Below are 109,249 nucleotides of genomic sequence, written 5' to 3'. Positions count from 1 at the left end.
GAGCGCTTCCTGGCCAGCCTCTGACCCCCCCACCTCTGATGTCCTCTCTTTTTCGCCGCCCTCTACTGCGGCTCCGAGAACGTTCGACCGCCGTGCTGGCTGGCCTGGCCCTGGCCCTGTTTCCGGCGGTCTTGCCCCCCTCCCAACCCGGTGCTGCGCCCCTGATCCCTGGAGCTGAAGCCCAGCAGAAGCTGTTGCGGATCAGCGCCATTCCCGATCAGAAACCGGAAACCCTCAACCGCCTCTACCCCCTGCTGGCGAACGAGCTCAGCCGCAGCCTGGGCGTGCCGGTGAAGTACGTGCCGGTGACCGACTACACCGCCGCCGTGAGCGCCTTCCGCCGCGGTGATCTCGATCTGGTCTGGTTCGGCGCCCTCACCGGCGTGCAGGCCCGACTGCAGAAGCCCGGCGCCAAGGTGATCGCCCAGCGGGACATCGACGGCTCCTTCCACAGCCTCTTCATCGCCAACACCGTCAGCGGCCTCAAGCCGATCCGCAACCAGAAGGGCCTGAGTGAGCTGAAGGGCAAGCGCTTCACCTTCGGCTCGGAGAGTTCCACCTCAGGCCGGCTGATGCCCCAGTACTTCCTCGGCCAGGCGGGGGTGACGCTGCAGGATTTCGCCGGCGGCGCCCCCGGCTTCAGCAGCAGCCACGACGCCACGATCGCCCTGGTGCAGAGTGGGGCCTACCAGGCCGGCGTGGTGAACGAGGAGGTTTGGCAAAGCAGCCTGCTCTCCGGCAAGACAGACCCCAGGAAGGTGATCGTGATCTGGCGCACCCCTGGCTACCCCAATTACCACTGGCTGGCCCAGCCCGATCTCGACCAGCGCTTCGGCAAGGGCTTCACCGCCAAACTCCAGGGCAGTTTTTTGAACCTGCGCGCCAACAACCCCAAGCAGGCCGACATCCTGGAGTTGTTCGGCGCGAAGCGGTTCATTCCGGCGCCTGTGGCCCAGTACGACGCGATCGAGAAGGTGGGACGCGAGATCGGCAAGATCCGCTGAGCCATGCCCCCTTCCGGCCTCCCAACGCCGCTGCTGGAGCTGCGTGAGGTCACGGTGCCGGGCCGCGCTGCCGACCGGTTGGCGGGGGTTTCCCTGCAGTTGCGGTCAGGGGAGCGGGTGGCCTTGCTCGGGGCCAGCGGGGCCGGCAAGAGCACCCTGCTGGCCGTGGCCAACGGCCTGGTGGCTCCAGCCAGCGGGGCGGTGCTGTGGGAGGGGGCGCCGCCGGCCCGCTCCCGCCGGCTGCGGCAACGGCAGCGGGCCCGGATCGGCACCCTCTGGCAAGACCTGCGCCTGATCGAGGAGCTCACCGTCCAGCAGAACCTCAACGCCGCCCGGCTGGCGGAGTGGGGCTGGCCGAAGGCCCTGCTCAACCTGCTCCAACCCCTCGACACAGCCGCCAACAGCGCCGTGCTGCGGGAGGTGGATCTGGATCCGGCCCTGCTGCCCCAATCCGTCACGGCCCTCTCCGGTGGTCAGCGCCAGCGCCTGGCCATCGCCCGGCTTCTGCGCCAGCAGCCCACCCTGCTGCTGGCCGATGAACCCCTGGCCCACCTCGATCCGCGCCTGGCGGCGGAGCTTCTGGCCCTGCTGCTGCGCCAGGCCACGGCCCCCCGCGCCCTGCTGCTCAGCCTGCACCGTCCGGATCTGGTTGGTGGCTTCGACCGGGTGCTGGCGCTCAGGGCCGGTCGGCTGGTGCTGGATACTCCCCCCGCCGCCGTGGATCCCGCCCTGATCCAGGCGCTCTACGGCGCCGGGCCTTCGCCCTGGCCGGACGAGCCTCGATGACGCCCGTGGTCACGGCCCCCCGCCCCGGCCATTGCCCCTGGCCATTTCAGCCGCCTGCCGCGCCTTTGCTGATGCTGCTGCCGGCCCTGGTGCTGTTGCCCCTGGCGGCGCTGCTGCCCGGCCTGGTCCACGGCGGCGGCTGGGAGCTGATCGGACAGTTCGCCGCCGCGGCGCTCACCCCCTCGCTCGATCCGGTCCTGCTGGGCGCCGCCTTCACTGGCCTGGGCGTGACCGTGGGCATCGCCCTGCTCGGCTGGGCCCTCAGCCTCGCCCTCGGGCTGGTGGGGGGGGTGCTGAGTTCCCGCACCATCTGGCGGACCCTGCTTGCAGAGGCCTGGCCAGCCGAGCTGATCCGGCGGTTTCTGGCGGTGCCCCGCTCGATCCACGAGCTGCTTTGGGGGCTGCTGTTTCTGCAGCTGGTGGGCCTGCAGCCGGCCGTGGCGGTGCTTGCGATCGCCATTCCCTACGCAGCCCTGGTGGCCCGGGTGGTGGGCGATCTGCTCGATGCCCTGCCGACCGCCCCCCTCGACGCCCTGCGCAACGCCGGGGCCGGCGCCCCCGGCGCCCTGCTCACCGCCCTCGGTCCGGCCCTGTTGCCCGGCGCCTTCAGCTATGGCGGCTACCGCCTAGAGTGCGCCCTGCGCAGCGCCACCCTGCTCGGTGTGTTCGGCCTCGGCGGGCTGGGCACGGAGCTGCGCCTCACCCTGCAGTCGCTGCAATTCCACGAACTTTGGACCGGCCTGTGGCTGCTGCTCGCCGTGATGCTTCTGCTGGAGGGCTCGCTGCGCCTGCTGCGCCGGCGCTGGGGCATGCCGGGCCGCTTCGGCCTGGACGCCCGCGGCGTGGGCCGCAGCGGCCGCGAACTGCTGCTGGCCCTGCTGGCCTTGCTGCCGGTGCTGGTGCTGGTGGCGCGGGCCCTGGGGGTGAACCCGGCGTCGCTGCTGGTGTGGCAGGCGCTGCCGCCGTTTCTGCCCAACTGGCCGGTGGTGCTGGCCCTGCCCTGGGGGTCGATGGTGGGGACCACCGTGCTGCTGACCCTGCTGGCCGCCGCTCTGGCGGTGGGGGGAGCACCGCTGCTGCTGCTGTTCGTCGCCCCCTGGCCGTGGGGCCGGCTGCTGTTGCAGGGGCTCTGGGCCCTGGGGCGGCTGTGGCCACCGCCCCTCACCGCCCTGTTGCTGCTGTTCGTGCTCAAACCAGGCCTGGTCACGGCGGCCCTGGCCCTGGCCTTCCACAACCTCGGTGTTCTGGGCCGCCTGCTGCTCGAAGCCGCTGACTCTGCCGCCGAGGGCCCAGCCGCAGGCGGCGCCGAGCTCGCCCTGCGCTGCGCCGGCTGTGGGCCCCGGCTGGCCCTGCTCTATGGCCGCTTCAGTGGCCTGGCCCGCTCCTACCTGGCCTATGGCGCCTACCGGGCCGATGTGATCCTGCGGGAAACGGTGGTGGTCGGACTGGTGGGGGCTGCCGGGCTCGGAACGCTGCTGCTCGAAGCGCTCAGCTCCTTTGCCGTCGATCAGCTCCTCGCCCTGGTGGCCGTCTACGCCGCCTTGACCCTGGTGGGGGAGGATCTCAGCGACCGCGCCCGCCGCCGGCTGCTGGCGAGCTGAAGCCTTCCCGCGATCCGCCATGCCCGTTGCCATTCCTCGCAAGCTCGTGGTGCTGGGCGACAGCAGCGCCTACGGCTGGGGCGATCCCGAGAACGGGGGCTGGTGCGAACGGCTCCGTCGCCACTGGATGGGTCTGCCGGACGGACCGGTGCTCTACAACCTGGGGGTGCGGGGCGATGGGCTTGAGCGGCTCGCCGCCCGCCTGCCCGGCGAGGTGGGCTGCCGCGGCGAGCTGCGGCGCCAGGGGCCCCAGGGCATCCTGATCAACATCGGCCTCAACGACACCGCCCGGGTCGGCCGCTCCGACGGCCGCCACCAACTGGCGCCGGAGGCGTTTCTGTTCGGCCTGCAGCAGCTGCTCCGCCAGGCCACGGCCTTGGCGCCGGTGCTGGTGCTCGGGCTGACGCCGGTGGATGAGGCGGTGATGCCCTACGCCGGCTGCCTCTGGTACGACCTGGCAACCGTGCATCGCTACGAGCGGCTGCTGGAGGAGGCTTGCCTGGAGGCGGATGTGCCTTTCTTGCCCCTGCTGGAGCCGCTGCGGAGCGATCCCCACTGGCTGCGGCTGGTCGACGGCGATGGCCTTCACCTCAACGCCGCCGGCCATCATCGGATCTACGAACAGGTGCGGCTGTGGCCGGCGTTGTTGCGCTGGGCCGAGCTGGAAGCCTTGCGGGCCCGCACCCCCGCCCTGATCTCCTGATCACCCGAATGGGGGAGACGATTCCCTCCAGTTGGGGAATGGTGTCTAAAGGCGCACCGGACGGAGGGTGAAACCACTGTCTTCATCCCCCATCAGCCGTGTCAGATCAACCCTTCGCCGCCCTCAACGCCACCCTGCTCGAGCGCTACCGCGCCACCGGTGACCACCGCGCCCGCAACCGGCTGGTGGAGCTCAACCTTCCCCTGGTGAAGCAGTTGGCCGACCGTCTTAGCCGCACCACCACCCTGCCGTTCGAGGATCTCCTCCAACTGGGCTGCCTCGGCCTGATCCGGGCGATCGAACGTTTCGATCCAAGCTGTGGCGAGGCCCTGAGCAGCTACGCGGTCCCCTACATCCGCGGCGCCATGCAGCACCATCTCCGCGACCAGCACCCGCCGCTGCGCTGCTCCCGCCTGCTGCGGGAGCTCTACCGCCGCGGCCAGACCCTGCAGCAGCAGCGGCTGCACCAGCAGCTGCCGGCCCTGGCGGAGCAGGACCTGGCCGAGCAGCTCGGCTGCCGGCTGGAGCGCTGGCGGGACGCCTGCTCCCTCCACTGGGCCCTGCGGATCTGCAGCCTCGATGCGCCCGCCCCCCGGCGTGATGGCCTTGTCCTGCCCCTGGGGGAGCTGATCGAGGCCCGGGACACGCCCCATCCCTGCCGGCCCGACAGCCCGGTCCTGTCGGCCTGCTGTGAAGCGGAACCCCAGCACTGGCTGCGGCAGCGCCTCGGCCGCCTCGACCCTAGCCACCGGGAACTGCTGGAGGGGCGGGTGCTGGGGGGAGCCTCCTGGCGGGAGCTGGGCGAACGCCTGGGGCTGAAGGCCCGCGTTGCCCAGAAATGCTGCGAAGCCCTCCTGGCCCAGCTCCGCCAGGAACTCGGCGTCGAGCTGGCGGACCTGTTCGAACCGACGGCCCTGCTGGAGGGCCAGGCGTTTCCCCTCAGGCCAGCAACGGGGCCAGGCCCATCGCCAGGCCTGCCGCGATCAGGGTCTGAAGCCCATTGACCAGCTCATTGCTCAGCCAGGCCAGCTTCGGCTGCAGGGTGGCGCCGATCAGGCTTTCAAGCAGGGTGGCTGCCAGCCCCACCAGGGTCACCAGCCCCCAGGCCGCCGCCGATGGCAGCAGACCGAGGGCCAGCAGCACCAGGGCCATGGCGCCGCTTCCCACCAGGCTGGCCAGGGTGCCCTCCAGGCTGATCGCCCCCTCGGTGCCAGCCGGCACCGGCCGCAGGCTGGTGATCAGCAGGGTGGTGCGCCCCCAGCGCTTGCCGATCTCGCTGCCGCAGGTGTCCGCCAGCTTGGCGGCGAAACTGGCACTGAAGCCCAGCAGCAGCAGGGCCACCGGCGCGCCGGGTGCGGCGGTGAGCAAGGCGAGGCCCGCCCCGGTGGCGGCCGATCCCCAGACGTTTTCGGGGCCGCGGCGGCCACCCCGCCCTTCGGCCAGCCCCGCAGCCTGCTTGCGCCGGAACCCCAGGCGGGTGACCAGGGACCCCAGCACCAGATACAGCACCACCGCCAGCCAGCCGCGCCAGCCCAGGGCTCCCCAGAGCAGGGTGCCGAGCAGGCCGGCATGGACCCAGCCGGCGCGGGTGAGCAGCGGCAGCCGCTGGGCCAGGGCGATCAGGGTGGTGTTGAGCCCCAGCGCCAGCAACCAGTGGGCCGCGCTCTGGGGGGGAAGGAGGGGGGCCAGATCAGTCCACAAGGCGGGCTGCCCGGCGGGGCGGCGGCTGCTTCCAGTGTGGCCGGCCCCCGCTGGTTGGCAGGGGCGCGTTCTGTTGCACAGCCCTAAGCCGGGCGCCGTAGGCAGGGGGCGCGGCGGATAATCGAAACCACTGCCACGCTGGGCCGACGCCATGGTGTTCAACCGCAAGGGTTCCTTCTTCCTCGATCTGGGAAGCGACGGGCCCAAGAAGCCTGTTTCCGTGGCGCCCCAGCCTCCGGTTTCCAGCCCCACAACCACCCAGGCGCCTGCCCAGGCCCAGGCAGCATCCCAGCCAGCCGCCGAGGCGGCCCCGGTACTCACCACGGCGGAGGCCATCGCCGCCGAGCTTCGGCGCGAGCAGGAGAACCGCCCGGCCCCGTCAACGGCCACCTTTGCGCCTGATCTGTTGATTCCCTCCGGTGCCCTGCCCCGTCCCCGGCGTCTGGCCGGCGCCAACCTGGCCGGGTTCAAGGCGATCGCTGCAAGCCTGATCCGAGGCTGATCTCAACGGCCGCCGCAGTCTGCTGCCCGCCACTGGCTGAGCAGGCTGAGGCCGGCCACTGCCGCGGTGGAACAGCGCAGGATGCGCGGCCCCAGATTCACCGCCTGCCGGCCCGCCGCCAGGGCCAGCGCCTCCTCTGCCGGGCTCCAGCCCCCCTCCGGCCCGATCGCCAGCTCGATCGCCTCGCTCGACTCCCCTGCCGAGGTGGCGGCCAGAAGCGAGCCGAGCAGCGGCAAGGAGTCCTGGCGGGTGGTGGCAAGCAGCGCCAGGCCCGGTGCCGGCTTCGCCAGCCAGCTGCTGGCCTCAACCGCTTCGCCCAGCTCCGGCAGCCAGAGCCGCTCACACTGCTCGCTGGCCTCGCGCAGGATCGCCGGCCAGCGGCCACCCCGCCGTTCCGCTCCGACGCTGCTCCGCTCCGCCAGCAGCGGCTGCAGGCGATCGACGCCGAGCTCGCAGGCCATGCGGACCACCACATCGCCATCGAGGCGGGGAACGGCCAGGGCCAGGGTGAGGGCGGGACTGGGGGCGGCCACCGCTTCGAGTGGTGCCCCGGCGGGCTGCTGCAGGCGGGCCGTGCGTCGGTCGAGCAGCACGGCACTCCAGAGCCGGCCGGCCCCGTCGGTGACGGCGAAGCGATCGCCAGCTCCATAGCGCAGCACCCTGGTGAGGTAGCGGCTTTCCTCGGCCGTGAGGGCCAGCTCCTCGGCCAGCCGGGCGGGCTCGATCAGCAGGCGGCGCAGTTCACGGGCCATGGCAGCACCAGGGGGCGGGGATCAGCAGCTCAGTGGCCGCCACCCGAGGGGAAGATCGCCTCGTCCTGCTCCTCCACTGGCCAGTCGTCGTTGACCCCACCGATCACCAGCTCCTCGATCTCGGTCACGTCATTGTCGAGCTGGCGCAGCACATTGATCAGGACATCGAGGGCCACCCCGTCACTGGTGCCCAGATCCACCCAGCACCGTGCCCATTCCTCCTGATACTCCAGCTCGCCCATGTTGTGCATCAGGGCGGGCAGGGCCTTCTCGGCGTCATCGCCGTCGTAGGTCATCCAGCTCAGGTCGACGCCCTCCTCATGCACCTGCAGGTTCTCGGCATTGAAGCCGCCCAGCTTGCCCAGAAAGAACCAGCTCTCGAAGGCGGTGTCCACATAGCCGCGCTCCCCCTGGCCGGGTGGGGCGGCGAAGCGCAGCCAGATCCAGCAGTTGAACGGATCCACGTCCCGAAACCTGACGTCCATCACCAAGCGCCCACCGATCGACCCCATCCAACACCGGGGCAGCAAGCTGGACCGACCCGAGGCCCCCCATGCTTGAGCTCCAAGGCCTGCGCTATCGACCGGCCACCGCCGCGGTGGCGGTTCTTGATGGGGTGGATCTCTGCCTGAAGCCCGGCCAGCCCGCCCTGGTGGCGGGCCGCAGCGGCTGCGGGAAGACCACCCTGCTGGAGCTGATCTGTGGCCTGGCCGATCCGAGCGGCGGCACCATTCTTTGGGAAGGCAAAGCGCTCGATGCCCGCCAGCGGCGCTGGCTGTGCGGGCTGGTGTTTCAGTTTCCCGAACGGCACTTCCTCGGCCTCAGCGTGGGCCAGGAGCTGAAGCTGGGCCAGCGCCGGCTGCCGGCCGAGCGGGTGGAGGCGGTGCTGCGCCAGGTGGGGCTGGGCTCCCTGTCGCTTCAGCAGGCGCCGGAGCGGCTCAGCGGCGGCCAGCAGCGGCGCCTGGCCCTGGCGGTGCAGCTGGTGCGGGATCCCCGGGTGCTGCTGCTCGATGAGCCCACCGCTGGCCTCGACTGGTCGGTGCGTCAGGAGGTGCTGCAGCTGCTCGTCCAGCTCAGCCGGGATCGGGTGCTGCTGGTGGTCACCCATGAACCGGAGCTGTTCCGCGGCCTGATCGAGCGGGGCTGGCGGCTGGAGCGGGGCACGCTTCAGCCCCTCCCGGCGCTTCGTACGATGGTCTGAGTTGGGGGGTGGGCCGATGCCCGATCAGTTGGTGCGGGCCACGGCCGCCCAGGGTGGCATTCGCCTGGTGGCGGCGCTCACCACGGTCACCACCCGTTATGCCCGCCGCCGGCACCAGCTCTCGTACCTCACCACGGCGCTGCTGGGGCGGGCGATGACGGCTGGTCTGCTGCTGGCCAGTTCGATGAAGGTGACCCATGGCCGGGTCAACCTGCGCATTCAGTCGGATGGGCCGCTGCGGGGGCTGATGGTGGATGCCGGCCGTGACGGCACCGTGCGCGGCTACGTGGGGGCGCCGGGGCTGGAGCTCGATCTGATCGAGACCGAGCCGGGGCAGCACGGCTTCGATTTTCGCAAGGCCACCGGCACCGGCTACCTGCATGTGGTGCGCGACCAGGGCAAGGGCGAGCCCTACAGCAGCACCGTCGAGTTGGTCAGCGGCGGCATCGGTGACGACGTGGCCTCCTACCTGCTGCATTCCGAGCAGACCCCTTCCGGCCTGTTCGTCGGCGAGCAGATCGACAGCAGCGGCGTGCGCTGCTCCGGGGGCGTGCTGGTGCAGGTGCTGCCCAAGGCGGCCAGCGAGCCGGCCCTGGTGGCCCTGCTGGAAGAACGCTGCCGGGAGATCACGGGCTTCAGCCGCCGCCTGGCGGCCTGCTCCGGCAACTTGAAGCTGCTGCTTGAAGACATCTTCCCGGATCTCGATCCCAGGCTGCTGGAAGACGCTGAAGCCCAGCAGGATGTGACCTTCCACTGCCCTTGCACCCGTCGCCGCAGCGTTGATGCCCTGCGGCTGCTGGGCCAGGCCGAACTGAGCACCATCCTCGATGAAGACGGCCGAGCCGAGCTCACCTGCCACTTCTGCAACGAGGTCTACGGGGTGGAGGAAGGGGAGCTACAGGAGCTGATCAACGAACTGGCGGTGGCCTGAACACGCCGGTCTGACAATGCCGGTCTGAACTATGTGGCCTGAATGCCAAACGTTCAGGTGATCAGCAGCGCCCCCAGCAGCAGCAGCACCAGGGCCGGCAGGCTCTGCACCTGCTCGGGGCCGATCGGCAGACCCAAGGGCAGGGAAGGATCCAGCAGCTGGACCAGGCCACCGCCCAGCAGCAGGCCCACGCTGAGCAGGGCAAAGCTCCATCCGATGGCGGCCAGGAAACGGCCCTGGCGCCGCTGCAGGTTCACCACCGCCACCCCCGTGGCCAGGGCGAGCAGCACTTCGGCGGAGCCGGAGGGGGTGATCAGCAGCAGAGCAAGCAGCAGACCGATCGCCACCAGCGGAAACCAGCGCTCCCGGCCCTCTGCCATCGCCAGGGTGGGCAGGGTGAGCGTCGGACGTGGCAGCTTGGCTCCCGAGAGCTGGGGGAGGGCCGGCAAGGCCGGCAGGGAGGGCCGTGAAGGGGTGCGAACGGCGACGGCGGGCTTGACCTCCTCACGCTTCGAGGCCGTTACGGCGGCGCTGCTGACCTTGCCCTGCTGCCGCTCCCGCAGCCGTTCCATCAGAACCGCGTCATAGGCGGCTTCCACCTGGGCCTGGGCCTGGGCATCACCCTCGACGGCGGCGAGCCGCTCGCGACGGGCCGCCTGCACTTCATCAAAACTGGCATCGGGGGCAATGCCGAGCCGGTCGTAGGGGCTGGAGCCACCGGCGGGTGGGGCGGAACCGTGGGTCATGGCCTCCAGTGCAGTGGACGGGGTTCTAGCCCGAGCGTATCGAGGCATGGAGCCAGGAAACGTTCAGCGGACGATCCGGTACATGATTCAGAAGAGGGGGTCACTGAATTGGTAGCCGCCCTCCTGCTGTAGGTCGCGGCGACGGGCCTCGGCTTCTTCGGTCGCCAGCCAGTGGCGGCTCTTGAGCAGGGGCATCTGGGGGGGCAGGTGGGAGCCTTCGAGCACTTCCACGTTTCCCTGGCGGGGGAGGAAGCGGACGTAGTCGGAGCCGCCATCGCGGCGTGGTCGTACCAGCCAGAGGTGCTCGGGCAAGGTTGTTACCTTTCTTTGTAATCATTCTGGCGAGGGCTGGTGTGCGCTGTGGTTCGCAACGCACCATCCACTCCGCATCATCCTCTTCGCACCATTCACCCCCTGCAGATCGTCAGCCCCTCAGAGCGCGATCGGCTCCACCCCGCTGACCACCGGCGCCACGGCGCTCAGGCCCAGGTCGGGATGGTCGGCGTTGAGCTGGTTGAGGTTCCAATCGTTCTTGAACAGCAGCACCGGCCGGTCCCAGGCATCACGCACGGTCTTGCAGTTGAACAGGCGGCCCACCGCCTCCAGGGCCTCCCAGCCACCACTCACCCAGCGGGCCAGGGAGAAACCCAGGGGCTCCAGGCGCGTCTGGACGCCGTATTCGTGCTCAAGCCGGTATTGCACCACCTCCAGCTGCAGCTGCCCGACGGCCGCCAGGATCGGATCGCGCTTGCTGGCGTCGGTGTCGTAGAGCACCTGCACGGCGCCTTCCTCGCGCAGTTCGTTCACCCCCTTGCGGAAGGCCTTGAAGGCAGACGGGTTGGGGTTCCGCAACCAGGCGAAGATTTCGGGGCTGAAGCACGGGATGCCTTCGTATTCCACCTTCTGGCCAACGTAAAGGGTGTCGCCGATGGCGAACATCCCCGGGTTGTTGAGGCCGATCACATCTCCGGGATAGGCGTTCTCCACCACCTCCCGCTCCTGGCCGAACAGCTTCTGGGGACGGGAGAGGCGGATGGTGCGGCCGGTGCGGGCGTGGCGCACGCTCATGTCTTTTTCGAAGTGGCCGGAGCACACCCGAACGAAGGCGATCCGGTCCCGGTGGCGGGGGTCCATGTTGGCCTGGAGCTTGAAGACGAAGCCGCTGAACTCGGGCCGCAGCGGATCGACTGGGCCGTCGTGGCTGGTGCGGGCCACCGGACGCTGGGCCAGCTCCAGGAAGGCATCGAGGAAGGGCCTCACGCCGAAGTTGGTCATCGCCGAGCCGAAGAACACCGGGCTGAGCTCCCCGGCGTGCACCCGCTCCAGATCGAGCTCGGCGCCGGCGCCATCGAGCAGCTCCAGTTCGTCGAGGGCCTGATCGAGGAGTTCCGGTTCCACGGCGCCCGAGGCGCGGGCTCCCTCTACAGACAGGGTGCGCTCGGTGGCCTGTCTGCCGCGTCCGGCGCGCTCAAACAGGATTACAGCCTGGCTGCGCCGGTCGATCACGCCGCGGAAGCGGTCGCCGCTGCCGATCGGCCAGTTCACCGGCCAGCAGGTGAGCCCCAGTTCGCTCTCGATCTCATCGATCAGCTCCAGGGGCTCGCGCCCCGGCCGGTCCATCTTGTTGATGAAGGTGAAGATCGGCACCCGCCGCAGCCTGCAGACTTCGAAGAGCTTGCGGGTCTGGGGCTCGAGCCCCTTGGCGGCGTCCTCCAGCATCACCGCGTTGTCTGCGGCGGCCAGAGTCCGGTAGGTGTCCTCGGAGAAGTCCTGGTGGCCTGGGGTGTCGAGCAGGTTGACCGTGCTGCCGGCGTAGTCGAACTGAAGCACCGTGGAGGTGATCGAGATTCCCCGCTGCTTTTCGAGCTCCATCCAGTCGGAGGTGACCTTGCGCTGCTCCCCTTTGGCTTTCACCGCCCCGGCCTGCTGGATCGCGCCCCCGTAGAGCAGCAGCTTCTCGGTCAGGGTGGTCTTGCCGGCGTCAGGATGGGAAATGATCGCGAAGTTGCGGCGCCGCGCCACCGCATTGGCCAGGGCAGCGTGCTCGGCGGCGGTGTCGGCGGCAGTGCTGGGGCTGCTGGTCATCGCTCCAGCCTGCCAGCCGGCGGATGGCACCGCCTCTGGTGGCGGTGGCGGCTTGCACCCCCTACCAGTGGCGTTAACGTTCTGACCACGACCGAACCGGAGCTTCCGTGACCTTGTCCGCCACGCCGCCCGTCATCACCGATCAACGCCGCCCGGGGCAAACCGAGGACGGGGCTAGCGGCGCGGGAACGGGCCTGGGCCGGCTCGATTTCCCGAGCACCGCCCCAGCCGCCAACCCGGTTTTTTACCGCACCTATTCCCGCCGCACCGAAACGGGCCGGGAGAGCTGGCATGAGGTGGCGGAGCGCAACCTGGAGGGCCTGCGCCAGCTGGGGAACCTCAACAGCGAGGAGGTGGAGCTGATCCGGCGGATGCAGAAGCACCAGAAGGCCCTGCCGTCGGGACGGTGGCTGTGGATCGGCGGCACCCCCTGGATCCAGCAGGCCCACAACTTCTCCGGCGCCTACAACTGCACCTCCACCAACCTGATCGACTGGGAAGCCTTCGGTCTGATGATGGACCTGGCGATGATGGGCTGCGGCACCGGCGCGATCATCGAGCCGCGCCTGATCGAGCGGCTGCCGGTGGTGCGCAACCGGCTGGTGATCAGCGGCGTCACCGACATCGGTGCCACGGCGCCCGAGCGGCGCCAGGAGGCCACCACCCACCAGATCAGCGGCAACCGGGTGACGGTGCGGGTGGGCGACACGCGCCGGGGCTGGGTGGACAGCTACCAGCTGCTGCTGGAGCTGAGCAGCGATGGGCGCTTCGATGGGCCGGTGGAGGTTTCGGTGGATCTCTCCGATGTGCGGCCGGTGGGTGAAACCCTCAAGGGCTTCGGCGGCATGGCCAACCCCGTGAAGCTCAAGGATCTCTACGGCCGGGTGGCCCAGATCCTCAACCGGGCGATCGGTCGCCAGCTCAGCTCGGTGGAGTGTTGCCTGCTGATCGATGAGGCGGCGGTGACGATCGTGGCGGGCAACATCCGCCGCAGCGCCGGCATGCGCCAGTTCGCCTCCGATGATCTGCCGGCGTCGGTGGCCAAGGACAACCTCTGGCAACAGGACGGAGAGGGCAACTGGCGGATCGATCCGGAGCGGGACTCGCTGCGGATGGCGAACCACACCCGGGTGTTCCACACGCGCCCCTCGAAGCAGATGGTGCTGGAGGCGGTGCGCAAGCAATTCCAGAGCGGCGAGGGGGCGATTCAGTTCGCGCCGGAGGCGATCGCCCGCTCCAACGCCGATCTGCTCACCACGGCGGAGTTGCACACCGAATTCATCGACGTGTACTCCGACCAGGGCCGCGAGGAGGCGGGCCGCTGGCTGCAGCTCAACCACCCGGAGATCGGCGAGGCGGAGCTGGAGCACCGGTTGAACCGCTACGGGCTCAACCCCTGCGGCGAGATCCTGGGGGCCGATTTCCACTGCAACCTCGCCGAAATCCACCTCAACCAGATCGACCCGCACGACCACGACAGCCAGCGGGATGCCTTCCATGCCGGCGGCCTGGCGGTGGCCTGCCTGCTCAATCACCGCTTTCAGGTGGAGCGTTACCGCCAGAGCCGGGCCTGGGATCCGATCGTGGGGGTGAGCTTCACCGGCCTGTTTGATTTCTTCGTCCATGCTTTCGGCACCCCCTGGCTGCAGTGGTGGGAAGCGGGGCGCCCCGAAACCGAAGCAGGCCAGGCCTTCAAGTGGCAGGAGGCGGAGTATCTGGGCCGCTGGAAGGGATATGTGAATGAGGCGGTGTGGGACTACTGCGATCGCCACGGTCTGAGGAGGCCCAACCGCTGCACGACGGTGCAACCGGCGGGCACCAAGAGCCTGCTCACCGGCGCAAGCCCCGGCTGGCATCCGCCCAAGGCGCAGCGCTTCATCCGGCGGATCACCTTCCGCAAGAACGATCCGGTGGCCCTGGCCTGCCTGGATTACGGATACACGATCGTGCCGAGTCAATCCGACAAGGACGACCACGGCCGGCTGCTGGATGATCCGTTCGATCCGCGCTGCACGGAGTGGCTGGTGGAGATCCCCACGGAGGTGAGCTGGGCGAACATCCCGGGCGCCGATGAGGTGGAGATCAACACCTTCTCCGCCCTGGCCCAGTTCGACTTCTACATGCAGGTGCAGGAGCACTACACGGCCCACAACACCTCCGCCACGGTGGAGTTCCGCGAGCACGAAATCGAGCCGGTGGCCGAGGCGATCCACCGGGCGATCGACGAAGGCCGCGGCTACATCTCAGCGGCGCTGCTGGCCCGCTTCGATGCCAATGCCACCTTCCCGCGGCTGCCGTTCGAGCCGATCGATGCGGCCACCTACACCCGTCTGCAGGCCGAAGTGAGAGCCCGCCGCTCCAGCGTCGATTTCTTCGAGGCGCTGCAGCGCTACGACCGGGGTGAATCGATGGAAGCGGGCCCAGCCGGCTGCGATTCGGACAAGTGCCTGCTGCCGTTGGCCAAACCCTGAGGTGAAACGGTCAGCCCCGCTTGCTGGGGGTTGCTCCTGGGCTCGTACACCACGCCAGGGACGCTGCTTTGGACAGGAGCTTTGGACCGATTCGAGGACAGGAGGTTGACGGGGTTGGGGGGGCAGGCGTTAAAGGTCATGGAGCGGAGCTGCTAAGAAGAGGTTCTGCTCCACCCCTCCGACTTGCCTTCACCTTTTCATGAGCTGGGAATTCACCGAAGACGCCGCCTTCATGGCCCTGTTCGACGCCTTCAAGGAGAGCGGTGAAACCTCCGCCATGGAGTTTCTCGCCCATGGTGAAGGCGCCTTTCACTTCCAGGAACTCAGCCAGAACGCCGCGGGTGAAGGGGTCGATCTGAGCGATTCCAACGACCTGCAGGCGTTCCAGCAAACGGTGATCGACACCCTTGAAGAGCTGTGAAGACACCTGAGGGTTCTGCCCTGCAGTCGAGGTCAGGGCCCTCAGGGCTCAGCTGGGGATTAGCCGTAGAAGAAGGCGATCTCCTTGGCCTTGAGACTCTCCCAGCCGGCAGCCTCAAGCCGGGCGTTGAGGCTGGCCTGATCGAAATGCTTGGACCCGGTCTTCACCACCCGGTTGCGCATCGATTTCCGCACGCCGCTGCGGGCCCGCTGAGCTTCAAGCGCCATCACCTCGTTGTAGAGAGCAAGCATCCCGGCAGGAATCGCTGTGCCATCAAGATCAAGGCCGGCTGCGATCGCGGCATCCACCCCATCGGGGCCAGCCAGGGTGCCGGAAGCGGCAAGGGTCATGGGAAACAAAGCAGGGACCCAGCCAGCCTCGCACCGGTTCAGGCGCTGAAGTAGCGGGCCTGGGTATGGAGGGCCACCAGGGCCGTGGTGCTCTGCTCGGGTTCGAGCTGGTCGCTTTCATCCATCTTGAGGCCGATTCGGTCGGCACCCAGCCAGAACAGCTGCTGGCGCGAATCGGCCACGTTGGGGCAGGCCGGATAGCCGAACGAATAGCGGCTGCCGCGATAGCGCTGGGCAAGCACCTCCCGCAGTTCCGAGGGTTCCTCTTCGCCGAAACCCAGTTCAAGGCGGATGCGGGCGTGGACCCACTCCGCCAGGGCTTCGGCCATCTGCACCGCCAGACCATGGAAATAGAGGTAGTCGGTGTAGCGATCGGCAGCGAAGAGTTCCTTGGCGAAATTGGTGGCAACCTCCCCCATGGTGACGGCCTGCATCGGCAGCACGTCGGTGGGGCGGCCGGCGTCGAGATCCCGGAAGAAATCGGCGATGCAGTAGCGGTTGCCGGCACGCTGGCGGGGCAGCACAAAGCGGCCCAGTTCCACCCCCGGATCGGTGGGATCGAAGACCACCACGCTGTTGCCCTCCCGCCCACACGGGAAGTAGCCGTAGGCGACCCGCGGAGTCAGCAGGCCCTCCTGGAGGCAGCGCTCGATCCAGCCGGCCAGCACCGGCTCGGCCTTCTCCGCCAGCATCCGCTCGTAGTCGTCCCGGCTTTGCTTCTGCGCCTTGCGCAACTGCCACTGGCCGGCGAACAGGGCATTGCGATCCAGGTAGGCGAAGACCTCCGCCAGGGGGATCTCCCCCTCGTGGAGCACGCGGCTGCCCAGGAAGGGCGGGCTGATCGCCGGCTGCTCCGGCACGGCTTCGGAACGCTCCTGGCTCAGGGGAGATGGTTCCGGCGCGGCAGGTTGCCCGGCCTGATCAGCACCGGACGCTGCGGCTTCATCCGGGTTTGAATCAGCTTCAACGCCATCAGCCTCGGCTGGATCCGCCTCCGCCGTCAGGCCCAGCCCCGCCGGGATGCCGTTGAGGAAGCCCTGGAGGTCGTCCCAGTGGCCGGCCTCCTTCGCCTCCGCCAGGGCATCCATGAAGCGCAGGTCGGAGAAGGCATCACGGCCATAGATCACCTGGCCGTGGTACACACTGCGGCAATCCTTATTCACGAAACGGGGGGTGAGGGCGGCCCCACCGAGGATCACCGGCACCACGATGCCCGCCTGATTGAACGCCTGCAGATTGTCCTTCATGAACGCCGTTGATTTCACCAGCAGGCCACTCATGGCGATGCAATCGGCCTGGTGCAGGCGCTGGGCTTCGATGATCGCATCAACCGGCTGTTTGATGCCAAGATTGATCACCTCATAGCCGTTGTTCGTGAGGATGATGTCAACAAGATTCTTGCCGATGTCATGAACATCTCCCTTCACCGTGGCGATCAGGAACTTGGCCTTGGCACGCCGCTCGCCTTCTACCTTCTCCATGTGGGGCTCTAGGAAGGCCACGGCCGCCTTCATGGTTTCGGCGCTCTGCAACACGAACGGCAACTGCATCTGACCGGAGCCGAACAGTTCACCCACCACCTTCATGCCATCGAGCAGGAAGGTGTTGATGATCTGAAGGGGGGGGTAGGTGGCAAGCGCCTCGTTCAGGGCCGGCTCCAGGCCGATGCGTTCGCCATCGATGATGTGCTGGCTCAACCGCTTTTCCACCGGCAGATCAGCCAGGGAGGGACCGGATTCGCGGGCTTCCCTGGCGCTGACCCCTTCAAAGAGCTTGGTGAGCTCGCCGAGGGGGTCATAGGTGCAGACATCGCCATCGAAGCGGCGGGCATCATTGATCAGATCGAGGCAAACCTGCTGGGTTTCGGCATTGATCTTGGCGAGGGGAAGAATCTTGGCGGGGCTGACGATCGCGGCGTCCATTCCGGCCTGACAGCATTCGTGCAGAAAGACTGAATTGAGCACGATCCGGGTGGCTGGAGAAAGGCCGAAGCTGATGTTGCTCACCCCCAGCACCACATGCACCCCGGGAAGCTGGGAGCGGATTTGGCGGATCGCCTCGATCGTCGCCGCCCCGTTGCGGCGGTCTTCCTCGATGCCGGTGGAAATCGGCAGGGCGAGGGCGTCATAAAAGATCTCGTGGGCAGGAATCCCGAACTCAACCGCATCGCGGTAGGCCCGTTGGGCGATCGCAAACTTGCGCTCGGCGGTGCGGGCCATGCCCTCCTCATCGATCGTGCCCACCACCACGCCGGCGCCGAAGCGCCGGGCCAGCTCCAGCACCTTGAAGAAGCGTTCATCGCCATCTTCATAGTTGGTGGAGTTGAGGATGCACTTGCCGCCGGCCACCTTGAGGCCAGCCTCCATCTTCTGCCACTCGGTGGAATCAAGCATCAGCGGCAGGTTCACATTGGTGACCAGCCGGCTGACCAGATCGTGCATGTCCTTTTCGCCGTCCCTGCCGACATAGTCGACATTGACATCGAGAACATGGGCATTCTCCTTGACCTGTCCCCTGGCCAGGGCCACCAGGCCATCCCAGTCCTCCTGGTTGAGCAGCTCCCGCACCTTCTTCGAGCCGCTGGCATTGAGGCGTTCCCCGATGATCAGGAAGGAATTGTCCTGGTGGTAAGGGGTGATGCCATAGATCGAGGCCGCCGCCGGCTCCCCCTGCAGGGCGGGACGGCTGAGCTGTTCCTCCGGCAGGCGCACCCGGCGGGGACTGGGGTGAAGTTCGGCGGCCAGTTCAGCCAGGGCACCGATGTGGGCGGGGGTGGTGCCACAGCAACCGCCAATCACCTGGACGCCAAGATCTTCGACGAAGTGCATCAACTGCATCTTCATCTGCAGGGGTGTCAGGCGGTAATGGGCCACACCGCCCACGTTCTCCGGCAGGCCGGCGTTCGGGATGCAGCTCACCACGAAAGGGCTGTGCTCGCTGAGATAGCGAACATGCTCCTTCATCTGCTCTGGACCGGTGGCACAGTTGAGGCCGAGGATGTCAATCGAGAAGGGCTCCAGAATCGCCACCACCGCGGCGATGTCGGTGCCCACCAGCATCGTGCCGGTCGTTTCCACGGTCACCGACACCATCAAGGGTCGGCGCTGGCCGGTGGCGGTGAAGGCGGCTTCGATGCCCTGCAGCGCCGCCTTGATCTGAAGAACGTCCTGGCAGGTTTCGACGATGAACAGATCCACATCCCCTGCGATCAGGCCCTCCGCCTGCTCCTGGAAGGATGCCTTCATCGCATCGAAGCCGATGTGGCCCAGCGTGGGCAACTTGGTGGTGGGACCGATCGAACCCGCCACGTAACGGGGTTTCTGCGGCGTGCTGTACTCCCGGGCCACCTGCTTGGCGAGCTCGGCGGCCCGCTGGTTGATGGCGAAGGCCTGATCCTGAAGGCCGTACTCCACCAACACGATCGAGGCGGCCCCGAAGGTGTCGGTTTCGATCACGTCACAGCCCACCTCCAGGAACTGGCGGTGCACCGCCAGAACCGCATCGGGTCGGGTGAAGACCAGGTTTTCGTTGCAGCCCTCCAGGGCAGCTCCGCCGAAGTCATCGGCGCTCAGGTCCATCTGCTGCAAGGAGGTGCCGGTGGCCCCGTCGAAGACCAGCACGGGGCGCTCCGGCGAATGGAGCCTCTCAAGGAAGCCCATCGTCTTTACGGCCGGTTCTGCAACCTGCGTCACGACTGCTGCCATCGACCCTCAACCCGTCAACGATCCGGCCATCATCACCGGTCCGGCCTGGGTCCGGAGATGCTCAGGACAGGAGTCGCACACGGGTGACCCAGTGGTCGTAGGCGGGATCAAGTCCATGGGTGATCGTGGTGAGCCGATCGCGCAGCTGCGCCATCACTGGGCGTTCGGTGGGCAGATCGGTGCTTTCAATCCGTCCCACCGGCGTGACCCGGGCGGCGGTGCCGCTGAGAAACACCTCATCGGCCACGAACAACTCCGTCTTGTCGACGGCACGCTCCAGGGTGGGGATGCCGAGATCCCTGGCCAGCTCAAGAATGCTGGCCCGGGTGATGCCCTCGAGAATGTCCTGATCGACGCCGGGGGTGATCAGCACGCCATCACGAACGATGAACAGGTTCATGCCACTGGCCTCGCTCACCTTGCCCCGGCTGTTGAGCAGCAATGCTTCGTCGAAGCCGCTCTTCACCGCTTCGGTCTTGGCCAGGGAGCTGGTGATGTAGGCACCGCTGATCTTGCCCCGCAACGGCAGGGAGCGATCTTCCTGACGGCACCAACTGCTGAACCGGCAGGTGACCCCATCCGGAGAAAGATAATCACCGAGTTCAATTCCGTAGATCAGAAAGTCAGTTTCAATGTCATGCAGGCGGGGGGCGATGCCGAGATCACTGGTGTAAACGAAGGGGCGGAGATAGATCGGTGTGGTGGGGCGGTTGGCCTGCAGGAATTGATCAATCGCCCCATGGATCGTGGCCTCCGGCAGCTCGGTGAGCAACAGCCGGGCGCTCTGACTGAGCCGCCGGGCGTGGCGATCGGCCCTGAACAGCAGAATCTCCGTCGGGTCGGTGGGATTGGGCAGGGCCCGCATGCCGCCGAACGCTCCGGTGCCGTAGTGGAGCGCGTGGGTGGCCACGGAGATCGTGGCTTCGGCAAAGGGAACGCAGCGGCCGCCAAACCAGGCGTAGGGAAGGAACTGGTGCATGCTGAGCGACGGGGTGTGGCGGCGGAGCGAGGGGCGTCGACGACAGGCGCCGGAGCGATCTTCTCACCGCCAGGGCCGAAGATGGGGGGATGCACAGGCTTGCCTCAGTTCCCGGCCAGTCGGATCCGGCGGAGGGTCCCCTGCTGGTCGAGCAACCGTCGGCGCCGCTGCTGGTGCTGACCAGCGCCGACACCGATCTGCAGAGCCTGGCCGATCTGTTGAGCCGGGATTCCACTGTGATGCCGGAGGCGGTGCGAGGCCTGAACCTGGCGTCCCTCCATCATCCGGCGGCGATCGATCACTACCTCGCCACCAGCATGGGCAGGACCCAGCTGGTGCTGATTCGCCTTCTGGGGGGGCGGGGCCACTGGAGCTACGGGCTGGAGCGGCTGCGGGCCTGGGCGGCGCAGGCCCCCCAGCGCCACCTGCTGGTGGTCGCCGGCACCGCCGATGAAGAGGAGGCCCTGGCCAGCCTGGGCACGGTGCCGGTGGTCCTGACCGTGGCGATCGGCCGCTGCCTGCGCGAAGGGGGCACGGAGAACCTGCGCCGGGTGCTGGTTGTCCTGCGCGGCCAGCTGGCGGGGGATGCCGTACAGCCCCCGTCTGTGCTGCCGCTGGCCGATCCCCTGCCCCAGGACTGGCGCGAGGAGCCGGGCCCCCGGGTGGGCCTGGTGTTTTACCGAGCCCTGCTGCAGGCAGGCGACACGGCCCTTGTCGAGGCCTGCCTGGGGGCCCTGCGGGGCCAGGGGCTGTGCCCAAGGGCCCTTTGGGTGAGTGGGTTGCGGGATCAGGGCGTGCAGCGGGGGGTGGCCGATCTGTTCCGGCGCGAGGCGGTTCAGGCGGTGCTCTGCAGCACCTCCTTCGCGTCCGTGCAGTTCGAGGAGGCCGGCCTCGGCGCTCCCCTGTGGGAGGACCTGAACGTGCCGGTGCTGCAATTGCTTTGCAGCACCCAGAGCCGCCACCACTGGCAGGCCAGCAGCATCGGCCTGGGCCCCCTCGACCTCAGCCTGCAGGTGGCCCTGCCGGAGCTGGATGGCCGCATCACCAGCCGGGTCGGCGCCTTCAAGGAGCTCGCAGGCACCGATCAGCAGCTCACCACGGCGCTGCATCGCTACGAGCCGGATCCAGAACGGCTCGATTGGATCGCCCGGTTGGTGCGGGCCTGGGTGGAGCTGCGCCGAACAGACGCGGGGGAGCGGCGGCTGGCCCTGGTGCTGGCCAACTACCCGACCCGGAACAGCCGGCTGGCCAACGGTGTGGGCCTCGATACTCCGGCCAGCACCGCCCTGATGCTGCGGTGGCTCCAGGAGGCCGGCCACGACTTGGGCCCGGGGCCCTTGCCGGCCAGTGGGGATGCCCTGATCCAGCTGCTGCTGGCAGGCCGCACCAACGATCCGGAAAGCGGGCACCGGCCGGCCCTCGACCACCTGCCCCTGGCCACCTATCAGGAGTGGTATGAAACCTTGCCGGCCAGCGGCAGGGTCCTGCTGGAGGCCCGCTGGGGGCCACCCTGTGGGGATGGGGGCCTGGAAGCCACGCCAGGGGGGCCTGGCTTTGCCATCCGCGGCCTTGGCTTCGGGGCGGTGGTGGTGCTGATCCAGCCGGAACGCGGCTACGACCGCGATCCAACTCTCAGTTACCACTGCCCTGACCTGCCCCCCTCCCACGCCTACCTGGCCCAGTACCTCTGGTTGCGGCAGACCGCCGCCTGCCAGCTCGTGGTCCATGTCGGCAAGCACGGCAACCTGGAGTGGCTGCCCGGCAAGGGCCTAGGCCTCTCCGACCAGTGTTTCCCGGAATGGGCCCTGGGGCCGATGCCCCACCTCTATCCCTTCATCGTCAACGATCCGGGGGAAGGATCCCAGGCCAAGCGCCGGGCCCAGGCCGTGATCCTCGATCACCTCACCCCGCCGCTCGGCCGGGCCGGCCTGCATGGACCGGAGCAACGGCTGGAGGCCCTGCTCGACGAATACTGGGAAGCCCGCCAGCTCGGCTCCGCCCGGGTGGAGCCGCTGCGCCGGCAGCTGGCCGATGAGCTTGAGGCGATGGCCATGCCCCTTGGCTGCCCCGGCACGGTCTCCCCCAGCACCCTCGACGCCCGGCTGGAGGCGGCCGATGGCTACCTCTGTGAACTTAAGGAGGCCCAGATCCGCACCGGTCTGCACACCTTCGGCACCTTGCCCGCCACTGCACCCCTGGGTGAATTGCTGCTGTGCCTGGCCCGTCCCCCCCTGGCCGAGGGCCCGGGGCTGACCCAGGCGATCGCCCTGGATCTGGGCCTGGCGCTCGATCCCTGGGCCGACGATGAGCAGGCTCCGCTCAGCCCCGCTGATCGGCTGGTGCTGGCCACCCTGCTCGACGGAATCCCGCCAGGCTCGGAACCCGCGGCTGTCGCCGGCCTGCGCTGCTGCGGCGATGGGGTGGAGCGGCTGGAGCGGCTGGCCCTGGCCCTGCTGCAGCCCCTCCTGGCTGGCGAACAGGCGTCGAGGCTGATCGGGGTTCCTGGTCCCGCCACCGCGGCGGTGCTGCAGCGCATCGCCGGCACACTCCTCCCCCGGTTGCTCGCCTGTGGCGAGGCGGAGCGCCGCTCCTTTCTGGCCGGTGTGGCGGGGGAGAGGATCGCGGCCGGTCCATCGGGCGCACCGACGCGGGGACGCCCGGACCTGCTCCCCACCGGCCGCAACTTTTACAGCGTCGATCTGCGGGGCCTGCCCACCGAAGCGGCCTGGGACCTGGGTCGGCGCAGCGCCGAACTGCTGCTCGAGCTCCACCTGCAGGAGGAGGGCAACCACCTCAGCCACCTGGCACTCTCGATGTGGGGCACGGCCACCATGCGCAACGGTGGCGAAGACATCGGCCAGGCCCTGGCCCTGATGGGCGTGCGGCCGGTCTGGGATGGACCGACCCGGCGCATGGTGGGGCTGGAGGTGATCCCGCTGACCCTGCTAGGCCGCCCCCGGGTGGATGTGACCCTGCGGATCTCCGGGCTGTTCCGGGATGCCTTTCCTCAGCTGGTGAGCTGGGTGAACCAGGCGACGGCCCTGGTGGCGGCGCTGGAGGAATCCGAAGTGGACAACCCCCTGGCCGCCAGTGCCCGGCGGGAGGGGAACTGCGCCAGGGTCTACGGCTCAGCCCCCGGCGCCTACGGCGCCGGCCTGCAGGGCCTGATCGACAGTGGTCAGTGGGAGACACGCGGCGACCTGGGCGAAGCGTTCCTGAACTGGAGCGGCTGGCGCTACGAAGGCCGCGGCGCTGGTGGCTGCGAAGCCGTGGCTGACCGGGCCGGCCTGGAGCGGCGCCTGGGCCAGGTGGAGGTGGTGCTGCACAACCAGGACAACCGCGAGCACGACCTGCTCGATTCCGACGACTACTACCAGTTCCAGGGGGGGCTCAGCGCCGCCACCGAACGGGTGCGAGGCGCGGCTCCGGCCCTCTGGTTCGGGGACCATTCCCGCCACCAACGCCCCCGCCTCCATCGCCTGGAGCGGGAGTTCGACAAGGTGCTGCGCTCCCGCGTTCTCAATCCGCGCTGGATCGAGGGCATGCGGGCCCACGGCTACAAGGGGGGGTTCGAGCTGGCCGCCAGCCTCGATTACCTGTTTGCCTACGACGCCAGCACCGGTCGGGTGCCGGACTGGAGCTATGGGGCGATCTGCCGGGAATGGCTTCAATCCGAAACCACCCTCGATTTTCTGCGATTGTGCAACCCCTGGGCCCTGCGGGACATGGCAGAACGACTGCTCGAAGCCCACAACCGTGGGCTCTGGGAAGGGGCGGACCGCACCCAGTTGGAACATCTGCGTGAGCTGGTGCTCAGCAGCGAAACCTTGATTGAAGCCTGATTCGGTTCGGAGCCTCAGCGGCTTCAGGTGATGATGTCCCTGGCCATCGATTTGAACGGATCGATCGTGCCCGGCTTGGCTGTTTGCTGGCTGGTCTGGGGTTGGGCGTCGGCGGATCCTGAACTGGCGGTGCGGGGGGTGATCGTGTTGCCCTGGGTGTTGACCCCATTCGCAGCGGATCCGCGCAGCCTGCGGCTCAACTCCGAGGCACTCAGCTTCTCGGCAAATGTTTTCTTGACCTGCTTGGGAACGCCGTTGTTCAGTCCCCTGGGGGCCTTGGCGGCTACGGGATTGCCCAGGGAGGCGGAAGCGGACTCGACCCGCGCCTCCATGGAATCCACCTGCTGAATCATCTCCTTATCGCCGGGGTTGTCGGCGTTGCCGGGGAAGGTGTGGCGGATGGTGTTCGGGCGGCGCATGTAATCGACATTGCCGAGGGTGCTGGACGCATCGGCATCGAGGAAGAAGGTGGCGTTGTCCTGTTTCGCCGCAGCCTTCGCTGGCTTGGGCTTCTTGGAGGTGAAGTCTCCACTGTTGGAACCATTGCCAAGCAGGCGATCGAGCAGACCCATGGTCAGTAATCCGGAACCTTCAGGCAACCCTAGCGGCCCCGAAGCTGTAACCCATGAGTATCTGTACCGCAACTGCTCAGCAGACCCAGGCTGCGCAACTGGGCGGCGATGGCGTGGCAGACGCGGGGGCTGGGTTGCCAGTTGGCCTTCTGTTCGTAGTCGTAGAAGGCCTCGGCGCCATCAAACCCCAGCGCGGCGGCGGCCTGGATCAATGGCTGATGGGGAAGGCGATACCGGGCGGGATGGGCCAGCAGGGCCAGGCCACCGGCGGCCTGGATGGCCCAGCGCACCGCCCCGGCCTGCAGCGCCTGTCCCACCACGGCCTGACCCTCCAGGTAGGGAGCCAGGGCTGGATGGTCGAGCTTGAAGCCCAGGCCGAGCACATGGACCAGGCAACCTTCCAGCAGGCAACTGATCTCCACGCCAGTCCAGAGTGTGGGCACCCGCATCCCGTCCAGTTGGCGTTGGCGCAGGTGCTTCTGAATCGGCAGGCAGGCCTGGGCGCTGTGGTGATCCGTGACCGCAAAATGCTCCAGGCCAAGGTCGATCGCCTGGTCAGCCAGATGCTCCGGAGCGAGGCTGCCATCGCTGCAGAGGGTGTGGCAATGGAAATTGAGCCGCTTCGGGCAACTGCCGGGATCCACACCCTCCAGCACCTGAACCAGGGGATGGTCAGCCGCCACTTGCCAGAGCCTCGGGTTCCAGGGCGGCTGATTCCAGGGCTGCCGCGGTGGCCTTCAGGCGGCGCCAGCGGGCATAGAACTGGATCGAGCCCGCCATCGCTACCACCAGGGCCACCAGGAACCAGGTGGCAGCACCGGTGGGGAACTGACCCTTGAAGACCACCAGCATCACAACGAGGACCAGCATCAGGGTGGGGAGTTCATTCAGCGCCCGCAACTGGCGGCCGCTCCAGCGACAGCTTCCCTGCCGCAACTGGCCCATCAGCCGATAACAGAACCAGTGATACATCAGCAGGGCCAGCACCACGGCCAGCTTGGCGTGCATCCAGCTCTGCTTCAACCAGAGCGGCTCGGCAACCAGCAGGCCCACCGCCATCGCCACCGCCACCACCATGCCGGGCGTGGTGATGATGTTGGCCAGGCGTCGCTCCATCAGGGCGTATTGATTCTTGAACGCCAGGCGAACAGGCTCCTCGAGCGTTTCGGCCTCCACGTGATAGATGAACAGTCTCACCAGGTAGAAGAGGCCGGCGAACCAGACCACCACCCCGACGATGTGGAGAGTCTTGAACCAGAGGTACGTCTCCGGTGGCAGGGCCAGGGCCGTCATCGCGTGGTGAGGACGTGGTGCCCCTCAAGGTAAGGGGACGGGCGTCCCTGCTGCCCGGCGGGCCCATCCTCCAAGGGCTGATCCCCGGGCCGATCGGCCTCAGGATGGAAGTAGCTCCAGATCTGCTTCGCCAATGACGGCCCCACCCCCGGGGCGGCGGTGATCTGCTCGGGGCTGGCCAGCTGGATGGCGTCGATCGAGCGGAAATGGGCCAGCAGCTCCTTCACCCGCTTCGGGCCGAGGCCGGGGATGTCGGAGAGGCGGGAGCGCTTCATCCGCTCGCCGCGTTGCTGACGATGGAAACTCACCGCAAAGCGGTGGGCCTCGTCCCGCAGGCGCCGCAACAGGACCACCCCCAGCTGGTCGGGTTCGCTCTCCAGGGGCTCGCTGGCACCTGGCAGGAACACCTCCTCCCGTTGCTTGGCCAGGGAGCACACCACCAGGTTCTCGTGCAGGTCCAGCTCCCGCAGGGCCTCCATCACCGCCGAGAGCTGGCCCTTGCCGCCATCGATCATCACCACATCGGGCCAGTCGTTGAGGCCGTCGGTGTGGAGGACGGTGTTTGCCGCCTTGCGCAGGTCCCCCAGATTGGCGCCTTCCGCCTTCGCCTGGGCCCAGCGGCGGAAGCGGCGGCGCATGATCTCGGCCATGGCCATGAAGTCGTCGGAGTGGCCTGAGCTGATGCTGCTGCTCTGGATCCTGTACTTGCGGTAGTGCTGCTTGGCCGGCAGGCCGTCCACGAACACCACCTGGGAAGCAACGGCATCGCTGCCCTGGATGTGGCTGATGTCGTAGCCCTCGATGCGCCGGGGCGGCTGGGGCAGATCGAGCAGCTGGGCCAGATCCTCCGTGGCCAGCTGGTGCTGCTCCGCCGTGCGCTGGGTCCGGGCCAGCTCGAAGCCGGCGTTGCGCACCACCAGCTCGATCAGTTCGGCCTTCTGCTGCCTCTGGGGATGGAGGAGCCTCACCTTGCGGCCTCGCCGCTCACTCAGCCACTCCTCCACCAGTGCCTGGCGGGGCAGGGGATGCTGCACCAGCACCTCGGGGGGAATCTCGACCGGTTCCACCTGGCTGTAGTGCTCCTCCAGCACCCGCTGCAGGATCTCGCCGGGGGCGGCGATCGTGGCGTCGGCGGTGTAGCCGAGCCGGCCCACCAGCTTGCCGGCCCGCATCTGGAACAACTGCACCGCCGCCACCCGCTCGTCGGCCTCCAGGGCCAGCACGTCCCGCGATACCGAGGCATCGGGCAGGGCCATCTTCTGGTCGGCGGTGAGCTGCTCCAGCCCCTGGAGCTGGTCGCGGATCCGGGCGGCCTGCTCGAAATCGAGGCGATCGGCCACCCTGGCCATCTGAGCCCGCAGCAGCTCCACCAGCTCATCGCTGCGACCCTGAAACACCATGGCCACCTTCCGCAGGATCTGCTGGTAGGCCTCCGGGCTCACCTTTTCCTGGCACACCCCGGGGCAGCGGCCGATGTCGAAGTTCAGACAGGTGCGGTCGCGGTAGAGGGGCTGGGGCCGTTGACGGAGCGGAAACACCCGCTTGACCAGGAAAAGGGTGCGGCGCAGCAGCCCCACGTCCACGTAGGGGCCGTAGAAGCGATCGAGGGGACTGCGCAGCCGGCGGCGGCGGGTGATGAAGATGCGGGGGTAGGGCTCGCTCCAGGTGATGCAGAGGTAGGGATATTTCTTGTCGTCCTTGAGCAGAACGTTGAAATGGGGCTGGTGGGCCTTGATCAGGTTGGATTCCAGCGCCAGCGCCTCCGCTTCGCTGTCGGTGACGATGAACTCGATCTCGCACACCTGCCGCACCATCAGGCCGATGCGGGGACTGAGGTCATGGGCGCCCTGGAAGTAGCTGCGCACCCGGCTGCGCAAGCTTTTCGACTTGCCGATGTAGAGGATGCGGTCGTCGCTGTCGCGCAGCAGGTAGCAGCCAGGCTCCGGCGGCAGCTCCTTGAGCCGTTGCTGGAGCCGCTTCTGATCCTTCAGCAGCGGCTGGGCCGTGTTCAACCGCCGTACTGCCAGCCGGTCGGTCCCAGCTCGAGGGCGGCGCCGTCGCGGTGCAGCACGGCGGACCTGACTTCCCCCACGAACACGGTGTGGTCACCGTGGGCCACCTGTCCCACCACCTGGCACTCGACGGCGCCGAGGGCGTCTTCAAGGATCGGCAGTCCGAGCGGTCCAAGCTGGAACGGAGCCGCTTCGAAGCGTCCGCCGACGCCCTGCTGGGGCTTGAAGAACACCGCCGCCAGATCCTTCTGATCGGCCGCCAGAACATTGAGGGAGAACAGGCCGCTCCGTTCGATCATGCCGTTGCTGGTCGAATCGGCCCGCACCGCCATCACCACCAGGGGCGGCTCAAAGGAGCCCTGGGTGACCCAGCTGGCCGTGAAGCCGTTCACCGCCTCGCCTTCGGCCACCCCGCAGATGAACAGACCGTGGGGAATCTTGCGCAGCAGCGTTTTCTTGGCGCCCCCATCGAGGGCGATGCCCGCTGGTGCGATGGAGGGGATGTCGGAAGCCATCGAAGACCGCTCGGGAGAGAATCGATTTTAGGCAACCTGACCTGGCCGCCCCGCTGCTTTGATCTTCGACCCGCCAGCCGGGTCTGGCTGGCGGGGGGCAGTGTCCATAGGATTCCGCTTGATGAAGGCCCTCTATCCAGGCAGCTTCGATCCCCTGACCCTGGGGCATCTCGACCTGATCGAGCGCTCCAGCCGGCTGTTCGATGGCCTGGTGGTGGCGGTGTTGCAGAACCCTGACAAGCAGCCCAGCTTCCCGCTGGGCCAGCGGCTGGAGCAGATCCGCTGCGCCACCGCCCACCTGGAGGCCGTGGAGGTGAGCAGTTTCGACGGACTCACCGTGGAGTTCGCCCGACGCTGCGGCGCGGCCGTGATCCTGCGGGGTCTGCGGGCCATGACCGACTTCGAGTTCGAGCTGCAGATCGCCCACACCAACCGCAGCCTGGCGCCGGAGGTGGAAACCCTTTTTCTGGCCACCGCTGCCCACCACAGCTTTCTGAGCAGCAGCGTGGTGAAGGAGGTGGCGCGCTTCGGCGGCGACGTGCGTCACATGGTGCCAAGTGGAGTGGCGGAGGATCTCTCCAGGCTCTTTAATCGGAGGTCACCGCCCCCCACCCATGGCTGAAGCCCGGATCAGCGTGCTCGATCAGCTCGATCAACTCGAGGAGATCGTGCTGGAGGGCAGCCGCATTCCGTTCAGTGGTGGCCGCCTGGTCAACGAACAAGATGCCATCGAACTGATGGATGCGGTCCGGGAGGCCCTGCCCGGCCAGCTCAGCCAGGCCGAGGAGCTGCTCAACCAGCGAGAGAGCTTCATCGCCAAGGCCCGCCAGCAGGCCGAGGAGATCCTGGCCCAGGCCCAGCGGGAACGGGAGCAGCTGATCAATTCGGCCGCCATCCGCCAGGAGGCTGAACGCCAGGTGGGCGAGCTGCGGGAGCAGGCCCGCCAGCAGTGCGAGCAGATGATGCTCACCGCTCGCCAGCAGGTGGCCCAGGCGGAGCAGGAGCACCAGGCACGGCTGGCCCAGATGGAGCAGCAGTTCAGCTCCCGGCGCCAGCAGCTGGAGCAGGAGGCGATGCAGCGGCGGCAGCAACTCGATCAGGAGTACGTGGAGGTCAAGCGGCAGCTGGGCGAGCAGCACGACCGCGCCCGCCAGCAGAGCCTCCAGGAACTGGAGCAGATCCGCCAGGAGGGCCTGCGCATCCAGCGGGAGAGCCAGGCCGAAGCCGAGCGGCTCCACAACGATGCCCTGCAGTTCCGGCAGCAGACCCAGCAGCAATGCGAGGCGCTGATCAGCCGCAGCCGCCAGGAGTCCGGCGCAGTACAGGATGGGGCCAATCACTATGCCGAGCAGGTGCTGGGGGAACTGGAATCCCGCCTCTGTGAACTCAGCAAGGTGGTGCTGGCCGGCCGTCGGGAGCTGGGGCGGATCCAGACGAGCGAAACCGCGGAATCCGAAACGGCCGAGCCTGGCCGCAAGGAAGCGCCTATGAGCAGGGCCCGTCGGGCCGCCTCCCGCCTCAAGCAGGTGGCTGGCAGAGGCTGACGATCTGAGCCTGGCGCAGCACCTGGCCGATCGTGGTGTTCGGCGATCCCGCTCCGTTCGAAATCAAACTGACGTATCGGGGACCATCGCTGGTGTCGAGAATGCCGCTGATGGCACGAACCCCGGTGAGGGTTCCGGTCTTGCCGCGGAAACGGCCCTCGAGGCTGGTGTCCTTGTAGAGGTTGCGCAGGGTTCCGCGCTTGCCCGCCACCGACATCGAAGCGAGGTAGCTGTTGGCATACGGGTGCTCGGCCATCCGCAGCAGCAAGGCCGTGAGGAAGCGGCTGGTGAGCCGGTCGGAGCGATCCAGCCCACTGCCATCCATCACCACGATGCCCTGCATCGGCAGCCCCTGCTGCGTGAGCCACTGGAGGGCAGCACTGCGGCTCTGGGGGAGGTTCCAGCTGCCGGCGGCCTGGCGCAGCAGCACCTCTGCGGTGAAATTGTGGCTTTCGGAATTCGCCAGGCTGAGCAGGTTGTGCATCGGCGCCGAGGGCTCCTCATGCAGCAGAAGGCTGCTCTGGGGGATTGGCGTCTGGGCCGAGACCAGGATCAGCTGGCTGGCCTTGCCACCCTGTCGGTTGAGCTCGCTGCCCAGCAGCCGCTGCAGGCGGCTGGGGGGGTTGGCCACGGCCATCTCGATGGCGTTGCTGGTGACCGCCAACCGGGTGATCGGCGCGCCATAGGCTTCGAAACGATCACCTGGATTCCAACCCGGTGGCCACCAGGCCTGGGCCGGTTCCTCGGCGAGCTCCAGGCGCACCTGAGCGGCCGGCTGCCCGGTCCCCCCACCGGATCCGAGCGCCAGTTTCGCGAAGCGCTGCAGCTGGGGCAGGGCCAGATCGGGGTCTCCCTCTCCGGTGAGCCGCAGGGTGCCGTCGGGCAGACGCCAGAGCTTGGTGCTGAGCCGGTAGTCGGGGCCAAGCCGGTCGAGGGCAAAGGCGGTGCTGATCAGCTTCTGGTTCGAAGCGGGCACCCGGGGGCGCAGGCCATTGACGTCGGCCAACAAGCGACCTGTGCCATCGGCAACGGACACGCTCCACACCCCGGCCTCACCACCCAGGATTCCCACCACCCTGGCTTGCAAAGCCGGACAGCTGACCTGACCCTGAAGCTGGGGCAAGCCGACCCGGGGCGTTGCGACGGGGAGGCTGGAGACCGGCATGGCCACCAGGGAGCCGGCCGGCAGCACGCCCAGCGAAAGCCCCAGGGAGAGGGCGATGGGGCGCCGGAACAAGGGCTTCAGCACGACGATTGGTTCCATCTCAAGTGTTCTCCAGACGCAGGGCGCTGACAGTGCCACCGAAGCGGTACTGGGCGCCTTCCAATTCCACCGGCGCGCCAATCTTGAGGTTCTGGTTGCCGAACACCACGCCGCCCCCCGTCTTGCGCCCCTGGCCTTCCAGCACGAAGCGGGCATCGAGGGTGCCGAACACAGCCTGGTTCGGATCCACGGCGGTGACGACGCTGCCGTTGGGCTGAACCGCCACCAGGCGGCGTTGCAGGGGCACCAGCTCCCTGAGCTTCACCGTGCCGTGCGGTTCATTGCGGATCACGATGCTCACCTTGCCTTCGGCGCGGGCGGCGGCGATCAGGGCCGCCGGATCGGCGACCGAGGCACCGCGCACATCCACCGTGACCAGGACCGGCTGCATGGCACCGGTGGCCTGGGCGATGGCCCCACTGAGCTTCGGGCTCCAGATCACCCCGCCAAGGGCAAGCAGCACGGCGACTCCAGCTCCGACATCGATCGGACTCCAGCGCCGCTTGGCAGGGGTGGGCTCGGGGGCCATCAAGCATCTCCAGACACGCAAGCTTACGGAGACAATCCAAGGTCCACCACCCCCTGGCAGCCAATGCGGCGAGCGGATCTGGGCTCAGTTGCTCAGGCTGCCGAGGAAGCGATCGAGGGCCTGCAGGCCCTCGGCCACGCCGGGGGTCTGGTCGGGATGGAGCGCCAGGGACTGCTGCTCGGCATCGGGTTTGTGCTCGAAGCTCGCCACGGCCCGGTAGCCATCGGCATCGCGGCGGTAGAGGGTCCAGGGCTCTGGAAACGCCCGAATCAGGGCCGCCTCGGCCAGCGGGACCAGGGCATAGGCGCAGCTCCAGGTGGCCAGAAAGCCCTTGCGGCGCTCCCGGGCCACGCTGCCGATGCCCACGGCCGCATCCTCGAGATTCCCATTCAGCAGGACCACGGGGCCCGGGTGGCCCATGCAAACCTTCTCGGCTAAGTCATACTCGGCCAGGGACGGGGCGACCAGCACCAGCACCGCCTTGGAGGGCTCGGCATTGGCCTCCTCCTGCCCCCGCAACGCCTCAGCCAGGCTGGCGATCCGGGTGGCGAGATCGGGGCCATCCCGTTGGGCCAGGGCGGTGGCACCCGCATCGGAAAACAGAAGCCGCATCTCCAGCCCTGCCTGCTGCATGGCGCCTGCCAGGCGCAAGGCCAGCGGGAGAATCTTCAGGCCCTCGAAGCGGAACTCCACGGTCCATCGGCCATTGGCCGTGGCCGTGATTGCCGCCTGGAGTGCCGCCAGGGCCTGGGCTTCGGCGCTGCGCAGATCAGGAGGAAGCACGCCGTTCTGGGGCCTGAAGACTTGACCCTACCGGGAACAGGCCGCCTTCATCGCGCCACCACGTTCGCCTTCGCCCGGGCAAAGGCCTCGGGAATCCGCTCAAGATCCTTGCCGCTGAGCCAGGGGCCGAGGCTCAGCCGCAGGCCGCTCGCCGCCCGCTCCGGCCCCAGCCCCATGGCCGCCAGCGCCGGGCTGGGGCCGGCCAACCCCTGGTGGCAGGCGGTGCCACTGCTCACCGCCACGCCCTGGCGCCAGAGGGCCTGAACCAGCTGGCGGCCTGGTAGCGGCCGGCCGGCACCATCGTCGACCAGCAGGCTGAGGTGGTGGGGCAGCCGCTTCAGCGGGCAGCCGCTGATCGCCACTCCCGGCTGGCCCAGCAGGGCCCTGGCCAACCGGTCGCGGTGGGGCTGGCTCGGATCGAGGCCGCCGTGTTCAGCCAGCCGGCTGTCGCAGAGGCGGAGGGCCTCGGCCAGCCCCGCCGCCAGCACCACCGGTTCGGTTCCGGACCGCAGGCCCGCTTCCTGGCCGCCCCCCGCCAGCAACGGCTGCAGGTGCAGGCCCGGCCTGGCGAGCAGCGCGCCGATCCCCCGCGGCCCCTGAAGCTTGTGGGCCGTGAAGCTGAGCAGATCCACGGGCACGTCCGCGAAACGGATCGGTTGATGCCCCACCACCTGCACCGCGTCGGTGTGAAACAGCACGCCAGCGGAGCGGCAGAGGGCGCCGATCGCCTCGATCGGCTGCAGGGTTCCCACCTCGCTCTGGCCCCAGATCACCGACACCAGGCGGGTGGGTGGTGCCAGCAGCGCGATCAGGGCCTCCAGTTTCACCCTGCCGAACCGATCGACCGGGCAGACCGTCACCTGCCAGCCGAGCCGCTCCAGTCCGTGGGCGGCGGCCGCCACGGCCGGGTGCTCCACCGCCGAGATCACCAAGCGCCCCGGCACCAGGCTGGCCGCCGCACCCCGCAGGGCGAGATGGGCCGCTTCGGTGCCTCCGGAGCAGAAAACAACCTGGGCGTCGTCGGCGCCCAGACTGGCGGCGATTGCCTGGCGGCTGCGTTCCAGGCAATCGGCAGCGGCCAGGCCGAAGCCGTGCAGGCTGGAGGGATTCGCCCAGGCGATGGCCTGGGCCGCCGCCATCACCGACAGCACCGATTCGGCCGGCGGCGAGCTGGCGCAGGCGTCGAGATACAGGAACCCCTCAGGGACTGGGGGATTCATTGCGCTCCAGCCGGGCTCGGCTGCGGGTCTCGAGCGAGCCGGCGGCCATCGCGACCAGGTCGTCGAGGGAGTGGCTGCTGAGCAGGGCTTCCACCCTGGCCCGGGCCTCGGCACTGGGGCAGTCGTCGGGCTGAAGGCAACCCTGGGCGCAGGCGACGGAACAATCAATGCCGGGCGCTGGCTCCGCTGGCTCAGGCGCCACCACGCCATCGAACACGGGCAAGGCGGGACCGTCCATGAAAAGGTGGTTGCTGGTCTGGTCCCAGCGGATCCGGAGCGTCCCTCCCGGCAGCTCCACCAGGGCCTCCGGACCGCTCAGGCCGAGGCGATGGCAGACCACCACAACGGCGCAGGCACCGGTGCCGCAGGCCAGGGTGGGTCCTGCACCCCGCTCCCAGATCCGCATCTCCAGGTGATCGGGGGCCAGCACCTCAACGAAATGCACGTTGGTGCGAGCAGGGAAGGAGGGATCCACCTCCAGCAAAGCCCCGAAGCGCTCCAACTCCACCGCCTGAACCGACTCCACTGGGATGACCATGTGCGGGTTGCCCATGCCGGCCGCCGCCACGGCGAAACGGATGCCATCGGCTTCCAGCACGCCCTGGGGCAGCCCGGCCGGGCCCAGAGGCAGGGTGGTGGGCACCGCCGTGGGCTCGAGGAAGGGCTCGCCCATGTCCACCCGGACGGTTCCGTCGTCCAGCAGCTCGGGCACGATCCGGCCGGCCACGGTCTCCACCTGCCATTGGCGGCCAGTGCCGTCGCCATCGCTGTCGGCCAGGAAGCGGGCCAGGCAGCGAATGCCGTTGCCGCACATTTCGGCTTCGCTGCCATCGGCATTGAAGATGCGCATGCGCAGCTCCCCGTCGTGCTCGGGCGGGAGGGCCAGGATCACACCATCGGCGCCAACGCCGAAGCGACGGTCGCACAAGCGGCGAACCGCGTCGGGGTTCAGCCCGAAGGCGTCGTCGGCCGCGGAGCCCTCGCGGCCATCAAGCATCAGAAAATCGTTTCCCAGCCCCTGGTACTTGCTGAAGGCCAGCATCATCTCCGCAGCATCCACATACCCTGATCCTATGGAGAGCCCCAGCCTCGATCCGAGTCTGCCCGGTGTGCGGCAACTCCAGGACTGGATTCGGGAGCACACCCCGTTGCATGTCCAGCTGGTCGACGGAACCCGCCTGGGGGGCTCGCTGCAGTGGCAGGATCCGGAGTTTCTGGCCCTCCGCCCCGACCGGGACAGTCCCCTGATGCTGGTGGGCCGCAAGGCACTGGCCGTGATCCGCCCGCTGGCCTGACGGCAGGGATGGGAGCGGACAGGGGTATGGCACGATCAATCGCAAGAACGAATGGCTGATCGAAGCGGCCGAGCCTGAACCATGGCCGTGCGTTACGCCCCCGCCGAGATCGAATCCCGCTGGCAGGCCCACTGGCAGGCCGAAAGCCTGGATTCCACCCCGATCGACGATCCGGAACGGGACACGTTCTACGCCCTGTCGATGTTTCCCTACCCATCGGGGACTCTGCACATGGGCCATGTGCGGAACTACGTGATCACCGATGTGATCGCCCGGCTGCAGCGCCTGCGCGGACGTCACGTGCTGCAGCCGATGGGTTGGGATGCCTTCGGTCTGCCGGCCGAGAACGCCGCCATCGAGCGGGGGGTGGATCCGGGCGACTGGACCGAGCGCAACATCGATCAGATGCGCCGTCAACTGCAGCGCCTGGGCCTCTCGATCGACTGGGACCGGGAGCTGGCCACCTGCCACCCCGACTACTACCGCTGGACCCAATGGCTCTTCCTCCAGTTTCTCGAGGCGGGTCTGGCCTACCGCAAAGAAGCCTCGGTCAACTGGGATCCCGTCGATCAGACCGTGCTCGCCAACGAGCAGGTGGACAGCGATGGCCGCTCCTGGCGCTCCGGCGCGATCGTGGAGAAGCGCAAGTTATGCCAGTGGTTCCTGCGCATCACCGCGTACGCCGACGCCCTGCTCGACGACCTTGACCAGCTCGACGGCTGGCCGGAGCGGGTGCGCACCATGCAGGCCAACTGGATCGGTCGCTCGGTGGGAGCCGAGCTCGCCTTCCCGGTGATCGATCCGGCGGGCCAACCCACCGGAGCCTCGATCACGGTGTTCACCACCCGCCCTGACACGGTGTACGGAGTGAGTTACCTGGTGCTGGCGCCCGACCATCCCCTGGTGGCCTCGCTCACGGCGGACGACCAGCAGGACACGGTGCAGGCCTTCGGCGCCGCTGTGAACCGCCAGAGCGACCAGGAGCGCACCGCGGAGGACAAGCCGAAGCGGGGGGTGCCTCTGGGTACCTTCGGCCGCAACCCCTTCAATGGCGAGAGGATCCCGCTATGGATCGCCGACTACGTCCTGGCCGAGTACGGCAGCGGCGCCGTGATGGGCGTACCCGCCCATGATCAACGGGACTTCGTGTTTGCGCGGCAGTACGAGCTGCCCGTGCGGCAGGTGATCGTGCCGGAAGGGGCCGACGAGCACGCCTACGAAGGTGGCGCCTGGACCGAGCCGGGGGTGTTGATCCACTCGGGCCCCTTCGATGGTTTGCCATCTGGGCAGGCCAAGCAGGCGATCGTGGCCTTGGCCGAACGGGAGGGCTGGGGCAAGGAGCGGGTGCAGTTCCGGCTGCGCGACTGGCTGATCTCCCGCCAGCGGTACTGGGGCTGCCCGATTCCGGTGATCCACTGCGACAGCTGCGGCGTGGTGCCGGTGCCGGATGCGCAGTTACCGGTGGAGCTGCCGCGCCACCTGGCCTTCAGTGGCAAGGGGGCCTCCCCCCTCGCCCAGCTGAGCGACTGGGTCAACGTTCCCTGCCCCAGCTGCGGGCAGCCCGCCCGGCGCGAAACCGACACGATGGACACGTTCATCTGTTCCTCCTGGTACTACCTGCGCTTCAGCGATCCGCACAACACGGCCCTGCCGTTCAGCCGGGAGGAGGCCGATCGCTGGTTGCCGGTGGACCAGTACGTCGGTGGCATCGAGCACGCCATCCTTCATCTGCTCTATTCCCGCTTCTTCACCAAGGTGCTGCGCGATCGCGGTCTGCTCAGCTTCGATGAACCCTTCCGCCGCCTGCTCACCCAGGGCATGGTCCAGGCCCTCACCTACAAGAATCCCCGCAGCGGCCAGTACATCGCCCCGGCCGAGGTGGGTGATCCCGCGGACCCCCGCGATCCGATCAATGGCGAGCGGTTGGAGGTGTTCTTCGAGAAAATGTCGAAGTCGAAGCACAACGGCGTGGAGCCCGGCGTGGTGATCGACCGCTACGGCGCTGACACGGCCCGGATGTTCATCCTGTTCAAAGCACCACCGGAGAAGGATCTGGAGTGGGATGACGCCGATGTGGAAGGGCAGTACCGCTTCCTGCAACGCATCTGGCGGCTGGTGGACGGAGCGGTCGGCCGTGGACTCAACCTTGCCGGGCTCCCTCCCGGCAACGCCGGTGAACCCGATTCCGGCTCCGGGGCGCTGTCGGCTGCGGACCAGGAGCTGCGCCGGGCGGCCCACACCGCCATCGCGGCGATCAGTGACGATCTGGCGGACGGCCACTATCAGTTCAATACGGCCGTGGCCGAGCTGATGAAGCTCAGCAACGTGATGGGCAGCCTGGTGGAGGCCGCCAGCGAACCCGTGGCTCTCGAAGCCTTCGGCATCCTGTTGGTGCTGCTCTCTCCTTTCGCCCCCCACCTGGCCGAGGAGCTCTGGCAGCGCCTGGGTGGCAAGGCGAGTGTGCACCGGCAGGCCTGGCCCAGCGCCGATGCCGCCGCCCTGGTGCAGGCCACCATTCCCCTGGTGATTCAGGTGAAAGGCAAGGTGCGCGGCAACCTGGAGGTGCCCGCCGACGCCGACGCCGCCACCCTCGAGCAGCTCGCCCTGGGCAGCGAGATCGCCCGCAAATGGCTCGACGGCCAACCGCCCAGGCGGGTGATCGTGGTGCCCGGCAAGCTCGTCAACCTGGTTCCCTGAGCAGCTCCCTGGCGTGATGGCGCAGGTGGTCGTCGATGAAGCTCTGGATGAAGAAGTAGCTGTGGTCGTAGCCCTCCTGCAGCCGCAGGGTGAGGGGATGGCCGGCGGCAGCCGCAGCCCGCTCCAGCGCCTGGGGGCGGAGCTGAGCCTCCAGAAAGTCATCAGCCGTGCCCTGATCCACGAGCAATGGCAGCCGCTCCCTGGCTGTGGCGATCAGCTCGCAGGCATCCCACTCCCTCCAGGAAGCGCGATCGGGTCCGAGATAGTGGCGGAAGGCTTTCTCCCCCCAGGGTGAGATGGATGGATGGGCAATCGGAGCAAAGGCCGAGATCGATCGGTAGCGGCCGGGGTTGCGCATGGCGCAGACGAGGGCGCCATGGCCACCCATCGAATGGCCGCTGATGCCGCGCCATGGGCAGAGGGGCAGCTCCGCCTCCAGAAGTTCCGGCAGTTCCTGCACCACGTAATCGTGCATGCGGTAATGGGCCGACCAGGGCGCCGCGGTGGCATTGAGATAGAACCCCGCCCCCACTCCGAAGTCCCAGTGGCCATCCGGATCGGTGGGAACGGTGTCACCCCGCGGGCTGGTGTCCGGGGCCACCAGCGCCAGGCCCATCTCGCTTGCCAGGCGGAGGGCACCCGCCTTCTGCATGAAGGTCTGGTCGGTGCAGGTGAGCCCGGAGAGCCAGTAGAGCGCCGGGACGGGTCGGCCGCAGAGCGCCTGGGGAGGCAGGAACACGGCCAGCTCCATGGCGCAATTCAGCACGCTGGAGCTGTGGCCATAGCGGCGGTGGACCCCGCCGAAGCACTGATTCTCGCTGAGTAGCTGGAGCACGCAGGCCCTCAAGCGGCGAAATGAATCACCGATCGGATGCTGTTGCCCTCACGCATCAGATCGAAGGCGTGGTTGATCTCCCCCAGACCCATGGTGTGGGTGATGAACCGCTCCAGGGGAATCTCGCCGTTCTGGAACCGCTCCACAAACCCGGGCAGCTCGGTGCGACCCCGCACCCCGCCGAAGGCCGACCCTCTCCACACCCGCCCGGTGACCAGCTGGAAGGGACGGGTGGAAATCTCCTGGCCGGCCCCCGCCACGCCGATGATCGTGGACTCCCCCCAGCCCTTGTGGCAGCACTCCAGGGCCGCCCTCATCACCGCCACGTTGCCGATGCATTCGAAGGAATAATCCACCCCGCCTTCGGTGAGCGCCACGATCACCTCCTGAATCGGCTGATCACAGTCCTTCGGGTTGAGGCAGTCGGTGGCGCCAAGCTCCTGGGCGATCGCGAACTTCTCCGGGTTGGTGTCGATGCCGATGATGCGGCCGGCCCTGGCCATCACCGCACCGATGATCACCGCCAGGCCGATGCCGCCGAGGCCAAACACGGCCACCGTGGCGCCAGCTTCCACCTTGGCGGTGTTGAGCACCGCGCCGATGCCGGTGGTCACTCCGCAGCCCAGCAGGCACACCTTCTCGAGTGGGGCCTGGTCGTTGATCCTGGCCACGGCGATCTCCGGGACCACCGTGTATTCGGAGAAGGTCGAGGTTCCCATGTAATGGAAGATCGGCTGGCCATTCTTGGAGAATCTGCTGGTGCCATCCGGCATCAGTCCCCTCCCCTGGGTGCTGCGGATGGCCTGGCAGAGATTGGTCTTCCCCGAGAGGCAGAATTTGCAACAGCGGCACTCCGGTGTGTAAAGCGGGATCACGTGATCGCCCACCGCCAAGCTGCTGACACCAGGGCCCAGGGCCTCCACGACGGCACCCCCCTCGTGGCCGAGAATCACGGGGAAAAGGCCTTCGGGGTCTTCACCGGAGAGGGTGAAGGCATCGGTGTGACAGACGCCGGTGGCCACCACCCTCAGCAGAACCTCGCCGGTGCGGGGGGGTTCCACATCGATGGTGGTGATCTCCAGCGGTTGTCCGGCGGCCCAGGCCACGGCAGCTCTGGATCGGATCATCGCTTGTGGAACACCAGGGTGGCGGGTTGGGCCCAGGATCCCTCGGCCCCGTAGCCCCCGTCGTTGCCGCAGAGATGGCGGAGGATCCAGAAGATCGACTCGGGACTCTCGGTGCCCAGGGCGGCCTGGATCATCGCCAGGCTGCGGCCCTCGCCATCGGCCAGGAGGGCCTCGAGTTGGCTTTGCAGGTCGAGGATGATGGCGGCCGCTTTCTTGCCCGCTTCCACGCCCGGCTGGTCGTAGGCGTTGATGTTCACCAGTTCGGCATAGAGCCCGACGGCCCGCTCGAACAGGGCGATCAGGGCGCCGAGGCTGCGGGCCTCGAAGCGACGCAGGCTGAGGCTGATCGACTGGCGGCCCCCTTCGCTCAGGGCCGATCGGGTGCCCTGCAGGAAGCCGGCGAGAAAGTCGCCGGGAGATTCGCCATCGACCGGGGTGATGTCGGCGGGATCGGTCAGCACTTCGATGAAGGTGACAAAGAAGTTGTCGAGCCCGTCGCGAAGCTGTTGCACGTAGGCGTGCTGGTCGGTGGAGCCCTTGTTGCCGTAGACGGCGATGCCCTGATGCACCACCTGGCCGGCGCGATCGAGCCGCTTGCCCAACGACTCCATCACCAGTTGCTGCAGGTAACGGCTGAAGACTTCGAGCCGGTCCCGGTAGGGCAGCACCACCATGTCCCGCTGACCCCGGCCATCGCCGGCGGCGTACCAGGCGGCAGCCATCAAGGCGGCGGGATTGGTGGCGGCGTCGGCCACCCGGGTGGCCTGGTCCATCTCGGCGGCACCGGCCAGGAACGCCCGCAGATCGGCACCGATCAACGCCGCCGGCAGCAGACCGACGGCGCTGGTGATGCTGGTGCGACCTCCCACCCAATCAAACATGTCGAAGCGGGCCAGCCACTGCTCCTGCTCGGCCCGTTGGTCGAGGGGGCTGCCCGCCATGGTGATGGCGACGGCCTGTCCAGCCCAGCATCCACCGATGGCTTCGAGCCGTGCCCTGGCCTGCTCCATGCCGATCCGGGGTTCGGGGGTGCCACCCGACTTGCTGACCACGACCACCAGGGTGGTGAGCAGCCGCTCGCCAAGGCTTTCCAGGGTGCGGCTGTAACCCTGCGGGTCCACGTTGTCGAAGAAGTGAAACGGCAACCCCACCCCCTCCTGCTGCAGGGCGCGCAGGATCAACAGGGGACCCAGGCCGGATCCGCCGATGCCGATCCAGAGAACGTCCGTGAAGGGGGCCCCGCCGGGTGCCGCCAGCCGCTGGCCGAGCACATCGCTGCCGAAGCGCTCGATCCGCTCGATTTCTGCCTGGATCAAGGCAGCTTCGTGGGGGTCCGGGCAGAGTTGGGGAGCGCGCAGCCAGTAGTGGCCCACTCGCCGCTGCTCGTCGGCATTGGCCATGGCCCCGGCTTCGAGGGCTGCCATGGCGGCGAAGGCCTGCTCGAAGCGGGGGCCAAGCGCTTCGAAATGGGATTGATTCAGGGCCATCCGGCTGACATCCAGCCAGATGCCGAGTGACTCGTGATGCCACAGGAGGGCAGAGAATCGCTCCCAGAGTGCGTCAGGCTGGTGCGGATTGAAGTCGACAAGCGTCATCCGCCCAGGATCTCGCATCGGGTTGTGCGGCTGAACCTATCCGTGAATTCGTTTGAGCGAAAGCAGACGGGTCGGCTGGGTCACCAAGGCGGTGATCAGCGTTGCCGGCGAGCTGTTTTGGCCAGCGGTGCTGAAACGTTCGTGATGGACAGAGCCATAAACGGCCCATCCCAACCCTTCAGCCGCGGGGGCAGAGTAAATTTGCTAAGGATTCTTTCAACTGGTTCCGAGTGGCGCTTCGCGTCCTTCCGTTTTCAACTCACCTGGCGTGGCGGCTGGCAAAGGGCTCCTTCGTCGCGTTTTGCCTGGCCGCGATCGGCCTGGTGACCAGCACCCAGCCGTTCGTTCAGGACTCCGCGGTCGTTCGCATCGATGCAGACCTGAAAGCCAACGTGACCAGCGACAGCAGCGCTCCCGGCGCCCTCAGCAACGAAGGGCAGCGGGCCAACCCTGTCGACTTCAGCGCCGAAGAACTGTGGGAGCTCCAACGGCGCTTCGGCGTCCATGGACCCCAGCCGGAACTGGCCCAACTGCTGACCCAGGGACTCGACCAGCTCACCCCCCTTCGAGCCCACACCGTCAACCGGCTCGAGCAGCTCCAGCCGATCATCCTGCGGGAATCCCGCCGTCAGGGCGTCAATCCGATGCTGGTGACGGCCGTCCTGTTCGATGAACTGCAACATGCCAAGCCGGGCGAGGATCTTCCCCTGGCTGTCGAATCGGGCTTGTTCAAGACCCACGGCCTGGCTCAGCTGTCCGTCGGCGAACTGGTGCACCAGGGACTGCTGCGGGAGGATGCCAGTGAGGCCGAACTGGCCTCTGCCCGCCAGCAGCTGCTGGATCCCGAGCGCAACGTGACCCTGCTGGCCGGCAAGTTCGCCCGGCTCTCCAGGGCGCTGGGCCTCCCCACCGACCGTCTCCTGGATGCCGGCAGCAGTCCACGGGATGCGAAAGCCCTCGCCACCCTGGCCTACCTCCACAACGGCAAGCTCGACTACCCGACCCGGATTCTCAGCTACATGCAGGATCCGGCCTTGCACGCCCTGATCTATTCGGTGAGAAAGCCCGTCCCCTTCCCGGTGATCTGAGCCAGTCCACCTTCGTCACCCTTTCTTCAGCACAACAGGCCGAGGGCGGCAAGCCGCTGCTGGAGTTCCCTCCAGTCAAAACTGCGGGGATCGGATCTCTCCCCACCGAGGTCCACATAGCGGTGGGTTGTGATGTTGGTCGCCGGAATGCCGAAACGGCGCATCCAATCGGCCAGAACCACCGCCACTGCGTCGTATTGAGCGGGGGTGTAACCGCTGTGGCCCGCCCCGTTGTTCTCGCCGTCGATCGGGGTTTCGAGGCTGAGATGGAGTGCGAAGTTGTTGACGGAACCCCCCACCTTCGGATTGGTGACCACCCACTGGCCATTGAAGGCAGAGTTGCCGGCGCCGAAGGCGCGCCTGGAGGGATCGAGAACTTCCACCACCTGGCCATTGAGGCCCACCAGCATGTGATAGCTGACCTGGTCGTCGTCCCTGGGATGGGGAGTGAGGAAGGTCTGAACCGCGGATTCGATCCCATAGACCGTTTCATGCAGCACCACCATCCGGGGGGTGGGATCGACGGGATTGTTGAAGGCATCCCGGCTGAAACGCTCGCCGTAGTTGGTGGGGTCGATGTGAAGACGACGCTTGCTGGTGTCCAGCTCCGCCAGCAGACGCCGCAGGGACTGGCGGGTCCGGGGATCCTCGACAACGCACTGGCGACGGAGCGGGCTGGACCAGGCGACGTGGCTGGGGGGCGCCGGTGCTGGGCGGCGAACGGGATCGAGGACGAAGGGCCTCGCTGACGGGTTCACCTGGTCCAGCAACTGAAGCAGCGAGGGGCGCTGATCGGCATCCTGCCCAGCGGTGACATCCCGCGCCACCCAGCCCAGGCCGCCGATCCCCACCAAGGCGGCCACCCCGAGCAGCACCGAGCCACCCATCTGGGGGGAGAGCCGCTGAAGCCGCCTGCGCAACTGGCGCATGATCCTCAGCATGGGATCAAGCCCAGCCAGGCGGCGCGCCGAGCCAGGGCCTCGGGTGCGGCGGAAGGATCCGGAACCAGGGTCCAACGGTCCACAGCTGGAGGCGCGCTGAGCAGGGTGAGCTGGCGCAGGCTGCCGCGCCGATTCACCGTAAGACTCTGGGGACGCTCGGGCTGCAGCAGGGCAGCCAGATGTTCGGGCTGGCGCAACCGCCAACCGTCGATGGCAATCAGCTCGTCACCCACCACCAGCCCGGCCCGCTGGGCCGGGCTGTGGCGTTGCACCCGTTGAACCTCCAGGCCATTCGGCTCGGCCTTGCAGCGCAGGCCCGTGAACGGATCGGGGCTGAGCACCGCGTTCAGCTGCAATCCCACCGATGCGAGACAGGCCTCCAGGTCCGGCTCCAGGAAGCTCTCCAGCCAGAGAGGCAGGGCCTCGGCCAGCGAGGACGAACGCCGCGTGAACGCCTCCACCAGGGTGGTTTCGCTGTAGCCGCGACCCCATCGACCCAGCTGCCTCCACAGGTCCCGGAGCACCTCGACCAGGCAGGAGCCGTCGCGGCGCAGGGCGAGATCCAGGCAGAGGGCCACGATCGCTCCCTTGAGGTAATAGCTGATCTGGGAGTCGTCGCTGTAGGCATCGCGGCGATAGAGCTTCACCCAGGCCTCCTGGCCGCTCTGCCGGAGGGTCTGGCCTCCCTGACGGCCGGGGGTGAGCCGGTAGCGACTGATCTCGGTGCCCAGATCCTCGAAGAGCTGGTCTGCCGTGCTCAGTCCCACCGTCAGCGGCAGGAACTGGTCGAGATAACTGGTGACCCCCTCGGCGAACCAGAGGGTCGGCACGATCACGGCCTGGTTGTAGTCGATCGGGGTGAGTTCAGCAGGCCGCAGGCGCCGGACATTCCACTGGTGCAGATATTCATGGGCCACCAATTGCAACAGCTTTCTGTAGCCATCCGGCCGGGTCAGGGCCTGCCGGCCGTAGTGGAGAACCGAGGAACGGTCATGCTCCAGCCCGCCATAACCCTGATCGAGCAGATGCAGCACGAAGAGATAGTCGGGTGCCGCCGGCATCGGCTCGCCCATCAGCCGGCAACAGCCCCCGCAAACGGCGGCCACATCCTCCAGCAGGGAAGGAAACCGATCAAGCAGCCAACGCCCCCCCGTGGATCCATCCTCCCAGGTGACCCAACGATGGGGAACGCCACCCACCGCAAAGGAATGGCAGGCATGGGGGCCCGCCTCCACCGGCGTATCGACCAACTGGTCGTAGGTCTCGGCGTACCAGCCGTGATCGGCCTCCAACGGCAAAGGAACGAAGGGCAGCCAGCCTTCGGGCAAGACCAGCTGCAGCCGATGGGGCGTCCAGCGCTCCCCCTCCACCTGCAGGGCTACCGCCGCCAGGGCAAGGAAGCCGTGGTCGGCATCGAGGTGGCAGGCACGCACACTCAGCTCCGTGGCGAGCAGGGCGTAGCGAACCTCCACGGGATGAACCGCGCTCAGCTGGACTTGCCAGGCCGATGTCTCGATCCGCTCCACCTTCACCGACAGCGCTTCGCCGTCATCGCCCCCCTGATGCACCGTCAGGGCTTCGAGGTTCCGGACGTAATCCCGCAGAAGATAGGAGCCCGGTGTCCAGGCCGGCAGACGCAACATCACCGAGGGCGCCCGGGGGAGAAAACGCAACCGAACCTGGACGAGATGCTGGCTGGTCGATCTCAGATCCAGCGTGAGATCGACCACCGACAACGGGCTCAGGAGGCAGGGTGAAGGGTGGCCATCGGCAGCTGGTCCATGGCCTCAAGCAGCGCCAGGCGCAGCGCATAGCGCCGAGTGATGGCCCCTATCAGTTGCTGCAGCGCATGGGATCGGCTCAACCGCTGCAGATCACCGACGAGGGCCAGCGATCCATCCGTTTGGCGTTGCCAGCCCAGGCGCTGATCCGGCGTAACGGCCACCTGAAGCTCCACCCGGATCGCTTCGCCGGCAAAGCCCCCGATCACACCCCCCGCCATCGGCTCGAAACCAAGATCGCCAAGGGCCGCGGCCAACTGCTCCTGATCGCGGACGACCGTCGGCAGGATAGAGAGGTGCGACATGAACCCGTTGCCTGCTTCCCCAGACCCTAGCGAGGGTCTTCCCTCCGTCCAGTGGCCATTGCCACAGCCCTGGCCTGAGCCGCAACCCTTGTTGCGGCTGGGGGTGATGGCCTCCGGCAACGGCTCCAACTTCGAGGCCCTGGTGGCCAGCTGCCGCCAGGGACCGCTGAACGCCGTGGTGGAGCTGCTGGTGGTGAACAACCCGGGCTGTGGAGCCCAACGCCGCGCCGAGCGCCTCGGGGTGGCCTGCCAGGTGATCGACCACCGGCTTCACCCCCAGCGGCAGAGCCTCGATCAGGCTTTGCTGCTGGCGTTCCAGGCGGCCCGGGTCGATCTGGTGGTGATGGCGGGCTGGATGCGGATCGTCACCCCGGTGCTGATCGACGCTTTCCCCGCCCGGCTGGTGAACATCCATCCGTCGCTGCTGCCCAGCTTCGCTGGGCTGGATGGCATTGGGCAGGCCCTTGCCGCCGGGGTGGCCCTGACGGGCTGCACCGCCCACCTGGTCACCGAGCAGGTGGATGGAGGACCGATCCTGGTGCAGGCGGCGGTGCCCGTGCTGGCGGGCGACGACCACAGCAGCCTGAGCCGCCGCATTCATCAGCAAGAGCACCGCATCCTTCCCCTGGCCGTGGCCCTCGCCGCCCAGCGGCTGGGCCCAGCCAGGCTGGATCAGGGGTAGAACGGCAGCAGCGGCAAGCCGGTGTCGGCGGGTAGGCCGGCCATCCGATTGAGGCACTGGACCCCCTGGCCCGCCTGGCCCTTGACCAGGTTGTCAATGGCGCTCATCACGATCAGCTGGCCGGTGCGCCGATCCACCTGAACCGAGAGCAGGGCCCGGTTCGTCTGCCGCACCCATTTGGTCGAGGGGTAGGTGCCCACCGGCAGCACCTCCACGCAGGGGCTGTGGCGGTAAGCGGCCCTCAACAGGGTGGTGCAATCGTCAGCGGTGAGGCCTGGATCCCGAAGCCGCGCATAGACCGTGGCCAGGAGGCCCCGCACCATCGGCATCAGGTGGGGCGTGAACTGGACCTGAATCGGATGGCCAGCCACGGCGCTGGCCGCCTGCTCGATCTCGCTGGTGTGGCGGTGACCCACCACCGCGTAGGGCGCCACCGCCTCGCCGGCTTCCGCCAGCAGCAGGTGTTCCTTGGCGGCGCGGCCGCCGCCGGAGCAGCCGGTCTTGGCGTCGATGATGATTCCCGCCGGCTCGATCAACCCCTGCTTCAGGAACGGCAACAGGGGAAGCAACCCAGCGGTGGGAAAGCAGCCCGGGGCTGCCACCAGGCGAGCCTGCCGAAGCCGGGCGTCCTCCCACTCCGGCAGCCCGTACACCGCCTCCTCACAGAGCGCCTTGTCGTCGCGGGGAAACAGGGCCGCCTCGGCACCGTACACCCGCTTCCATTCGGCCAGGGAACGGAAGCGGTAGTCGGCGGAGAGATCCACCACCCGCACGCCCCGCTTCAGCAGGTCGGGGACAAGGGTGGAGGCCAGGCCGTTCGGCAGGCTGAGCACCACCAGATCCGCCGCCGCCGCAATCGCGCCAGGGTCGGGGACCTGCACGATCGGATCGCCCGCCAGGGGCAGGAACGGCGAGAGTTCGCTCCAACGCTTGCCGGCGCTGCGTTCCCCGCCCAGGAAGGTGATGGACAGGTGGGGATGCCCCTGGAGCAGGCGAAGGGTCTGCAGACCGCCGTAACCACTGGCGCCGATCACGCCCACCCGCTGGGCTGGGATGGATCTGGACATGCCGCGAGCACGGAAGGGGAGATCGTACCGGTCCGTTTGTGACCGGCTCTATAACGGAGGACCGCTGCGCCACTTCAGGCCCGAACCCCTCTGACAGCCCGTTCCGAACGGGGTCCAGCCCCGGCCGACTCCCTCCGCGACACCACCCCGATCCCCGCCGGAAAGCTCGGCAATGGCCTGGCCCATCAACCGATTCGCTTCGACCCGGTCGCCGACGGTCTGGCCGCCATCCGCAACGGCGAGATGGTGGTGGTGGTGGATGACGAAAACCGGGAAAACGAAGGGGATCTGATCTGCGCCGCCCAATTCGCCACCCCCGAACAGATCAACTTCATGGCCACCGAGGCCCGGGGACTGATCTGCCTGGCGATGGAGGGGGAGCGGCTCGATGCGCTCGAGCTTCCCCTGATGGTGGACCGCAACACCGACAGCAACCAGACGGCCTTCACGGTGAGTGTCGACGCGGGACCAGAAAACGGTGTCAGTACAGGGATTTCGGCTGAAGACCGGGCCCGCACGATCCAGGTGGCGATCCATCCCCACAGCCGTCCGGGCGATCTGCGCCGACCCGGCCACATCTTTCCACTCCGGGCCCGGGAGGGCGGCGTGCTCAAGCGAGCCGGTCACACCGAGGCGGCCGTTGATCTTTCCCGGCTGGCCGGCCTCTATCCGGCCGGGGTGATCTGTGAGATCCAGAACCCGGATGGATCGATGGCGCGGCTGCCCCAGCTGGCCGACTACGCCAGCCGCCACAGCCTGCGCCTGCTGAACATCGCCGATCTGATCAGCTACCGGCTCGACACCGAGCGGTTTGTGCGGCGCCAGGCGGAGGCCCAGATGCCCAGTGCCTTCGGCAGTTTTCGGGCGATCGGCTACCGCAACGAGCTGGACGGGAGCGAGCACGTGGCGATCGTCAAGGGTCGCCCCGAGCTGAGCAGCGGGCCTGTGCTGGTGCGGGTCCACTCCGAATGCCTCACCGGGGACGCCTTCGGCTCCCTGCGCTGCGACTGCCGACCCCAACTGGAAGCCGCCTTGCGCATGATCGAAGCGGCCGGGGAAGGCGTGGTGGTCTATCTCCGCCAGGAAGGCCGTGGCATCGGCCTGATCAACAAGCTCAAGGCCTACAGCCTCCAGGACGGCGGGCTCGACACGGTGGAGGCCAACGAGCGCCTGGGGTTTCCGGCCGATCTGCGCAACTACGGCGTCGGCGCCCAGATCCTCAGCGATCTGGGGGTGCGGCGGTTGCTGCTGATCACCAACAATCCCCGCAAGATCGCCGGACTCGGCGGCTACGGACTCCAGGTGGAGGATCGGGTGCCCCTGGAGATGGATCCCGGCCTGCACAACGCCGCCTACCTGGACACCAAACGCCTCAAGCTGGGCCATTGGCTCCAGGCCTCAGCCGATCGCACCCCCGAGCCGAACGACCGGGGCCTGAGCGCGGTGCTGGCCTGGCAGGGGCTGCTTGCCTGGCAGGGCCATGGCCCTGAGCCGGAACGCGCCGAAGCCGAGCACTGGCTGAGCCTGCGCGCCTGGACGTCGCAGCGCCAACTGGAGTTCAAACGGGAGGAGCACCCCCGGCTGCTGGCCCTGCTGGAACGTCCGGACCTGGCCATCCTTCTCACCCCTGCCGCCGGCCAACAACTGGAGGAGGCGGCGCTCACGGCGGTGCTGAGCCAGATGGCGACCTGGCCGCACACCAGGGCCGTGAGCCTCCTGCTCACCCCCGACAGCCAACGCAGCAGCCACCCCAGCGTGACCCTGGAGCCGGAACAGCGGCCCCTGCTGGAGCTGCGCCAGCGAAGCCCCCAGTTGCCGTTGCAGCCGGGTGCTTTTCTGCGCTGGCAGTGAGGCGGCGCGAGAACCAGCTCTGAGCGGCACTCAGCCGCGATCAGCTCAGGATCGTGAGTTTGTTGATCTTCGTCCCTTTCTTGATCGCCAGCACCACATCCACGTTGGCGGCCTGACCGAACACCGTGTGGACGCCGTCAAGGTGGGGCTGGGCGTCGTGGCAGAGAAAGAACTGGCTGCCGCCGGTGTTCTTGCCGGCGTGGGCCATCGAGAGGGTGCCGGCCTGGTGCTTGTGGCTGTTGATCTCGCAGGGGATCTTGTAGCCCGGCCCGCCGGTGCCCGGGGCTCCGCCCGCCCCGGGGCGGGTGTTGGGGCAACCGCCCTGGGCCATGAAGCCGTCGATGACGCGGTGAAAGGAAAGCCCGTCATAGAAGCCGGCCTCGGCGAGTTTCACGAAGTTGGCGACGGTGGCAGGCGCTTCGGCATCGAAGAGCTCAAGTTCCACGGTGCCAGCATCGGTTTCCATCAGGGCTTTGGTCACGGGGAACGGAGGCAAAGGCGGACTGTATCCACTCTCGGGTAGAACGGTCCCCGATCCCGGCGCCCCCAGAGCGCAGACGAACGCCATGAGCGAGCCAGCCGTCCCCACCGCCAAGGCCGGCCCCGATCTGGCCACCGCCCGGCTGGGAGTGCTTGGCGGGAGTGGGCTCTATGGCATGGATGGTCTGGAAGCGGTTGAGGAGATCGAGCTCGACACCCCCTTTGGGCGTCCCTCCGACCGGTTAAGGCTGGGCCGTGTCGGCGATCTGGAGGTGGTCTTCCTGGCCCGCCACGGCCGCCATCACACCCATTCGCCCACGGACGTGCCCTACCGGGCCAACCTCTGGGCGCTCCGTTCCCTGGGCGTGCGCTGGATCCTCTCCTGCTCCGCCGTGGGCTCCCTGCAGGAGCCTCTCCGCCCCCTTGACATGCTGGTGCCGGACCAGTTCATCGATCGCACCCACCAGCGGCCCCTGACCTTCTTCGGCGAGGGAGCGGTGGCCCATGTCGGGATCGCCGACCCCTTTTGCCCAACCCTCAGCCGCCTGCTGGCCGATGGGGCCGAGAGCCTGATGCCCGCAGGCCGCCAGCTGCACCGCAGCGGCACCTACCTGTGCATGGAGGGGCCGGCCTTCTCGACCCGGGCCGAATCCAATCTCTACCGCAGCTGGGGATGCTCGGTGATCGGCATGACCAACCACAGCGAAGCTCGGCTGGCCAGGGAAGCTGAGATTGCCTATGCCACCCTCGCCATGGTCACTGACTACGACTGCTGGCACGCGGAGCATGCCTCGGTCACGGTGGACCTGGTGATCGAGAATCTCCGCGCCAATGCCCTGTTGGCCCAGCAGATCGTGGCGTTGGCGGCCGAACGGGTGGCCGCCCAGCGTCCGCTCAGCAGCGCCCACACCGCCCTGCGCAGTGCCCTGATGACCCCCAAGGAACAGGTGCCCGCAGCCACACGCCAGAAGCTCGATCTGCTCACCAGCCCCTACTGGGGCCCCTATGAGCTATAAGTCGGCCTCCTCTCCAGCTCAGGCCAGCTGAGCACCGAGCTGCTCCAAGGCCTGCCGCACCTGGCCTTCGTGGGCGCTCAGAGCCAGATCGGCCTGCTCGGCGCTCAAACCGGCGGCGGCCATCACCAGGGCCCGTTTGACCGAACCGCCCGCGGCGGCCAGCAGCTCGTGGCCGCGCTCCCGCTCCACCCCGGCCAGGTCCCTGAGGATGCGCAGGGCGCGATCCTCCAGCTTGCTGTTGGTGACGGCCACATCCACCATGCGGTTGCCGTACACCTTGCCCAGCCGCACCATCACCCCGGTGGAGATGATGTTCAGGGCCATCTTGGTGGCCGTGCCGGCTTTGAGGCGGGTGGAGCCGGTGAGCAGCTCCGCTCCAGTGACCAGCCGGATGTCGATGGCGCAGGGCATCGGCGCTTGCTCACTGGGAACGCAGGCCATGGCGATGGCCAGGGCGCCGATGGCGCGGGCGTGCTCCAGACCACCGAGCACATAGGGGGTGGTGCCACCGGCGGCGATGCCAACCAGGGCATCGGCGGAGCTGAAGCCCCTCTCGATCAGATCATCGCGGCCGGCTTCGTGGAGATCCTCGAGTCCTTCGGAACTGCGCAGCAGGGCCGGTGCACCGCCGGCCAGCACGCCCTGCACCAGTTCCGGGGGAGTGCAGAAGGTGGGGGGACACTCGGCCGCATCGAGCACGCCGAGCCGCCCGGAGGTGCCGGCACCGAGGTAGAAGAGCCGGCCGCCGGAGCGCAGGCGAGCGCTGATGGCCTCCACCGCCTCGGCCAGGGCCGGTGCCGCTGCCTCCATGGCCAGCAGCGCCTTTTCATCTTCACGGCAGAACAGATCCACCAGTTCACCGGAGCTGAGCTGGTCGAGGCGGGCGCTGGCGGGATTGGCCTGCTCGGTGAGCAGGTGGCCACGGTCGGCACAGTTCACAGCAGGCCCTCGAGGCGGCGCCGGAACGCCTCCATGGCGTCCCGCTCGGCCTGGCCGGGTTGATTGGCATCGGCGGGCTGGTCGTCCTTCCAGTTGCTCACGTCCATGTTGCGCTCCGGCGGTGCGATCAACAGCCGCTCCTCGGGGGATTGGGGAAGGAAGCCGGCCGGGACAAAGCGGGCCTCGTAGCCCGCCTGCACGCAGAACAGCTCCATGTCGTCCCGGGAGAGCGCCTCCACGGTGGGGACCGGAAAGTCCTGGGCTTCGAGCAGGCCGGCATAGCGCTCCGCGTCGTCCATCTCCTCGAACAGCAACACAACGGTGTGGCCGTTCAACTCGAGGGAATGGATGCCTTCGTTGTCGGAGCCGGCATCGAAGAGCAGAACATGAACCGCCATCAAGGGCCTCAGCGCCGCTGCGGCCAGTGTCTCACCGATTGGCCTCCTCCGACTCCCGCTGGTTCTGAGCCGAGAGCTGCTCCAGGCGCCGGTAGAGGGCTTCCTCCGCTTCATCGAGCTGCTCGGCCACGACGATCCGCACCTCCACGAGTTGATCCCCCCGGTGCTCCCCCAGCACCAGGCCCCTGCCGCGCAGCCGCAGCAGCCGGCCGCTGGAGGAGCCCGGCGGCACCCGCAACTGGACGGGGCCCTGCAGGGTGGGCACCACCACGAGGCAGCCGAGAACCGCTTCCGGTGGTGACAACTCCAGTTGGTACAGCACCCGCAGACCCTCGATGCGCAGGCCCTCGGCGGTGCGCACCCGCAACTGCAGGAAATGGTCCCCGCCCCCCGGAGCCACGCCCGCCAACCGCAACCGCCAGCCGTCCCCGGCCAGGGGCGGACTCCAGTATTCCACCGCGGTGCCGCCGGGCAGCTCCAGCTCCAGGCGGGCTCCAGAGAGGGCCTGATCCGGGGTGAGCTCGACCACGGTTTCCAGATCGGCGCTGGCCTGCACCGGCGGCGGTGGTGGCGGCGCATGGGTGACGCCTGCTGACGGCCGCCGCCCAGGCGCGGGTGGGTGATCCAGGTCGAAATCGAAGGCAGAAGCTGGCTCTGGCCCTGGATCGTCCTCGGGGGTGGGCGGATCGAAGGGGAAGTCGGTTGCGCCGGCAGGGCCGCTCTCTCGCTCCCGGCTGGCCTGGCGACGGCCGAGGAGGGCATCGAGGTAGACCTCGAATTCAGGAAACCCTGTGGCGAAGGGATCCGCCGTTCCCCCGGGCGAGGCCGTCGGATCGCGACCCTCTTCCCACACCGCCCGGCGCTTGGGATCTCCAAGCACCGCATAGGCCTCGTTGACCGCCTTGAATCGCTCCTCGGCCACGGGATCGTTGCCGTTGAGGTCGGGGTGCCAGCGCCGGGCCTGCTCACGGAAGGCCCGCTTCAAGCTGGCGGCATCGGCGCCAGGTGAGAGGCCGAGCACCGTCCAGTAGTCCGTTGCCACCGGCGGGGTTGGGCTGCGGGTCACCGGCTCAGTCCTCAGCCCAGGGATCCTGATTCGAGCGGGAGGCCGGCCGTTCATAGCGGGGCGGCTGATACCCACCCCGGCTCATCGCCGGCTGCTCCCACGGGTCACGGCCCGGTCGGGCCCGCCCCCCCGGCCGGTCCCAGTCATCCCAGTCGTCATCGGAGAAGAGGTCATCTTTGAGGGAGCCGAGCGTGTTCTTCAGACCCTGAAGCGGCCCGGATTCCGATTTGCGCTCGCTGATCAGGCGTCGATTGAGCCCATAGAGGGCTTCCTGGAGCTGACTCACGGCCAAATCCAGTTCCACGGAGTCGTCGCCGCCGAGCAGTGCCTGCACATCACGGAGGGCCAGTTCCACCGAGCGCTGCTGGCGCTCGGCCCCATAGGGGCCCAGTTCCAGGGCGGCGTCCCTGAGCCGCCGCTCCGCCTGGGCGGCCAGGGTCAGGGCCCGGTTGCGGCGATCCACTTCGGCCCGTTTGCGGCGGTCCTCGACGGCCTGACGCGTGGCCTCCTCCAGCAGCTTGGTGATCTCCTCCTCGCTCAGGTTCGATCCGCCCTGAATCGAGACGCTCTGCTGGCGGCCCGTGGTGCGGTCAGTGGCCGAGACCTGCAGGAGGCCATTGGCATCGATGTCGAAGGACACCTGCACCTGGGGGACCCCCCGCGGCGCCGGTGGAATCCCGGAGAGCCGGAACCGGCCCAGGGACTTGTTGTCGCTGCCCATCTGGCGCTCTCCCTGGAGCACGTGCACTTCCACCGCCGACTGGTTCGCCTCGGACGTGCTGAACACGTCGGATTTGCGCACGGGGATGGGGGTGTTCCGAGGAATCAGCACCTTCATCACGCCGCCGATCGTCTCCAGGCCCAGGGAGAGCGGGATCACATCGTTGAGCATGAGGTCTCGCAATTCACCGGTGAGGATGCCGGCCTGAACCGCCGCCCCGACCGCCACCACCTCATCGGGGTTGACCGACTGGCAGGGCTCCCTGGGAATCAGGGTGCGCACCATCTCCTGCACCATCGGCATGCGGGTCCCACCCCCCACCAGCACCACGTCGTCGATGTCCTCGGCGGCCAGGGAGGCATCGCGCAGGGCCCGTTGCACCGGCCGCAGCAACCGATCCAGCAGATCGGGGCAGAGGGCCTCAAACTGACGCCGCTCCAGGCTGCATTCGATGTGAAGCGGCCCTTCGGGGCCGGTGGCGATGAAGGGCAGGGACACCGGGGTGCTCCGGACCCCGGAGAGCTCCTGCTTGGCTTTCTCAGCCGCCTCGGTGAGCCGTTGCAGGGCCTGGCGATCGCGGCGCAGGTCGATGCCGTGGTCGGCCTCGAAGCCATCAGCGAGCCAGTCGACGATGCGACGATCCCAGTCGTTGCCCCCCAGTTGGGTGTCGCCACTGGTGGCCTTGACGTCGAACACACCGTTGGCGATGCGCAGCACTGACACATCGAAGGTGCCGCCACCGAGGTCGAACACCAGCACCCGTTTCACGGCGCTGCGATCGAAGCCGTAGGCGAGGGCAGCGGCGGTGGGCTCATTGAGGATGCGCTCCACCGCCAGCCCTGCCAGGCGACCGGCATCGCGGGTGGCCTGGCGCTGGGCATCATTGAAATAGGCCGGCACGGTGATCACCGCCGCTTCCACCGGCTCCCCCAGATAGGTGGAGGCATCGTCCACCAGCTTGCGCAGGATGCTGGCCAGCAGCTCCTCCGGGGCGTACTCCCGCTCGGTGACCGGGCAGACGACCCGCACCTTGCCCTGGTCGTTGGCCCGAACCGTGTAGGGGACCGCGAGGCTGCTGTCCTCGAGCTCATCCCAACTGCGGCCGACGAAACGCTTGAGGTTGGCGAAGGTGTTGCGAGGGTTGAGCACCAGTTGACGGCGGGCCAGGGAGCCCACCAGCAGCTCCTGCTCGCGGCTGTAGCCCACCACGGATGGTGTGGTGCGGACCCCTTCGGCATTGGCAATCACCTGGGGACGACCCGCCTCCAGAACCGCCACCACCGAGTTGGTGGTGCCCAGGTCGATGCCAACGATCCGCCCCATGGACCCCCAAACCGAAGCCCCAAACTACCGTCTCGACCAGGGCGGGGAAGGGGTTAACGAATTCTTAGTGGAAGAAATCAAGCTGTGGCGAGTAAGTTGCTGAACACAACGTTTTCCTTACCGTTGCGGAATTTGTTCATCGCCCCAGTCCGCCCATGATGACGGATCAAATACAGGCTCGCTTCACTCGCAGGAAGCGTCCGCCGGCGGACCGCATCGTGGATGGGGGGTTTCGCTACCTAACGATCGCCTTGGCTTCCACGGTGGCCATCGTGTTGCTGGCCATCTTCCTGACGGTGTTTGAGGGCGCTCAGGATGCAATCAAGGAATTCGGCCTCAAGTTCCTGACCACCTCCAGCTGGAACCCTGTCACAGGCGAATACGGTGCCTTTACGGCCATCTACGGCACCCTTGTCACATCGTTCTTGGCTCTTCTCATCGCGGTGCCCCTTGGGGTGGGCACCGCGATCTTCATCACCGAAAACCTGCTCCCCTTGCGCTGGCGGGAAATCATCGGGGTGATGGTTGAACTGCTGGCCGCCATCCCTTCGGTGGTGCTTGGGCTCTGGGCCATCTTCGTGATGGAGCCTTTTCTGCGGCCCCTCCTTGTTTTTCTGAACACTGCTCTGGGGTGGCTGCCCTTCTTCAGCACCGCCCCACAAGGGCCTGGGGTGGCGCCAGCAGTGCTCATTCTCGTTGTGATGATTCTTCCCATCATTACTGCCATCTCGCGAGACGCCCTCAACCAGGTCCCCATAGCTTTGCGCCAGGGTTCCTACGGGGTGGGCAGCACCCGTTGGATTGCCATTTTCGATGTCATCCTCCCCGCGGCCATTTCCTCGATCGTCGGCGGCATCATGCTCGCCCTGGGTCGAGCAATGGGAGAAACCATGGCGGTCACGATGATCATCGGCAACTCCACCAACTTCAGCTGGTCCCTGCTCGCACCCGGCAACACGATTTCGGCCATGCTCGCCAACCAATTCGGTGAAGCAAGTGGCATTCAAGTTTCCGCGTTGTTGTACGCAGCTTTGATTCTCATGTTGATGACGTTTGCGGTTAATATCTTTGCTCAATGGATCGTCAGGAAGCTCAGCCTTCGTTACTAATTCTCTAAACAGATGACCTCCTTCACTCCTGCTCTCCAAGCATCTTCACTGCGCTACGACCCTGCACTGAAGAGAAACAGGCTCGACAAGTTTTACAACGCACTGTCCGGCTTCTTCAGCCTGATCGTCGTGATGCCCCTTTTTCTGGTTCTTGTTTATGTGATCATCCAGGGTGGCAGGTTGATCAGCATCCCTCTCTTCACCCAGCTTCCTCCAGCTCCTGGTCTTGAAGGGGGAGGCATTGGCAACGCGATCATCGGCACCTTCGTGGTGACCATTGTGGCCTCGCTGATCGCCATTCCAATTGGAGTTGGTGGTGGCGTTTACCTGGCTGAATACTCCACAGGTGGGCCTTTCGCCCGGTTCATACGCACCGGCAATGACATCCTCGCTGGGGTTCCTTCGATCATCTGCGGGGTCTTCGTTTATGGAGCGATCGTGGCCACCAGGGTGTTCTTTGGCCAGTCCTATACTGCGGTTGCAGGCGGCATCGCGCTTGCGGTGTTGATGCTTCCAACGGTGATCAAAACTACGGATGAAGGACTCAAGCTGGTACCCAAAGCCTTGAGCATGGGGGCCATCGGGGTCGGGGCTTCCAAGTTCGTGACAGTCACCCGGATCACCCTTCCGAGTGCCTTCACCCCGATTGCTACGGGCATTGTTCTGGCGATTGCTCGCGCCGCCGGCGAAACCGCTCCCTTGATCTTCACCGCCCTGTTTTCACCGTTTTGGCCGGAAGGGGTGTTCAACCCCATTGCCACCATGTCGGTGTTGATCTTCAATTTCGCCATCATGCCCTACGAGGCCCAGAATGAGCTGGCCTGGGCCGCCTCTTTCGTCTTGGTGGTGCTCATCCTCGGTGCCAATTTGCTGGCCCGTTGGTTGCGGCGGTTCGCCAACTGAATCCTGTCATCCGACTGATCCCATCACCGGTTGGTTTCTTCTGCATTCACTTCACCCATCCCACCATGACCGTCTCCCTGCAGCGCCCCATGTCAAAGGCCACTGATCAGAACTGCCTCACCCTCGAAAAAGTCACCATCAGCTACGGCAGCTTCGAAGCGGTGCGTGATGTCTACTTGGACATTCCCCGCGGCAAGGTCACCGCCTTCATCGGCCCATCCGGTTGTGGAAAATCCACCGTGTTGCGCGGCCTGAACCGCATGAACGACTTGATCGAGGGCTGCAGTCTGAAAGGGCGGGTGGTTTTCGATGGCCAGGATATCTATGCACCCGAGGTGGACCCGGTGGAAGTGCGGCGACGCATCGGCATGGTGTTTCAACAGCCGAACCCGTTCCCCAAATCGATCTACGAGAACATTGCCTTCGGCGCCCGCATCAACGGTTTCACCGGTGACATGGACGAGTTGGTGGAAAGTTCCCTGCGCAAGGCATTCATCTGGGATGAAACCAAGGACAAGCTTAAGCAAAGCGGCAACTCCCTGTCCGGTGGCCAGCAGCAGCGTCTCTGCATCGCCCGGGCGATCGCGATCGAGCCTGAAGTGATTCTGATGGACGAGCCCTGCTCAGCCTTGGATCCGATCTCCACTCTCAAAATCGAGGAGTTGATGCATGAACTCAAAAAAACCTTCTCGATCGTGATCGTCACCCACAACATGCAGCAGGCGGTTCGTGTTTCCGACCAAACCGCCTTCTTCAACGCAGAAGCGGTTGAAGGGGGCAGCGGCAAAGTGGGTTATCTGGTGGAATTCAACGACACCGAAAAGATCTTCAATGCCCCGGTTCAACAGGCTACCCAGGATTACGTCACCGGCCGTTTTGGTTAGGGATTCCTGCACACGTTCTCCAAAGAAAAAGCCGGCTTTGAAGCCGGCTTTTTGATGGAGAACGGAGAGGGAGGGATTCGAACCCTCGATAGAGTTGCCCCTATACAGCATTTCCAGTGCTGCGCCATCGACCACTCGGCCACCTCTCCTTCGATGATGCCGGGGCACGTGGCAATGTAGCAGTCAGCCTTCACCCACCTGCGCAAGCGCGATGTCACGACAGGTCCCGATCACGGTGCATTGGCGCCAGCAAGACCGGGTGATTGCGTTGGAGGTGCCGGAAGGGGAGTACATCCTGCGCAGCTTCGAGCAACAGGGGGAGCCCCTTCCCTTCAGCTGTCGCAATGGCTGCTGCACCGCTTGTGCCGTCCGGGTGATCTCCGGCCAGATCGACCAGTCCGAAGCCCTTGGCCTCTCCCAGGAACTGCGCCGCCAGGGCTATGGCCTGCTGTGCGTCGCCAGGGCCACCGCGCCCCTGGTGGTGGAAACCCAGGACGAGGACGAGGTCTATGAGCTCCAGTTCGGCCGGTTCTTCGCCAGGGGACGGGTGCGCCCAGGCCTGCCGATCGAGGAGGAATGAGCACGATGGGCAGCGAAGCACAGCCCAAGCCCCCCCTGCTCTGTGAGCAGGCCCTGGCCGGCTCAGGCCTCAGCCGTGGGGAGCTGGAGAGGCTGAGTGGCGTTGCCCGCTCTGCCGCCAGCGCCGGCGCGGCGGAACTGCGGCGCTTTCACGGCCAGCTCACCGACATCCGCGAGAAGGGGAGGGCGGGGGATCTGGTCACCGAGGCCGATCTGGCCGCTGAGCGGGCCGTGCTGGCGGTGCTGGCCCAGGACACCCCATCGCTGGGGGTACTGGCCGAGGAAAGCGGCCGGCGCTCCACAGGATCAGCGCTGGAATGGTGCGTCGATCCCCTCGATGGCACCACTAACTACGCCCATTGCTACCCCTGCTACGCCACCTCCGTGGGCCTCACCTGGCAGGGACTGCCCTTGCTGGGGGCGATCGAGGTGCCCGCCCTGCAGGAACGCTATTGGGGGGCGCCCGGCCTTGGAGCCTGGTGCAACGACCAGCGCCTGGCGGTGAGCAACGCCCAGCAGCTGGGCAGCGCCCTGCTGGTCACGGGCTTCGCCTACGACCGCCAAACCCAGCGGGACACCAATTACGCGGAGTTCTGTTGGTTCACCCATCGCACCCAGGGCGTGCGGCGGGACGGGGCGGCCGCGGTGGATCTGGCCTTCGTGGCCGCCGGACGGCTCGACGGCTACTGGGAACGGGGGCTCTCCCCCTGGGATCTCGCCGCCGGGGTGGTGCTGGTGGAGCAGGCCGGTGGCGTGGTGAGCCGCTACGACGGCGGACCGCTGCTGCTGGCGGAAGGACGGCTGATCGCCTCGGCGCCCGGACTCCATGGCGCCCTGGTGGAGGGCCTGGCCAAATGCCAGCCGCTCCCGGGCGCCAGTTTCGGTGCCCCCGAACTGGACGGCTGAGCCTGCCCCTGCTGCTCCATAGGATCCAGCCCGTTCCTCCTTTCCTTTTGCTCCGCCCCCCATGGCCCTGCAACCTGCCGCCGGCGCCAGGGATCTCAATCCTGGCCAGGTGGAGCGCAACCGCCGCCTCTGCCAGCAACTGGCGGCGGTCTACCGGCTCTGGGGGTACCAGGAGGTCGCCCCCCCGGCGATCGAACGGCTCGACACGCTCCAGGCCCGGGGCGGGGGCCCCCAGGCAGAAGTGGTGCGCCTGGCGGCGGAGGAGCCCCTGGGCCTGCGACCCGAGCTGACGGCGCCGATCGCCCGGGCGGCCTGCACCCGGCTGGCCGCCCGTCCCCGTCCGCTTCGTTTGTGGGCGGAGGGGGCCACCTTCCGCACCTTCGTCGGGGATGGGGGCGGCCAGCGGATCAGTGAACAACTGCAGAGCGGCGTTGAGCTGCTCGGGGTGCCCTCGGCGGCGGCCGATGCGGAACTGCTGCGCCTGCTGCTGGCCTGCACCGAAACCCTGGGCCTGCGGGGGCGTCACCAGCCCCTGTTGCTGGTGGGTCACCACGGCGTGCTCAGCGCCCTGCTCGACCGGGTACCGGCTGCCGAGCGCACCGCCTGTCGCCAGGCGCTCACCAACTTCGATCCCCTCGCCCTGGCCGCCCTTCCCCTGCCGGGCCACGAGGTGGACCAGCTGCTGGTCCTGCTGCGGCTCCGGGGGGAACCCGCCCAGGTGATCGACAAGCTGCAGCAACAGCTTGGTCCGCTCGCCCTGCTCGAGGATCTGGCCCAGACCCTGCAGTTGGTGGAGGCGGCCGCCCAGCGGCTCGGGGTTGGCATCCAGCTGGACCCCAGCTTCCAGCCCCAGTTCAACTACTACGACGGTCTGGTGTTCAAGCTGGTGTGCCAGGGAGAGGCGGCCCCGGTGGAGATCGCCAGCGGTGGGCGCTACGACGGGCTGGTGGCGCGATTCAGCCTGGATCCAGACGCGGCGGCCGGTGTGGGCTTCGGATTCAGGATCGAAGAAATCAGGGATCTGCTGGATTCAGGCGAAGGCCCCGGGCCCAGCCAGGGGCCGCTGCTGCTGGCCTACGGCCAGGCCAGCCAGTTGCCCGCGGCCCTGGAGCGACTGGAGGCCCTGCATCGCTCAGGACTGGCCGCCGAACTTCTGCCCGATCCCTGCGCCGACGCGCAGCAGGCCGAGGCGCTGGCCCGAACCAGGGGGAACCAGGCCGTTGAGTGGCTTGGCTGAGCATTTCTAGGATCGGGCCAACCTCTTTCCGAGCCCCATGGCCCACAGCATCCTCACCGACGTCTGCGAGGGGGTGGCCGACTGCGTCGACGCCTGTCCGGTGGCCTGCATCCATCCCGGCAGCGGCGCCAATGTCAAGGGCACGGGGTTCTACTGGATCGACTTCGACACCTGCATCGACTGTGGCATCTGCCTGCAGGTGTGCCCGGTGGAGGGTGCGATCGTTCCGGAGGAACGGCCGGCCGAGCAGCGGAGCAACGGCGGCGCCTGAAGCCCAGCTGGGCAGCCCGGGTTGGGAATCCAATCACCGGGCTCGGCGGTACAGGGATCAGGAAGCACGGCAACGATCCAACCGAAATCCATGGACGAGGCAATGGCCCATCACCCAGCGCCGATCCGCCACAGCCCCCTCTGGACGCGGGCCTTCCACAGCCTCAACCTGCTGGTGCTGCTGGTGATGGCGGCCAGCGGCCTGCAGATCTACAACGCCAACCCGGTGTTCGGCGGTCGGGGTGGAGCCACCGTGCCGGAGCTCCTCACCCTGGGGGGCTGGTTGGCGGGCGGACGTGACTGGCACTTCGGCTTCATGGGCCTTTACGCCCTCAATCTCGGCGTCTGGATCGCTCTGCTGATCGGGCAACGGCGCCGAAAGCTGGCGGACACCGGTGACCTCGGCACGCTGAAAGCCAGCCAAAACAAAGCCAAGCGGCGGCTCTCAGCCCACCGGCTGGTGTACACCCTGATGCTGATCCTGCTGGCCTTCGGCCTGATCACGGGAATGGCCATGTATAAACCGGCCCAGTTCTGGTGGCTCTCGGGCCTGTTCAGCTTCGGCGAGGCGTTTGGCTCCACCAGCTGGCAGACCCTGAGGATCAGCCACCTGGCCACGATCCCCGCCATCGCCCTGCTGATGCTTGCCCATGTGACGCTTTCCTGGCGGATCGGTGGCCTGCGGCTGCTGCGCTCGATGTTCGCCTGATGGCACAACAAGCTGCCACGAAAGATGCGACCCACCTGAATCGCCGCCAGCTGCTTGGGCTTGGTCTCAGCGGGGGCTCCTCGCTCCTGCTGGGGGGCTGCGCCCTCAATGGCCTCAGCGAAACGGTGGGGAATGCCACCCAGCCGCTCAACGAACGGATCGAGGCGTTGATGCAGGGCAAGGGCCCGGTGCCGTTGTTCCGCCGGGATCAGGTGGACCCCAAGGATCTGCTGGTCAACAGTTTCAACGGAGTGCCCCAGCTGGATCCCGCCCGCTACCGGCTACGGGTGGACGGCCTGGTGAGCCGGCCCCTGAGCCTCGATCTGGCGGCGCTGGCGGCCCTGCCCCAGCAGGAGCTGGTGATGCGCCACGTCTGCGTGGAAGGGTGGGCAGCGATCGTGGCCTGGTCCGGGGTGCGCCTGGCCGATGTGCTCGCTCTGGCTGGGATCTCCAATTTGGGCGGCTACCTGGCCATCGACTCGGCCGATCAGTACTTCGAGACCTGGGACATCGCCTCGGCCCTGCATCCCCAGACCCTGCTGGCCACCGCCATGAACGGTGCACCTCTGCCGGCAGCCAATGGGGCCCCAGTGCGCCTCGCCACGCCGATCAAACTCGGCTACAAGCTCAGCAAATGGGTCACGGGCCTGAAGGTGATGGCCAGCCTGGAAGAGCGCCGCGGCACCTGGGAGGACCAGGGTTACGAGTGGTTTGCGGGGCTGTAAGGCGCAGCCACAACCAGCTATTTGAGCAACTGGGGGAACTGCCGCTTCAGCTGGGCAAGCTTGGGCAGATCATTCACCACAACGTAAGGATTGAAGGGGTTGTGGGCGATGTAATTCTGGTGATAAGCCTCTGCTGAAAAAAACGCCTGCAAGGGAACCACCTGGGTGACGATCGGCCGTGGGAACACCTTCCGGTTACGCAAAGCGGCGATTGAGGCCCTGGCCGCCGTCTGCTGGGACGGGGTGGCAAAGAAGATGGCGGAGCGGTATTGCCTGCCGACATCCGGGCCCTGGCGGTTGAGTTCGGTGGGGTCGTGGGCAACGGAGAAGTAGATGCTCAGCAGTTGGGCGTAACTCACCACTTTCGGGTCGTAGGTGATCTTCACCGCTTCGGCATGGTCCGTGGTTCCTGCACTCACCTGCTGATAATCAGCGCTCGCCTTGGAACCTCCCGCATACCCAGACACCACCTCCGAAACACCCCGTACCCGCTCGAAAACCGCCTCCACACCCCAGAAACAGCCCCCAGCCAGAACGGCCGTTTGGGTGGAACCTGGCTTGGCGGAGGTGGGTGGGACCGCTGAACTTGCGGCGAGCATGCCCGGCAGGGCCCAGAGGCCGAGCGCGGCGAAGGCGACAGAAACGGACAGGCGCATGGGTTTGGGGAACGGCCTCTTGGATTACAGGCGAGCGGAACGTTTGGATGGATCAGAGCGGACGGTGTGGGGAGGCTCGCCGATCAAGCGGGTGCGATGCAAGGCATCCAGATCAACCCTGCGGAGCCCGTTGGCGTCTTCGGACACCAAATCATCGAACACATGCCCTTGGAGGATGTCCTCGATCCGGTAGTTGTGCAGTTGAAGCAGCGGCGATCCGGTCACCTCGTCGGTGCCTTCCACCATCACCAGGATGGCCCCGCTGGCCCTCCGGATCGCCTCCATTCCATGGCGAACAAAGGGGCTCTCGGCGCCCAGGCTGTGGCTGAGCACGGCGGTCACATGCAGCTGGGGTGTTCTGTTGTTGAGCAGCGGCAGAGGATGAAGCCGCCGTTGCACCACCCCGGGTTCGATCTCCTCATCGAGGAAGAGCACCATCGAATAGGACACCCGCAACCAGTAGGTGGGATCGCTGGTCACAAACCGGCAGCTGAGATAGCCCCCGGGCAAGAAACTCAGACACAGATTTCGGCTGAACCGAAGCGGGGCATCCACCTTGGTGAAGCGCAGAAAGAACAGACCGGTGACCATGGCGTTGGTCAGCAGCCCGGCAATCTGTTGCAACGACGCCAGTGCCAGGATGTAAATCGAGGTGACCCTGGCGGGCTGGAAGCTGGCGCTGAGGAGATTCTGAAGCGAGAACACCACACTGGTGGGCAGGCCCATGGCTCCTTCCCCCTCCAGGTGGCGGCCATCCAGTTGAAAGGCGATCGCGAAGATCACCACTTCGATGAGATAAAGGCTGGTCATGGCCAGGAAGAACACAGGCCAGGGCATCCGCAGTGCCATCGACACCGGCTGGCGCCAGAGGCTGGTCCAGGGGCTGCGCTGGTGGCCGAGGGTCAGGCGGTGACGCCGGAGCAGGGAACGTAGGGCGGGGCCAAGGGAGTTCAAGATGGCCATGCTGGTTCAGGGCTTGACCAGACCGGTGGGCACAGGGCTGAAGCCACCCTCCCGAAGCAGCTGCTGAATCGTCTGCTCTGATTTGGCATAGGCACCTTCGCCGAAGTGGGTGGCGCGGATGCGGCCCTGGGTGTCGATGAAATAGAAGGCTGGCCAGTAGGTGTTGTTGAACGCCTTCCAGATCGCGAAGTCGTTGTCGATCACCACCGGGTAGGTGACCCCAAGTTTGCGGGTGGCCTGCCGAACATTGCCGAGGTCGCGCTCGAAGGGGAACTCCGGTGAATGGACCCCGATCACCACCAGACCGTGGTCCTTGTATTTCTTGGCCCAGGAGCGCACGTGGGGGAGGGTCCGCACGCAGTTGATGCAGGAATAGGTCCAGATGTCCACCAGCACCACCTTGCCCCAGAGCTGATCACGGGTGAGTGGGGGCGAATTCAGCCACACCGCCCCCTTCGGGAAGGGCGGCAGGGTGCCGAGAACGGGCAGCGGGCTCGCCGCAGTGGCGGTTGCCCCGGCCCGGGGAGCGACGGGAACCTGCGCGAGCAGGGTCTGCTCAACGGCATTGGTGTCCGCCAGGGCGAAGCGGGCCAGGGAGGCCTGCTCCAGGCCCAGGGCGATCGCTCCCACGCTGATGATCACCGCACCCCCCAGGGCCCGGCGCAACAAGGCGGTGCTCTGAAGGGAACGCCGCAGGATGTTGGCCATGCGCCCGCCGGCGAGCAGGGCGATCGCCAGGGAGGTGCTGGCGCCAACGGCATAGGCCAGCAGCAACAGTGCCGTGCCGGCAGGCTCCCCCTGGAGCGCCGCGCCGGTCAGCACCAGACCCAGGATCGGGCCGGCGCAGGGCGCCCACAACAGGCCAATCGCCACGCCCAGCAGAGCGGATGAAGCGGCCGTTGCCCCGGAGCTTCGAGCCTGATCCGATCGTCGCGACAGACCCTGCCCCAGCCGCACCAGCGGTTGGCTGAGCCGGTTGGCCAGGGCGGGAAACAGCAGCGCCAACCCGAAGGCAGCCAACACCAGCAGGGCCGCCATCCGCCCGAACTGGTGGGCCCGAACCACCCAGTTCCCCCCTACCACGGCCAGAACCCCAACGGTGGTGAAGGACAGCGCCATCCCAGCCAACAGAGGCAGACCCCGGCGGTGGAACGGCCGCCCGGCCCCGGTGAACACGAACGGCAACACGGGAAGGATGCAGGGGCTCAGGATCGTCAGCGCACCGGCCAGGAAGGCCAGGAGCAGCAGGGCCATGGCGTTGTTGACGGCGTGGATTCAGTTGGTGTGGATTCAGGGGGTGGGAGGAACCGGGGCCGGGGCCGGGCAGGTTCTCGCCACGAAATCACAGCTGTAGAGGGTGGCTTTCTGCCAACTGAGTGGAATCTCGAGCAGATCCCTGGGCCCGCTGATCCCCTGGGCCAGGAAGATCAGGGCCGCCAGGACGTTGGCGCTGACGTGCAGCCGGCGCCAACGCAGGTGCTTGTGGATCTCGGGCCGGCAGGCCACCGAGAACAGCATCAGGCCGCTGAGCCCGACGCCGCCCCAGAAATGCGACTGCCAGAAGGCCGGGTCGAACGGGTTGTCGCTGAGCCGGAACACCTCCGGCTGCAGACCCAGGCCGATCAGCCCCGCCCAGCAGAGCAGGGCGAAGCTGGCCCGATAGGCGGGCCGCTTGACCCGCCAGAGAGCCGCCAGGGCAACACCGGAGCCGACCAGCACCAGCAGCAGCAGCGCCAGACGCGAACCACCCCCTGCGAAGGCGGAGAGGGGGTGCTTGGTGGCGATCACCACCGCTTCGGCCAGCAGCACGATCGCCACCACCGAACCCGCCAGCCACTTGCCAAGATCGGCGTGATCACGGCCGACGGTGGGGGGATGCTTCGCCTGGGTCAGGCGGCGGTCCCGGGTCTGCTGCGCCAGCCGCAGCACCATCCCGAGCAGGGGGTAGACGAGCACCACAGCCAGGGCTGGGTGGAGCAGCCAGAGCCAGTCGACGCTTTGCATGGCTCAGGGCTTCAGGGGGGCCCAGGCCATCGTGGCGTTGAACTTCTTGCACCAGATCAGCACCGACCCCTGCTTGCTCAGGTCGATCGAGGCGGGGATCACGTAGCTCTGGGCGCCGGCGGCGGATTTGAGCGAGGCGAGAATCGTGTAGCTGCCGGCCTTGAGCGGAAACGCTGGGGCCTTGGTGCTCGCCAGGGGGGTGGCCGACGGACTGAAGATCACCTTCAGATCGGGGGCCATGTCGTTGGTCTTGAAGTCGCTGCTGAGCACCAGCACCTGTTTGCCAGCCTCTTTCTTGATCTGGAAACTGCCGCTGACGGGCGCCTCGGCCTTGCGGAAGCTGCCCTTGGCCATCGCGCCAGTGGGAGCCATCATCTTGTCCTCCTTCATCATGCTTTGCGCATGAACGGGAACGGCGGAACCGCCGAGCATGGCCAAGGCAAGGGCGCTGACCAGTGTTGTCTTGAGAGCCGTCATGACGAATGAATGCAGACAGAGTTGGAAAGCCAAGGCCATGAACCGAAGCGGCATGGTCCTCAGACCTTCGCTCTACCGATGAGCTCACCGATCGGATTGGTGCTGAAGGATCCTGGTTGGCGGCGTGTTGTCCCCCTTGGGCTGTACGTGCTGCTCAAGGGGCTGGATGCCACGGCACTCAAGGGGCTGCAGACTTACGGCGCCGCCCATCCCGTCGGTGGCGAGAACCCGATCAGCTTCTGCAACGTGTTCTTCGTGGCCCAGCTGGTGGTCGGCCTGGCGTACCTGCTCCCTGGCCACGCCGGGATCCGGCCTGGCCTGGCACTCCTGAAACCAGCCGATCGCTGGCTGTTGTTCATCGATGCGGGCCTGGGGTTGTTCATCGGTCCGATCGCCTATTACTTCGCCCTCGAATCCCTTTCGGTGATCAGCCAGACCCTGCTGTTCTCCCTGGTCCTGCCGGTTTCCGCTCTGTTGGCCAGGCAGTTCCTGGCGGAACCCTTGCCACAAGGCTTCTGGATCAGCCTCGTCTTGATCGCCACCGGTCTGTTGTTGCCGGGGGCGGCCATGGCGATGTCAGGGGGCCATGGCGATCAGCTCCGAGGTTACGGCTGGGCCCTGGTCGGGGTGCTGGCCTTGGGCTCCACCGCCGTGACCGGCCGTGCCATCGCCACCCGGCAATGGCCGGCCGTGATCACCGTGGGGGTCCCCTCAACGGTGACCGCCCTGGTGTTCGGCTTGATCGCCCTGGCGCTGTTCGGCCCCGGCCACTTCCACCTGCTCAACCTGAGCTGGGTTGTCGGGGTGATCCTGGTCTACGGCCTCACCCTCTCCCTGGGAAGCAACCGGGCCCTTCGGCTGGCCTACCGCCACTGCAGCGTGGCCACCGTGTCGATCTGGGGCTCCCTCACCATCGTCGTGGCGATCGCCAGCGCCGCCCTGCTGCTGGGGGAACCGCTGGGCATCGTCACCGTCGCTGGGCTGGTGCTGTTGCTGGCGGGGGTGATGGTCAGCCACCGCTCGAACCCATCCAATCAGGCCCTTCGGCGGTACATGCCATGACGGGAGCTGAACCACCAACACCATGGGACGCCATCGACCCCTTGCCCCGTGCCTTGACTCAGCGGGAGCAGGATCAACCGCACCGGACTCCGCCATTCGACGACCTGGCCGGGCTGTACGACACCTACGCGGGCCCTGTGTATCGCCTGGCCCTGCGCCTCTGCCGCAACAGCTCGGAGGCGGAAGATCTCTGTCATGACGTTTTTCTGCGCTTCTGGCGGCAGGATCGCTACGAACCCTCCCGCGGGCCGCTGCTGGCCTACCTCCTGCTGTTGACCCGATCGATGGCGATCAACCGGATCAACCAGCGCAAGAACCGCTGGCAACTGGTGCAACGGTGGTCAGAGCAGCTGTTTCCAGCGGGCGTGCCCGATCCCCAGGCCAGGGTCGAAGCGGACGATCTGGCCGAGCGGGTCCGAACGGCCCTCGAGGCGATCCCCGCCAACCAACGCCAGGTGCTGGAGATGGCCTATTACGAGGGGCTGAGTCAATCGGCGATCAGCGAAAAACTCCAGCAGCCCCTCGGCACCATCAAGACCCGCTCCCGCCAGGGGCTGATCCGTCTTCGGGAGCTGCTGATCGATTTCCGGAACCAGCCATGAACCCCCACAACCCACCCTCTGGAGCCGAGATTGACGCCCTGCTGGCCGGCCAGGCGCTCGGCGATCTCGATGGGGCCGAGCGTCAGAAACTGGCGGAACTGCTTCAGCAGAATCCTGCCCTGCAGGAGCGGCTGAGCGAATTCCAGACCACCCTGGAGCTGCTGCCCCTCGCCCTGCCGGTGGCTGCCCTGCCGCCGCCCCGGTTGCGCCAGCGCTTGCTGGCCCAGCCAGCCCATCGCAGCCAGGCCAGATCCCTGGGGTGGGTGATACTGGCGCTGCTGAGCCTGGCCCTGGTGGGCCTTGGCCTCGAGCTGCGCCAGACCCGCCAGCAACTGGCTCAGATCCAGACCCAGCTCCAAGCCCAAGCCCCTGGATGGTCATCCGACACCCCGGGGTTGAGCAGGCGACTCCCGTTGGAGGCTGCCGAACCCGGCCTCCAGGCCAGTGGTGAGGTGATGGTGACGGGCAATCCCACCCACAACGTGCTGATGCTGAATCACCTGCCACCGCCGCCGCCCCACCACGTCTACCGGCTCTGGGCCACCGTGGGCGGCGAGAAGGTGGGATGCGTTTCCTTCCTGCCAACCGAGCAGGGCCATGTGGCGATGTTGATCCCGCCGATGCCCACCAGCCTGGCCACCAGCGTGAGCGTGAGCGTGGAAAACGATCCGGTCGGAGCGAAGCCCACCGGCCCCTTCGTGCTCACCAGCAGCCTCTGAGCCACCGGCCAAAGGGGGCGACGCCCCTGTGGGTTCTCTCACCCCGCCGTGGCCGGCCCTTGATCGCCCTCTCTCCCCTTGCGTTTGGTCACAAGCTGGTTAAAGGAATTGCCCCAGGACCCGCAGCCACGCCTTAACGGTTCGTTACGTGATGATGGGGAGCCTGCAAGCCTTCGCGGTGCCCGCCCGATGACCGTCGCCCCCAGCCGCCCAGCCACCGACTACGACCGCGCCGACTGGGCCAGTGCCTTCCGCAATGTGGGCAGCGAGCTCACCGCTGTGGGCCAGGAGGCCAGTTCGGGCACGATCCCGGCCGAGCTGAGCGGCACCCTGTATCGCAATGGGCCGGGGCGGCTGGAGCGGGGCGGCCGCTGGGTGCATCATCCCTTCGATGGTGACGGCATGATCACCGCCCTGCGGTTCGAGGCCGGCGCGGCTCACCTCACCAACCGCTTCGTGCGCACGGAGGGCTGGCAGGCGGAAGAGGAGGCGGGCCAGTTCACCTACCGCGGCGTGTTCGGCACCCAGAAGCCCGGCGGGCCCGTGGCCAATGCCTTCGACCTGCGGCTCAAGAACATCGCCAACACCCATGTGGTGCGGCTAGGGGACAAGCTGCTGGCCCTGTGGGAGGCCAGCTCTCCCCACGCCCTCGACCCCGAAACGCTTGACACCAAGGGCATCGATCTCCTCGGCGGCACCCTGGCCACTGCTGAGGCCTTCAGCGCCCACCCACGCTTTGATCCCGGCCATCACGGCGGCCGGCGCATGGTCACCTTCGGCGTCAAGGCCGGACCGCGCAGCACGATCCGGCTGATGGAATTCGACGCCGAAGGCGCCGAGTCTGGAGCCCTGGTGGCGGATCAGAAACGCCAGTTCAAGGGATTCGCCTTCCTGCATGATTTCGCGATCACGCCCCAATGGGCCGTGTTCCTCCAGAACGCCGTGTCGTTCAATCCGCTTGGCTTCGTGTTCGGCCTCAAGGGGGCCGCCCAGTGCCTGGGCTCCAAGCCCGGTGTGCCCGGCGAGTTCTGGCTGGTGCCCCGCTCCGGCGAAGGTGAGGCGCTGCAGGTGCCAGCTCCCGAGGGTTTCGTGTTTCACCACCTCAACGCCTACGAGGAGCCCGGCGTTGGCGCCGCCGGCACGGTGGTGGTGGATTCGATCTTCTATGCCGACTTCCCGTCGATCGGCCCAGGTGTGGACTTCCGCGACGTGGACTTCGCCACCCTGCCGATCGGCCAGCTCAAGCGCTGCCGCATCGACCTGGCTGTCGGCACCGTTTCCACCGAGGTGCTGGAGGAGCGCTGCTGCGAATTCGCCACGGTGAACCCCAAACGGGTGGGCCTTAAGGCCCGCCATGCCTGGATGGCGGTCACCGAGAAGGAGCTGGGAAATGCCCCGTTGCAGGCGATCGAGAAGCTTGACCTGGACACCGGTGAGCGGCTGCTCTGGAGTGCCGCGCCCCGGGGCTTCGTCAGCGAACCGGTGATGGTGCCGCGAGCCGGAGGAACCGCAGAGGACGACGGCTGGCTGCTGGTGGTGGTCTGGAATGGGGCCCGCTGCGCCAGCGATCTGGTGATCCTCCGCGCCGACGACCTCAGCGAGCAGGCGGTGCTGCCCCTGCCCCTGGCCATCCCCCACGGCCTGCACGGCAGCTGGGTGGAGGCCGGCTGAGATGGTGCGGCTGCTCCTTGTGTTGATCCTGCTCTGGCTCCCCCTGCCAGCCGAAGCCTCCCTGCTGCACCTGGCAGGGCCAGTGCCGGAGAGCCTTGGTCTGAGGGGCGGCCAGCTCGCACCCTGCCTTTCTGCAGCCCACTGCGTTCGAGAGGACTGGCCCTGCGCCGATCCGGTCGCGGCCTTGGAGCAACTGAGGCCGGTGGTGGCGGCCCTGCCCGGCGCCCGCATCGAAGCCGATCGACCAGGCTCGGCTCAGTCTGCAGGACCCCCTGGCTACCTCCATGCCACGGCCGAAAGCAGCCTTTTCGGCTTCATCGACGACCTCGAACTGGCCGCCGATCCCCAGCGTGGGGTGCTTGAAATCCGCTCGGCGTCCAGGCTGGGGGATTCCGATCTCGGCGTGAACCGGCGCAGGGTGGAGCAGTTGCGGGCCGCCCTCGGCCCCTGAGGCTGCTTGATCAACCGCGGAGATGACGGGCCAGGGTGGCCGCGGAGAACACGTGACCGCTCTCCTGGCCGATGAGCACAACAGCACTGGCATCGGCGGCGGCCTCGACCCGGAGCTTGAGGGCAGGGTCGGCTTCCACCTCGGACAGGAAGGCACTGAGCTGGGATTTGGACATGGGAGTGGCCTTCGGGTCACCTTCTGTCCTAGTCGGTCCGGGCGCTGCTCATCGAAAGCAGTGCCGCCAGCCTGGGCAGCAGGACCCGCAGCGCCTGGCCCCGGTGGCCCACCCGTCGCTTCTGTTCGGGATCCATCTCGGCGAAGCTGAGCATCAGCTCGGGAACGTAGAAGACGGGGTCGTAGCCAAACCCTCCGGTTCCCTGCGGAGCGCTCAGAATCTCCCCTTCGCAGATCCCCTCCACCTCAAGGGCGATCCGGCCGCTGGGATCCGCCACCGCCAGGGCGGCCGTGAACCTGGCTTGCCGGCCGGGCTTGCCGGCCGGGCCTGCGATGGCGTTGGCGGCCTCCAGTTCCCGCAACAACCGGGCGATTCGCTCCGGATCCGTCGGGGCATAGCGCGCCGATCGGATCCCCGGCTCGCCACCGAGGGCCTCCACCGAGAGGCCCGAATCATCGGCCAGGGTCCATTCACCGGTGGCCCGCGCCACCGCCTCCGCCTTGAGGCGCGCGTTGGCGGCGAAGCTGGCGCCTGTTTCCTCCACCTCCAGCCCCTCGGGTTGGGGGCGGAGCTCCAGGTCGACGGCCGGCTGGCACAGGAACCGGCGGAACTCGCCGAGCTTGCCGGCATTGCCGGTGGCGATCACCAGCAGCCCGGTCACACCGCCTCGGCGTAGTGCCGCGCCCAGGCCAGCACGGCCTCAACCCTCTCGGCCGTGGGGGCTTCGCAGTAGAGCCGCAGCAGGGGCTCGGTGCCGGAGAAGCGCAGCATCAGCCAGTGGCTCGGCCCCAGGCGCAACTTGACCCCGTCCGTGCGGATGACCTCCTGCACCGCTGCTCCCGCCACCTCTCCCGGCGGGGCTTCCGCCAGCTGGGCCTCCAGGTGCTCCCGGCTGGCCATGTCCTTCAGGCGCAGATCGAGGCGGTCGTAGGAGCCGCCACCGCCATGGGCCGCCTGCAGGCGGTCGAGCCGCTCCCCGAGGGGCAGGCCTCCCTCCACCAGCGCCTCCACCAGCAGCAGGGCGGCCAGCAGGGCATCCCGTTCGGGCAGGTGCACGCCGAAGCCGACCCCGCCCGATTCCTCACCGCCGACGAGCACGTCACCGGTCAGCATTTCGGCGGCGATGTACTTAAAGCCCACCGGCTTCTCGATCACACGCCTGCCGAGCCCTTCGGCCACCAGCTGCATCAGGTCGGAGCCGCTCACGGTCTTGATCACCGCTCCGGGCAGGGAACGGGCGCGGGCCAGGTGGTCGATCAGCAGTGGCATCAGCAACTGGGTGCTGCAGTAGCGGCCGTGCTCATCGATGGCGGCGATGCGGTCGCCATCGCCATCGAACACGAGCCCCACCGCCGGCCGGCCAGCTGCGCCGGAGGCCTGCACCGCGGCGATCAGCTCGCCCAGATAGGGGGCGAGCGGTTCGGGGGGGTGACCACCGAAGAGGGGATCCCGGTTGGAGCGGATCTCCAGGATCGCCGCGGACCCGGAACCGCTGCCTCCGAGAAGGGCTGGCAAACCACCAGCGGCGGAGCCGTGCATCGGATCGACGATCACTTGCAGGCCGAGTGCTTCCAGGCCCTGGCTCAACCGGGCGGTGTCCACCTGGCGGCGCAAGCCGTTCAGGTAGCCGCTCCAGCCGTCAAAGCGGGGGGTGTCACCCGAGATCGGCACGGTGATGCCGCCCGCCTCCAGGCGCTGCTCCACCCGGGCGGTGAAATCCCCTTCCACCGAGCCGCCGAAGTGGCCCTTGATCTTCAGACCGAGCCATTCGGGGGGGTTGTGGCTGGCGGTGATCACCAGCGCCCCCAGCGAGCCCCGCTCCACCACTGCCCAGCTGCAGGCCGGTGTTGGCACGGCGGTGTCGGTGAGCAGGGGCTCCAGGCCGGCCCCCCGCACGGCGCTGGCGATCGCCTCGGCCAGCTCCGGTGCCAGGAAACGGCGGTCGTAGCCGATCACCACCTCGCGGCTGTGCAGATCCACGGGGGCCGACCGTTCCAGTTCCCTGGCCGCGGCAGCCGCCACCGGCAGCAGGCGCTCGACCGTGATGTCGACGCCGAGGATGCCGCGCCAGCCATCGGTGCCGAACTTGATCGGGCTGGGCTCCAGGGGGAGGGGTGCGGAAACCATCGAGCGAGGGAGCGACAGGAAGCTCGTAGCAGGGGGACAAGGCCAGCGGGGGGAAGGAGGTGCCGGCCTGGTGGCAGGCCACCAGGCGCCTAGCCTGGCCCCATGCCTCTTGCCGTTCAGACCCAGGTCGTGACCGACCGGTTGTTGCGCAGCTGGTTGCGCTGCCGACGGCGGGCCTGGCTGGACCGCCACGGCGACCCGGCGCAACGGCTGTGGAGCGCCCATCGCACCCTGCAGCTCGACGACCAGCAACGTTGTTTCGTGAGCCTGCTGGGCCAGCGTCCCGGCAAGGGTGAGGCGGCCTGCCTGGCCGGCGCCCCCGCCGTGGTGGGAATGCGGCTGGTGGAGCGGACGCCCGGGGGACTCCAGCTGGAAGGCCATCCGCCCCTGCTGGTGCGCACGACCGGCCGCAGCCGCTGGGGGGACCATGCCTACCAGCCTGCCCTGGCCCGCCAGGGCAGGCGCCTCACCCGCGAACACCGCCTGGTGCTGACCTTCTGGGGGCGTCTGCTGGCGGGAACGCAAGGGGAAGCGGTGAGCCATGGCCTCGTGGTGGCTGGCCACGGCCGCCGCCAGGAGCGCGAGCAACTTCCCCTCACCCCGGGCCTCAGCCGTCAGCTGGAGGAGGCCCTGCCCAGGCTCGCCGACGACCTGGACGCCCGGGTGCCACCCCCCCTGGTGAACGACCGCCGCAAGTGCGTGCTCTGCTCCTGGCGTGGTGCCTGCGACCGAGAAGCGGCCGCCTCGGGCCATCTCAGCGAGGTGAGTGGGGTTGGTGGCAAGCGCCGGGAGCTGCTGATCGAACTGGGGCTGCAACGCCTCACCGATCTGGCCGAGGCCGATCCCGACACTCTCGCCGATGGGTTGGAGGCCCACGGCGAGCAGCACCGGGAACTGGCGGCCCAGTTGGTGGCCCAGGCTCAGGTGCAGCAAATGGGCGTGCCCCTGCGGATCCCCCGGGCCGCCGGCTCCGCTGGGCTCTGCCTGCCCGAGTTGAGCCAGGCTGAGGGTGTGCTCGTCTACGACATCGAATCCGATCCCGATGCCCGCGACGACTTCCTGCACGGCTTCCTGCGGATCCCCCGCGAGCCTGATGGCTCCTGGCCCAGCCACGCCGAGGCGGCAACCTACCAACCGATCCTGGCGTTGCAGGAGCACGGCGAAGCCCGACTCTGGCGGCGGCTGCGGAACTTGCTGGATCGCCATCCCGGCTGGCCCTTGCTCCATTTCGGCGAAACCGAATCGATCGGGCTGACCCGCCTGGCCCAGCGCCAGGGAGCGACGGAGCACGAGGTGCGGCTGCTGCGGGCCCGGATGGTGGACCTGCACCAGCGCCTGCGGCAGCACTGGCTGCTGCCGGTGAACAGCTACGGCCTCAAGGCGGTGGCCACCTGGCTCGGTTTCCGCTGGAGCCAGAAGGGGGTGGAGGGGGCCCGCTGCCTGCTCTGGTGGCGCCAGTGGCGCGGCGATGGCACCCACCCTGGCCGGGGCAGCCGCCACAACCTGCTGCGGATCCTCCGCTACAACCACGACGACACCCTGGCCACCTGGGCTGTGGCCAGCTGGCTGCTGGCTCAGGACCCCCTGCCGGCGACGGAGCTCCCGGCCCCCACCGGCGGAGCCTGGAACCCGGCCGGGGTGGAGATCGCCAGCGGCAGGCCGCCGGCCAGCAGGGTGCCCTCCGCGAGGAACTGACGCCGCACCAGGGCCAGGCCGATCAGCCGGCGGGGGTGGGCCCCATCGGCGGGCAGCTCCAGGCAGGAGGTGATCCGTCCGGCCCGCTCGCCGGCGGCGCTGAACAGCGGGGCTCCAGCTGCCGGGGCTTCCGCCACGGCAGCTGGCTGGGCCTGGTCAGGGACCCAGGCCCAGCGCCTCAGTTGCTGCTTGACCCCGTCGTAGGTGGCGAGCTTGGCGAGGGTTTCCTGGCCCACGTAACAGCCCTTGCTGAGGCTGACCCGCTCCGCCAACCCCAACTCGAACGGATTCAGCTCGTCGTTGATCTCGGCCGGCAGAGCGGGCTCGCCCTGCTGCAGCCGCCAGCGCTCTTGATCCACCCCCGCAAGCTCCGGCAGGCGCTCCAGCCAGGCGGGGGTGGGTTGATCGGCTCGAAGCACCACCCGCTTGGGAGCCTCCAGCAGCCAGCCCCTGCCAGGTTCCGCCCCCAGCGCGCGCCAGTCTCCCGCCGCCAGCACGGTGATCAGCCTGGCCTCCTGGGGAGCGACGAGCACCACCTGATCGGCGGGGAACAGCACCCGATCGAGCGCCTGGTGGATCGCGCGACCCTCACCGACAGTGATCAGCAGCCAGGCGCCGCTGGCGTCCACCAGCACCTCCGCCAGCCCCCGGATCCGGGCCGTGGGGGTGATGCAGCAGGTGGAGAGGACAGCGCCCGGCCGGGCACGCTCCAGATCCTGGCTGGTCTGGCCATGGAGGAAGCGCAGCACCCCGGCGCCGTCGAGGCGGATCAACCAGGCCGGTTGCTGCCAGCGGCAGGGCTGCGGTGGCTGCCACTGCCAGGGGTCGAAAGGGGGACGGCTCACAGCGGAGGAAGGGTTCGCGGCACTCAGCCTTGCAAACCCCGGGCGGCGGCGGCGATCTCCTCCAGCAGATAAATGCTGCGCAGCTCCAGTCCCTCCGCCGCCAGGGTTTCGAGGCCCCCCTCCTGGCGGTCGACGATCGTGACCACCCGCTCGATCTGGAAGCCTTCCTGGCGCAACTGCTGCACCGCCTTGAGCGAAGAGCCGCCGCTGGTGACCACGTCTTCCAGCACGGTGATCCGGCTGCCGGCGGGGGGGAGCGGACCCTCCAGCCATGCGCCGGTTCCATGGCCCTTGGCTTCCTTGCGCACGATCAGGGCATCCAGGTTTCGCCCCGCCAGGGCCGCGGCCATCGCCACCCCGGACACCAGCGGATCGGCGCCGAGGGTCAGGCCGGCCACGGCGGCGGCATCCGGCTCCACCTGCTCCAGCAGCAGCGCCGAGAGGGAGGCCAGCCCGGACCCGCTCAGGCTGACCGGCTTGCAATTGATGTAGTGGTCGCTGCTGCGGCCCGAAGCCAGGGTGAAGCGGCCGTGGCGGTAGGAGCGGCTGGCCAGCAGGGCGAGGACGATGGCCCGGTGGTGGGTTGGTGTGGAGATCGGCGGCATGGAATCCGGAGGGGGGTTCTCTTCGGTGCGGTTCGCTTGGAGGCGGTTGTCCTGATCTGCAGGGGCGACCCCGGTGCTGTCCACCCCGGGCCACCAGGGCATATGCGGATCGACTACCTACATTGATGGACAACTGTTGCCAGCAGCCCAGCATGGGCCACCCCCTTCCCCGGCGGCATCTCCGCTCCCAGCAGCGTCACCGCCCCACCGTTGCTGTCGGCTGTGGCTTGGTCGCCCTGGCGACCGCCAGCCTCACCTTGCCCTCCCTGCCGGCGGTGGCGGCTCCGGTGGTCTGCACCACCACCCTGGAAGCTCCGCCCCAGGGGGGGAGGAAAGGGGTGGCCGCTGCGACGGGTCCGATCGAGCTCACCCGCTGCGGCGTGGTGGAAACCACCGACGCCCTGGTGGACCGGCGCGCATTCACCTGGCGATCCAGCTTTGCCCGGGGCGTCAGCCTCACCCACCAGATCACCGACATCCTCGGCATCGCGATGGGGGGAAGCGATGGCAACACGGTGATGGGGCTGGGTTTCCCGGACCAGGCGATCGTCTGGGATGGTTCGGCGATTCAGAACACCACGGCGGCATTGCTGGAGGAGCAGGGCTCGCCGATTCCCTGGCGCAGCGGCGACCTGCCCAACCAGTTCACCAGCAGCCTCCAGACCGGCACGGAATTGTCCGCCATTCCGATCTCCCAGCTCGGCGGTTACCAGCCTTCGCCTGGGCTTTTCGCTGGACCAGGCAGGGTTTCCGGCCCTCGTTACACCCCTGCCGATGCCCCCGTCCGGGGGCTCTGGTAGCGGCACCGGGGGGTCTAGCAATCTGGTGAATGCAGCGGGCTCATAATCCGCCTGAGCCGAGTTCGATCCTCGGGACCCCCATCCAGGACTCACCAGACACGGGCAGCCATGGCCCGCGCAAGGTTGGCATTGGCATTCCTTGATTTCGGCGTAACGGAACCGAAATCACTAGAGTGAGTAAGCGCTCACTCACTATGGCCCGTCACCCCTTCCCTGGCACCCTGGTCCGTCCAAAGGCGCCGCCGCCCACGGCCCAGCCCCTGCCCGATGCTCCCCCAGGGTCGGCCTCGGTACGGCCAGCTGGAAAGCCGCTCTGGCTGATCCCCTGGCTGGCCTTGGCCGTGGCCGCAGGGATCGGCGGCTGGATGGCTGTGCACAAAGGATCCGTGGAAACCGATGACGCCCAGGTGCAGGCGAGCCTGACCCAAATCTCCAGCCGGGTTGGTGGCACGATCTCCCTGGTGGCCGTCGCGGACAACCAGACGGTTGCGGCCGGCGCATTGCTCGTCGCGCTCGATGACCGTGACGCTCGCACCCAGCTCCAGCTCACCGAAGCGAACCTTCGCGAAGCCGAGCGCCAGGCCGCAGCCCTGACGGCCCAGACCGGCAGCACCGCCAGCGCGGCCCAGGCGGCCGGCAGCCAGGCCAGGGCCGATCAGGAGGAGGCGAGCGCCGAGTTGATCCGCAGCGGCGCCGAACTCAGACGCCTGGAGTTTCTGCTCAGCCAGGGGGGCGTGTCCCAGCAGGACGTGGACCGTGCCCGCGCCACCTACCGGCAGGCCCTGGGCCAGCGGACCCGCAGCGTGGCCACCGCCCAGCAGGCCCGCTCCAGCGATCGGCAGGTGGGCGTGGACACCCAGAAAGCCTCCGCCGCCCGGGCCCGCATCGACCAATTCCAGGCCTCCGTGGCGGCGGCGCGCCTGCAGCTGTCCTACACGCGGTTGCTGGCGCCCGTGGCCGGCCGCATCGGCGCCCGCCAGGCGGAACCGGGTCGCCAGGTGCAGACCGGCCAGCCGCTGATGCTGCTGGTGGGGGCCCAACCCTGGGTAGAGGCCCACTTCAAGGAAACCCAGCTGGAGGCCCTGCGGGCGGGCAAGGCTGCTGAGATCAGGCTCGATGCCTTTCCGGGCAGGGTCTTCGCCGGCCACATCGTCAGCCTGGCGCCGGCCTCAGGGGCCCGCTTCGCCCTGCTCCCCCCCGACAACGCCACCGGCAACTTCACCAAGGTGGTGCAGCGGGTGACCGCGCGGATCGCCTTCGATGAACGTTCCGGCTCGGCCCAGCTGCCCGCCGCGATTCGCCAGCAACTGGTCCCGGGCCTTTCGGCCTCGGTGCGGGTGCAGCGGTCGTGAGCGTCGCCGCCGGCGCGCCCGTGCCGGAGCGGCTCACCGGCCGGCAGTGGGCCGTGGTGCTCACGGCGTCGCTGGCGGCCCTGCTGGAGGTGCTCGACACGAGCATCACCAACGTGGCCCTCACCAGCATCCAGGCCAGCCTCGGCGCCACCCTGGCGGAGGTGGGCTGGGTGGTGACCGGCTACGCCATGGCCAATGTGGTGATGATCCCGCTGATCGCCTGGCTGGGCGACGTTTTCGGGCAGAACCGCACCTTCGTGTTTTCGCTGGCGGGCTTCACCGTGGCCTCGGTGCTGTGCGGCCTGGCCCCCACCCTGCCGGCCCTGGTGGCTGCCCGGATCCTGCAGGGCCTGCTGGGCGGCGGGCTGCTGGCCAAGGCCCAGTCGATCATGTTCCAGTCGGTGCCGCCCTCATTGCAGGGCAAGACCCAGGGGGTGTTCGGCGTGGTTCTGCTGGCCGGCCCGGCCCTGGGCCCGACCCTCGGCGGCGTGCTCACCGATGCGCTGGGCTGGCGCTGGATCTTTTTCGTCAACCTGCCCTTCGGGATCCTGGCGGTGCTGATGGCCCTGGCGGTGATGCCCCCGGAGCGGAGCGCCGAGCTGGCCCGGCGCCGCAGCAGCGTCGACTGGGTTGGGATCTGCCTGCTGATTCTTTGCCTGGCCAGCCTCCAGATCGTGCTCGAGCAGGGCCGCCAGTTCGACTGGTTCGAGAGCGCGGCCATCGTTCAGCTGACCCTGCTCTCGGCCGTGTGTCTGCCGGTGTTCGTGATCTGGGAACTGAACCAGGCCCGGCCGGCGGTGGATCTGCGGGTGCTCCGGCACCGGTCCCTGGCCGCCGGCAGCCTGTTTTCGATGGTGCTGGGCCTGGGCCTCTACGGCACGGTCTTCGTGGTGCCGATCTTTGCCCAGTCCGTGCTGGGCTACACGGCCACCCAGACCGGGCTGCTGCTGCTGCCGGGGGCCTGCGCCTCGGCCCTCACCATGGGACTGCTCAGCCGCCAGGTGGCCCGCTTCGATCCCCGCCTCCTGATCGTGGTGGGCTCCCTGCTGATGGTGCTGACGATGGGCTGGATGGGCGCCATCAGCCCGAGCACCGGGGAAGACTCCCTGTTCTGGCCCCTGATCCTGCGCGGGGCGGCCACCGTGATGATGTTCCTGCCCCTCAGCCTGGCCAGCCTCGGGACGTTGCCCCGCGACGAGGTGGGAGCGGGCAGCGGCCTGTTCAACCTCACCCGCCAGCTGGGGGGAAGCTTCGGGATTGCCCTGCTCACCGTGGTGATCGATCACCGCAGCAGCCTGCACCGCGCCCACCTGGTGGAGGCCCTGGCCACCACCAACCCCCTGCTCTTGGAGCGGCTGCAGGTGCTGCAGCAATGGCTGCAATCCCAGGGCAGTGCCGCGGGGCAGCTGCAGGACCAGGCCCTGGAGATGCTCAATCGGCAGGTGAATCAACAGGCGGCTTTGCTGGCCTTCGGCGACGTCTTCCAGGTGGTGGGGGCGGTGTTCCTGGCCGCGATCCCCCTGGTGTTACTGCTGGGCCGGCCGTCGGTGGCCCCAGCCCCCTGAACAGCACGGCCAGGGCCTGGCGGGTGCGGGAGGGGAGGTCGGTGAGGCTGCCGTTGATCAGGCCCTGCAGCATCAGGCCCTGGTAGACGGCGAGCACCTGGCCGGCCAGTTCCGGAGCGTCCAGCAGCGGGTCGAGGAGCCGCCGCTCCTGGGCGCTTTGCAGCAGCCCGGTGATGCGCTGGCGGTAACGGGCCATGAAGGCCTTGCCCGTTTCGCGGGCGGCGCTGGTTTCGGGCCGTTGCAGTTCGGCGAACAGCATGCGCAGCAGGCCCGGATGCTCCTGCACGAAGCCCACGTGGGCCAGCAGGATCGCCTCCACCCGCTCCAGGGGATGGACCAGCCCGCCAGGATCGACGGCATCGAAGCGCTGCCACAGCGCCTCGGTGGCCCAGCGCACGGTTTCGGCCCAGAGGTCGTCCCGGCAGGGGAAGTGACGGAACAGAGCCCCGTGGCTGAGGCCCATGCGCTCGGCGATCGCCGCGGTGCTGATCGCGTCAGGCGACACCGAGGCGGCCAGCTCGATCAGGGCCCGCACGGCGTCGGCGCGGCGTTCGGCGGCGGGAGAGGAGAGGGCCCGGGCCACGCGAAGACTCCAAGTGAGTGAATACTCACTTTAGGAGCAGGCCTGCCCTCCTGGAATGCTCAGACCGCCGTCACCAGCTGACGCCGTGCAGTTTGGGCAGGGGCGCGGTCTGGCTGGTGACGGCGAACAGCCGGGGGATGCGATGGCTGTTGTACACCCGGAATTCCTCCACGAGGCTGACCCCTTCCTTGCGAACGGCCTGGTTGAGCACCAGGGAGCCGTCGGGGTCGGAAACGGAACGGTGGAAGGTGCCTGGGGGAATCCGCAGGATGTCACCGCCGGTGTCGAGCCGCACGATGTGAAAGGGATAGTTCCAGCCCAGGTTCACCAGAAAGAAGGTGCGGCCGCCATGCATGGCGAGCAGGTTGTCCTCCTGGTGGGGGTGCAGGTAGAACTGCCAGGCGCCCGATTCCGGGTCATCCGGTGGGCTGATCGCCGGGCCCGTGTGCACCACAAGGTCGCGGGCATTGGAGGTGGGCACCGTGATGTCGAAGAAGCGAACCGACGGGGTGTCGCGGAACTTCTCGTAGGGAATCAGCTCGAACATCGGCGCCGGCCTTGGCGCTTTTGATTCGCTGGTCTGCAGGACGGAGCTGGACATTGGAACAACGCCGGCCGCAAGGTGACGTTTGAAAGTCGTTCCACCTAACCGAAGGCTTCCGCGTCCGAGCCGTGCGGACCGCTACGGAACCCAGGTCGGGTGACGGAATCCAATCCGGGGGTGGCCGGTGAACAAGGTTTGATCGTACAAGTCAGCAGGACCCTGCCCGCGACGTCGCTCCGATTCACCTCGCTTGAATGCCCCACACCCTGTGCCAATCGTGACCCAGCAGACCTGGTGGTGGCAGGGTCCGGTGGCGGAGGATCTGGCCGCGATTCTGGGGAACGAACTGGTGGCCAGCGGCGATCTGAAGGTGGTGGAGCTCAGCAACCTCAAGCAGGTGCTCTCGGAGCAGGAGCTCACCGACCTCGGCATCGTGCGCAAGGGCCAGAACGGGGCCCAGAAGGGCCAGATGACCCGCGCCTGCTAGATCGTGCTGGGCACCGTCACCTCCTACGACTCCAACGTGGAGAGCAAGAGCTCGGGCAGCAATTTCGGCCTGCTCGGTTTCTGCACCAAGCAGCAGCAGGTCGAAACCAGGGATTAGCTGGCGATCGACATCCGGGTCGTCGACAGCACCACCGGTGAGGTGGTGGGCCGCCGCACCGTGGAGGGCCGGGCCAGCAACAGCGCCGAAGCGAAGGCGCAGGGGGTCAGCCTGCTGCCGGTGGCGGTCGGCGCCTTGCTGCTGGCCCCGAACTTGGGCCGCGCCGGCCAGGTGCTCACCGGCGCCGCCGGCACCTTGAACTTCGGCTCCAACAATGCCCAGACCCTGCGGACCCCCGCCGCCAAGGCCATCCGCGCCACCCTGATCGACGCCTCCAGCTACGTGAGCTCCCTGCTGGTGCCCAGGGACAACTGCATGGCCAGCTTCGAGGCCCAGGACCAGCAACGGCGCCAGCGCACCGGCGGCACCCTGAAGCTGGAGTGAGGTCTGGCCAGTCTCAGAAGGGAATCGGCATGTCCGCTTCGGCCGGAAGGGGCGCACAGGCCGGCACCCGCTCTGCCACCACCTGGCCGATCACCACGATGGCCGGTGATTCAAAGCTCTCCGCTTCCACCCGGTCGGCCAGGACGCCGAGGCTGGCCACCAGCTCCCGCTGGCCCCGCACGGTGCCCTGCTGGATCACGGCAACAGGGGTGGCGGGGTCGAGGCCGCCGGCCATCAATTCCTCGCCGATGCGGCGCAGGTTGTGCAGGCCCATGTAGATCACCAGGCCGTCGCTGCTGCGGGCCAGGCCGCGCCAGTCAACGCCGGGGCGGGCCTTGTCGATCTCCTCGTGGCCGGTCACGAAGGTGACGCTGGAGCCGGCACTCCGGTGGGTGATCGGAATCCCCATGTAGGCCGGCGCCGCGATCCCCGCGGTGACGCCGGGCACCACCTCCACCGCCACGCCCTGGCGCACCAGGTGGGCTGCCTCCTCGCCGCCGCGGCCGAACAGGAACGGATCGCCGCCCTTGAGCCGCACGATGCAGCGGCAGCGCTGGGCCAGCTGCACCAGCACGGCGTTGGTGGTGGGCTGGGGAACCGAGTGGTGGCCTCGCCGCTTGCCGACGAAGTGCCGTTCGCAGCCGGCCGGGACGAGATCGAGCAGGGCCCGGGGCACCAGAGCGTCATGGACGAGGGCATCGCACTGGCGCAGCAGGCGGTGGGCCTTGAGGGTGAGCAGCTCGGGATCCCCGGGTCCGGCCCCCACCAGGTACACCTTGCCGGTCATGGCAGGGCCTCGAGCTCCCGCACCAACAGCTGCCGGAACCGGGGGCGCGCCAACAGGGGAGCCCCGAGCTGATCGGGAAGGCTTTCCGTGAGCCGGTTGGCCGCCAGGGTCAGGGGCAGGGCCCTGGGATGGATCGCCAGTTTGATCTCCTGCAGATCTGCCGCAGTGTATGGAGTGGGCAGGAACCGGGCCTGGGTGACGGACTGGAGATGGGCGAGATACCGGGCGCCCAGGCCATCCTCCAGCGGGTGATGCAGCAGCAGGGGTGCCCTGGGGCCGGAGTCCGCTGAGCCGCCTCGCGCCTGAACCATGGCGGCCAGTTCGGCGGCCAGGGCCCGCTGCCAGATGGGCCAGGCCCCCAGAAAGGGCAGGCGGCGCACGGGGCCGTGGGCACGCCAGACGGCGGCGATGGCAGGCACGTCGACGCGAACGTGGCTGCCGGGCAGCAGGAACAGCGGCACCACTGAGAGCCAGGGCGTGAGACCCACCGATCCAGCCAGGGTCCCGAAGCTGGCCGGGGTTGGCGGCGTGCCGCCGGTCAGAACCTGGATCCGCACCGGCCTGCCGCGCCGCTCCTCCAGCTCGCCCGCCAGGGCCAGCAACTCCCCGGGAATCACCCCGCCAGCTCTGCCGTGCACGATCAACAGAAGCGGGCTGGGCGCCAGGGCCCCCCAGCGGCGGCGCAACCGATCTGCCACGGCTGGATCCAGCCGGCGGCCGGTGAGGGGGAGCAGGGCCCAGCGGCCCCGGGGCAGGCGGGCCAGCAGGTCGACCGCCTGGCCCGCCAGCTGGGGCTGGAGGTCGGTGGCGAGGGTCAGCAGGTGCTGGCGGAGCGGCGTCAGCGGCCAGGCGCTCAGGCCCAGAGCCAGGGCCTCCAGGGCCGCCAGGCGCAGGGGCAGCGGGCCAGCCTCCAGGCTGAGCCGGGCGAGCAGCGCGTAATCGGTGGGATCCCGCTGGTGGCCCAGCAAGGGCAGCAAAGGCACCCGGCTCTGCAGGCTGGAGCGCTCCAGCACGGCCTGGCGCAACAGGGCCCCGCAACGGGGGGTACGGGCCCGGGCGATCAACGGGAGCAGGGTGGGATCGGTTGACCCCCCCAACCACCAGGCCAGCAGCCGTTCGCTGCCGGCGGCATCGAGCCGTTCGGCCAGCACGGCCAACAGGTCGCTCTCGGCGCCCAGCTCACCCCGTTCGAGGGCCTCGAGCCAGGGGGCGAGATCGGGGTCGCCCTGGCGTCGCAACCGCTGCAGCCAGGGCCAGCGCTCCGAACTCCCCGGTGGCGGCAGCGCAGAGGGGATCAGGGAAGGGTCCAAGGGGGAGGAGGTTGCCCCGCTCTCAGGGGCGGCGGGCCTGGCCCACGATGGCACCGCCATTCCGGGCCGTAATAGCAGGCGGCCTGCCTGTAGCGGTTGATACGTTTGGTGCCATTGACGGGCCGGCCCCTGCCTCAGGCTCTAGCAAGGAGTCAGGAGCCCAGATCCCCTGGGATCCGCAAGGACAGTCGCCATGACGTCAGCCAGAGCAAGCATCAACAGGACCAGCCCGAATCCCTCACGCTGCCCGCCGCCTGCTGTGAGAGCTCAGGGCGTGGCTCCGGGCAGCTTCGCCGATCGCAAACAACAGCAACTGGTCTTTCAGCTGGTGCGGCAGTTGGCCGATGCCCAGTTCCGGCGCGCCGACCCGGCGTTGAGCGGGCGGCTCTGGCAGGAGGTGCTGGCCCTGGAGATCGATCCGGAGCGGATCACCCGCCTGCTCTATGGGAGCCAGGATCCCGAGGACCGGCAGGCCCTGGCCGAACTTGACGTGGCAGCAGCCCCCAGACGATCGCGCTGGACCCAGCTGGTGGGATCGGGGCTCAGGCGCCTGGGCGGCGGTGGGCCCCGAAGCGCTCCACCAGCAGCGCTTCGAGCACATCAGGCAGCTGGCTGAGCGGCACGGGCTTGTCGTGCAGTTCGCCCAGGCGGGGGTCGCCCGCCATCGAGCCGCCCAGGAAGATCTTGGCCGCCTCCACCATCTGGCCATCCAGGCGGGCCTTGGCCCCCATCAGGCCGATTTCGCCCATGTAGGGCTGGCCGCAGGCGTTGGGGCAACCGGTCCAGTGGGTGCGAACGGCCTGGGGCAGCTCCAGGCGCCGCTCCAGCTCCTCCACCACCGCCTGGGCGGTGCTCTTGGTGGGGATCAGGGCGAAGCTGCAGTAGCGGTTGCCGGTGCAGCTGACCGCCTCGGCCTCCAGGGCGCCGGGGTCGACCCGGAACCGTTGCAGCAACGGCTCCGCCAGCAGAGCCTCCAGCCGTCCGCCAGGAACATGGCAGATCAGCAGGTTCTGGCTTTCGCTGAAGCGCAACTCGCCGCTGCCATAGGCGCGGGCCAGGCGGGCCAGCTCGGCCATCGCGGCGGCGTCGAGGCGGCCCATCGGCACATGCAGGCCCACCCAGTGGAGGCCGTCCTGCTTCTGGGCATGAACCCCGCAGATGTCCCTCGGGGCGCGCTCCACCAGGTGGGAGCCATCGTGGCGTGGCACCCCCGCCGCTGCCGCCGCTCCGGCGAACTCGCCGTAGGTGTCGAGCACGTCGCTGCGGTAGCGCTCGATTCCGAGGGCATCAATCAGATACATCAGCCGGGTCTTGTTGCGGTTGGCCCGATCCCCCTGGCGCTCGTAGTGCCGCAGCACCGCGAGGCTGAACTCCGGCAACTGATCACCGCGCAGCCAGAGGCCGAGCGGGATGGCCAGGGCGTTGCGCTGGGCCGAGAAGAAACCGCCCACCACCACGCTGAAGCCCAGCTCTCCCCCGTGGAGTGCCGGCAGGTAGGCCAGGTCGTTGTGGAGCAGGAAGCTGTCGGGGGCCCCGCCGACGGCCACGTTGAACTTGCGGGGCAGGTTCTTCGGGCCTTCCGGACCAAGCAGAAGGTCCTGGATCGCGTCCACCAGCGGCCGGGTGTCCACGAATTCCTCGGGGTCGATCCCCGCCAGGGGATTGCCGGTGACGTTGCGGGGGTTGTCATGGCCGGACTGCCGGCTGGTCAGCCCCACCGCGCCCATCGCCGCCACCAGGGGCGCCATGTCTTCGAGCAACAGGCCGCGCAACTGCAGGTTCTGGCGGGTGGTGATGTCGGCGCTGCCATGGTCGCCGCAGCGGTCCACCGCCTCGGCCAGCACCTCGAGCTGGTTCGCCTGGATCAGCCCATTCGGCAGCCGCAGCCGCACCATGAACCGCCCGGGGGTGACCGGCCTGAAGAAGATGCCCAGCCATTTCAGATGGATGGTGAGGGTCGCTTCGTCGAGGGATTCCCAGCCGGCCTGGCCGAGCTCCGCCAGCCGGGGCTCCAGGGCCAGCCCGCAGAACTCGGCCTTGGCCTGCTCCACCTTGTTGCGCTTGGTCGGCACCGAAGCCGAGGTGGAACCAGGGGAAGGCTGTGCAACGGGCATGATGACAGCCGAGACTGAGTTTTGTAACTGATCATCTTGGCCGGAGCGCCTCCTCTTTGTTGCAACCACTACCGGACATCCATGCTGACGAGGCGAGCCCAGCCGCCCAGCGCAGGCCGGCCATGGCGTCCGACGCCCTGCGCTTCCGGGAGTTGCTGGCCAAGGTGGGCAGTGGCGAGCACACCAGCACAGGCCTGAGCAGGATCGAGGCGCGCGAGGCCATGGACCTGATGCTGGAGGGCGAGGTGGGGGAGGCCCAGCTCGGCGCCTTCCTGATCGCCCATCGCATCCGGCGGCCCTCCCCGATCGAACTCAGCGGCATGCTCGACAGCTACCGCACCCACGGCCCGGTGCTGCGCACACCAGGCCGGCGGGCCCTCTGCTTCGGCGTCCCCTACGACGGCCGCAGCCGCACCGCGCCGCTGCTGCCGCTGCTGGCCCTGCTGCTGGCCGCCAACGGCCAGCCGGTGGTGCTGCACGGCGGCTCGCCGATGCCCGTGAAGTACGGCATCACCCTGGCGGAGCTGTTCGCCGCCCTTGGAATCGAGTGGCGCGGCCTCAGCCTGCTGGAGGTGCAGGGGCGGCTCGATCGCCACGATCTCGCCCTCACCCACCAGCCCGAGCACTTCGCCGCCGCCGAACGGCTGCTGCCGGTGCGCGATGAGATCGGCAAGCGGCCCCCGGTGGCCAGCCTGGAACTGCTCTGGACCCCCCATCAGGGCCAGCATCTGCTGATCAGCGGCTTCGTGCATCCGCCCACGGAAACCCGGGCCTGGGAGGCCCTCGCGGCCGCCGGCGAAACCGATCTCTACACGGTCAAGGGTCTGGAGGGCTCCACCGACCTCCCCACCACGAGGGCCGGCATCACCGCCCGGGTGCGCCATGGCCAGGTGGAGCGGGTGATCCTTCACCCCCGCGACCATGGCATCACCAGTGACGAGGTGCCCTGGCTTGACCTGACCACCTGGACCCACCAGGCCCGAGCGGCCCTGGTGGGGGAGGGCCCACTGCTGGATGCCGTGCGCTGGAACCTGGCTGCGATTCTCTGGCAGAGCGGGAGTTTCGAGCACCTGGAAGGGGCGCTGGAGCAGGCTGGAGCCCTGCTGAAGGCCCACGCCGGAGAGGCCCGAAGGGCCACCCTGGCGGCATGAGCCTGCACGACAACTGCTTCCGCTTCGAGGCCGAGTTCAGCGGCAACCTCCGCTGCCTGCCGATGGCCGTGCGGCGCAAGCTCGACCTGGCGGGGGTCAAGCTCAAGCTGAGCCAATGGGCGGCCCTGGAACCCCAGGAGCGCCGGCAACTGCTGGCCTGGGGCGACGATGCCGAGGCGACGGCGAGCCTGCGGGCCTGGTTGCTGGAGCGCACGGCGGCCCTGGCGGATGGACCGGCGAAGGCGATCGAGCCGGCCCGGGGCGCCAGTTGGCAGCAGGGGGAGGCGATTCCACCGATGCTGGCGGCCGCCTGCGCCCAGATCGGCGCCTCCCTCCTGCCTCAGCAGTGGCAGGGACTTGATGAACTGCAGCGGTTCACGCTGGTGAAGCTCAGCCATCCGGGCCATGAGCACCGCAATCTCCCCCATGCGCTTGCGGAGTTCCTGACCAATCCAGACTGTTCGTAACAACCATCACTCTGCAGCGGCCGCTCAATGTGGTGTTGTGAATGAGTTGGTCAGCCTGTGCGCCAACGCGATCGTTGATCGCCGGTTCTGGTCGCCGCGTTCTGAAGCCAGACCGAATGCACACTGCCAACCACGAATGTCTTTGATGACGCACTTCTCTCGGCGCCAATTTTTGCTGTGCAGTACCGCCGGAACCACCGCCTTCGGCCTTGGCCTCGGCCTGGTCGGATCAATGGCCCTGGCGCCGATTCCGGCCCTGGCGGCACCCGGCAAAGCCGAAACCACCGAGGTGGATCTGGGCTTCATTGCCCTCACCGATGCGGCCCCGCTGATCATCGCCAAGGAAAAGGGATTCTTCGCCAAAGAAGGCATGACCGGGGTCAACCTGAAGAAGCAGACCTCCTGGGCTGTCACCCGGGACAACCTGGAACTGGGCGGTGGACGCGGCGGCATCGATGGCGCCCACCTGCTCACGCCGATGGCCTACCTGCTCACCACGGGAGCCATCGCCAAAAGTCGCCAACCGGTGCCGATCAGCATCCTGGCCCGCCTCAACACCCAAGGGCAGGGCCTCTCCGCCTCCAAGGCCTTCCTGCCGGCCAAGTTCAAGGTGAAGAGCGCCAACCTGGAGAGCGTGATCGACAAGAAGAACAAGACCGGCGACAAGTTCAAGGCGGCCGTCACCTTCCCCGGCGGCACCCACGACCTCTGGATGCGCTATTGGCTGGCCGCCAATGGCGTTGATCCCAACAAGGACGTCGACATCGTGGTGATCCCACCGCCGCAGATGGTGGCCAACATGCAGTCGAACACCATGGATGTGTTCTGCGTGGGCGAACCCTGGAACGAGCGGCTGGTCAACAAGAAGCTTGGCTACACCGTTCTCCAGACCGGCGAAATCTGGAAGCAGCACCCCGAGAAAGCGTTCTCGATGCGCTCCGACTGGGTCAAGAAAAACCCCAACGCCTCCCTGCGGCTGCTGATGGCGGTGCAGCAGGCCCAGAAGTGGGCCGACAACCCGGCCAACACAAAAGAGCTGGCCACGATCCTGGCCCAGGACAAGTACGTCAAGGCGAGCGTCGATGACCTGCTGCCGCGACTGCAGGGGACCGTTGACTACGGCGATGGCCGCAAGGTGACCAACTCGCCCTACAAGATGCTGTTCTTCCAGAGCAACGCCTCCTTCCCCTACAAGAGCCATGACACCTGGTTCGTGACCGAGAACATCCGCTGGGGCTACCTGCCGAAAACCACCAACATCAAGGCGCTGGTCGCCAAGGTGAACCGCTCGGACCTCTGGCGCAAGGCGGCCAAGGAGAATGGATACAAGGAGATCCCCTCCGGCGACTCCCGCGGTGTGGAGGTGTTCTTCGACGGGGTGAAGTTCGATGCGAACAACCCCCAGGCCTACCTCAAGGCCCTCAAGTTCAAGGCCCTCCAATAGGGCTCCCGAGCCCCTGGCTCCGCTGTGGACCCTGGCTCCGGCCAGGGCTCCACAACCCTTCTCAAGACCCCTTCCCGCCCCATCGCCCCGATGATCACGGCCACCGTTCCCTCACAACAGCGGAAGCGCCCGGCCAACGCCTGGCTGCGCTCACCGCTCGCCCGCCAGATCAAGGCCCCCCTGGTCTGCACCGGGCTCACCCTGCTGCTCTGGCAAGTGCTGGCCAGCATCGGCGGTGGCGGTTTCCCCGGACCGATCGAGGTGGTCACCCAGACCTGGAATCCCTACATCAGCCGGCCCTTCTATGACGATGGCGGCACGGCCAAGGGGCTGGGCTGGCAGATCCTGATCTCCCTGCAGCGGGTGGCGATCGGCTACAGCCTGGCTGCCGTGATCGGCATCGCTGCCGGCCTGGCCCTGGGCCTCAACGGCTTCATCCGCCGCGGCTTCGATCCCCTGATCCAGGTGCTGCGCACGGTGCCGCCCCTGGCCTGGCTGCCGATCTCCCTGTTGCTGTTCCAGCAGGCGGACGTGGCGGCGGTCTTCGTGATCTTCGTCACGGCCGTGTGGCCGATCGTGATCAACACCGCCGCCGGCATCCTCGAGATCCCTCAGGACTACACCAACGTGGCCAAAGTGCTGCGGCTGAGCAAGCGGAGCTACATCTGGGAGATCGTCATTCCAGCAACGGCGCCCTATGTTTTCACCGGTCTGCGTATCGCCGTGGGCCTGGCCTGGCTGGCGATCGTGGCGGCCGAGATGCTCAAGGCCGACGGTGGGATCGGCTTCTTCATCTGGGACGCCTACAACGCAGGTGGGGACAGCAGCACCAGCCAGATCCTGTTGGCGATCGTCTACGTGGGGCTGGTGGGCCTGGCCCTGGATCGGCTGGTGGCCTGGCTGGGCCGCAAGGCCGCCCGGGGGGTTCAGTAGCCATGCCTGCCCTCTGCACGGTCGACAACGTCACCCACAGTTTCACCCTCCGCGACGGTGGACGTTACGTCGCCCTGAAGGATGTCTTCCTTGACATCGCCGAGGGTGAGTTCGTCTCCCTGGTGGGCCACTCGGGCTGTGGCAAGTCGACCCTGCTCAACCTGCTGGCCGGCCTCACCCAGGCCACAGAGGGCGGCATCCTGATGGCGGGGCGCCAGGTCACCGATCCGGGGCCGGACCGGATGGTGGTGTTTCAGAACTATTCCTTGCTGCCCTGGAAAACGGTGCGTCAGAACATCGCCCTGGCCGTCAACAACGTGATGGCGTCCAGAAGCCTGGCCGAGCGGGAATCGATCATCGACCACCACATCAAGCTGGTGGGTCTCAAGGCGGCAGCCGATAAGTTTCCCTCCGAAATCTCCGGTGGCATGAAGCAGCGGGTGGCGATTGCCCGCGCCCTGGCACTGCGCCCCAAATTGCTGCTGCTCGACGAGCCGTTCGGGGCCCTCGATGCCCTCACCCGCGGCAATCTCCAGGAGCAGCTGATGCGAATCTGTGAGGAGGCCAAGGTCACCACGGTGATGGTCACCCACGACGTCGATGAGGCGTTGCTGCTCTCCGATCGCGTTGTGCTGATGACCAATGGCCCGGAGGCCTACATCGGCCAGATCATCCAGGTGGACCTGCCCCGCCCCCGCACCCATCTCTCTGCCGCAGCGCATCCCACCTATTACGCCCAGCGAGGCGAGGTGGTGCAGTTCCTCAATCAGCAGCGCCTGGCCAGGCGCCAACGCCTCAATCCCGCCAGCGCCATCGCCGCCAACACCCTTGAGAAGGTGAACCTGGAGATCGGTTTCATCCCGCTCACCGATTGCGCCCCCCTGGTGGTGGCCCAGGAGCGGGGCTACTTCGCCAAATACGGCCTGGATCAGGTGACGTTGCGGCGTGAAACGAACTGGAAGACCCTCGAAACCAACATTCGCCAGAAGGTGCTGGATGCGGGCCAGATGGTGGCGGGAATGCCCCTGGCCATGACCCTGGGCAGTGGCGGACAGCAGCCTTTGCCCGTGCTGACGGCTCTCACCCTCTCGCGCAACGGCAATGCGATCACGCTGCACCGCCGCTTCCACGAGGCCGGGGTGGACAGCCTGGCTGACCTCAAGGGCTGGATCGTCGCCAATCCTGGCAGGAAGCCCGTGCTGGCCATGGTGCATCCCGCCTCGATGCACAACCTGATCCTGCGGGCCTGGCTGGCCTCCGGTGGCATCGAACCCGGGCGGGATGTGGAGCTGATCGTGATTCCACCGCCCCAGATGGTGGCCACCCTCAAGGCCGGCAGCATCGACGGCTTTTGTGTCGGGGAGCCATGGAACAGCCGCGCCGTGCAAGAAGGGCTGGGCACGGTGATTGCCACCGATATGGAGCTCTGGAACGGCCACTGCGAAAAGGTGCTGGGCGTCCGCGAAGACTGGGCAGCCGCCCACCCGCTCACCCACCAGGCCCTGATCAAATCCCTGATCGAAGCCTGCCGCTACTGCGACGATCCCGCCAACCGCGACGATCTCTGCGAGCTGCTGGCCCGCCGGGAGTATGTCGGCACCGATGCGGCCCTGCTGCGGCCAGGCCTGATCGGCCCCTTCGACCGGGGCCTCGGCGAACCACAACCGATGCCGGAGTTCGTCCGCTTCTACGGGGCCCACATCAACCCGCCCGACCCTGGCGACGCCACCTGGATCCTCACCCAGCTGGCCCGCTGGGGCATCAGCCCCTTCCCGCTCAACTGGGAGGAGGTGATCGAGCGGGTGCAGCGTCCCGACCTCTACGCCGAAGCCGCCGGCTCCCTTGGCCTGCCGCTCGAGAGCCGGGCACCCAGCGTGCTGCAGCCGTTCGGAGTGCAAACGCTCGACCCCGGCGATCCCCTGGGCTACCTCGAGGCGCTCGGGGCCAACGGCGCGATCAGCCGCGAAACGGTTCGGCTACCGCCCAGGCCCGGTGCGCTGCCGGTCTCCCTGTCCCCACACCGCTGAGTCCCCAAACCGATGCAGACCCAGACCGCCACCGCGCCTACGGCGCATCAGGACAAGGAACCTTTTCTGGTGATTGATGGTGTCTCGAAGGTGTACCCCACCAAATCGGGGCCCTACACCGTTCTCGACAACATTCAGCTCAGCGTTGCCGAAAGTGAGTTCGTCTGCCTGATCGGCCATTCCGGCTGCGGCAAATCCACCCTGCTCGACATGGTGTCGGGTTTCCGCCAGCCGACCAGTGGAGAGGTGCGGCTGGAATCCCAGGTGATCCAGGAACCAGGACCGGACCGGATGGTGGTGTTCCAGAACTATTCGCTGCTGCCCTGGCTGAGTGCCCACGACAACATCGCCCTGGCGGTGAACAACGTGTATCCCGAGCTGAAGCGCAATGGCGGAGCCCGGGAACTGGTGGAGCAGAACCTGGCCCTGGTGGGCCTGAGCGAGGCCGCCCACAAGAAGCCGGCCAGCCTTTCCGGTGGCATGAAGCAGCGGGTTTCGATTGCCCGCGCCCTGGCCCTCAAGCCCAAGGTGCTGGTGCTCGACGAGCCGTTCGGCGCCCTCGATCCGATCACCCGCGAGGAACTCCAGGAGGAGTTGCTGCGCATCTGGGCCGACCACAGGGTGACCGTGCTGATGATCACCCACGACATCGATGAGGCCCTGTTCCTCGCAGACCGGATCGTGATGATGACCAACGGCCCCGCCGCCACGATCGGTGAAATCCTCGAGCTGCCGTTTGCGCGCCCGCGGGATCGGGCTCGGTTGATGGAGCAGCCGGAATACTTCGACCTGCGCAACCGCGCCCTTGATTTCCTCTACCGCCGCTACGCCCACGACGAGGATTGAGCGGCGAGCGGCTCAGGCTGAGGCGGGCTCCAGTCGAACCGCCGCCGCCTTCAGTTCCGGTTGCCTGGAGATCGGGCAAGCCTGTTCATGCATCAGCCGATTGGCTTCGCAGGCGTTGGCCTGGGATGCACCCCAGTGCATCGGCAGGAACACGGTGCCAGGCCGGATGCGATCGGTGACCAGCACCTTCACCTCCAGGGCGCCCCGCCGTGAGCTGATCCGCGCCAGGGCGCCATTCTCAAGCCCATGGCGGCTGGCATCGCCGGGATTCACCTCCAGCAACGGCTCCGGGTGCTGCCGGCGGACGCGCTCCACGTGCATGGTGCGGGTCATGGTGTGCCAGTGGCCGAGATACCGCCCCACCGTGAGCACCAGCGGGTAGGCGTCATCGGGTGGTTCGCCCAGGCCAAGGGGCTGCTCGGCGATCAACCGTGCCCGGCCACTGGGGGTGGGGAAGCGGCCCTCGGTGTGGAGGCGGGCGCTGCCGCCACCGGGGGCAGCGCCGACCGGGAAAGGCCACTGCTGGGGGCCGTGCGCGGCCAGGAGCTGGTGGCTGAGGCCGCTGTGGTCGCACACGCGCCCGGCGGTGATCGCCGCTAACTCGGCGTACACCTCGGCGCTGGAGCCGTAGGTGAAGGCATCGCGATGGCCGAGGCGCCGGCCGATCTCGGCAAAGATCGCCCAGTCGGCCCGCGCCTGGCCCGGCGCCGGGCGGAAGGCCTCGCAGAGGGTGACGCGGCGCTCGGAATTGGTCATCACCCCGGCCTTTTCGCTCCACTGGGCCGCCGGCAGCACCAGGTGGGCCACGGCCTCAGTTTCTGTGCCGGCATACGCCTCGGAGAGCACCACCAGCGGGCAGCGGGCCACGGCCGCCCTGACCCGATCGAGCGAGGGCAGGCTCACCAGCGGATTGGTGGCCGCCACCCACCACAGGCCCAGCTCGCCGCGCTCCATCGCCTCGATCTGCCGCCAGACATCGAAGCCCGGCTCCGCGGCGATGGCACCGGCGGGGAAGCCCCAGTGGCGCTCCAGCTCGGCGCGATGAGAGGCATCTGCGACGAAGCGATAGCCGGGCAGCAACGGTGCCAGGCCGCCCGCTTCACGGCCCCCCATGGCGTTGGGCTGGCCGGTGAGGGAGAAGGGCCCTGCCCCGGCTCGGCCGATCTGGCCCGTGAGCAGGTGCAGGTTGATCAGGCCGGACACGGTGGCCGTGCCCTCCACGCTCTGGTTCACCCCCATCGACCAGAGGCTGAGCAGGGCGTGGCTGCGGCCCCAGAGCTCTGCCACGGCTTCCAGTTGCTGCGGCTCGATGCCGCAGAGCGCGCACACCCGCTCGGGCGTCCAGCCCTCCAACAGCTCGGCCAGCTCGGCGTAGCCCTCGGTGGAGGCGGCGATGTAGGCCTGGTCCAGGGTTCCCTGGCGGAGCAGCAGGTGGCCGATGCCATGCAGCAGCACCAGATCGGTGCCCGGCCGGATCGCCAGGTGCAGATCGGCCGCGTCGGAGGTGGCGGTCTGGCGTGGATCGACGACGATCAACTGAAGGGAGTTCTTGTCCTTGCGTTTGCGCTTGAGCAGGCGCTGGAACAGCACCGGATGGCACTCGGCGGTGTTGGTGCCGATCAGCAGCACCGTGTCGCAGCTGTCGAAGTCGTCGTAACAGCAGGGGGGGCCGTCGCTGCCGAGGCTGCGGGCATAGCCGGAGACCGCCGAGCTCATGCACAGGCGGGAATTGGCGTCGAAATTGTTGGTGCCCAGGGCGCCCTTGAACAGCTTCTGGGCCAGGTAATAGTCCTCGGTGAGGAACTGGCCGGAGCCGTACATGGCCAGACCAGCCGGCCCGCGCTCGGCCAGCACCCCCTGGATCTGGGTGACGATCCGGCCCAGGGCCTCCTCCCAGCTGATCGGGGCGAAGGGCTGGTCGATCCGCTCACGGAACAGCGGTGTGGTGAGACGGTTCTTGTCCAGCGTTTCGCCCACGGTGGCCCCCTTGACGCACACCTGCCCCAGGGAGGAGGGATGGTGCCGGTCGCCCCGCACCGTCCAGGAATCGCCGCCGGTGCCATGGGTCTCGCCATCGCCCTCGGCCGGTGGTTTGAGTTCCAGGCCACAACCGACGCCGCAGTAGGGGCACTGGGCCCGGGCGGGTTGAAGCACTGCCGATGACGCGAACAACAGCCCGTGATCGCCGAGGGTCCTGCGTGCGACCAAGCTGATGAACGAGCCATTGGAAATCTTAGGTGGCTGCTGAAGACCATCCCCAAGGAGGGAGCAATGCGGGAGGGGATGGTTCAAGGGGGTGATCGAGCGCGAAAGCAACAAGATGCTGGAACGCTGCGGCATCGCGGAGCGGATCAGTGACGAGTGGGGCAAAGGCCGCGAGGGCACGATCCCCATGGCCCATGGGGCGCTGATCCATCTGCAACAGCCTCCTATGCCTCCTTGCATTCCGACTCCGGCAGCGGCGGGATCGGCGGGGGTGGCAGCACCTCCAGCTCGGGGGGGTTGGGGGCGGTGTCCGGGCCGATCAGGTCCACGGCGGTGCGTTGTTGCACCAACCGGAAGCGCAGGGGCCCCTGCTGCTGATTGATGAACGCCTGCACAGCAGCCACTTGCTTGGGAGTGGGCAGTTCCGGATCGGTGACCCGCACCCGGGCCCTGATCAGCGGCGGGTTCTTCTGCCAGTCGATGGAGATTCCCACCAGATCGATATCGCCAGCAGCACGCAGATCACCACCCCCAGCATCAAGGTGCGCAGGGCCCGCAGGAACATCGGCAACTGCCCCCGCAGGATCTCGAAGGCCATCGCCTGCAGGGGCAGGATCCAGGGGGCCACCACCATGGCGCCGATCACCACCCCAGGACTGTTGGCCAGCAGGCCCAGGGTGGCAATCAGGGTGGCCCCCACCGTGAGCACCACGAACACCTGGCTGAAGCTGGCCTCATGCTCGAATTCCTGGCGCAGGGCGTCGAGCCGGGCGTCGTCGGGCGGGACCGTGCTGCAGCTCATCGTTGCGCCCGATGCGATGGGCCGATGCCAATGCTGCCGCCAGCCCCAGACCTTCAGCCGGCGATTCATTGCCCGTAAGGTGGGGCACGATTGTTTAGGTGGGGGGTCGCATCCAGGCGATGACACAAGCTCTGACCCTGACGCCTGCCCAGCGCGCCGCCACGGTCAGCCAGGCCCCGCTGCCGCGCTCCGTGCCGCGAGAGTACCTCGATCCCCCGGCGGCCTGGAATCCCACCGTGGCCTTGTTCCTGTCCGGCTACGGATTGGCCGCCCTCACCATCTGGGGCTGGTTCGTGGGCCAGTGGCCCCTGGCGGTGCTCCTGGCCCTTGGCTTCTTAGCCCTGCATCTGGAGGGCACCGTCATCCACGACGCCTGCCACAACGCCGCGCACCCCAGCCGCTTCTGGAACGCGGTGATGGGCCATGGTGCCGCCATCCTGCTGGGCTTCAGTTTTCCGGTGTTTACCCGGGTGCACCTGCAGCACCACGCCCATGTGAACGATCCAAAACACGACCCGGATCACATCGTCTCCACCTTCGGGCCGCTCTGGCTCATCGCCCCGCGCTTCTTTTATCACGAGGTGTTTTTCTTCCGCCATCGCCTCTGGCGGCGCTGGGAACTGCTGGAATGGGGACTGGCACGGGGCCTCTTTTTTGCGATCGTGATTGCGGCCGTGAAGTTCAACTTCTTGCCTTTCATCTTCAACTGCTGGTTTGCGCCAGCCCTGATGGTCGGCGTCACCCTCGGCCTCTTCTTCGACTATCTTCCCCACCGCCCTTTCCTCTCCCGCAGCCGTTGGCACAACGCACGGGTGTATCCCAGCAGGATGATGAACTGGCTGATCATGGGCCAGAACTACCACCTCGTTCATCACCTCTGGCCCTCGATTCCCTGGTTCGAGTATCAGGATGCTTACCGGGCCACCCAGCCGCTGCTTGCGTCCAAGGGATGCCCGCAACGGCTGGGCCTGTTCGAAACACGGCGCGATGGCCTCAACTTTCTCTACGACATCTTCTTCGGTATCCGCAGCCACAAACGTCGCCGCAGCCGCCTGCGCCCCCTCGCGGCGATGATGCCCACGGCCCGCTCCCGGCGCCATGTGCTTGCCCTGCTGCATCGCACCGCCGTCTCACCGAAGCCGAGCCCCAGCCTGCCCTGAGCTCAGTCGGCCAGGATCTTCGGAACCCGGAAGAAATCACCCTGCCGCTGGGGGGAAAGCTCCAGCAGCTCCTCCCGCACCGGCGTCGGGTCCACTAGGTCCGCTCGGGTCACATTCACCACTTCCACCGCCCGGGTGGTGGGGGGAACTCCCGTCGTGTCCACCGTTTCCAGGTGGCCGACGTAATCGAGGATCCGCTCCAACTGGCTGGTGTAGGTGGCGATCGTGCCCTCGGCCAGATCCAGCCGTGCCAGCAGGGCCACCTTGCGCACGTCGTCGGCCGTGATCCTGCCCATCGCTACTCCGTGGGAACCAGCGCTGAAGCTAGCGGCCGGTGGGCGGCTCCCCGTTCAGTCGGCTGAATCGGCATCGGCCAGGAACGCATCCAGATCAAGGGCCAGGGCGGTGGCGGCCAGATCCAGGAAGCGGGCGCCATCGGCCGCGCTTGCCAGGAAGGGGTCGGAGCCCATCCGCCCATCCGGATGCCGCCGCCGAAAATCCTCCGGTCCATGGATCGGTCCGGCTGGAGCTGGCTCCGGCAACGGCCGCTGCTTGGCGGCGAGGCTGGGCTCCAGGTGGAGGGTGAGGGCGATTTCGCTGGGGGTCGCGTGGTGGCCCTCCCGCTCCCCGTAGAGATCCCGGGCCTGGCGCATCACCGGCCCGGCCATGAACCAGTTGGCCAGCTTGCAGCGCAGCTGGGGTGCGGCGGCCAGCCCCCGAGCCGCGGCGCTGCCGTAGGCCTCGGTGAAGGCGGCCCGGCAGGTGGCGATGTTGCCGCCATGGCCGTTGATCACGAAGATCCGCTCGAAGCCGTGCCTCGCCAGGGACAGCACCACGTCGTGGAGCACCGCCAGCAGGGTGGTGGGTTGAAGGCTGATCGTGCCGGCGAAGCCCAGGTGGTGCTCCGCCATGCCGAAGGGCTGGGGGGGTGTGACCAACACGCCCGTGCGCCGCCCCACCTCGAGGGCCACGGCGTCGGCGGTGAGGGCGTCGGTGCCGATCGCCCCGGTGGGGCCGTGCTGCTCGGTGGAGCCCAGCGGCACGATCACCCCCTTGCAGGTGCTGAGGTAGGCCTCCACTTCAGGCCAGCTGCGCAGTTGCAGGCGGATGGCCTCGGTGTGGTCGACGGCTCCAGGGCTGGTCATTGGGCGGCAACGGAAGGGTTCGCTGCATCATCCCTAGGATTGGCTCAATCCGGACCTGATCCGGCCACGGCCTGGCGCCGGAAGAGAGGGAATGCTGCATCGCAAGCTCGATCAGTTCTTCAGCGAGCAACGGCCGGTCTGGGTGTACCTGCGGGATCAGCAGCGCTGGATCGAGCAGGCCCTGGTGGTGGAGATCCAAGGCGACCTGGTCACCCTCCGTTATGACTCCGAGGAGGACGACGAACTGCACAGCTGGGAGGAGAGTGTGCGGCTTGACTCGATCGGTGCGGTCAGCACCCGACTGGCCTTCTTCAGCCGCAGCACCCAGGCCGAGGATCTCGAAACCGCCGAAGACTGCCCGGAGGCCGAGCAGTTGCGCAGCCAGGGCTGAGCGTGTGGCCTGCTACCCGGCCTTCAGTGCGCGGTGCCGTTGCCCTCGTAGGCCTTGGTGTCGTAGAAGCCGCCCCGGGTGCCGAAGTAGAGGCTGGCCAGGCAAAAAAGGCCGCTGCCGGCCAGCAGCACGGTGCCGAGGTTGAAACCGGAAAGAGCGCTGGACACGGTGGAGGTGCGGAGGGGTCGCGGAGCCAGGGACAAATCGTCAATGCCCCAAGGGATTCTGACGCCTCCGACGCTCCCCGCCCTGGATCCGCTGCCGATCGGCGCCGATTCCCTGACGGGCCTCCTTCCGGCCGGCTTCTTCGCCCGCCCCGCCGAGCAGGTGGCGCCGGAGCTGGTCGGTTGTCTGCTGCTTCGGCGGCAGGAGGGGGGAAGCCTTCTCTGGGGGATGGTGGTGGAAACGGAGGCCTACTGCCAGAGCGAACCGGCCTGCCACGGCCACCGCCGCCGCTCTCCCGCCAACGAAACCCTGTTCGGCCCGCCTGGGCGCTTCTACGTTTACCTGACCTACGGCCTGCATCACTGCGTGAATGTGGTGACCCACCACGACAACTGGGCCAGCGGTGTTCTGCTGCGGGCCGTGGCCATCCCGGGCGAGCCCGAGCGGATCGCCGCCGGTCCGGCCTTGTTGGCCCGGCGTTTCGGGATCGATCGCCACTTCGATCGCCGGCCGTTGGAACCGGCCAGCGGGGCTTGGCTGGCCCCCCGGCCCGCCTGCTTCAGCGACTGGCTGGCGGCCCAGGAGCGGCTGGGGGTCCCCCCCCTGCTGGCCAGCAGCCGGATCGGGGTGTCCCAGGCCCAGGAGCTGCCCTGGCGCTGGTACCTGCGGGCCAGCCGCAGTGTCAGCCGCCGGGCCCGGGGGGATCGAACCCCCCTGGCCGACCAGGCCTTCCGGCCCGGATCATGGGGTTCCCAGTGAGCAGCCGCTGGGCCCACCGCCACGTCCTCGATCTGGCGGCCTTCTCCCTGGGCGATTTCGCCACAGTGCTGGAGCTGGCCCAGCGCTTCCGCTCCCTGCCCACCACCGGGGCCCGCCGGCTGCCGGCCCTGCAGGGCAAGCTCGTCACCAGCCTCTTCTTCGAGCCGAGCACCCGCACCCGCAGCAGTTTCGAGCTGGCTGCCCGGCGCCTGTCCGCCGATGTCCAGAGTTTTTCGCCGGCCACTAGCTCCCTGAGCAAGGGGGAGAGCCTGCTGGACACGGCCCGCACCTATGTGGCGATGGGAGCCGATGTGCTGGTGGTGCGCCACCGCTGTGCCGGGGTGCCGGAAATCCTGGCGCGGGGCCTCGATGGTGGGGGCCGGCGGGTGGCGGTGCTCAACGGCGGCGATGGGCTCCACAGCCATCCCAGCCAGGGGCTGCTGGATCTGTTCACCCTGGCGCGCCACTTTTGCCCAGCTTCCCCCACACCGGAGGCCCTGCGGGGGAAGCGGATCGCGATCGTCGGCGATGTGCTGCACTCCCGGGTCGCCCGCTCCAACCTCTGGGCCCTGAGCGCCTGTGGCGCGGATGTGGTGCTGTGTGGTCCAGCCACCCTTCTGCCCGAATGCTTCAAAGCCTTCGTGGAGGCGCCACCCCCCGGTCAGCGGCACGATCCGGTCGAACAACGCGGGGGGATCACCGTGGTGCGCAGCCTGGAGCAGGCCCTGCCGGGCGCCGATGCGGTCATGACCCTGCGCCTGCAGCAGGAGCGCATGGACCAGCACCTGCTGACCAGCCTCGAGAGCTACCACCGCCAGTTTGGCCTCAGCCACCGGCGGCTGGAGCTCTGCGGCCAGGCGGTGCCGGTGCTCCATCCCGGCCCGGTGAACCGGGGGGTTGAACTGAGCGGAGAACTCCTCGACGACTCCGCCGTCTGCCTGGTGGAGGAGCAGGTGCGCAACGGCATTCCGATCCGCATGGCCCTGCTCTACCTGCTGGCGGCGGCCGAGGGGCCGCCAGCCTGAGGGTCAGAGCAGCTTGAAGCCCTCGATCAACAGGCCGTAGAGCCAGCCGAACCTTGCCGCGTCGATCAGTTGCAGCGTGAGCTTGTCCCCGCGCTGGAGGAGAAGCTGCCGGCGGGTGCGCACGCTCAGCTCGATTGGCACCAGGCAGAGCAAGGCCGCCAAGGGATCGAGGAAGTCCATGGCACCGGCAAGCATGCCGACCGCGCCCCCGAAAAAGAAACCGCCGAGCAGCACGATCAGCTGGAGGGAGATCCGCCGCCAGGGATTCCCTGCCCAGAGCTGAAGCCGCTGGCCGGCTTGTCCAACCTGGCGTTGCAAGCGGGTCTGCTGGAGGCGGCTCACGGCAAGGGTGGGCAGGCACTCCGGTTGGCGATCCCCATCACCCGACCCAGCAGCCTGCCGCACCCTGTTTACACCATTTCTGGAGTGCTGGGGTGGTGTTGACCCCATCCATAGGGGATTTCAATCAAACGAGGCGGTTGGTGCCGTTGGCCGCCCCGGGACAGGGGTGGACTCAGCCTTCGCTGTCCTTGGCCTTGCGTGACCCCTTGCCCTCCAGCAATTCCAGCAGGGCTTCCATCTGGGCCATCACCCCTCGTACCTCACCAGCTTCCGGCAGCAATCCATCTTCCATCACGCCTTGGTGCATCTCCCGCAGCTCCTGGCGGATGTAGCGAAGGTGACTCACCACCTGTTCTCGCTTTGATTGCGACATGGAGCAGGCGTTTGATACTCCCTCTCTTTTACCTTATCGCCTGCCCGGGCTCCTTTCGCAGCCGATTCGGCCCGCCGGCCGAACGATCACTTTCGCGCGAAACGGCACCTCCTTCAACTTCGCCTCGGCGGCTTCCGTCCACTCCATCGCTCTCTCTCCAGTGGCCAAGGGCCGCCCTTCCTGCCGTGGTGGGCGGCCGAACACAGGGTGATTGACCCGCTCAGAGAGCGGCTCCTAGCCTGTTGTAAAAGGCCGTCGTTGAAGGGTCACCATGTTCACGATACCGACGATCAAGCCAATCAAGAGCGCTGATTCAAGCGAATCAGAGCAGCATCACCGATCAGCGGAGGAAGGGTCCGGTGTGCCCTGGTACAGGGTTTTTCGGCGGGTGCAGGTGGTGCAGGCTCTGGAGGCCGTCCAGGACCTGATCGCCGTGTCGTTGTGCGTGAGCCTGTTCTGTGCCATGGCTTTGCAGATGAAGTCGATCTTCTCGCTGTTGTTCACCACCTTTCAATTTCATGAGGTCACAGCCGATATCCTCTTCATCCTGATCCTGGTGGAGCTGTTCCGCCTGCTGATCATCTATCTGCAGGAGCAACGCGTTTCGATCAGCGTTTCGGTGGAGATTGCGATCGTTTCGGTGTTGCGGGAGGTGATCGTCAAAGGGGTTCTCGAAACCGACTGGCGCCAGATCCTTGCCGTCTGCGCCTTCCTCGCCGCGATGGCCCTGTTGATGGTGGTCCGGGCGGCCCTGCCCCCCACATTCGCCGGGGTGAACCCGGAAGCCCGGGCCTCGGCCCGGATGCGTGCGGCTCAGGAGTGAGCTGGCTGGTCAGTTCTGGCTGGGCATGGAGAATAGGGGACTCGAACCCCTGACCTCTGCGGTGCGATCGCAGCGCTCTACCAGCTGAGCTAATTCCCCGTGAATTGCAACTTATCACCGTTGTTCGGGCAGCCGCTGCGCCCCCTGATGCGATGGAATGAGGGTTGAGCACTTCCCTTCAGCACCTTGGTCGAGCCCACTTCTGCGTCTTCCTCCAGCCCGGTCGATTCGGCGGCGGCGGCTTCCATGGCGGAATCGATCACCCTCGAGCGGCTTGCGGCCTTCGATGAGGCCTCCACCGCAGCCCTGGCCCAGCGCCTCGACGACGACGACTATCCGTCCCCCTTCGCCGGCCTCCAGGACTGGCACCTGATGCGGGCCCTGGCAATCCACCGGCCCGATTTGGCCCGCCCCTACGTCCATCTGGTGGACCAGGAACCCTTCGATGAGGAATGAGGCGGCGCCGCTGCCCGATTCCTTCACCGGCCGGCGGGTGCTGGTGGGCATCAGCGGCAGCATTGCCGCCGTCAAGCTGCCCCTGGTGGTGAGTGCCCTGGCCAAGCGTGGCGCCCAGGTCCGTTGCGTGGTCACCCCCAGCGCCGCCCGGTTGGTGAGTCCGGTGGCCCTGGCCAGCCTCAGCCGCCAACCCTGTTTTCTAGATGCGGATCAATGGAGCCACCAGGCGCCGCGCCCCCTCCACATCGAGCTGGCGGAATGGGCCGAACTGGTGCTGGTGGCCCCGCTGAGCGCCACCAGCCTGGGCCGCTGGGTCCATGGCCTGGCAGACACCTTGCTGGCCAGCACCCTGCTGGCCTGTGAGGCGCCGGTGCTGGCGGCCGCGGCGATGAACACGGCGATGTGGCGTGCCGCCCCGGTTCAGGGCAACTGGGAGCGGCTCCTGGCGATGGAGGGGGTTCTGCCGCTGCTGCCGGAGACGGGTCTGCTCGCCTGCGATCGCCTGGGGGAAGGGCGCATGGCCGACCCCGCCTTGCTGCTGCTTGGCCTCGAATCCCTGCTCCTGTGGGGCTGGCGGCGCGACTGGCAGGGGCGCCGGCTGCTGGTGACGGCCGGGCCCACCCAGGAATTCCTCGACCCGGCCCGCTGCCTCACCAACCCCAGCAGCGGACTGATGGGGGTGCTGCTGGCCCAGGCGGCCCGGTTGCGTGGTGCCCGGGTGGACCTGATCCATGGACCACTGCGCCTCGATCCCGCCCTGCTGGAAGGGCTGCAGTGCCATGCGGTGCAGAGTGCAGACCAGTTGCAGCAGGCGTTGCGGCGGTTGCAGGCGGAGGTGGATGCGATCGCCATGGCTGCTGCCGTGGCCGATCACCGCCCAGCAGCGCCCCAGATCCACAAAGGCGACAAGCAGACCCTGCTGGCCGGCCTGGAGGGCGGCTGGCAGGAGGTTCCCGATCTCCTGGTCGAACTGGCGGCCCACCGGCCCGCCGGCCAGAGGTTGCTGGGCTTTGCCGCCCAGTCCGGCCAGGTGCTTCCCCAGGCCAGCGCGAAGTTCGCGCGCAAGGGCTGCGATCTGCTGTTCGCCAACCCGATTGATCGGCCCGGCGCCGGCTTCGGCGCGCCGACGAACCGGGGCTGGTTGCTGGGGCCAGGTGAATGTCAGGAGGAGATCGCCCCCTTGAGCAAGTTGGCGCTCGCCCATCGGCTGTTGACGGCGCTCGCCGCCCTGCTTGAGCCCCCGAACGCTGAAGCCTTGGGGGCCTCCCCGCCAGGTTGTTGAGAGCCGCAACAGCCTTTGGGGGGCAGGGATTTTGATCGGTAGGATCGCCAGTGGCGCACCTTTCACTCGGTTTTTCACCCTGCCCGTGCGGCTTCTCCCCATGCGTTTCCGACCCCTGCTGGCTCTTGTGCTGGCGCTTTGCCTCACCCTTGTCACGGCTTGCAGCGGTGGCGCCAAGGCTGTTGAGCGGGCCAATGTCACCTACGACGACATCGTCAACACGGGCAAGGCGAATGACTGCCCCACCCTTCCGGATTCGGCCCGAGGCTCGATTCCCCTGGATGGTTCGATCCGCTACCAGCTCCGCGACATCTGCCTCCATCCCTCCGAGGTGTTCGTCAAGGGCGAACCGGCCAACAAGCGCCAGGAGGCCCAGTTCGTGGCCGGCCGGATCCTCACCCGATTCACCTCCAGCCTGGATCAGGTCTATGGCGATCTGAAGATCGCCGGCGATGGCCTCACCTTCATGGAGCTTGGGGGCATCGACTTTCAACCGATCACCGTGCTGATGCCAGGGGGCGAGGAAGTGCCCTTCACCTTCTCCAGCAAGGAGCTGGTGGCCACCGCTTCGGGCACCGCGATCAGTACCAGCACCGACTTCGACGGCAGCTATCGCGCCCCCAGCTATCGCACCAGCAACTTCCTTGATCCCAAGGGACGGGGCCTCACCAGTGGCTACAGCAGCGCCGTGGGTCTGGTGCCCGCCGGCGATGACGAGGGGCTGACCACGGAGAACGTCAAGCAGTATGTGGACGGCACCGGCACCATGAACCTGTCGATCACCAAGGTCGACAGCACCACCGGTGAATTCGCCGGCGTGTTCACGGCCATCCAGCCCTCCGACACCGACATGGGCGGCAAATTGGCCGTTGACGTCAAGATCACCGGTCAGCTCTACGGCCGCCTCGAAGAGGCCTGAGCCGCCACGCCCCTCCCGGCTCCTTAGGATTGAGTTGACGCTTCCAGGACCCCAGTTCGGGCTCTGGAGGGTGGTTAACATTCCTTTACGTTTCTGATCGAGGGTTCCCAGGTTGAACAAGCGCTGGCGCAATGCGGGGCTCTACGTGCTCCTGGCCGTTGTGGTGATTGCCATCGGCACCGCTTTCTTGGATCGCCCCGATCCCGCCAATGCCCCCCGCAACCTCCGCTACAGCGATTTCGTTGAAGCCGTTCAGGACAACCAGATCGCCAGGGTGCTGATCTCCCCGGATCGGGGCACTGCCCAGGTGGTCGAGAACGATGGCGGCCGGGCCCTGGTCAACCTTGCCCCCGACAAGGATCTGCTCAAGCTGCTCACTGACCACAACGTCGACATCGCCGTCCAGCCCAGCCGGGAGCCGACGGCCTGGCAATCGGCCCTCGGCAGCCTGTTGTTTCCTTTGCTCTTGCTCGGCGGATTGTTCTTCCTGCTGCGCCGCGCCCAGGGTGGTGGCGGCAATCCTGCGATGAGCTTCGGCAAGAGCAAGGCCCGCGTCCAGATGGAGCCCCAGTCCCAGGTGACCTTCGGCGATGTCGCCGGCATCGAGGGGGCCAAGCTCGAACTCACCGAAGTTGTCGACTTCCTCAAGAATCCGGATCGCTTCACCGCCGTCGGCGCCAAGATTCCCAAGGGGGTGTTGCTGGTTGGTCCGCCCGGCACCGGCAAGACTCTGCTGGCCAAGGCCGTGGCTGGAGAGGCGGGGGTTCCCTTCTTTTCGATCTCGGGCTCTGAATTCGTCGAGATGTTCGTCGGCGTCGGCGCCAGCCGCGTCCGTGATCTGTTCGAGCAGGCCAAGAAGAATGCCCCCTGCATCGTGTTCATCGACGAGATCGACGCCGTGGGGCGTCAGCGGGGCGCCGGCCTCGGCGGCGGCAACGACGAGCGCGAGCAGACCCTCAACCAGCTGCTCACCGAGATGGATGGCTTCGAGGGCAACACTGGCATCATCATCGTGGCGGCCACGAACCGGCCCGATGTGCTCGATTCGGCCCTGATGCGTCCCGGTCGCTTCGACCGCCAGGTGGTGGTCGACCGGCCCGATTACAACGGCAGGCTGCAGATCCTCCAGGTCCATGCCCGTGGCAAGACCCTGGCCAAGGACGTCGACCTCGACCGGGTGGCCCGCCGCACCCCCGGCTTCACCGGCGCCGACCTGGCCAACCTGCTCAATGAGGCGGCCATCCTTGCGGCCCGCCGCCAGCTCACCGAGGTCTCGATGGACGAGGTCAACGATGCGATCGAGCGGGTGATGGCGGGTCCGGAGAAGAAGGACCGGGTGATGAGTGAGAAGCGCAAGCGGCTCGTTGCCTATCACGAATCCGGCCATGCCCTGGTGGGTGCCCTGATGCCCGATTACGACCCGGTCCAGAAGATCAGCATCATTCCCCGCGGCCAGGCCGGTGGCCTCACCTTCTTCACCCCCAGTGAAGAGCGGATGGAGTCGGGCCTCTATTCCCGCGCCTATCTCCAGAACCAGATGGCGGTGGCCCTGGGAGGCCGCGTCGCCGAGGAGATCGTGTACGGCGAAGACGAAGTCACCACCGGAGCGTCCAATGACCTCCAGCAGGTGGCCCGGGTGGCCAGGCAGATGGTCACCCGCTTCGGCATGAGTGATCGTCTAGGTCCCGTGGCCCTCGGTCGGCCCCAGGGAGGGATGTTCCTTGGTCGTGACATCGCCGCCGATCGCGATTTCTCAGAGGACACGGCGGCGGCCATTGATGAGGAGGTGGGCGTGCTCGTGGAGCAGGCCTACCGCCGCGCCAAATCGGTGCTGCTCCAGAACCGCGCCGTGCTTGATGAACTCGCCGAGATCCTGGTCGAGAAGGAAACTGTCGATGCCGAGGAGCTTCAGGAGCTGTTGATCCGCAGTGACGTGCGGGTTGCCGAATACGTTTAGTCCCCTTGAGCTGATCGCCTCGCTGCGGCGGCAGCCCTTGGTGGCTGTCCTGCGCTGCTCGGAATCCCGTGAGGCGCTCGCCTCGATCGATCAGCTCCAGAGCCTGGGTGTCCATCATCTCGAGTTGGCCTGGAGTGAGGCACCTGGCTGGATCGACCACTGCCTGCGGATTCGGGAGCTTTACCCCAACCTGCACGTTGGCGCAGCCTCGGTGTGTGGGGGTCGGGCCCTGGAGGACTGCGCTGCGGCCGGTCTCGGCTTCGCCATGTCACCGATCCTCGAAACGGAGCTGGTCCGCCAGGCTGAACGTCTCGGGATCACCCTGGTGCCCGGTGTGCTGACTCCCACCGAAGTGGATCGAGCCCGGCGCCTCGGCTGCCGTTTGGTGAAGCTGTTTCCGGCGGCGACGCTGGGAATCACCTACTGGCGACAGTTGCAAGGCCCCCTGGGCGCGCTTCCCTTCTGCATCGCCGCGGGTGGGTTGCACCCCTCGGCCGTGCCCGACTGGCTGGAAGCGGGCGTCGATGCGGTGGCTCTTGGTGGAGCGCTTTTCGATCGGACGGCGAGGCCGGCGCGCCCCAACCCCGCCTTGAGGGGATTGGTGCAGTGGCTTGAGGCCCGACATAGATAGCAGGTTTTGGGCCTGTGTCGATCGCTTCGAGTTGTCAACTCCAACACAGAGGTGTTACCACTAGGAGACAACACACGTCCCTCGATGGCACAGCTCACGATTCAGATCAGCAGCAAGGCTGAAGCCTTGATCGCGCAACTGCAGAAGCAGATTTTCAACCGGCGACGCAAGAAGGTTTCCGCCGCGGGGGTCGTCGAAACCCTGCTCGAAAGTGGTGCGAAATCCCAGTCGGACAAGCGCTTCGCCACCTCCTGGCGCAATCTGGTCGACGACATCGAGAAGGCCGCCGCGATCACCCACAGGCACGGCACCAAGCCAGCTGCGATCAGCGATCAGGAGTGGGCTTTGATCCTGTCCCACCGCAGCCGCACCGGCTCCCTCCCCGACGCTGCCGCCGACGCCAAGTCCACCAAGCGTCAACCGTCGACCGCCAAGGCAACCCGTTCCACGACGACGACCCGCTCCACCACGATGGTCAGGACCAAGGTCGCTGCGGCGAAATCCAGTCCAGACGTTTCCACTCCCTCGGAAACTCTCCCGTCCAAGGCTTCGCCCACCAAGGCCAGAGCAGCAAAGGCAGCTCCCGCGAAGTCCCCTCTTGCCAAACCAGCAGTCGCGAAGTCCACCGCGAAAGTTGCCAAGGCCACGCCGAAGCCCACAACGAAAGCCACCACCCAGGCTGCGGCCAAGTCATCTCTGGCCAAGCGAATGGCCAAGGCGGTCAGTCGTCTCAGCACGGCCACCGTTCCGCCGCTAGGCAACGGTGATGGTTCCCTGCCGGCAGCAGCGGCGCCGCAGATCTAGGTCACCAGAGGCTGCACTGTCCCTGCTGGCGCAGGAGATGGTCGGCCAGCACCAGGGCCACCATCGCTTCAACCATCGGCACGGCCCGGGGCAGCACGCAGGGATCATGGCGACCCTTGGCTTCCATGACCACTGGTTCGCCGTTGGCGTTGATCGTCTGCTGGGCTTTGCGGATCGTGGCGGTCGGTTTGAAGGCCACCCGCAGCCGAATCTCCTCACCGTTGCTGATGCCCCCCTGGATCCCGCCGGAATTGTTGGTGGCGGTTTGGAGCCGGCCTTCGGGATTGGCGAGGAAGGCGTCGTTGTGCTCACTCCCTTTGAGCAACGTTCCAGCGAAACCTGAGCCGATTTCGAATCCCTTGGTGGCTGGCAGCGACATCACCGCCTTGGCCAGATCCGCTTCCAGCTTGTCGAAAACCGGCATGCCGAGTCCCACCGGCGGTCTGCGCACCACGCACTCGATCAAGCCGCCGCAGGAATCACCCTCCCGGCCGATCGCTTCGATCCGTTCGATCATCAGGCTCGCGGCCTCCGGATCGGGGCAGCGCACGATGGAGCCCTCCACCGCCGCCAGGTCGATGCTGGCCGGGTCCATCCGGGATTCGATCGTGTGGATCCGGCTCACCCAGGCGATCACCTCCGTGCCGTGGGCATGGGCCAGCAGTTGCTTGGCGATGGCTCCGGCTGCCACCCGTCCGATCGTTTCCCTGGCTGAGGCACGGCCTCCACCGCTGCGGGCCTGGATGCCGTATTTGGCCTGGTAGGTGGCATCGGCGTGGGAGGGCCGGAAGGCCATCGCCATCTCGCTGTAGTCGCCGGGGCGTTGATCCTTGTTGCGCACAAGCATTGCAATCGGTGTGCCCAGGGTCAATCCGTCCAGCACGCCACTGAGGATCTCGACCCGGTCCTCTTCCTTGCGGGGGGTTGTGATGCGGCTCTGGCCCGGCTTGCGTCGATCGAGATCGGCCTGGATGGTGGCGCTCTCGAGAGCGAGCCGGGGTGGGCAG

Annotated in this window: 112 protein-coding genes, 3 tRNA genes and 2 pseudogenes (1 of these 117 cut by a window edge); 59 read left to right on the top strand and 58 right to left on the bottom strand. The window is 67.6% G+C overall.

The features are described from left to right. The 6 genes from KBY66_RS05755 to KBY66_RS05730 form a co-directional block, all read left to right on the top strand. Nucleotides 1-24, top strand: the 3' end of a protein-coding gene (locus KBY66_RS05755) for a pyridoxal phosphate-dependent aminotransferase (RefSeq protein ID WP_255088282.1). Its footprint begins 1,155 nt before the window's first position; 24 of the gene's 1,179 nt are visible here — the last part of the coding sequence; its start codon lies beyond the left edge, outside the window; it ends in the stop codon at nucleotides 22-24. A gap of 14 nt (nucleotides 25-38) precedes the next feature. Continuing rightward, nucleotides 39-1,004: a putative selenate ABC transporter substrate-binding protein gene (locus KBY66_RS05750; protein ID WP_255088281.1), complete on the top strand. Its 966-nt coding sequence runs from the start codon at nucleotides 39-41 to the stop codon at nucleotides 1,002-1,004. A 3-nt stretch (nucleotides 1,005-1,007) separates the two neighbouring features. Next, nucleotides 1,008-1,790 carry an ATP-binding cassette domain-containing protein gene (locus KBY66_RS05745; RefSeq protein ID WP_255088279.1) on the top strand — a complete coding sequence of 261 codons (783 nt, stop codon included), beginning with the start codon at nucleotides 1,008-1,010 and terminating at the stop codon, nucleotides 1,788-1,790. Beyond that, entirely contained in the window at nucleotides 1,787-3,391 is a 1,605-nt protein-coding gene (locus tag KBY66_RS05740) for a PhnE/PtxC family ABC transporter permease (RefSeq protein ID WP_255088277.1), read from the top strand. The genes KBY66_RS05745 and KBY66_RS05740 overlap by 4 nt, the downstream gene beginning before the upstream one ends. Before the next feature lie 19 nt (nucleotides 3,392-3,410). Beyond that, nucleotides 3,411-4,094 (top strand): GDSL-type esterase/lipase family protein, encoded by a 684-nt coding sequence (locus tag KBY66_RS05735; RefSeq protein WP_255088276.1) that lies wholly within the window; start codon nucleotides 3,411-3,413, stop codon nucleotides 4,092-4,094. Nucleotides 4,095-4,192: 98 nt separating this feature from the next. Further along, the gene (locus KBY66_RS05730; RefSeq protein WP_255088275.1) at nucleotides 4,193-5,098 is read left to right on the top strand and encodes a sigma-70 family RNA polymerase sigma factor; all 906 of its coding nucleotides are present in this window, start codon (nucleotides 4,193-4,195) and stop codon (nucleotides 5,096-5,098) included. Here the strand turns inward: KBY66_RS05730 and KBY66_RS05725 are convergent. Beyond that, complete coding sequence (locus KBY66_RS05725; RefSeq protein WP_255088272.1) at nucleotides 5,034-5,795, bottom strand: DUF92 domain-containing protein; 762 nt, start codon at nucleotides 5,793-5,795, stop codon at nucleotides 5,034-5,036. The genes KBY66_RS05730 and KBY66_RS05725 overlap by 65 nt on opposite strands. A 151-nt stretch (nucleotides 5,796-5,946) precedes the next feature. On the opposite strand from KBY66_RS05725, the gene KBY66_RS05720 reads away from it, so the two are divergent. Then, on the top strand, nucleotides 5,947-6,297 hold the full coding sequence (locus tag KBY66_RS05720; RefSeq protein ID WP_255088271.1) for a hypothetical protein: 351 nt from the start codon (nucleotides 5,947-5,949) through the stop codon (nucleotides 6,295-6,297). A gap of 2 nt (nucleotides 6,298-6,299) precedes the next feature. On the opposite strand, the gene KBY66_RS05715 is transcribed toward KBY66_RS05720, so the two are convergent. Continuing rightward, on the bottom strand, nucleotides 6,300-7,049 hold the full coding sequence (locus tag KBY66_RS05715; protein ID WP_255088269.1) for a 16S rRNA (uracil(1498)-N(3))-methyltransferase: 750 nt from the start codon (nucleotides 7,047-7,049) through the stop codon (nucleotides 6,300-6,302). A gap of 29 nt (nucleotides 7,050-7,078) precedes the next feature. Then, nucleotides 7,079-7,534 (bottom strand): DUF3531 family protein, encoded by a 456-nt coding sequence (locus KBY66_RS05710; protein WP_255088268.1) that lies wholly within the window; start codon nucleotides 7,532-7,534, stop codon nucleotides 7,079-7,081. Nucleotides 7,535-7,602: 68 nt separating this feature from the next. Here KBY66_RS05710 and KBY66_RS05705 point away from each other — a divergent pair, with 68 nt between their 5' ends. Next, nucleotides 7,603-8,250, top strand: a complete 648-nt coding sequence (locus KBY66_RS05705; RefSeq protein WP_255088267.1) for an ABC transporter ATP-binding protein — start codon at nucleotides 7,603-7,605, stop codon at nucleotides 8,248-8,250. Nucleotides 8,251-8,266: 16 nt separating this feature from the next. Beyond that, nucleotides 8,267-9,181 (top strand): Hsp33 family molecular chaperone HslO, encoded by a 915-nt coding sequence (gene hslO / locus KBY66_RS05700; RefSeq protein ID WP_255088266.1) that lies wholly within the window; start codon nucleotides 8,267-8,269, stop codon nucleotides 9,179-9,181. Nucleotides 9,182-9,234: 53 nt separating this feature from the next. Here the strand turns inward: hslO and KBY66_RS05695 are convergent, their stop codons facing one another. The 3 genes from KBY66_RS05695 to KBY66_RS05685 all read right to left on the bottom strand — a co-directional run bounded on the left by KBY66_RS05695 (nucleotide 9,235) and on the right by KBY66_RS05685 (nucleotide 12,012). Then, nucleotides 9,235-9,927 (bottom strand): CPP1-like family protein, encoded by a 693-nt coding sequence (locus KBY66_RS05695; RefSeq protein ID WP_255088264.1) that lies wholly within the window; start codon nucleotides 9,925-9,927, stop codon nucleotides 9,235-9,237. A gap of 87 nt (nucleotides 9,928-10,014) precedes the next feature. Continuing rightward, the gene (locus KBY66_RS05690) at nucleotides 10,015-10,239 is read right to left on the bottom strand and encodes a hypothetical protein (RefSeq protein WP_255088263.1); all 225 of its coding nucleotides are present in this window, start codon (nucleotides 10,237-10,239) and stop codon (nucleotides 10,015-10,017) included. Between the two features lie 120 nt (nucleotides 10,240-10,359). Continuing rightward, entirely contained in the window at nucleotides 10,360-12,012 is a 1,653-nt protein-coding gene (locus KBY66_RS05685; RefSeq protein WP_255088262.1) for a peptide chain release factor 3, read from the bottom strand. Between the two features lie 194 nt (nucleotides 12,013-12,206). On the opposite strand from KBY66_RS05685, the gene nrdJ reads away from it, so the two are divergent. Beyond that, the gene (nrdJ, locus tag KBY66_RS05680) at nucleotides 12,207-14,483 is read left to right on the top strand and encodes a ribonucleoside-triphosphate reductase, adenosylcobalamin-dependent (protein ID WP_255088314.1); all 2,277 of its coding nucleotides are present in this window, start codon (nucleotides 12,207-12,209) and stop codon (nucleotides 14,481-14,483) included. A 199-nt stretch (nucleotides 14,484-14,682) separates the two neighbouring features. After that, nucleotides 14,683-14,904, top strand: coding sequence for a hypothetical protein (locus KBY66_RS05675; RefSeq protein ID WP_255088261.1), 222 nt, complete (start codon nucleotides 14,683-14,685; stop codon nucleotides 14,902-14,904). 59 nt (nucleotides 14,905-14,963) lie between these two features. Here KBY66_RS05675 and KBY66_RS05670 read toward each other — a convergent pair whose 3' ends face one another. From KBY66_RS05670 to KBY66_RS05660, 3 genes are all read right to left on the bottom strand, one after another. After that, nucleotides 14,964-15,254 (bottom strand): DUF4090 family protein, encoded by a 291-nt coding sequence (locus KBY66_RS05670; protein ID WP_255088260.1) that lies wholly within the window; start codon nucleotides 15,252-15,254, stop codon nucleotides 14,964-14,966. Nucleotides 15,255-15,292: 38 nt separating this feature from the next. Next, the gene (gene metH / locus KBY66_RS05665) at nucleotides 15,293-18,958 is read right to left on the bottom strand and encodes a methionine synthase (protein WP_255088259.1); all 3,666 of its coding nucleotides are present in this window, start codon (nucleotides 18,956-18,958) and stop codon (nucleotides 15,293-15,295) included. A gap of 61 nt (nucleotides 18,959-19,019) precedes the next feature. Next, nucleotides 19,020-19,937, bottom strand: a complete 918-nt coding sequence (locus tag KBY66_RS05660) for a branched-chain amino acid transaminase (protein ID WP_255088258.1) — start codon at nucleotides 19,935-19,937, stop codon at nucleotides 19,020-19,022. Nucleotides 19,938-20,026: 89 nt separating this feature from the next. Between KBY66_RS05660 and cobN the strand changes: the two genes are divergently transcribed. Next, entirely contained in the window at nucleotides 20,027-23,779 is a 3,753-nt protein-coding gene (gene cobN, locus KBY66_RS05655; RefSeq protein ID WP_255088257.1) for a cobaltochelatase subunit CobN, read from the top strand. Nucleotides 23,780-23,802: 23 nt separating this feature from the next. On the opposite strand, the gene KBY66_RS05650 is transcribed toward cobN, so the two are convergent. From KBY66_RS05650 to KBY66_RS05630, 5 genes are read right to left on the bottom strand one after another with little or no spacing between them, the layout of a single operon-like run. Next, nucleotides 23,803-24,351 (bottom strand): hypothetical protein, encoded by a 549-nt coding sequence (locus KBY66_RS05650; protein WP_255088256.1) that lies wholly within the window; start codon nucleotides 24,349-24,351, stop codon nucleotides 23,803-23,805. Between the two features lie 29 nt (nucleotides 24,352-24,380). Next, a complete protein-coding gene (locus KBY66_RS05645; RefSeq protein ID WP_255088254.1) occupies nucleotides 24,381-25,034 on the bottom strand; it encodes a PHP domain-containing protein in 654 nt (217 codons plus the stop codon). Continuing rightward, the gene (gene hemJ, locus KBY66_RS05640) at nucleotides 25,024-25,635 is read right to left on the bottom strand and encodes a protoporphyrinogen oxidase HemJ (RefSeq protein ID WP_255088313.1); all 612 of its coding nucleotides are present in this window, start codon (nucleotides 25,633-25,635) and stop codon (nucleotides 25,024-25,026) included. The genes KBY66_RS05645 and hemJ overlap by 11 nt, the downstream gene beginning before the upstream one ends. A gap of 5 nt (nucleotides 25,636-25,640) precedes the next feature. Then, nucleotides 25,641-27,656: an excinuclease ABC subunit UvrC gene (uvrC, locus tag KBY66_RS05635; protein WP_255088253.1), complete on the bottom strand. Its 2,016-nt coding sequence runs from the start codon at nucleotides 27,654-27,656 to the stop codon at nucleotides 25,641-25,643. After that, the gene (locus KBY66_RS05630) at nucleotides 27,653-28,135 is read right to left on the bottom strand and encodes a flavin reductase family protein (RefSeq protein WP_255088312.1); all 483 of its coding nucleotides are present in this window, start codon (nucleotides 28,133-28,135) and stop codon (nucleotides 27,653-27,655) included. Before KBY66_RS05630 ends, uvrC begins: the two co-directional genes overlap by 4 nt. 157 nt (nucleotides 28,136-28,292) lie before the next feature. On the opposite strand from KBY66_RS05630, the gene coaD reads away from it, so the two are divergent. Together coaD and KBY66_RS05620 are read left to right on the top strand one after the other, a co-directional pair. Next, nucleotides 28,293-28,793 carry a pantetheine-phosphate adenylyltransferase gene (coaD, locus tag KBY66_RS05625; RefSeq protein WP_255088252.1) on the top strand — a complete coding sequence of 167 codons (501 nt, stop codon included), beginning with the start codon at nucleotides 28,293-28,295 and terminating at the stop codon, nucleotides 28,791-28,793. Further along, nucleotides 28,786-29,715, top strand: coding sequence for a hypothetical protein (locus KBY66_RS05620; RefSeq protein ID WP_255088251.1), 930 nt, complete (start codon nucleotides 28,786-28,788; stop codon nucleotides 29,713-29,715). The genes coaD and KBY66_RS05620 overlap by 8 nt, the downstream gene beginning before the upstream one ends. On the opposite strand, the gene dacB is transcribed toward KBY66_RS05620, so the two are convergent. The 5 genes from dacB to dapF form a co-directional block, all read right to left on the bottom strand. Beyond that, nucleotides 29,690-30,979: a D-alanyl-D-alanine carboxypeptidase/D-alanyl-D-alanine-endopeptidase gene (gene dacB / locus KBY66_RS05615; RefSeq protein ID WP_255088250.1), complete on the bottom strand. Its 1,290-nt coding sequence runs from the start codon at nucleotides 30,977-30,979 to the stop codon at nucleotides 29,690-29,692. The genes KBY66_RS05620 and dacB overlap by 26 nt on opposite strands. Nucleotide 30,980: 1 nt before the next feature. Then, nucleotides 30,981-31,508 carry a DUF4330 domain-containing protein gene (locus KBY66_RS05610; RefSeq protein ID WP_255088249.1) on the bottom strand — a complete coding sequence of 176 codons (528 nt, stop codon included), beginning with the start codon at nucleotides 31,506-31,508 and terminating at the stop codon, nucleotides 30,981-30,983. Nucleotides 31,509-31,592: 84 nt separating this feature from the next. Next, entirely contained in the window at nucleotides 31,593-32,291 is a 699-nt protein-coding gene (locus tag KBY66_RS05605; protein ID WP_255088248.1) for a DUF1995 family protein, read from the bottom strand. 47 nt (nucleotides 32,292-32,338) lie between these two features. Next, the gene (locus KBY66_RS05600; RefSeq protein WP_255088247.1) at nucleotides 32,339-33,511 is read right to left on the bottom strand and encodes a cysteine desulfurase family protein; all 1,173 of its coding nucleotides are present in this window, start codon (nucleotides 33,509-33,511) and stop codon (nucleotides 32,339-32,341) included. Further along, on the bottom strand, nucleotides 33,492-34,553 hold the full coding sequence (gene dapF / locus KBY66_RS05595) for a diaminopimelate epimerase (RefSeq protein ID WP_255088311.1): 1,062 nt from the start codon (nucleotides 34,551-34,553) through the stop codon (nucleotides 33,492-33,494). The genes KBY66_RS05600 and dapF overlap by 20 nt, the downstream gene beginning before the upstream one ends. A gap of 31 nt (nucleotides 34,554-34,584) precedes the next feature. Between dapF and KBY66_RS05590 the strand changes: the two genes are divergently transcribed. Together KBY66_RS05590 and leuS are read left to right on the top strand one after the other, a co-directional pair. Next, the gene (locus KBY66_RS05590) at nucleotides 34,585-34,806 is read left to right on the top strand and encodes an Hfq-related RNA-binding protein (RefSeq protein WP_255088246.1); all 222 of its coding nucleotides are present in this window, start codon (nucleotides 34,585-34,587) and stop codon (nucleotides 34,804-34,806) included. Between the two features lie 81 nt (nucleotides 34,807-34,887). Then, nucleotides 34,888-37,503 carry a leucine--tRNA ligase gene (leuS, locus tag KBY66_RS05585; protein WP_255088245.1) on the top strand — a complete coding sequence of 872 codons (2,616 nt, stop codon included), beginning with the start codon at nucleotides 34,888-34,890 and terminating at the stop codon, nucleotides 37,501-37,503. Here leuS and fghA read toward each other — a convergent pair. Genes fghA through KBY66_RS05570 form a run of 3 tightly spaced genes read right to left on the bottom strand, consistent with a single transcriptional unit; the run spans nucleotide 37,487 to nucleotide 41,060 of the window. Then, complete coding sequence (gene fghA, locus KBY66_RS05580) at nucleotides 37,487-38,350, bottom strand: S-formylglutathione hydrolase (protein ID WP_255088243.1); 864 nt, start codon at nucleotides 38,348-38,350, stop codon at nucleotides 37,487-37,489. The genes leuS and fghA overlap by 17 nt on opposite strands. Further along, complete coding sequence (locus KBY66_RS05575; protein WP_261346817.1) at nucleotides 38,347-39,465, bottom strand: S-(hydroxymethyl)glutathione dehydrogenase/class III alcohol dehydrogenase; 1,119 nt, start codon at nucleotides 39,463-39,465, stop codon at nucleotides 38,347-38,349. The genes fghA and KBY66_RS05575 overlap by 4 nt, the downstream gene beginning before the upstream one ends. Further along, nucleotides 39,462-41,060 carry a glucose-6-phosphate isomerase gene (locus KBY66_RS05570; RefSeq protein ID WP_255088242.1) on the bottom strand — a complete coding sequence of 533 codons (1,599 nt, stop codon included), beginning with the start codon at nucleotides 41,058-41,060 and terminating at the stop codon, nucleotides 39,462-39,464. The genes KBY66_RS05575 and KBY66_RS05570 overlap by 4 nt, the downstream gene beginning before the upstream one ends. Nucleotides 41,061-41,452: 392 nt before the next feature. On the opposite strand from KBY66_RS05570, the gene KBY66_RS05565 reads away from it, so the two are divergent. Beyond that, nucleotides 41,453-42,148, top strand: a complete 696-nt coding sequence (locus KBY66_RS05565; RefSeq protein WP_255088309.1) for a helicase DnaB — start codon at nucleotides 41,453-41,455, stop codon at nucleotides 42,146-42,148. A 26-nt stretch (nucleotides 42,149-42,174) separates the two neighbouring features. Here the strand turns inward: KBY66_RS05565 and KBY66_RS05560 are convergent, their stop codons facing one another. Genes KBY66_RS05560 through KBY66_RS05550 form a run of 3 tightly spaced genes read right to left on the bottom strand, consistent with a single transcriptional unit; the run spans nucleotide 42,175 to nucleotide 45,175 of the window. Continuing rightward, complete coding sequence (locus tag KBY66_RS05560; protein ID WP_255088239.1) at nucleotides 42,175-43,089, bottom strand: N-acetylmuramoyl-L-alanine amidase; 915 nt, start codon at nucleotides 43,087-43,089, stop codon at nucleotides 42,175-42,177. Next, entirely contained in the window at nucleotides 43,083-44,819 is a 1,737-nt protein-coding gene (locus KBY66_RS05555) for a M61 family metallopeptidase (RefSeq protein ID WP_255088238.1), read from the bottom strand. The genes KBY66_RS05560 and KBY66_RS05555 overlap by 7 nt, the downstream gene beginning before the upstream one ends. 11 nt (nucleotides 44,820-44,830) lie before the next feature. Then, on the bottom strand, nucleotides 44,831-45,175 hold the full coding sequence (locus tag KBY66_RS05550) for a DUF1257 domain-containing protein (RefSeq protein WP_255088237.1): 345 nt from the start codon (nucleotides 45,173-45,175) through the stop codon (nucleotides 44,831-44,833). A 106-nt stretch (nucleotides 45,176-45,281) separates the two neighbouring features. On the opposite strand from KBY66_RS05550, the gene purN reads away from it, so the two are divergent. Then, nucleotides 45,282-45,857 carry a phosphoribosylglycinamide formyltransferase gene (purN, locus tag KBY66_RS05545; protein ID WP_410001002.1) on the top strand — a complete coding sequence of 192 codons (576 nt, stop codon included), beginning with the start codon at nucleotides 45,282-45,284 and terminating at the stop codon, nucleotides 45,855-45,857. Here purN and argC read toward each other — a convergent pair. Further along, nucleotides 45,848-46,924: an N-acetyl-gamma-glutamyl-phosphate reductase gene (gene argC, locus KBY66_RS05540; RefSeq protein ID WP_255088234.1), complete on the bottom strand. Its 1,077-nt coding sequence runs from the start codon at nucleotides 46,922-46,924 to the stop codon at nucleotides 45,848-45,850. The genes purN and argC overlap by 10 nt on opposite strands. A 243-nt stretch (nucleotides 46,925-47,167) precedes the next feature. Between argC and ribBA the strand changes: the two genes are divergently transcribed. Further along, complete coding sequence (ribBA, locus tag KBY66_RS05535) at nucleotides 47,168-48,775, top strand: bifunctional 3,4-dihydroxy-2-butanone-4-phosphate synthase/GTP cyclohydrolase II (RefSeq protein WP_399224899.1); 1,608 nt, start codon at nucleotides 47,168-47,170, stop codon at nucleotides 48,773-48,775. Nucleotides 48,776-48,815: 40 nt separating this feature from the next. On the opposite strand, the gene KBY66_RS05530 is transcribed toward ribBA, so the two are convergent. Next, the gene (locus KBY66_RS05530) at nucleotides 48,816-49,256 is read right to left on the bottom strand and encodes a peptidylprolyl isomerase (protein WP_255088233.1); all 441 of its coding nucleotides are present in this window, start codon (nucleotides 49,254-49,256) and stop codon (nucleotides 48,816-48,818) included. An 85-nt stretch (nucleotides 49,257-49,341) separates the two neighbouring features. Between KBY66_RS05530 and mtnP the strand changes: the two genes are divergently transcribed. Further along, nucleotides 49,342-50,271 (top strand): S-methyl-5'-thioadenosine phosphorylase, encoded by a 930-nt coding sequence (mtnP, locus tag KBY66_RS05525; RefSeq protein WP_255088232.1) that lies wholly within the window; start codon nucleotides 49,342-49,344, stop codon nucleotides 50,269-50,271. Between the two features lie 18 nt (nucleotides 50,272-50,289). Here mtnP and murQ read toward each other — a convergent pair whose 3' ends face one another. The 4 genes from murQ to dnaK are packed head-to-tail and all read right to left on the bottom strand — an operon-like array spanning nucleotide 50,290 to nucleotide 54,718. Beyond that, entirely contained in the window at nucleotides 50,290-51,210 is a 921-nt protein-coding gene (gene murQ / locus KBY66_RS05520; RefSeq protein ID WP_255088231.1) for an N-acetylmuramic acid 6-phosphate etherase, read from the bottom strand. After that, on the bottom strand, nucleotides 51,207-51,608 hold the full coding sequence (locus KBY66_RS05515; RefSeq protein ID WP_255088230.1) for a DUF3110 domain-containing protein: 402 nt from the start codon (nucleotides 51,606-51,608) through the stop codon (nucleotides 51,207-51,209). The genes murQ and KBY66_RS05515 overlap by 4 nt, the downstream gene beginning before the upstream one ends. A gap of 31 nt (nucleotides 51,609-51,639) precedes the next feature. Further along, nucleotides 51,640-52,674, bottom strand: coding sequence for a DnaJ domain-containing protein (locus KBY66_RS05510; RefSeq protein WP_255088229.1), 1,035 nt, complete (start codon nucleotides 52,672-52,674; stop codon nucleotides 51,640-51,642). Nucleotides 52,675-52,678: 4 nt separating this feature from the next. Then, complete coding sequence (gene dnaK, locus KBY66_RS05505; protein WP_255088228.1) at nucleotides 52,679-54,718, bottom strand: molecular chaperone DnaK; 2,040 nt, start codon at nucleotides 54,716-54,718, stop codon at nucleotides 52,679-52,681. A gap of 158 nt (nucleotides 54,719-54,876) precedes the next feature. Between dnaK and pstC the strand changes: the two genes are divergently transcribed. From pstC to pstB, 3 genes are all read left to right on the top strand, one after another. Next, nucleotides 54,877-55,827 (top strand): phosphate ABC transporter permease subunit PstC, encoded by a 951-nt coding sequence (gene pstC / locus KBY66_RS05500; RefSeq protein WP_255088307.1) that lies wholly within the window; start codon nucleotides 54,877-54,879, stop codon nucleotides 55,825-55,827. Between the two features lie 12 nt (nucleotides 55,828-55,839). After that, entirely contained in the window at nucleotides 55,840-56,730 is an 891-nt protein-coding gene (pstA, locus tag KBY66_RS05495) for a phosphate ABC transporter permease PstA (RefSeq protein WP_255088227.1), read from the top strand. An 89-nt stretch (nucleotides 56,731-56,819) separates the two neighbouring features. Then, entirely contained in the window at nucleotides 56,820-57,614 is a 795-nt protein-coding gene (gene pstB, locus KBY66_RS05490; protein WP_399224923.1) for a phosphate ABC transporter ATP-binding protein PstB, read from the top strand. A gap of 62 nt (nucleotides 57,615-57,676) precedes the next feature. Here pstB and KBY66_RS05485 read toward each other — a convergent pair. Then, a tRNA-Ser gene (locus tag KBY66_RS05485) sits at nucleotides 57,677-57,763 on the bottom strand. 62 nt (nucleotides 57,764-57,825) lie between these two features. On the opposite strand from KBY66_RS05485, the gene KBY66_RS05480 reads away from it, so the two are divergent. The 6 genes from KBY66_RS05480 (at nucleotide 57,826) to KBY66_RS05455 (ending at nucleotide 62,040) form a co-directional block, all read left to right on the top strand. Then, nucleotides 57,826-58,194 carry a 2Fe-2S iron-sulfur cluster-binding protein gene (locus tag KBY66_RS05480; RefSeq protein WP_255088225.1) on the top strand — a complete coding sequence of 123 codons (369 nt, stop codon included), beginning with the start codon at nucleotides 57,826-57,828 and terminating at the stop codon, nucleotides 58,192-58,194. 5 nt (nucleotides 58,195-58,199) lie between these two features. After that, nucleotides 58,200-59,099 (top strand): inositol monophosphatase family protein, encoded by a 900-nt coding sequence (locus KBY66_RS05475; RefSeq protein ID WP_255088224.1) that lies wholly within the window; start codon nucleotides 58,200-58,202, stop codon nucleotides 59,097-59,099. Between the two features lie 61 nt (nucleotides 59,100-59,160). Beyond that, nucleotides 59,161-60,336: an ATP phosphoribosyltransferase regulatory subunit gene (locus KBY66_RS05470; RefSeq protein WP_255088223.1), complete on the top strand. Its 1,176-nt coding sequence runs from the start codon at nucleotides 59,161-59,163 to the stop codon at nucleotides 60,334-60,336. Between the two features lie 37 nt (nucleotides 60,337-60,373). Next, nucleotides 60,374-60,607, top strand: coding sequence for an indolepyruvate ferredoxin oxidoreductase subunit alpha (locus KBY66_RS05465; protein WP_255088222.1), 234 nt, complete (start codon nucleotides 60,374-60,376; stop codon nucleotides 60,605-60,607). Nucleotides 60,608-60,709: 102 nt separating this feature from the next. Next, the gene (locus tag KBY66_RS05460) at nucleotides 60,710-61,315 is read left to right on the top strand and encodes a cytochrome b/b6 domain-containing protein (RefSeq protein WP_255088221.1); all 606 of its coding nucleotides are present in this window, start codon (nucleotides 60,710-60,712) and stop codon (nucleotides 61,313-61,315) included. Further along, nucleotides 61,315-62,040, top strand: a complete 726-nt coding sequence (locus tag KBY66_RS05455; RefSeq protein WP_255088220.1) for a molybdopterin-dependent oxidoreductase — start codon at nucleotides 61,315-61,317, stop codon at nucleotides 62,038-62,040. The genes KBY66_RS05460 and KBY66_RS05455 overlap by 1 nt, the downstream gene beginning before the upstream one ends. A gap of 17 nt (nucleotides 62,041-62,057) precedes the next feature. Here KBY66_RS05455 and msrA read toward each other — a convergent pair whose 3' ends face one another. Genes msrA through KBY66_RS05430 form a run of 5 tightly spaced genes read right to left on the bottom strand, consistent with a single transcriptional unit; the run spans nucleotide 62,058 to nucleotide 66,140 of the window. Continuing rightward, nucleotides 62,058-62,696, bottom strand: coding sequence for a peptide-methionine (S)-S-oxide reductase MsrA (gene msrA, locus KBY66_RS05450; RefSeq protein ID WP_255088219.1), 639 nt, complete (start codon nucleotides 62,694-62,696; stop codon nucleotides 62,058-62,060). A gap of 24 nt (nucleotides 62,697-62,720) precedes the next feature. Continuing rightward, nucleotides 62,721-63,659: a hypothetical protein gene (locus KBY66_RS05445; RefSeq protein WP_255088218.1), complete on the bottom strand. Its 939-nt coding sequence runs from the start codon at nucleotides 63,657-63,659 to the stop codon at nucleotides 62,721-62,723. 6 nt (nucleotides 63,660-63,665) lie between these two features. Further along, nucleotides 63,666-64,913, bottom strand: coding sequence for a cytochrome c biogenesis protein DipZ (locus KBY66_RS05440; protein ID WP_255088216.1), 1,248 nt, complete (start codon nucleotides 64,911-64,913; stop codon nucleotides 63,666-63,668). Between the two features lie 36 nt (nucleotides 64,914-64,949). Next, nucleotides 64,950-65,663 carry a DUF4079 domain-containing protein gene (locus KBY66_RS05435; RefSeq protein ID WP_255088215.1) on the bottom strand — a complete coding sequence of 238 codons (714 nt, stop codon included), beginning with the start codon at nucleotides 65,661-65,663 and terminating at the stop codon, nucleotides 64,950-64,952. 3 nt (nucleotides 65,664-65,666) lie between these two features. Further along, entirely contained in the window at nucleotides 65,667-66,140 is a 474-nt protein-coding gene (locus tag KBY66_RS05430) for a DM13 domain-containing protein (RefSeq protein ID WP_255088214.1), read from the bottom strand. A 78-nt stretch (nucleotides 66,141-66,218) separates the two neighbouring features. On the opposite strand from KBY66_RS05430, the gene KBY66_RS05425 reads away from it, so the two are divergent. From KBY66_RS05425 to KBY66_RS05405, 5 genes are all read left to right on the top strand, one after another. Next, the gene (locus KBY66_RS05425; RefSeq protein WP_255088213.1) at nucleotides 66,219-67,202 is read left to right on the top strand and encodes a DMT family transporter; all 984 of its coding nucleotides are present in this window, start codon (nucleotides 66,219-66,221) and stop codon (nucleotides 67,200-67,202) included. Continuing rightward, the gene (locus KBY66_RS05420) at nucleotides 67,199-67,804 is read left to right on the top strand and encodes a sigma-70 family RNA polymerase sigma factor (protein ID WP_255088212.1); all 606 of its coding nucleotides are present in this window, start codon (nucleotides 67,199-67,201) and stop codon (nucleotides 67,802-67,804) included. The genes KBY66_RS05425 and KBY66_RS05420 overlap by 4 nt, the downstream gene beginning before the upstream one ends. After that, nucleotides 67,801-68,523, top strand: coding sequence for an anti-sigma factor domain-containing protein (locus tag KBY66_RS05415; RefSeq protein WP_255088211.1), 723 nt, complete (start codon nucleotides 67,801-67,803; stop codon nucleotides 68,521-68,523). The genes KBY66_RS05420 and KBY66_RS05415 overlap by 4 nt, the downstream gene beginning before the upstream one ends. 189 nt (nucleotides 68,524-68,712) lie before the next feature. Next, the gene (locus KBY66_RS05410; protein WP_255088209.1) at nucleotides 68,713-70,194 is read left to right on the top strand and encodes a carotenoid oxygenase family protein; all 1,482 of its coding nucleotides are present in this window, start codon (nucleotides 68,713-68,715) and stop codon (nucleotides 70,192-70,194) included. A 1-nt stretch (nucleotide 70,195) separates the two neighbouring features. After that, nucleotides 70,196-70,645, top strand: coding sequence for a DUF1499 domain-containing protein (locus KBY66_RS05405; RefSeq protein WP_255088208.1), 450 nt, complete (start codon nucleotides 70,196-70,198; stop codon nucleotides 70,643-70,645). Nucleotides 70,646-70,655: 10 nt separating this feature from the next. Here KBY66_RS05405 and KBY66_RS05400 read toward each other — a convergent pair whose 3' ends face one another. The 3 genes from KBY66_RS05400 to KBY66_RS05390 are packed head-to-tail and all read right to left on the bottom strand — an operon-like array spanning nucleotide 70,656 to nucleotide 72,947. Then, nucleotides 70,656-70,820: a Nif11-like leader peptide family natural product precursor gene (locus tag KBY66_RS05400; RefSeq protein WP_255088207.1), complete on the bottom strand. Its 165-nt coding sequence runs from the start codon at nucleotides 70,818-70,820 to the stop codon at nucleotides 70,656-70,658. Between the two features lie 28 nt (nucleotides 70,821-70,848). Next, the gene (gene rdgB / locus KBY66_RS05395) at nucleotides 70,849-71,481 is read right to left on the bottom strand and encodes an RdgB/HAM1 family non-canonical purine NTP pyrophosphatase (protein WP_255088206.1); all 633 of its coding nucleotides are present in this window, start codon (nucleotides 71,479-71,481) and stop codon (nucleotides 70,849-70,851) included. After that, nucleotides 71,478-72,947 (bottom strand): phosphoglucomutase/phosphomannomutase family protein, encoded by a 1,470-nt coding sequence (locus tag KBY66_RS05390; RefSeq protein ID WP_255088205.1) that lies wholly within the window; start codon nucleotides 72,945-72,947, stop codon nucleotides 71,478-71,480. The genes rdgB and KBY66_RS05390 overlap by 4 nt, the downstream gene beginning before the upstream one ends. A gap of 102 nt (nucleotides 72,948-73,049) precedes the next feature. On the opposite strand from KBY66_RS05390, the gene KBY66_RS05385 reads away from it, so the two are divergent. Next, complete coding sequence (locus tag KBY66_RS05385; RefSeq protein WP_255088203.1) at nucleotides 73,050-74,642, top strand: TM0106 family RecB-like putative nuclease; 1,593 nt, start codon at nucleotides 73,050-73,052, stop codon at nucleotides 74,640-74,642. A 182-nt stretch (nucleotides 74,643-74,824) separates the two neighbouring features. Here the strand turns inward: KBY66_RS05385 and KBY66_RS15715 are convergent. Next, nucleotides 74,825-75,001 (bottom strand): annotated as a pseudogene (locus KBY66_RS15715) (tRNA-modifying protein YgfZ); the annotation flags it as partial. Nucleotides 75,002-75,510: 509 nt separating this feature from the next. Next, on the bottom strand, nucleotides 75,511-76,092 hold the full coding sequence (gene pyrE / locus KBY66_RS05375) for an orotate phosphoribosyltransferase (protein ID WP_255088306.1): 582 nt from the start codon (nucleotides 76,090-76,092) through the stop codon (nucleotides 75,511-75,513). 152 nt (nucleotides 76,093-76,244) lie between these two features. Here pyrE and KBY66_RS05370 point away from each other — a divergent pair, with 152 nt between their 5' ends. The 4 genes from KBY66_RS05370 (at nucleotide 76,245) to KBY66_RS05355 (ending at nucleotide 79,809) form a co-directional block, all read left to right on the top strand. After that, the gene (locus KBY66_RS05370; RefSeq protein WP_255088202.1) at nucleotides 76,245-76,892 is read left to right on the top strand and encodes an occludin/ELL family protein; all 648 of its coding nucleotides are present in this window, start codon (nucleotides 76,245-76,247) and stop codon (nucleotides 76,890-76,892) included. An 8-nt stretch (nucleotides 76,893-76,900) separates the two neighbouring features. Beyond that, nucleotides 76,901-76,973, top strand: a tRNA-Ile gene (locus KBY66_RS05365). Between the two features lie 113 nt (nucleotides 76,974-77,086). Then, entirely contained in the window at nucleotides 77,087-78,244 is a 1,158-nt protein-coding gene (locus KBY66_RS05360; protein WP_255088201.1) for an HlyD family secretion protein, read from the top strand. Then, nucleotides 78,241-79,809: a DHA2 family efflux MFS transporter permease subunit gene (locus KBY66_RS05355; protein ID WP_255088200.1), complete on the top strand. Its 1,569-nt coding sequence runs from the start codon at nucleotides 78,241-78,243 to the stop codon at nucleotides 79,807-79,809. The genes KBY66_RS05360 and KBY66_RS05355 overlap by 4 nt, the downstream gene beginning before the upstream one ends. Before the next feature lie 415 nt (nucleotides 79,810-80,224). Here KBY66_RS05355 and KBY66_RS15710 read toward each other — a convergent pair. Further along, nucleotides 80,225-80,344 (bottom strand): annotated as a pseudogene (locus tag KBY66_RS15710) (TetR family transcriptional regulator); the annotation flags it as partial. Nucleotides 80,345-80,462: 118 nt separating this feature from the next. Continuing rightward, nucleotides 80,463-80,939, bottom strand: coding sequence for a redox protein (locus KBY66_RS05345; RefSeq protein WP_255088304.1), 477 nt, complete (start codon nucleotides 80,937-80,939; stop codon nucleotides 80,463-80,465). 274 nt (nucleotides 80,940-81,213) lie between these two features. Here KBY66_RS05345 and KBY66_RS15705 point away from each other — a divergent pair, with 274 nt between their 5' ends. After that, a complete protein-coding gene (locus tag KBY66_RS15705; RefSeq protein ID WP_315855484.1) occupies nucleotides 81,214-81,423 on the top strand; it encodes a CsgG/HfaB family protein in 210 nt (69 codons plus the stop codon). Nucleotides 81,424-81,585: 162 nt separating this feature from the next. Further along, on the top strand, nucleotides 81,586-81,924 hold the full coding sequence (locus tag KBY66_RS15700; RefSeq protein ID WP_315855483.1) for a hypothetical protein: 339 nt from the start codon (nucleotides 81,586-81,588) through the stop codon (nucleotides 81,922-81,924). 13 nt (nucleotides 81,925-81,937) lie between these two features. On the opposite strand, the gene cobA is transcribed toward KBY66_RS15700, so the two are convergent. Continuing rightward, nucleotides 81,938-82,711 carry a uroporphyrinogen-III C-methyltransferase gene (gene cobA, locus KBY66_RS05335; protein WP_255088199.1) on the bottom strand — a complete coding sequence of 258 codons (774 nt, stop codon included), beginning with the start codon at nucleotides 82,709-82,711 and terminating at the stop codon, nucleotides 81,938-81,940. Further along, on the bottom strand, nucleotides 82,708-84,021 hold the full coding sequence (locus KBY66_RS05330) for a CbiX/SirB N-terminal domain-containing protein (RefSeq protein WP_255088197.1): 1,314 nt from the start codon (nucleotides 84,019-84,021) through the stop codon (nucleotides 82,708-82,710). The genes cobA and KBY66_RS05330 overlap by 4 nt, the downstream gene beginning before the upstream one ends. Before the next feature lie 274 nt (nucleotides 84,022-84,295). Here KBY66_RS05330 and KBY66_RS05325 point away from each other — a divergent pair, with 274 nt between their 5' ends. After that, complete coding sequence (locus KBY66_RS05325; protein WP_255088196.1) at nucleotides 84,296-84,637, top strand: hypothetical protein; 342 nt, start codon at nucleotides 84,296-84,298, stop codon at nucleotides 84,635-84,637. Here KBY66_RS05325 and KBY66_RS05320 read toward each other — a convergent pair. Continuing rightward, a complete protein-coding gene (locus KBY66_RS05320) occupies nucleotides 84,564-86,135 on the bottom strand; it encodes a ferredoxin--nitrite reductase (RefSeq protein WP_255088195.1) in 1,572 nt (523 codons plus the stop codon). The genes KBY66_RS05325 and KBY66_RS05320 overlap by 74 nt on opposite strands. 122 nt (nucleotides 86,136-86,257) lie before the next feature. Here KBY66_RS05320 and KBY66_RS05315 point away from each other — a divergent pair, with 122 nt between their 5' ends. From KBY66_RS05315 to KBY66_RS05290, 6 genes are all read left to right on the top strand, one after another. Beyond that, entirely contained in the window at nucleotides 86,258-87,286 is a 1,029-nt protein-coding gene (locus KBY66_RS05315; protein ID WP_255088194.1) for an anthranilate phosphoribosyltransferase, read from the top strand. Next, nucleotides 87,283-87,753 carry a nitrate reductase associated protein gene (locus tag KBY66_RS05310; protein WP_255088193.1) on the top strand — a complete coding sequence of 157 codons (471 nt, stop codon included), beginning with the start codon at nucleotides 87,283-87,285 and terminating at the stop codon, nucleotides 87,751-87,753. The genes KBY66_RS05315 and KBY66_RS05310 overlap by 4 nt, the downstream gene beginning before the upstream one ends. A 145-nt stretch (nucleotides 87,754-87,898) precedes the next feature. Then, nucleotides 87,899-89,197 (top strand): CmpA/NrtA family ABC transporter substrate-binding protein, encoded by a 1,299-nt coding sequence (locus tag KBY66_RS05305; RefSeq protein ID WP_255088191.1) that lies wholly within the window; start codon nucleotides 87,899-87,901, stop codon nucleotides 89,195-89,197. 90 nt (nucleotides 89,198-89,287) lie between these two features. Beyond that, complete coding sequence (gene ntrB / locus KBY66_RS05300; protein WP_255088190.1) at nucleotides 89,288-90,130, top strand: nitrate ABC transporter permease; 843 nt, start codon at nucleotides 89,288-89,290, stop codon at nucleotides 90,128-90,130. Between the two features lie 2 nt (nucleotides 90,131-90,132). Further along, nucleotides 90,133-92,157 (top strand): nitrate ABC transporter ATP-binding protein, encoded by a 2,025-nt coding sequence (locus KBY66_RS05295; RefSeq protein WP_255088189.1) that lies wholly within the window; start codon nucleotides 90,133-90,135, stop codon nucleotides 92,155-92,157. A gap of 12 nt (nucleotides 92,158-92,169) precedes the next feature. Then, on the top strand, nucleotides 92,170-93,003 hold the full coding sequence (locus KBY66_RS05290) for a nitrate ABC transporter ATP-binding protein (RefSeq protein WP_255088188.1): 834 nt from the start codon (nucleotides 92,170-92,172) through the stop codon (nucleotides 93,001-93,003). Between the two features lie 12 nt (nucleotides 93,004-93,015). Here KBY66_RS05290 and KBY66_RS05285 read toward each other — a convergent pair whose 3' ends face one another. From KBY66_RS05285 to KBY66_RS15690, 3 genes are all read right to left on the bottom strand, one after another. Next, nucleotides 93,016-95,157, bottom strand: coding sequence for a molybdopterin oxidoreductase family protein (locus tag KBY66_RS05285; RefSeq protein WP_255088303.1), 2,142 nt, complete (start codon nucleotides 95,155-95,157; stop codon nucleotides 93,016-93,018). Between the two features lie 275 nt (nucleotides 95,158-95,432). After that, a complete protein-coding gene (locus tag KBY66_RS15695; RefSeq protein WP_315855482.1) occupies nucleotides 95,433-95,702 on the bottom strand; it encodes a hypothetical protein in 270 nt (89 codons plus the stop codon). Then, complete coding sequence (locus KBY66_RS15690; protein WP_315855481.1) at nucleotides 95,663-96,010, bottom strand: DUF389 domain-containing protein; 348 nt, start codon at nucleotides 96,008-96,010, stop codon at nucleotides 95,663-95,665. The genes KBY66_RS15695 and KBY66_RS15690 overlap by 40 nt, the downstream gene beginning before the upstream one ends. Before the next feature lie 119 nt (nucleotides 96,011-96,129). Between KBY66_RS15690 and crtR the strand changes: the two genes are divergently transcribed. Further along, nucleotides 96,130-97,170, top strand: coding sequence for a beta-carotene hydroxylase (crtR, locus tag KBY66_RS05275; protein ID WP_255088186.1), 1,041 nt, complete (start codon nucleotides 96,130-96,132; stop codon nucleotides 97,168-97,170). 2 nt (nucleotides 97,171-97,172) lie between these two features. Here crtR and gatC read toward each other — a convergent pair whose 3' ends face one another. Both gatC and KBY66_RS05265 read right to left on the bottom strand, forming a co-directional pair. Then, nucleotides 97,173-97,466 (bottom strand): Asp-tRNA(Asn)/Glu-tRNA(Gln) amidotransferase subunit GatC, encoded by a 294-nt coding sequence (gene gatC, locus KBY66_RS05270; RefSeq protein WP_255088185.1) that lies wholly within the window; start codon nucleotides 97,464-97,466, stop codon nucleotides 97,173-97,175. Nucleotides 97,467-97,520: 54 nt separating this feature from the next. After that, complete coding sequence (locus KBY66_RS05265; protein ID WP_255088184.1) at nucleotides 97,521-98,315, bottom strand: creatininase family protein; 795 nt, start codon at nucleotides 98,313-98,315, stop codon at nucleotides 97,521-97,523. 91 nt (nucleotides 98,316-98,406) lie between these two features. On the opposite strand from KBY66_RS05265, the gene KBY66_RS05260 reads away from it, so the two are divergent. After that, nucleotides 98,407-98,706, top strand: a complete 300-nt coding sequence (locus KBY66_RS05260) for a DUF6679 family protein (RefSeq protein WP_255088183.1) — start codon at nucleotides 98,407-98,409, stop codon at nucleotides 98,704-98,706. Between the two features lie 23 nt (nucleotides 98,707-98,729). Here the strand turns inward: KBY66_RS05260 and KBY66_RS05255 are convergent, their stop codons facing one another. After that, complete coding sequence (locus tag KBY66_RS05255) at nucleotides 98,730-98,873, bottom strand: hypothetical protein (RefSeq protein ID WP_255088182.1); 144 nt, start codon at nucleotides 98,871-98,873, stop codon at nucleotides 98,730-98,732. 43 nt (nucleotides 98,874-98,916) lie between these two features. On the opposite strand from KBY66_RS05255, the gene KBY66_RS05250 reads away from it, so the two are divergent. Together KBY66_RS05250 and KBY66_RS05245 are read left to right on the top strand one after the other, a co-directional pair. Next, nucleotides 98,917-99,630 (top strand): DNA-3-methyladenine glycosylase, encoded by a 714-nt coding sequence (locus KBY66_RS05250; RefSeq protein WP_255088180.1) that lies wholly within the window; start codon nucleotides 98,917-98,919, stop codon nucleotides 99,628-99,630. Next, entirely contained in the window at nucleotides 99,615-100,655 is a 1,041-nt protein-coding gene (locus KBY66_RS05245; protein ID WP_255088178.1) for an aspartate carbamoyltransferase catalytic subunit, read from the top strand. Before KBY66_RS05250 ends, KBY66_RS05245 begins: the two co-directional genes overlap by 16 nt. Before the next feature lie 3 nt (nucleotides 100,656-100,658). Here the strand turns inward: KBY66_RS05245 and KBY66_RS05240 are convergent, their stop codons facing one another. Then, nucleotides 100,659-101,060 carry a DUF565 domain-containing protein gene (locus KBY66_RS05240; protein ID WP_255088176.1) on the bottom strand — a complete coding sequence of 134 codons (402 nt, stop codon included), beginning with the start codon at nucleotides 101,058-101,060 and terminating at the stop codon, nucleotides 100,659-100,661. A 109-nt stretch (nucleotides 101,061-101,169) separates the two neighbouring features. Then, nucleotides 101,170-101,370, bottom strand: coding sequence for a hypothetical protein (locus tag KBY66_RS05235; RefSeq protein ID WP_255088175.1), 201 nt, complete (start codon nucleotides 101,368-101,370; stop codon nucleotides 101,170-101,172). A gap of 271 nt (nucleotides 101,371-101,641) precedes the next feature. Here KBY66_RS05235 and KBY66_RS05230 point away from each other — a divergent pair, with 271 nt between their 5' ends. Beyond that, the gene (locus KBY66_RS05230) at nucleotides 101,642-102,193 is read left to right on the top strand and encodes a phosphate-starvation-inducible PsiE family protein (protein WP_255088174.1); all 552 of its coding nucleotides are present in this window, start codon (nucleotides 101,642-101,644) and stop codon (nucleotides 102,191-102,193) included. Between the two features lie 26 nt (nucleotides 102,194-102,219). Here the strand turns inward: KBY66_RS05230 and KBY66_RS05225 are convergent. Both KBY66_RS05225 and KBY66_RS05220 read right to left on the bottom strand, forming a co-directional pair. Then, nucleotides 102,220-102,292, bottom strand: a tRNA-Ala gene (locus KBY66_RS05225). Continuing rightward, complete coding sequence (locus KBY66_RS05220) at nucleotides 102,283-102,441, bottom strand: hypothetical protein (protein ID WP_255088173.1); 159 nt, start codon at nucleotides 102,439-102,441, stop codon at nucleotides 102,283-102,285. The genes KBY66_RS05225 and KBY66_RS05220 overlap by 10 nt, the downstream gene beginning before the upstream one ends. Between KBY66_RS05220 and KBY66_RS05215 the strand changes: the two genes are divergently transcribed. The 6 genes from KBY66_RS05215 to KBY66_RS05190 all read left to right on the top strand — a co-directional run bounded on the left by KBY66_RS05215 (nucleotide 102,440) and on the right by KBY66_RS05190 (nucleotide 108,242). Beyond that, on the top strand, nucleotides 102,440-102,649 hold the full coding sequence (locus KBY66_RS05215; RefSeq protein WP_255088171.1) for a DUF2555 domain-containing protein: 210 nt from the start codon (nucleotides 102,440-102,442) through the stop codon (nucleotides 102,647-102,649). The genes KBY66_RS05220 and KBY66_RS05215 overlap by 2 nt on opposite strands. Further along, complete coding sequence (gene coaBC / locus KBY66_RS05210; protein ID WP_255088170.1) at nucleotides 102,639-103,931, top strand: bifunctional phosphopantothenoylcysteine decarboxylase/phosphopantothenate--cysteine ligase CoaBC; 1,293 nt, start codon at nucleotides 102,639-102,641, stop codon at nucleotides 103,929-103,931. Before KBY66_RS05215 ends, coaBC begins: the two co-directional genes overlap by 11 nt. 100 nt (nucleotides 103,932-104,031) lie before the next feature. Continuing rightward, nucleotides 104,032-104,850 (top strand): photosystem II manganese-stabilizing polypeptide, encoded by an 819-nt coding sequence (gene psbO / locus KBY66_RS05205; RefSeq protein ID WP_255088169.1) that lies wholly within the window; start codon nucleotides 104,032-104,034, stop codon nucleotides 104,848-104,850. 112 nt (nucleotides 104,851-104,962) lie between these two features. Further along, complete coding sequence (gene ftsH3 / locus KBY66_RS05200; RefSeq protein ID WP_255088167.1) at nucleotides 104,963-106,807, top strand: ATP-dependent zinc metalloprotease FtsH3; 1,845 nt, start codon at nucleotides 104,963-104,965, stop codon at nucleotides 106,805-106,807. After that, nucleotides 106,791-107,438 (top strand): bifunctional 4-hydroxy-2-oxoglutarate aldolase/2-dehydro-3-deoxy-phosphogluconate aldolase, encoded by a 648-nt coding sequence (locus KBY66_RS05195; protein WP_255088166.1) that lies wholly within the window; start codon nucleotides 106,791-106,793, stop codon nucleotides 107,436-107,438. Before ftsH3 ends, KBY66_RS05195 begins: the two co-directional genes overlap by 17 nt. A gap of 84 nt (nucleotides 107,439-107,522) precedes the next feature. Beyond that, a complete protein-coding gene (locus tag KBY66_RS05190) occupies nucleotides 107,523-108,242 on the top strand; it encodes a hypothetical protein (RefSeq protein ID WP_255088165.1) in 720 nt (239 codons plus the stop codon). 1 nt (nucleotide 108,243) lies between these two features. Here KBY66_RS05190 and aroC read toward each other — a convergent pair. Then, a partial coding sequence (gene aroC, locus KBY66_RS05185; RefSeq protein WP_255088164.1) for a chorismate synthase occupies nucleotides 108,244-109,249 on the bottom strand: 1,006 nt, incomplete at its 5' end.

Origin of the sequence: Synechococcus sp. Tobar12-5m-g (assembly GCF_024345415.1) — a bacterium.
Taxonomy (GTDB): domain Bacteria; phylum Cyanobacteriota; class Cyanobacteriia; order PCC-6307; family Cyanobiaceae; genus Regnicoccus.
Note: the sequence above shows the minus strand (reverse complement) of the source record. Positions and strands in the feature narration are given on the sequence as shown.

Coding starts and splice junctions, on each gene's coding strand:
- KBY66_RS05750 (WP_255088281.1), top strand. CDS start 39: ATGTCCTCTCTTTTTCGCCGCCCTCTACTGCGGCTCCGAGAACGTTCG.
- KBY66_RS05745 (WP_255088279.1), top strand. CDS start 1,008: ATGCCCCCTTCCGGCCTCCCAACGCCGCTGCTGGAGCTGCGTGAGGTC.
- KBY66_RS05740 (WP_255088277.1), top strand. CDS start 1,787: ATGACGCCCGTGGTCACGGCCCCCCGCCCCGGCCATTGCCCCTGGCCA.
- KBY66_RS05735 (WP_255088276.1), top strand. CDS start 3,411: ATGCCCGTTGCCATTCCTCGCAAGCTCGTGGTGCTGGGCGACAGCAGC.
- KBY66_RS05720 (WP_255088271.1), top strand. CDS start 5,947: ATGGTGTTCAACCGCAAGGGTTCCTTCTTCCTCGATCTGGGAAGCGAC.
- KBY66_RS05715 (WP_255088269.1), bottom strand. CDS start 7,049: ATGGCCCGTGAACTGCGCCGCCTGCTGATCGAGCCCGCCCGGCTGGCC.
- KBY66_RS05710 (WP_255088268.1), bottom strand. CDS start 7,534: ATGGACGTCAGGTTTCGGGACGTGGATCCGTTCAACTGCTGGATCTGG.
- KBY66_RS05705 (WP_255088267.1), top strand. CDS start 7,603: ATGCTTGAGCTCCAAGGCCTGCGCTATCGACCGGCCACCGCCGCGGTG.
- hslO (WP_255088266.1), top strand. CDS start 8,267: ATGCCCGATCAGTTGGTGCGGGCCACGGCCGCCCAGGGTGGCATTCGC.
- KBY66_RS05695 (WP_255088264.1), bottom strand. CDS start 9,927: ATGACCCACGGTTCCGCCCCACCCGCCGGTGGCTCCAGCCCCTACGAC.
- KBY66_RS05685 (WP_255088262.1), bottom strand. CDS start 12,012: ATGACCAGCAGCCCCAGCACTGCCGCCGACACCGCCGCCGAGCACGCT.
- KBY66_RS05675 (WP_255088261.1), top strand. CDS start 14,683: ATGAGCTGGGAATTCACCGAAGACGCCGCCTTCATGGCCCTGTTCGAC.
- KBY66_RS05670 (WP_255088260.1), bottom strand. CDS start 15,254: ATGACCCTTGCCGCTTCCGGCACCCTGGCTGGCCCCGATGGGGTGGAT.
- metH (WP_255088259.1), bottom strand. CDS start 18,958: ATGGCAGCAGTCGTGACGCAGGTTGCAGAACCGGCCGTAAAGACGATG.
- KBY66_RS05660 (WP_255088258.1), bottom strand. CDS start 19,937: ATGCACCAGTTCCTTCCCTACGCCTGGTTTGGCGGCCGCTGCGTTCCC.
- cobN (WP_255088257.1), top strand. CDS start 20,027: ATGCACAGGCTTGCCTCAGTTCCCGGCCAGTCGGATCCGGCGGAGGGT.
- KBY66_RS05650 (WP_255088256.1), bottom strand. CDS start 24,351: ATGGGTCTGCTCGATCGCCTGCTTGGCAATGGTTCCAACAGTGGAGAC.
- coaD (WP_255088252.1), top strand. CDS start 28,293: ATGAAGGCCCTCTATCCAGGCAGCTTCGATCCCCTGACCCTGGGGCAT.
- KBY66_RS05620 (WP_255088251.1), top strand. CDS start 28,786: ATGGCTGAAGCCCGGATCAGCGTGCTCGATCAGCTCGATCAACTCGAG.
- dacB (WP_255088250.1), bottom strand. CDS start 30,979: ATGGAACCAATCGTCGTGCTGAAGCCCTTGTTCCGGCGCCCCATCGCC.
- KBY66_RS05610 (WP_255088249.1), bottom strand. CDS start 31,508: ATGGCCCCCGAGCCCACCCCTGCCAAGCGGCGCTGGAGTCCGATCGAT.
- KBY66_RS05600 (WP_255088247.1), bottom strand. CDS start 33,511: ATGAATCCCCCAGTCCCTGAGGGGTTCCTGTATCTCGACGCCTGCGCC.
- dapF (WP_255088311.1), bottom strand. CDS start 34,553: ATGCTGGCCTTCAGCAAGTACCAGGGGCTGGGAAACGATTTTCTGATG.
- KBY66_RS05590 (WP_255088246.1), top strand. CDS start 34,585: ATGGAGAGCCCCAGCCTCGATCCGAGTCTGCCCGGTGTGCGGCAACTC.
- leuS (WP_255088245.1), top strand. CDS start 34,888: ATGGCCGTGCGTTACGCCCCCGCCGAGATCGAATCCCGCTGGCAGGCC.
- KBY66_RS05575 (WP_261346817.1), bottom strand. CDS start 39,465: ATGATCCGATCCAGAGCTGCCGTGGCCTGGGCCGCCGGACAACCGCTG.
- KBY66_RS05570 (WP_255088242.1), bottom strand. CDS start 41,060: ATGACGCTTGTCGACTTCAATCCGCACCAGCCTGACGCACTCTGGGAG.
- KBY66_RS05560 (WP_255088239.1), bottom strand. CDS start 43,089: ATGCTGAGGATCATGCGCCAGTTGCGCAGGCGGCTTCAGCGGCTCTCC.
- KBY66_RS05550 (WP_255088237.1), bottom strand. CDS start 45,175: ATGTCGCACCTCTCTATCCTGCCGACGGTCGTCCGCGATCAGGAGCAG.
- purN (WP_410001002.1), top strand. CDS start 45,282: ATGGCCTCCGGCAACGGCTCCAACTTCGAGGCCCTGGTGGCCAGCTGC.
- argC (WP_255088234.1), bottom strand. CDS start 46,924: ATGTCCAGATCCATCCCAGCCCAGCGGGTGGGCGTGATCGGCGCCAGT.
- ribBA (WP_399224899.1), top strand. CDS start 47,168: ATGGTGGTGGTGGTGGATGACGAAAACCGGGAAAACGAAGGGGATCTG.
- mtnP (WP_255088232.1), top strand. CDS start 49,342: ATGAGCGAGCCAGCCGTCCCCACCGCCAAGGCCGGCCCCGATCTGGCC.
- KBY66_RS05515 (WP_255088230.1), bottom strand. CDS start 51,608: ATGGCGGTTCATGTTCTGCTCTTCGATGCCGGCTCCGACAACGAAGGC.
- dnaK (WP_255088228.1), bottom strand. CDS start 54,718: ATGGGGCGGATCGTTGGCATCGACCTGGGCACCACCAACTCGGTGGTG.
- pstC (WP_255088307.1), top strand. CDS start 54,877: ATGACGGATCAAATACAGGCTCGCTTCACTCGCAGGAAGCGTCCGCCG.
- pstA (WP_255088227.1), top strand. CDS start 55,840: ATGACCTCCTTCACTCCTGCTCTCCAAGCATCTTCACTGCGCTACGAC.
- pstB (WP_399224923.1), top strand. CDS start 56,820: ATGTCAAAGGCCACTGATCAGAACTGCCTCACCCTCGAAAAAGTCACC.
- KBY66_RS05480 (WP_255088225.1), top strand. CDS start 57,826: ATGTCACGACAGGTCCCGATCACGGTGCATTGGCGCCAGCAAGACCGG.
- KBY66_RS05475 (WP_255088224.1), top strand. CDS start 58,200: ATGGGCAGCGAAGCACAGCCCAAGCCCCCCCTGCTCTGTGAGCAGGCC.
- KBY66_RS05470 (WP_255088223.1), top strand. CDS start 59,161: ATGGCCCTGCAACCTGCCGCCGGCGCCAGGGATCTCAATCCTGGCCAG.
- KBY66_RS05465 (WP_255088222.1), top strand. CDS start 60,374: ATGGCCCACAGCATCCTCACCGACGTCTGCGAGGGGGTGGCCGACTGC.
- KBY66_RS05460 (WP_255088221.1), top strand. CDS start 60,710: ATGGCCCATCACCCAGCGCCGATCCGCCACAGCCCCCTCTGGACGCGG.
- KBY66_RS05455 (WP_255088220.1), top strand. CDS start 61,315: ATGGCACAACAAGCTGCCACGAAAGATGCGACCCACCTGAATCGCCGC.
- msrA (WP_255088219.1), bottom strand. CDS start 62,696: ATGCGCCTGTCCGTTTCTGTCGCCTTCGCCGCGCTCGGCCTCTGGGCC.
- KBY66_RS05445 (WP_255088218.1), bottom strand. CDS start 63,659: ATGGCCATCTTGAACTCCCTTGGCCCCGCCCTACGTTCCCTGCTCCGG.
- KBY66_RS05440 (WP_255088216.1), bottom strand. CDS start 64,913: ATGGCCCTGCTGCTCCTGGCCTTCCTGGCCGGTGCGCTGACGATCCTG.
- KBY66_RS05435 (WP_255088215.1), bottom strand. CDS start 65,663: ATGCAAAGCGTCGACTGGCTCTGGCTGCTCCACCCAGCCCTGGCTGTG.
- KBY66_RS05430 (WP_255088214.1), bottom strand. CDS start 66,140: ATGACGGCTCTCAAGACAACACTGGTCAGCGCCCTTGCCTTGGCCATG.
- KBY66_RS05425 (WP_255088213.1), top strand. CDS start 66,219: ATGAGCTCACCGATCGGATTGGTGCTGAAGGATCCTGGTTGGCGGCGT.
- KBY66_RS05420 (WP_255088212.1), top strand. CDS start 67,199: ATGACGGGAGCTGAACCACCAACACCATGGGACGCCATCGACCCCTTG.
- KBY66_RS05415 (WP_255088211.1), top strand. CDS start 67,801: ATGAACCCCCACAACCCACCCTCTGGAGCCGAGATTGACGCCCTGCTG.
- KBY66_RS05410 (WP_255088209.1), top strand. CDS start 68,713: ATGACCGTCGCCCCCAGCCGCCCAGCCACCGACTACGACCGCGCCGAC.
- KBY66_RS05405 (WP_255088208.1), top strand. CDS start 70,196: ATGGTGCGGCTGCTCCTTGTGTTGATCCTGCTCTGGCTCCCCCTGCCA.
- KBY66_RS05400 (WP_255088207.1), bottom strand. CDS start 70,820: ATGTCCAAATCCCAGCTCAGTGCCTTCCTGTCCGAGGTGGAAGCCGAC.
- KBY66_RS05390 (WP_255088205.1), bottom strand. CDS start 72,947: ATGGTTTCCGCACCCCTCCCCCTGGAGCCCAGCCCGATCAAGTTCGGC.
- KBY66_RS05385 (WP_255088203.1), top strand. CDS start 73,050: ATGCCTCTTGCCGTTCAGACCCAGGTCGTGACCGACCGGTTGTTGCGC.
- pyrE (WP_255088306.1), bottom strand. CDS start 76,092: ATGCCGCCGATCTCCACACCAACCCACCACCGGGCCATCGTCCTCGCC.
- KBY66_RS05370 (WP_255088202.1), top strand. CDS start 76,245: ATGGGCCACCCCCTTCCCCGGCGGCATCTCCGCTCCCAGCAGCGTCAC.
- KBY66_RS05360 (WP_255088201.1), top strand. CDS start 77,087: ATGGCCCGTCACCCCTTCCCTGGCACCCTGGTCCGTCCAAAGGCGCCG.
- KBY66_RS05345 (WP_255088304.1), bottom strand. CDS start 80,939: ATGTTCGAGCTGATTCCCTACGAGAAGTTCCGCGACACCCCGTCGGTT.
- cobA (WP_255088199.1), bottom strand. CDS start 82,711: ATGACCGGCAAGGTGTACCTGGTGGGGGCCGGACCCGGGGATCCCGAG.
- KBY66_RS05320 (WP_255088195.1), bottom strand. CDS start 86,135: ATGCCCGTTGCACAGCCTTCCCCTGGTTCCACCTCGGCTTCGGTGCCG.
- KBY66_RS05315 (WP_255088194.1), top strand. CDS start 86,258: ATGGCGTCCGACGCCCTGCGCTTCCGGGAGTTGCTGGCCAAGGTGGGC.
- KBY66_RS05310 (WP_255088193.1), top strand. CDS start 87,283: ATGAGCCTGCACGACAACTGCTTCCGCTTCGAGGCCGAGTTCAGCGGC.
- KBY66_RS05305 (WP_255088191.1), top strand. CDS start 87,899: ATGACGCACTTCTCTCGGCGCCAATTTTTGCTGTGCAGTACCGCCGGA.
- ntrB (WP_255088190.1), top strand. CDS start 89,288: ATGATCACGGCCACCGTTCCCTCACAACAGCGGAAGCGCCCGGCCAAC.
- KBY66_RS05295 (WP_255088189.1), top strand. CDS start 90,133: ATGCCTGCCCTCTGCACGGTCGACAACGTCACCCACAGTTTCACCCTC.
- KBY66_RS05290 (WP_255088188.1), top strand. CDS start 92,170: ATGCAGACCCAGACCGCCACCGCGCCTACGGCGCATCAGGACAAGGAA.
- KBY66_RS15690 (WP_315855481.1), bottom strand. CDS start 96,010: ATGAGCTGCAGCACGGTCCCGCCCGACGACGCCCGGCTCGACGCCCTG.
- crtR (WP_255088186.1), top strand. CDS start 96,130: ATGACACAAGCTCTGACCCTGACGCCTGCCCAGCGCGCCGCCACGGTC.
- gatC (WP_255088185.1), bottom strand. CDS start 97,466: ATGGGCAGGATCACGGCCGACGACGTGCGCAAGGTGGCCCTGCTGGCA.
- KBY66_RS05265 (WP_255088184.1), bottom strand. CDS start 98,315: ATGACCAGCCCTGGAGCCGTCGACCACACCGAGGCCATCCGCCTGCAA.
- KBY66_RS05260 (WP_255088183.1), top strand. CDS start 98,407: ATGCTGCATCGCAAGCTCGATCAGTTCTTCAGCGAGCAACGGCCGGTC.
- KBY66_RS05250 (WP_255088180.1), top strand. CDS start 98,917: ATGCCCCAAGGGATTCTGACGCCTCCGACGCTCCCCGCCCTGGATCCG.
- KBY66_RS05245 (WP_255088178.1), top strand. CDS start 99,615: ATGGGGTTCCCAGTGAGCAGCCGCTGGGCCCACCGCCACGTCCTCGAT.
- KBY66_RS05235 (WP_255088175.1), bottom strand. CDS start 101,370: ATGTCGCAATCAAAGCGAGAACAGGTGGTGAGTCACCTTCGCTACATC.
- KBY66_RS05230 (WP_255088174.1), top strand. CDS start 101,642: ATGTTCACGATACCGACGATCAAGCCAATCAAGAGCGCTGATTCAAGC.
- KBY66_RS05215 (WP_255088171.1), top strand. CDS start 102,440: ATGGCGGAATCGATCACCCTCGAGCGGCTTGCGGCCTTCGATGAGGCC.
- KBY66_RS05220 (WP_255088173.1), bottom strand. CDS start 102,441: ATGGAAGCCGCCGCCGCCGAATCGACCGGGCTGGAGGAAGACGCAGAA.
- coaBC (WP_255088170.1), top strand. CDS start 102,639: ATGAGGAATGAGGCGGCGCCGCTGCCCGATTCCTTCACCGGCCGGCGG.
- psbO (WP_255088169.1), top strand. CDS start 104,032: ATGCGTTTCCGACCCCTGCTGGCTCTTGTGCTGGCGCTTTGCCTCACC.
- KBY66_RS05190 (WP_255088165.1), top strand. CDS start 107,523: ATGGCACAGCTCACGATTCAGATCAGCAGCAAGGCTGAAGCCTTGATC.